Origin of the sequence: Microbacterium sp. CFBP 8794, assembly GCF_014841235.1 — a bacterium.
Classification (GTDB): Bacteria; Actinomycetota; Actinomycetes; order Actinomycetales; family Microbacteriaceae; genus Microbacterium.
In genome coordinates this window covers 112,883-225,133 of record NZ_JACYTT010000005.1, presented here as the reverse complement: position 1 = coordinate 225,133, position 112,251 = coordinate 112,883, and the positions used below count along the sequence as shown (strand labels likewise).

Here is a 112,251-nt window from a genome sequence, read left to right as displayed (position 1 = left end):
CTCCGGCGATCCAGCGAGGAAGAGGTTGATGCCCTCCTCGGCCAGCAGGATCGTTCCCCGCAGTCCCGCCGCCCCGGCCCGATCGCGGAGCGTCTCGCGCACGACAGCGGGATCGTCGATGCGCGTGAAGAGGTACGCCGAGACGTTGAGGACGGATGCCATGTCTCCAGCGTACGAAAGCGTCAACCCGGCGAGCGCCCCTCGACGCATCGCTTAGCGTGGCAGGACGACCCCGTCTGGAGCCCGCCGTGCCCGAAAGATCCGCTGTGACGCCCGATACTGTGCCGCTCAACACCGTGTCGGTCGTCATCCCCGTTCTCGACGACGGACCGCACCTGCGGCGGTGTCTGCGAGCCCTGGCGGCCCAGACCACCGTCGCCGACGAGATCGTCGTCGTCGACAACGCCTCGACCGACGACAGCGCAGACATCGCCCGCGCCGCGGGTGCCCGCGTCGTGTTCTGCGGCGAGCGGGGCATTCCCGCCGCCGCTGCCGCCGGATACGACGCCGCCCACGGCGACCTGATCCTGCGCCTCGACGCCGACAGCATTCCCGAGCCCACGTGGGTGGCGAGCATGGTCGATGCTCTGAGCGACCCGGCGGTGGATGCCGTGACCGGCGGCGCCGTCTTCCACGACGGTCCCGTCGCCGGGCGAGTGGCCATGTCGCGCGCCTTCCTGGGCACGTACGCCGCCTTCGCGTTCCCCGCACTGGGCCACACGCCGCTCTGGGGGTCGAACATGGCGTTCCGGCGACGCGCCTGGAACGCGGTCCGCGGTGAGGTGCACGTGGACCCCGAGCTTCACGACGACCTCGATCTCGCGTACCACCTCGGCCGGAGTCACCGGATCCGCTTCGTCCCCGGCCGGCACATGCGGGTGTCGTCGCGCACGGTCGAGCCGCGCCGCTTCGTCCGCTGCTTCCGCCGCGGGGCGGGGACGGTGTTCGCACACTGGCCGGGCGACCTCCCGCCCGCACGGTGGGCGCGGCTCGTGCGCCGACGCGCGACCCGTGCCGATCGCGCCCGCGAGGTCAGCGCGTCGGGTGAGTCGCGCGGCTCGCGCAGCGGGGCTGCTCGCTGATGGCCGGCATCCTGTTCCCGAACGTCGACGCGCCCGACCTGCACGTCATGAGCTTCAACGTGCGACGCCGCTTCGAACGCCTCACGTGGCCGCCCGCCGACCGATGGCCCCTGCGCAAGCAACGCCTGCGCACCTTCCTCGGCGCGAACCGCCCGCACCTGCTCGGCTCGCAGGAGGCGATGCCCGACCAGGCTCGCTGGGTGCAGGACTCCCTGGGCACGCGCTACGGACGGGTGGGCCTCGGTCGCGGCAAGGATCGCGGCGGCGAGGGCACACCGCTGTTCTACGATCGCGACCGCATCGAGCTGGAGGACTGGGAGCAGGTCATGCTCTCCGACACCCCGACCGTGCCGGGTTCGACGGGGTGGGGCAACACCATCCCCCGCGTCGCGGTGATCGCGCAGCTGCGCGACCGCGCGACCGACGCGCGCTTCACCTTCGTCAACACCCACTTCGACGCGTTCTCACGACGAGCCCGCAAGCGCTCGGCCACGTGGCTGCACGACCTGGTCGCCGACCGCACGCGACCGCTGCTGTTCACCGCCGATGTCAACGCGCCCATCCGCTCCGACGAACTCGCCGACATGTTCGCGGCGGGTCTGCTCGTCGACACGTGGTCGTACGCCCCCACCCGGCGGACCGCCGAGTGGGGCACCTTCAACAACTACGCGCGCCCGAAGCTCGGCGCTCGGCGCATCGACGCCGTGCTCGCGACCCCCGACGTCGGGGTGCGCGCCGTGGGCATCGACCCCCGGCCGACGGGCACCCAATGGCCGAGCGACCATCTGGCCGTGCAGGCCGTCGTGCGCATTCCCACCGGGGCGGCGTGATGGCGAACGGACGAGCTGTCGACACGAGGGAGGGGCACCCGTGATCCGGGCCATGTACGCCAACCTGAAGCGCCCGCCGCGAAGCGTCACGGATTGGGTGACCGATGCCGTTCGTGCGCTCGCCATCGTGCTCGTGATCGTCTCGCTGTTCACCCTGCCGTTCACGGACTTCGCGGTGCTGTCGATGTCGCTGCCCGCGGTGATGCTCTCGCGCATGATCGGCCTGCGTTCGGGCCTCGACCTCGTCACCTGCGTCACCGTGTTCGTCGCCGCCGGCAGCAACGTGCTCGAGCTGTATCGGGCGTGGACGGGATGGGATCTCGTCGTTCACCTCGCCTGTACCGGTCTGCTCGCCGCCGTCGCCCTGGTGCTGCTCGACGACGCCGGAGTCGTCGGGCCGACCGGGCGTCGCCGCACGCCGATCGTCGTGGCCACCCTCGCGGGCCTCGCGCTCAGCGCCGTGTGGGAGATGATCGAGTGGTTCGGCTACCGCTTCATCACCGACGCGATCTTCGTCACCTACGACGACACCATCGGCGACATGATCGCGGGCGGGGCGGGAGCACTCATCGCCGGCGTGCTGGCATCCCGCTTCCGGCTGACGCGTGAGGAGCGCGCGCCGCTCTGAGCCGTGGACCGGCGACGCCCCGCGGGGCGCCGCCGGTCGCCGACCTCAGATCTTCCCCGCCACGTCCGTTCCGACGAGGTCACCGTCGGGGTTCGGCTCGCTCAACTGCTCGCCGGGCGCGGTCGAACCCTCGAGCGGGGGCAGCGCGGCCTCGACGCGGGAGCCGACCTCGGCATCCACGTTCTTCCAGTACTGCACGGCGCGCTCGCGCACCTCGGCGCGGGTCACTCCCCCGACGTGCCCTGTGATCGTCTCGACGAGACGGTCGCGCTGCTCAGCCGACATGACCTCGCGCACCAACGTGCCCGCCTGACCCCAATCGTCGTCTTCGGGGTGCAGGGTGGCCGCCGAGCGGACGAGGTCGCCGTCGCTCTGCCAGCCGCCGCCGCCCGCGCGGCGCGGGTCGGCCGCGGGGCCCCCGACCGAGTTGGGCGCGTACACGGGCACCTCGGGCGCGTTGTACTCGTAGCGCATCGCGCCTTCCTTCGAGTACGAGTGCACCTCGGTGTGCGGCCGGTTGACCGGCAGCTGCTGGTAGTTGGTTCCCACGCGGTAGCGGTGCGCGTCGGCGTAGCTGAAGATGCGGGCCTGCAGCATCTTGTCGGGGCTGCCGTCGATGCCGGGCACGAAGTTCGACGGCTCGAAGGCCGCCTGCTCGATCTCGGCGAAGTAGTTGCCCGGGTTGCGGTTCAGCTCCATCGTGCCGACCTCGATCTCGGGGTAGTCGCTGTGCGGCCACACCTTGGTCAGGTCGAAGGGGTTGAACCGGTACGTCTTGGCGTCGTCGTACGGCATGATCTGCACCTTGAGCGTCCACGTCGGGAACTCGGCCCGCTCGATCGCGGCGTAGAGATCGCGAATGTGGAAGTCGGCGTCTTGACCGGCGATCTGGTCGGCCTCGTCTTGCGTGAGTGTCTTGTGGCCCAGGTCGGTGTGGAAGTGGTACTTGACCCAGAACCGCTCCCCCTCGGCGTTGATCCACTGGTACGTGTGCGAGCCGTAGCCGTTCATGTGACGCCAGGATGCCGGGATGCCGCGGTCGCCCATCAGCCAGGTCACCTGGTGCGCGCTCTCGGGAGACAGCGTCCAGAAGTCCCACTGCATCGTGTTGTCGCGCAGGTGGCTGCCCGGCAGGCGCTTCTGCGAGCGGATGAAGTCGGGGAACTTGATGCCGTCCTTCACGAAGAAGACCGGGGTGTTGTTGCCGACGAGGTCGTAGTTGCCCTCGGTCGTGTAGAACTTCAGCGAGAAGCCGCGCGGATCGCGCCAGGTGTCGGGGCTGCCCTGCTCGCCGGCGACCGACGAGAAACGGGCGAGCATCTCGGTCTCGACGCCGGGCTGGAACAGAGCGGCGCGCGTGTAGGCCGACACGTCGCCGGTGGTGCGGAACGTGCCGAACGCTCCGCCGCCCTTGGCGTGCACCACGCGCTCCGGCACCCGCTCGCGGTTGAACTGCGCGAGCTTCTCGATGAGGTAGTGGTCGGTGAGGGCGAGGGAGCCGTCGGCTCCGACGCTCTGCGAGTGTTCGTCGCTGGCGACCGGGGCGCCGTTGTTGGCGGTGGTCGGGCTCTGCGGGGTGGTCGGCTCGGTCATGGCTCTCCTGACGTCATGGGCCGCGAAACGAAAGGCCCACCTCGACGCTACGCAGGGGCTCCGACATCACTCGGGCATTGCGGTTGCGCGCCCGACCACGTAGTGGGTGCAGCCGGTGTCAATCCCCCGAGAGCGCCCTCGCGCCGCCGAGAGCATGAGCGCACACCAACGGAAGGACGCAACCATGTCGAAGGATCTGTCGAAGGGCGACCGGGTCAGCTGGAACACTCCGCAGGGGCGCACGCAGGGTGAGGTCGTCGAGAAGAAGACGAAGGATTTCGAGCACGACGGCCAGAAGTTCACGGCATCAGATGACGAACCGGCCTACCTCGTGAAGTCCGAGAAGTCGGGCGCGAAGGCCGCGCACAAGGGTTCGGCACTGAACAAGCTCAAGGGCTGACCGGGCACGCGGTGCCGAACTCCTGAGTTCTCGGCGGTCTGGTGCGTATATCGCCCCGACGCGGCGCGGACGCGCGAGAACTCAGGAGTTCGGCACGCGGCGCGGACGGCTTCGCCGACCGCCGACGAGAGCGCGGCGCCCGAGGGACCGCCCTACCCCTTCGCGTCGCGCCGCTTGCGCATCTGGGCCAGTGCGAGGCTCAACCGGTGGTTGCCCGCCAGCACGTCCTCGTGGCGCTCGAGGAACGCCCAGTACGCCTCGGTGAACACGGAGTCCTTGGCATCCGCCGCCGACGGCCACCACGAGCCCATCCTCTGCAGGTACGCCCCGCCCGACACGTACGGCTTGGTCGCGACGAAACCGCCGTCGGCGAACTGGCTCATCCCCATGACGTTGGGCACCATGACCCAGTCGTACGCGTCGACGAACAGGGCCAGGAACCAGTCGTTCACCTGTCGCGGGGCGTAGCCCTGCAGCAGGAACCAGTTGCCGAGCACCATCAGCCGCTCGATGTGGTGCGCGTAGCCCCACCGGTGCACGCGTTCGAGCACCGTGCGCACGGGGATCGGCAGGGTGCTGGGCATCCGTTGCGCGGTGTACCAGTACTTCTCGATGCGCTGCTCGAGGTGCAGCGCGTTGACGTGCTCCAGCTTCGGGTGCGCCCGGTACATGCCGCGCATGTACTCGCGCCATCCGATCACCTGGCGGATGAACCCCTCGACGGATGCCAGTGGGGCATCGGTCCGCGTCGCCGCGGCGACCACCTCCTCGACGGTCAGCAGGCCGATGTTCAGCATCGGCGAGATGATCGCGTGGAAGAGGAAGGGCTCGTCGGCCTTCATGGCGTCCTCGTACCGGCCGAAGTCGTTCAGGCGCTCGGCGACGAACACGTCGAGCCACTGCCTCGACTGCTCCGGCGTGACCGGCAGCCAGAACTCCCCCGCCGCGCCGGGCTGGTCGGGGAAGAGCTCGTCGACCTCGGCGATGACCTCCCGGGTGATGTCATCATGCTCGGGCTGCGGCAGCGCCGGGATCTCGACCCCCTTCTTGGGCAGCGGCTTGCGGTTGTCGGCGTCGAAGTTCCAGCGACGCCCCGCGGGCTTCCCCCCGTCCATCAGGATGCCGGTGCGCCGGCGCTGCCAGTGGTAGAAGTCCTCCATGAGCGGCGTCGGGTGTTCGGCGAACCACCGGTCGACCTCGTCTTCGGGGGTGAGGAACAGCCCGTCCGAGAGGATGTCGGTGTCGACTCCCCGCTTCTCGCACAGACGCGCGATGCGATCGTCGACCGGGCGGTTCGGGTCGCTCATCCACCGCAGCGTCCCGACGCCGTGATCGTCGAGCAACCGCGTCAGGCCGGCCGCGAACCCGAGATCGTCGCGCAGGGTGATCCGACGCACGGTGCGCCCCTCGGACTCGAGCCGTGCGGCGGTGTGTCGCATCGCCGAAACGAGCAGCACGATCTTGTGCCGGTGGTAAGGGAGCTTCCGGAACCTCGGCGCGGATTCGATGAAGAAGAACTCGTCGACGTCGACGTCGGCGTAGGCGGGGTGCTCCTCGAATTGCTGCGTCGCCAGGATGAGCGCCGCGGTGACCTTCGCCGACGCACTCACGCGCTCCTCCGAGCTGCGGCGGCCTTCGCTCGGCATCCGCGCGAGCAGTAGAGCACCTGATCCCACTGATCGCGTCCGCTCCACCGCTTGCGGTCGGTGAAGGGCCGGCCGCAGAACGCGCAGGGCTTGGAACGCACCTCGGGTCGTGACATGCCGTCATCGTCGCAAGACCCGACCGTGCGCCCCGGGGGCTTGCGCCCCGCACACGGGTACGGTCCGCGCAATCCCCGCGCGCGATGAGCACGGGCCGTGGTCGGGTGGCGGCATGAACTCGACACCCGGCCACGGCCACGACGACACCGCCGATCAGCCCGACGAACTCGAGACGGCGGACGCCCCCGAGATCCCCGACACCACCGACGGCGACGACGCGCCCGTCGACAACCCCTCCGGCGGCTGAGCCGACACCCCCCGCGCGGCGAGCCGCCGCGGGGGGGGCGTGCTCTCAGTCGGTCAGGTCGAACGTCTCGTTCTCGCCGCCCCGAGGACGTTCGCCGGTGACCTTCGACGTCACCAGGGCCACCGCCGTGGCGATGCGACCGCCCGCACTCCCCCAGTACTCGCCGGTCAACGCCGACACCTTCAGCAGCGTCACCCCGGGCGACTCGGGCCCCTCCGGGAACCACGCCTCGACGCTGGTCGACCACAGCTCCTTGAGCTTGGCCAGGTCGTCCACCACCTCGCCCTCACCGGCGAGCGAGAGCCAGAGACCGTCGGAGCTGAACGACAGGCCCACCTTCGGGTCGCGCCGCACGTGCTCGACGGCCGACGCGTGCGTCCCCACGATGAACCACAGGTCACCGTCGGACTCGGTCTCCTGCACCGTGAGTGGGTGGGCGTGCAGGTCGCCGCCCTCGGCCCGCGTGGTGACCATCGCGAACCGGAACTTCTTGAGCAGATCGTTGAGCTTCTCGAGCTCGGACGGGGTGGAGGACATGACGGTTCCTTTCGTCGGAACTCTCAGCAGACCCCGACGGCGCGCGGCACGCTACGGATTGACCTCGCCGCCGGCATCTGCTCCCGAGGCGGGCGGTGCGAGCCCGTCGAGTTCGGCGACGGCGTCGGTCGCGCGACCGATGCGCACGTCGACCTCCTCGTCCCACCAGCGCGGGCCGCGCTCTCCGAGGCCCGTCTTCGCCAGGCCCACCCGACGGCGCGCCGAGGCGACCGCGGCGTCGTCGCCCGCGCGCTTTCCGGTGCGCACGGCGGAGCGCGCCCGGCCCAGATGCGAACGCAGACGTGCGGCGAGGTCGTCGGGCAGGGCGGGGTCGGTACGCCGCCAGCGACGGCCGTCAATGACGAGCCACCGCTCGTCGTCGGAGGGGGAAGGGTCGCCGGATGCCATGACTCCAGTGCACACGTTCGACGCCGTCAGCATCCTCTCGGGCACAGAACCGGTATCCGTGATAACGTAGAGGCATTAATTCTGGGACTTGCTTCATGGACGACCGCCTCATCGCAGAGATGCCGGGCGCACAGCGCCGAGCCGTGAGTGACAGCATTCCCTCCCCCTACCATCGCGTGCCTCGCTCGACGGCTTCGGTCCTCGCCTCGCACTCGCGGAAAGTTTCTGTGTCCTTGCTTCACCTTTCGCCACTATCGTGGCGCCAGGCCGATCTCGACGTCTTCGTCGCGATGGCCGGATCCGACTACGCCGGTTTCGTCGGCGCGGGCACCTCGGGCTTCGAAGCCCAGGGTCCGCTCGGCGAGAATCTCGGTGTCCACACGTCCGTCGACGCGGCTCAGGCCGCCGTCAACGGGCATCGCGTACGAGCCACCAGTACGGTGACTCGGCGTAACCCGTCCGCTCCGCACGCGCCGGAGCGGCGCCCACGGCCGCGACTGCGGCCCAACATGAATAAAGGAAGAACACGATGGCCACTGGCACCGTGAAATGGTTCAACTCCGAAAAGGGCTACGGCTTCATCGCTCCCGATGACGGCTCCGCCGACCTGTTCGCGCACTTCAGCGCGATCCAGGGCAACGGCTTCAAGGAGCTGCAGGAAGCGCAGAAGGTCGAATTCGACGCCGAGCAGGGCCCCAAGGGCATGCAGGCTGCGAACATCCAGCCCCTCTAAGCTCCGCTTACCTCGGAAGCCGGGACCCGTCGCCTCGCGACGGACCCGGCTTTCGTCGTTCCCGGGGGGCGTCGGCGACCTTCGCGTCCGCGCCGGCGTCGTCTGCGTCTCTTCGCATTTCCCGTGAGCCTCCTGCACATGTGGATGTATTCCGAACGCCCCATACGGTCCCCCGTAGTGTGATCCTCAGACCGGGGTATCCACCTCGGCTCCCGACCACGGTCAACCCGATTAGAGGAGCAGTCCATCGCCTCCACCATCGTCGAGTCCCGCCTCGGCCCCGTTCGTCAGACGTACTCCGGCACCACCGAATTCCCCCCGATCGCGAAGGCCTACACAGAGTTGTCGTCGGTCGTGCGCGAGAGCGGCCTCCTGGCCCGCACCCCCCGGTTCTACCTCGTGGTGGGCATCGCGATCACCCTCGGGTTCGCCGCCACCATCACCGGTTCCATTCTTCTCGGTAACAGCTGGTTCCAGCTTCTGATCGCCGCGGCGCTCGGCATCCTGTTCACCCAGGTCGCGTTCCTCGCCCACGAGGCGAACCACCGCCAGATCCTGGCATCCGGTCCCGCGAACGACCGGTTGGCACTGTGGATCGGCAACGGCATCGTCGGCATGAGCCAGTCGTGGTGGGCGTCCAAGCACACGCGGCACCACGCCAACCCCAACCGCGTCGGCAAAGACCCCGACATCGAGATCGACACGATCTCGTTCCTCGACGAAGACGCCGCCAAGGCCCGCGGCATCCAGCGCTGGATCACCCAGCGACAGGGATGGTTGTTCTTCCCCCTGCTCACGCTCGAGGGCCTGAACCTGCACGCCCTGGCCTTCCGCCACCTGTTCTCTCGTCAAGAGGTCAAGGGCCGCTGGCGCGAGTTGGCTCTGCTGGCCGTGCGCCACGCGCTGGTGCTGACGCCCATCTTCGTGTTCCTGCCCCTCGGTATGGCGTTCGCCTTCCTCGGTGTGCAGCTCGCGGTCTTCGGCGTGTACATGGGAGCGTCCTTCGCCCCCAACCACAAGGGCATGGCCGTCATCGAACCCGGAGCGAAGCTGGACTTCTTCAGCAAGCAGGTGCGCACCTCACGCAACATCTCCGGCGGCTGGTGGGCCACCTGGCTCATGGGCGGTCTGAACTACCAGATCGAGCACCACCTGTTCCCGAACATGGCCCGCCCGCAGCTCAGCCGCGCCCGCGCCATCGTCCGCGAGCACTGCCAGACCCTCGGTGTGCCGTACGTCGAGACGACCCTGCTGCAGTCCTACGGAATCGTCATCCGCTACCTCAACGAGGTCGGACTCGCGGCCCGCGACCCGTTCGACTGCCCGCTGACCGGCTCGTCGCGTCACCTCGCGGTCAAGTAGCAGCACGCAGCACCACGACGGCGCCGCCCCCTCCGGGGGACGGCGCCGTCGCTGTATCACCCGCGGGCTCTCACCCGCGGGCTGTCACCCGCGGGCGTCGGTGCGCGGCTCGGGGCAGTCCTCCCCGTCGCGGGTCGCGCGTTCGAAAATGCCACCGCTCGTTCGCGTACGTCTGGCAGAGCCCCCACGCGCGACCGTGCTCGATGAGCCACAGCTGCGCGTCGAGCGAGCCGATGTCCACCGCCCGGCCCGTCACATGACTCGACCGCTCGGGCGTGGCCACGAGCTCACGCGCCGTCTCTTCACTGCCGGAGGTGGCGATCGCGTCGGCCAACAGCCACCGTTGATAATCGGCGCTGCGCCACCCGCTCGTGATGTCGAAGGTGACGCCATCGTCGAGGGCGGCGACCTGCGCCGCGCGCAGGGCCTCACGCAGACCGTCGTCGAGGCGCACCATCGCGGGATGTTCGTCTTCGTCGACGCTCAGCGGGAGTGCCGCGTCGACGACGCCGTCGTCGATCGTGGGGGCGGATCCCGTCGCCGCGAGCACGCCCGAGGTGAACGAGATGGCCGTCGTCGAGGCGGCCAGGGCGATCGCCGCCGTGAGGACGACGACGAGGCCGCCGCCGATGGTGAGCAGCGCCAGACGGCGTCGGTGTCGAGAAGAAGAGGGAGAAGAGGTCGGGGGTGCCATGGACCCAGTCGAGCGCCCGCCGCGTTGCAGGATCGTATGCGACGCCGCATACGACGCCGATACCGCGTTCAGTCGCGCGACACCTCGTGCAGTTCGACGTCGTGCACCCCGGCGTCGGCGAGGGTCAGCGTCATCACCGTGCACGCCGGCTGACGCCGCCGGTCGGTGGGCGACCCGGGGTTGAGCAGTCGCAGGCCTCGCGGAGTCACGGTATTCCAGGGGATGTGGCTGTGCCCGAACACCAGCAGATCGGTGTCGGGGAACGCCGCGTCCATTCGCCGCTCGCGCCCCGCCGCCGCGCCCGTCTCGTGCACCACGGCGACGCGCACGCCCTCGATGTGGGCGCGGGCGACCTCGGGCAGACGCGCCCTCAGATCGTCGCCGTCGTTGTTGCCCCACACGCCGAGGACCGGTCCGAGGGCGCTCAGCTCGTCGAGGACCGCCGCCTCGACCCAGTCGCCCGCGTGCACGATGAGGTCGGCTCCGGATGCCGCCCGCCGCACGGCATCCGGAAGCACGCGCGCCCGCTTCGGCACGTGGGTGTCGGCCAGCAGGAGGAGTCGCGTCGCCATGCCCCCACGCTACATACGCCCGCGATACACCGGTCGGCCTACGATCGCGGTATGCGTGTGCTGATCGTCGAGGACGAGCCCTACCTCGCCGAAGCGATCCGCGATGGTCTGCGGCTGGAGGCGATCGCGGCCGACATCGCCGGCGACGGCGACACCGCCCTGGAACTGCTCGGGTACACCGCCTACGACGTCGTCGTGCTGGATCGCGACATCCCCGGCCCCAACGGCGACGAGATCGCGCGCGAGCTCTCGGCTCGGCCGGCGGCCCCGCGCGTGCTCATGCTCACCGCCGCCGACCGACTCGACGACAAGGCCCGCGGGTTCGAGAGCGGCGCCGACGACTACCTCACCAAGCCCTTCGTGCTCAAGGAGCTCGTGCTGCGCCTGCGCGCCCTCGCCCGGCGCCCCGCGGCCGGGACTCCCCCGGTGCTCGAGCGCGACGGCATCCGCCTGGACCCCTTCCGGCGCGAGGTCTACCGCGACGGACGCTACGTGTCTCTCACCCGCAAGCAGTTCGCGGTGCTCGAGGTGCTGCTGGCCGCGGCCGGCGGGGTCGTGAGCGCCGAGACGCTGCTCGAACGCGCGTGGGACGAGAACGCCGATCCCTTCACCAACGCCGTCCGCATCACGATCTCGACGCTGCGCAAACGTCTCGGCGAGCCGTGGCTGATCCAGACGGTCGCCGGGGTGGGATACCGCGTCGGGTCCGCCGATGAGTGAGCGCCCGGCGGGACTCTCGGTCCGGCTCAAGCTCACTCTCAGCTACGCGGCCTTCGTCGTGGTCGTGGGCGTGGCGGTGTTCGTGCTGGGCTTCCTCGTGCTGCGGTTCCTGCCCGAGGGCAACCTCTCGTCCGAGAGCGGGGCCTTCACCCCCGGCCGGCGCGATCTGGTCGAGGCGTTCGTGCGATACGCCTGGTACACGGTGATCGGGCTCGCGGCCCTCGGCCTCGGCGGCGGATGGTTCGTGGCCGGTCTCATGCTGCGCCCGCTGACGCGCATCACGGACGCTGCCCGTGCCGTGCGCGACGGTGACCTGCAACACCGCGCGGCGCTGCCCGGGCGCCGCGACGAACTCACCGATCTCGCCGACACCTTCGATGCGATGCTCACCCGCGTGGGCGAGACCCTCGACGAGGAGAAGCGCTTCGCGGCCAACGCGTCGCACGAGCTGCGCACCCCGCACGCCACGATGCGCACGCTGCTCGAAGTGGCGCGCGCCGATCCCGCGGGCGTCGATCTGCCGACACTTCTGCACCGCCTCGAGGTCACCAACGAACGCGCCATCGACCTCACCGAGGCGCTCCTCGATCTCGCGCGGGTCGACCTCGCGGTCGCCGGACGAGCCGGTGAACGGCCGCGGCACACGACCGATGTCGGAGCCCTGGTCACCGCGGCGGTCGACGACGAACGCGACGGGGCCGCCGCCGCCGGCGTCGATCTCGCCGTCCCTGCCGCGACGGGTGTCGTGGCGCGCGTCGATGCGACCCTGGTCCGCCAGGCGGTGGGGAATCTGGTCCGCAACGCCGTCGTGCACAACGTCGCCGGCGGTTGGGTGCGGGTCGCGGTGGGCGGCGACGAGACCGACGTCATCGTCGACGTCGCGAACTCGGGGGCCCCGCTCGCACGCGAACTCGTCGCCACGCTCGCCGAGCCCTTCGTGCGGGGAGCGGGCCGCACCCGTGGCCGGTCCGACGGAACGGGTCTCGGGCTCGCCATCGTCGCTTCGGTCGCCCGGGCGCACCGGGGCCGGCTCGAGCTGTGGCCGAGGGCGGACGGCGGGCTTCACGCCCGTCTGCGGCTGCCACGCTGAGCCGACCCGCGATCCCCGCGGAACATCACCCGCGCGAAGACCACGACGACCGTGCCGACCAGGGCGCCGGCGGCGTTCGCCACCACGTCGCCCGGATCCGACACGCGACCGGGCAGCACCGTCTGCGCGACCTCCACCGTGAGCGACACCGCGGCCGCCACGAGGACGGATGCCGGAGACCATCGCAGCGGCAGCAGGAGCGCGAGCGCGGCGCCGAGCGGCACGAAGAACGCGATGTTGAGCGCGGTGTCGGCGTTGCCGCCGAGCAGCAGGTCGTTCCACCGCGGCGGGAGGTGGTCGAGCGCATCGAGGACGAGCGTGCGCGCGGGCCAGGCGACGGCCCGCGGAGCGAGCGTCAGCCCCGCCACGACGGTGAGCACGGCGGTGGCGAGCAGGATGCGCGCGGTGGTCGGAGAGGGCGCGGAGCGATCGGACACGGAAACCTCCAGCAGAACGGGAACCTCAGTCCATCGCCCGCGGTGTTGCCGCAACGTCTGCGCCCGGCGATACATCCGCGATATCCCGCGCGCGGGTGCGTGCGCGCGGTCGCCGTGCGGGGCGAGGACAATGGTGGGGTGCCGACTCCTCGCCGCTCCCCCGTCCTGCCATTCGTCCTCGACGCCGTGCTCGTGGTCGTCTTCGCCGGCATCGGTCGCTCCACGCACGACGGCGACGTGTTCGGACCGTTCGGCTCGCAGCTCGCGATCACCGCGTGGCCGTTCCTCGCAGCTCTCGCCCTCGGCTGGCTCGTCACGCGCGCCTGGCGTGGCCCGCTCGCGGTCGTGCGGACGGGACTGCCCGTGTGGGCCATCACGGTCGCGCTCGGCATGGTGCTGCGCGCGGTGAGCGGTCAGGGCGTCGCCGTGGCGTTCGTCATCGTCGCCGCGATCACCCTGGCGCTCCTGCTCATCGGATGGCGCGGCATCGCCCGACTGGTCGCGCGGTCGCGCCGACGCTGAGCGGCGCCCCGAGGCTCCTCGCCGCGTGGGGAGGAGTCCCCGCCGGCTCCGCGTCCGGACTACTCCAGCAGCGAGACGTCGACCTGGATCTCCGCCGCGAGGTGCTCGAGGTCGGCCACCAGGTCGTCGACGACGACGTCGGGCCCCAGAGTGGCGGTGATCACGGCCTCGAACAGGCGACCGCCGGCCATCGCGGCATCCGTCGTCTGCGTCGACATGCGTTCGATGCTGGCGCCCCGCGCACTCAGCGCGGTCGAGATCTCGCGCACGATCCCCGGCCGGTCGTTGCCGACCACGTCGAGAGTGACGGTGCGGGGAACGGATGCCGCCGGCGCGGGCGTGCGGGCATGCACGGTGACGGTAAGGGTTCCGGCCAGGCCCTCGAGGGCGGCGCGCAGGCCATCGGCGCGGTCGGGCGCCACCGACACCTCGACGATCCCGGCGAACGCCCCGGCCAGTTCGGCCAGTTCGCTGTTCTCCCAGTTGCCGCCGTGGGCGTCGACGATGTCGGCGACCGCCGAGACGAGTCCGGCGCGATCGTCGCCGACGACGGTGAGCACGAGGGTGGTCATCGCCCCAGCGTAGCGAGCGGGCCCTGCTAGCGTGGAGCCCGACCGCAGAGGGGGTGGCCACGTGTTCGCATCGCTGATCAGCATGCTCACGGTGCTGTTCGCCTCCGCCGAGCTCGCCCTCACCCCCGGCGACGGCGCACCGCTCCTGGCGATCGTGCTCGCCGCGGCGGTCGTGGTCACCGCCGTCGTGGTGCTGGTGGTGCTTCCCGCGCTGCTGGCGTCCGTCTCACCGCCGTCGTCGCGGCCGATCGATCCGTCGGCGCCCGTCGCGCAGAGCGACCCCGACGCGGCCGGGCATCCTCGTCCCCGCGCGCCGGGGCACACGGTCCGCACCGCGTAGTCCCGCGCCCCGAGCCGTCTCTCGCGACGGTGTCCTCGGCATCCCGGGACCCGCGATGCCGGTCGCCCGCGCACACGCGCGCCGCACGCCCGTCCCGGATGCGTGCCGTCGCGCCCGCGCCCCGCGACCGATCGACCCGTGATCGCCGCACCGAACGGACACCCGTGGACCTCTTCGCCCTTCCTCCCCTCGCCCTGCTCCTCGACCTCACCACGCGAGCGATGCTCGCCCTCACCGCCGCCCTCGATCCCGTCGCCGGCACCGCCGCGGCCGCTCTCGCGGTCGTCGTCGTGACACTCGCCGTGCGCCTCCTGCTCATTCCCGTCGGCGTCTCGCAGGCCCGGGCCGAGCAGACCCGCGCGCGTCTCGCTCCGCGCCTGCGGACGCTGCGCGAACGCTGGGGGAAGAATCCCGAGCGCCTGCAGCGCGAGACCCTGCAGCTGTACCGCGACGAGGGAACCTCTCCCGCGGCGGGATGTCTGCCGATGCTCGCGCAGGCGCCGATCGTGGGACTGCTCTACGCCGTGTTCCTGCATCCGAACGTCGGAGGTCAGTCCAACGCCCTGCTCTCGCACGATCTGCTGGGCGTGCCGCTCGGACGCAGCCTCATCGGCGCGCTCGGCTCGGGAACGGTGGATGCCGCGGCCCTCGCCCTGATCGGAGCGCTCGTCGTGGTGATCGCGGGCGTGGCCGAGCTCACGCGGCGGCTCCTGCGGCCTCCCGTCGACCCCTCGGCCCCCGCGTGGACGACGGGCATGGTGGGCGCGCTGCAGTTCACCACCGCCGTCGTCGCCCTGTTCGTGCCGCTCGCGGCCGGGCTCTATCTCACCGTGACGACGGTGTGGACCCTGGTGCAGCGTGTGCTGCTGCGACGCCGGTACCCGCTGCCGTCGTGACGGCATCCCATCGTGGGGCGGCGGAGGCGTTCAGCGCGGCCATCGCCAGCACCAGCAGGGCCGCGACCGCGGGGAACAGCATCGCGGTCTGCACCGAGACGCTCTCGGCGACGGCGCCCGTCACCGCCGACGACAGCGCCTGCGCGAGGGTGAGGGCCGAGGCGAGGATCGTCATGGTCGACGCCGTGCGCCCGCGTGGTGCGCGGTTTCCGGCGAGGCTGAAGAGCGTCACGAGCGAGGGGCCGACGCCGATCCCCATCAGGCACAGCACGGTGGTCACGGTCGCGACCGAGCCGCCGACCGTGTACGCCCCGGCCGAAGCCGTGAGGACGATCGAGAACGCGACCAGGCGCCACCGGAGTGAGAACCGCACGGGGAGCGCGGCGACGGCCAGCGCGAGCACGGCCGACCCCACCCCCATCACGCCGTACAGCAGTGCCCCCGCCTCGGGTGCCCCCTGCGCCTCCATGAACGCGGTGAGCGAGGTGAGCGTCGAACCGAAGAACAGCCCGACGCCGAAGACCGCGGCCACCAGCACGAGCATGCGCGGATGCACCAGCTCGCGGAAGGGGGCCATCGCCGCACGCGCCGAGCGTTCGGGCACGGCCCGCCCGGTCGGGTGCAGCGCGAAGGCGGTGACGAAGACGAAACTCAGCACCGCGGCACCGGCGATGGGCGCCCACGGGGCGATGAGGGCGGCGAGCACACCGACGACGAACGGTCCGATGACGAAGGCCGTCTCATCGGCGGCGGACTCGTAGGCCATGGCCCGCGAGAAGGTGCGTTCGCGACGCGCGGGGTCCACTCGGTCGCCGATCAGGGCCATCACACGNAGCGCGTCGGCGCCCGCGTTCGCCACGACCAGGGGGAAGATCGCGAGCAGGATGCCGTTGGCCACACCGACCGGCACGAGCACGCGCCGCTGCCCGAAGCGGTCGGCGAGGTCGCCGAGCACGGGACCCGCGACCACCACGCCCAGGCCCACGGCCGCCGAGGTGAGACCGCCGAGAGCGACGGAGCCGCGCATCGCGACGACCAGGGCGAGCACGCCCACCGTCATCATCGCGAACGGCAGTCGTGCGACGAACGCGACGGGGAAGTACCAGAACCCGGTGTGGTGGATCAGCGGGCGATGGGCGGCGACGGGCGTGGTCATGGAGCGTTCTCCGGTGGGGGCGATGGAACGTGCCGCCTTGCCGGTGAGGTAGGTAGTTGCACAATGTGCGGCGGGAAGACCCGCGACCCGATTCTACCGTGGGGTGTGCACGACCGCCCCGGTCAGCCGACGAGGGCGGCGATGCCGGCGATGAGCGAAGCGAGCGCGAGCGCCAACGCCAGAGCGATCAGCACGGTGTGCACGATGAGGAACGGCGTGGCCTTGCCCGCGGCGTTCTTGGCACGGGGGTCTTTCGCCACGCGCACGTAGAAGCGCGGCCAGACGACCGCGTTGAAGACGGCATTGGCGAACAGCAGCGTGATGAGCACGGGTTCCATGCGTCGAGCCTACGGGCGTCGCCCGCTCGCGCAGTCAATGCAGCGGCGAGCGAAGGGGCGGGCCTCGAGCCGGGCCTCGGCGATCGGGCGGCCGCAGTTCTCGCAGATGCCGAACGTCGCGGCGGCCACGCGTTCCCGCGCCGCGAGGATCTCGTCGCGCTCGGCCTCGGCGCCGCGCCGCAGCGCGTCGACCTGGGCCCACTCACCCGACAGGGTCGAGCCCTCGGGGTCGTGCTCGTCGTCGGCCGTGGCGTCGGCGCGGTCGTGACGCAGGCTCGCTTCGTCTTCGCGCAGGCGCGACAGCCTGTGGTCGACCTCGCGCTGGCGCTCGTCGAGCATGCGGGCGGCTCGTTCGGCATCCATCCCCCGACGCTAGCCCCCACCTCCGACACCCGGGGTGCGCGAAGATCGGGTCATGAGAGAGCTCCGCCGTCACTGGACCCCGACCGCCGTCGTCTTCCTCGCGTTGGCCGTCGCCGGCCTCGTGGGCACGTGGACCTTCAACGTCTTCGCGATCGTGCAGATGCGCGACTTCGTCGGCGACCTCGTCTCGAGCGGGCCGGCCGTGTCGTCGATCACCGTCGACCTGCTGGTCGTCGCCGTGGCGGGGAGCATCTTCGTCATCGTCGAGGCGCGTCGTATCGGAATGCGCTTCGGCTGGCTGTACGTCGTGCTGTCGGGGGTGACGGCGTTAGCGTTCACCTTTCCGCTCTTCCTGGCGATGCGCCAGCGTCACCTGACGGCGCACCCCGACCGCAGAACGGCGTGAGGAGCCGAGAATCGTCGCTTCGTGGGGGCGCGAAGCGACGAATTCCGGCTCCTCACACGGTGGTCACCGCGCTCAGCGCGCGGCGAGACCGGCGCGCAGGCCCTCGACCAGCGGAGTCGTGGGGCGACCGATGATGCGCGCGAGCGTGCCGTCGGTGCGCGACAGCGCGCCCCGGGCGATCGCGTCGTCGATACCGGCGACGAACGCCGCCGTACCGGCATCCAGTCCCGCCGCCTGCAGCCCCGCGGTGAGCTGCTCCACCGACACCGGCGTGTAGGTCACGGGACGACCCACGACCTCGGATGCCGCCCGCGCCAGCTCGTCGTAGTCCCAGGCGACGTCGCCGCCGAGCTCGAGCGTCTGACCGCGGAACTCGTCGCCGATGAGCGCCACGGCATCGGCCTCGGCGTAGTCGCGCCGGCTGGCGCTGGCCACGAGGGCCTCGCCGACGGCGGCGACGATCTCGCCCGTCTCGGTCGCCCGGGCGACGGCGTCGAGGTAGTTCTCGGTGTACCAGTTGTGGCGGAGGATCGTGGCCTCCACCCCCGAGGCGGCGATCGCGGCCTCGGTCGCCTTGTGGTCGGCGCCGAGGGCGTAGTCGACCTCGTCGACGCGCGGGGCGCTGGTGTAGACGAGGCGCTCTACGCCGGCCGCGCGCGCGGCGTCGATGACGTTGCGGTGCCCCGCGACGCGATTCGCATCGGTTCCCGAGATGAGCAGCACGCGGGTCACCGACTCGAACGCCGGGGCGAGCGTCTCGGGGCGGGAGTAGTCGAGCTCGACGACGCCCACGCCGCGAGCGGCCAGGTCGTCGGCTTTGGCGAGGGTGCGCACGCCTGCGACGATGTCGGATGCCGAGACCCCGCGTTCGAGCAGGGCGTCGATGACGAGACGGCCGAGGTGTCCGGAGGCGGCGGTGACGAGGAGGGTCATGGGGTGTCCTTTCGATCGGTACGACGAAGCCAACGTCGATCCGTTCAGCGCATTCCGGAATGCAGGTACCCACTTTCTGGTTAGGTACTCACATGAACGTCAGTCTTGCGGATCTCCGCGCCGAACAACCGGGTGTCTTCCAAGACGGGTGCCCCACCCGCACGGTGCTCGACCACGTCATGGGCAAGTGGGGCGTGCTCGTGCTGATGGCCCTGTCCGACGGCACCCAGCGGTGGGGCGTGCTGCGGCGCAACGTTTCGGGGATCAGCGAGAAGATGCTCGCCAGCACGCTGAAGACCCTCGAGGCCGACGGTCTCGTCGACCGCACCGCCTACCCCGAGGTGCCCCCGCGCGTCGAGTACCGCCTCACCGACCGGGGGCGCGATCTGATGGAACGGGTGATCCCGCTCATGCAGTGGGTCGCCACGCACGCCGACGACATCGTCTCGCGCCGCAGCTGAGGCGTGCGCGCCGCCTAGGCTCGATTCATGCGCGACAGCCTGACGTTCCGCTCCGCCCGGCGCATCCCGCTCCTGCAGGTCGCGAAATCGGCCGTCGCGGTCGTGGCCGCCTGGCTGCTGGCCGGGTGGCTCGTGCAGGGCCCGCCGCCGATCTTCGCCGCCATCGCGGCGCTGCTCGTGGTGCAGCCGAGCATCAACCAGTCGTTCACGCGCGCGGTCGAGCGCAGCGTCGGCGTGATCGTCGGCGTCGTGATCGCCGCACTGCTCGGGCTGGTGTTCGGCTCCCAGCCGTGGGTGGCGCTGCTGTCGGCGGGAGTCGCACTCGTCGTCGCGTGGGCCGCGCGCATCTCGCCCGGAGCCACGAACCAGATCGCGATCAGCGCCCTGCTGGTGCTCGCCCTCGGGACGGCGACCCCCAACTACGCCCTCGACCGCGTGCTCGAGACCCTCATCGGCGCGGCGATCGGCATCGTCGTCAACGCCGCGCTCGTGCCGCCCGTGCTCGTCCCCGCCGCGCGCGCGAAGGTCGACGTGCTGGGGCGGGAGCTCGCCGAAGCACTCGAACGCCTGGCCGACGCGCTCGAGGCGCCGCAGACCCCCGGCTCGCTCGAGGAACTGCTGCTCGAGGCCCGTCTGCTGCGCCCCGTGCGCGACGGCGCCGCCGATGCGATCCGCGACGCGGCGGACTCCCTGGCCCTGAATCCCCGCAGCGGCCGTCACCGCAGCGATCTGGCCGCCATGGGCGACCTGCTCGAGCGGTTCACCCCCGTCGTCACGCAGACGATCGGCATGACCCGAGCGGTGTACGACGGGTACGAGAAGACGATCGTCGACGAGCCCGCCGTGCGCGCGATCGCCGAGCAGCTGCACCGCGCGGCGCACGACGTCCGCCTCGCATTCGCGCTCGACGCGGGTCCCGAGCGGGTGGTCGTCGAAGAGCCCGCGCTCACTCGCCCCCTGCAGATCCGTACGCCCTCGACGGCGCACTGGGTGCTCGTCGGGTCGCTGCTCATGGATCTGCACCGCATCCACGAGACCCTGCGCGACGACGACGCGTGACCCCGCTCGCGCGGACTGCTCGCACCGCGGATGCCGCAGCCGCGGCCCCGACGCGCATGCACGCTGGTTGACTGGAGCCATGGGTACCGCGATGTTCCCCCTGGGCGCCGTCCTCTTCCCGCACACGCCCCTGGCGCTGCGCATCTTCGAGGAGCGCTACCTCGTCATGCTCGGTCGGCTGCTCGATGAGACCGATCCCTCGTTCGGCGTGGTCCTCATCGAGCGCGGCAGCGAGACCGGTGGGGGCGACCAGCGCTTCGCCGTCGGCACGATGGCGCAGCTGAGTCACGTCGTGCCGCAGGCCGGCCAGATGCAGATCGTCGCCCGCGGCACGGAGCGCTTCGAGATCACGGGGTGGCTCGACGACGCACCGTACCCCCGGGCCGATGTGCGGGCCCTCCCCGACCTCGAGTGGAACGACGCGCTCGCCCCTCTGCTCGAGGAGGCCGAGCGCATCGTGCGGCGGGTGCTGGGGCGTGCTCAGCAGTTCGGCGGCACCCGGTGGGATGCCGAAGTCGAACTGTCGGAGGAGCCCCTGCCCCGGGCCTGGCAGATCGCCGCGATCGCGCCGCTCGGCGAGCTGGACCAGATGGAGCTGCTGCGCTCGGCGACCCTCGGAGGTCTGCTGCGCGCCACGATCGACCTCACCCTCGCCGCGGAGCCCCTGCTGGCCGATCCCGTGCCCGATGGCGTGATCGTCGTCGACGACGAGGACGACGACAGCCTTTGACCCCCGGCGCGACGGGCTCCGTCCTCCGCGGCACCGCGACCCCCCCCACGACGACGGCGAGGCCGGCCCCGGGTTCGGGACCGACCTCGCCGTACAGATGAGTCGTCAGTTCAGTGCGCGCACCGAGGAGGGGATGACGCCGTCGCCGTAAAGGTCGATCGCGAGATCCTGCAGGGCGGTCAGGGCGACGCGCTGGGTCTGCGGACCGTACGAGATGCGGGCGACGCCGAGCGCCTCGTACTCGGCCGCGGTGAGCGCGCCCGGCACGCCGATGACGCTGAGCGTGCGCTCCCCCAGCCCTTCGACCAGGCGCCGGGTGGTCTCGGCATCCAGTAGTCCGGGCACGAACACCGAGGTCGCCCCGGCAGCGAGGAAAGCGCGGCCACGCTCGATGGCATCCGCCACCTTGTCGTCGAGCGGACGGTCGGCGCCCTTGAGGAACACGTCGGTGCGGGCGTTCAGCACGAACGGCACGCCCTCGGCCTCACCCGCCGCGATGACGGCCTCGACCGCGGCGACCGCGTCGGCCAGCGGCTTCACCTTGTCTTCGACGTTGGCGCCGACCACACCCACGCCGATGGCGCGGCGGGTCGTCTCACCGGGGTTGCCGAAGCCGGAGTCGAGGTCGGCCGTGACCGGCACGTCGACGGCGGCGACGATGCGACCGACCATGTCGAGCATGAGCTCGACGGGGATGTTCTCGCCGTCTTCGTAGCCGAAGGTCGCGGCGATCGAGTGACCGGCCGTCGCGAGGGCCTTCGTCTCGGGCAGGGCGGCGATCGCCCGCGCCGAGACGACGTCCCAGATGTTCACGACCCGCAGGATCTCGGGGGCGGTGTGCAACCGCGCGAACGACTGCGCCTTGTCGCTGAGAGCGCTCATGCGTGCACGCTCCCGTCGTTGTCCGAGCCGTCGACGAGGGCTTCGGCGATGAGGGTCTCTCCCCCGCCGAACCGGATGAACCGTCCGATCGTGGCGGGCTGCACGAGCGCCGCCGCGGCGACGGCGGCGACATCGGCACGGCCGACCTCGGCCTTGCCCTGCGGCGCGGTCGTGATGCGCCCCGAGGCGGGGTCGTCGGTCAGGGTGCCGGGGCCCAGGATCGTCCAGTCGAGGTCGCTCGCGCGCAGGTGGTCGTCGGCGGCGAGCTTGGCGTCGGCGTACGCGTAGAACGCGTCGTCGGGGTCGATGCCGTGGTCGGGGGTCGATCCGATCCACGACACCATGACGAACCGGCGCACGCCCGCGCGAGATGCGGCGTCGACGGCGCGCTGCGCAGCGTCGCGGTCGACGGCGTAGGTGCGCTCCGCGCTGCCTCCGCCCGCTCCCGCGGACCAAATCACGGCGTCGGCGCCCGAGAAGGCCTCGGCCATCTCATCGGTGTCGGCGTTCTCGACGTCGAGCACGAGCGGCGTCGCGCCGGCCTGCTCGATGTCTGCCGCCTGGTCGGGGTTGCGGATGACCGAGGTGGCCTCGTCTCCGCGCTCGGCCAGCAGCCGAGCGAGGTGCAGGGCCACCTTTCCGTGGCCCCCGATGATCACGATGCGTTCCATGTCGTTGTCCTCCCGCGTTGTCGATCGTCGTTCGTGATCGACCGTACGCCGCACCACCGACAGCCGCGGGCGGGGTTGACGCCCTTACTCGACGTCTCCGTCCACGTAGACCCAACGGCCCCCGCGGCGGACGAAGCGGCTGCGTTCGTGCAGCTCCCCCGCCCGCCCGCCGTGGCTGTACCGGGAACGGAACTCCACGATCGCGGCATCCCCGTCTTCGCGGGCCTCGACAACCTCGAGAGCCGTCCACTCGGTGCCGCCGTCGGCGACGACCTCGTCGGGGCGGGTCCGCGGATGCCACGACCGCACCAGGTGCGTCGTGTCACCCACGGCGAAGGCGGTGTAGCGCGAACGCATGAGCCGCTCCGCGCTCGGCGCCGCTCCCCCGTCGAGGATCGGCGCGCAGCACGTGCCGAAGGTCCCACCGCCGCACGGACAGGGTGCCGCCGCAAGAGGACGACGGGAAGCCGAGCCGAAGGACATCCCGACAGCCTAGGACGAGGGCCGTGCCCCCGTGCCAGGATGACTCCCGTGACCGACCGCATCATGCTCCTCGACACCGCGTCGCTGTACTTCCGTGCCTTCTACGGCGTTCCCGACAAGGTCACGGCGGCCGACGGCACCTCGGTGAACGCCGTGCGCGGCCTGCTCGACATGATCGCGAAGCTCGTCTCCACCTACGAGCCCACGCGTCTCGTCGCCTGCTGGGACGATGATTGGCGCCCGGCGTGGCGCGTCGACCTGATCCCGAGCTACAAGGCCCACCGCGTCGTCGAGGCCGTTCCCGTCGGCGCCGACGTCGAAGAGGTCCCCGATCCGCTCGAGGCCCAGATCCCGCTCATCCGTGAGGCTCTCGCCGTGCTCGGCATCCCCGTCGTCGGCGCGGCCGAACACGAGGCCGACGACGTGATCGGCGCCCTCGCGACCCACGCCGACGTCCCCGTCGACATCGTCACGGGCGACCGCGATCTGTTCCAGCTGATCGACGATGAGCGCGGTGTGCGCATCGTCTACACGGCCCGCGGCATGAGCAACCTCGAGATCGTCGACGACGCGGCCGTGCTCGGCAGGTACGGCGTGCACGCCGCGCAGTACGCCGACTTCGCGGTGCTGCGCGGCGATCCCTCCGACGGCCTGCCCGGTGTCTCGGGCATCGGCGAGAAGTCGGCGGCGTCGCTGCTCACCGCCCACGGCTCGCTCGACGGCATCCGGGCGGCGGTCGCCGACGGTTCCGCGGGCACCCCGAGCCAGCGGGCGAAGATCGCCGCCGCCGCCGACTACCTCGACGTCGCGCCCGCCGTGGTCCGCGTCGCCCGCGACCTCACCTTCGCGCCCTTCGACGATCACCTGGGCGCCGCGGACGAGACCGCCGCTCACGCACTGGCCGAGAGGTGGAACCTGGGATCCTCGATGACCCGCGCGCTGACCGCGCTCGACCGCTGAGTCTCAGCGCGAGCGCTCCAGCCACTCCCGCAGGCGATCGAGGGGCCACGTCGTGACGATGCGGTCGACGGGCACCTTCGCCGCCTCCGCGCGCGCGGCTCCGTAGTCCAGCAGCGACAGCTGCCCGGGCGCGTGCGCGTCGGAGTCGATCGAGAAGAGGCACCCCGCCTCGATCGCCAGGGCCAGCAGCTCGTCGGGCGGGTCCTGACGCTCCGGACGGGAATTGATCTCGACCGCCACCCCCGAGGCCGCGCATGCCGCGAAGACCGCCTCGGCATCGAAGTCCGACGGCGGACGCGTCCCCCGCGCCCCCTCGACGAGCCGCCCGGTGACGTGCCCCAGCACGTCGACCCGCGGGTCCCCCGCCGCGGCGACCAACCGTCGTGTCATCGGAGCGCGTTCCATGCGCAGCTTCGAATGAGAGGATGCCACCACCACGTCGAGCTCGTGCAGCAACGCGTCCTCCTGGTCGAGGTCGCCCTGGTCGAGGATGTCGACTTCGATCCCGGTGAGCAGCGTGAAACCGTCACCGCGGTGCCCCCGGACGATCTCCATCTGCGCCCGCAGACGCTCGGGGGAAAGGCCATTGGCCACGGTGAGGCGCGGCGAATGGTCGGTGAGAGCCAGGTACTCGTGACCCAGCCCCCGCGCGGCCTCGACCATCGCCTCGATCGGGGTGAGCCCGTCCGACCATTCGCTGTGGCTGTGCAGGTCGCCGCGCAGCTTCGCCCGCACGTCCGAACCACCCACGGGCGCGTTCTCGGCCCGCAGGGCCGCCAGTCGCTCCGGGACGCCGCCCGCCAGCGCCTGCTGGATCACCCCGAAGGTCGACTCGCCGATCCCCGCGCGGCGCCGCAGACCCGGGTCGCGCAACTCGTCGTCGCTCAGCCCCTCGATCGCGGCCGCGGCGGTGCGGAACGCCTTCGACTTGTATCGCGACGACCGTTCCCGCTCGAGCAGATAGGCGATCTCGGTGAGCGCGTCGAGCGGGTGCACGATGGCCTACTCCGCCAGAGCCTTCGTGGTGTCCACCCAGTCGGTGAGCTTGGCTGCGGCACGGCCGTCGTCGACGGCGGCGGCGGCGTCGGCCATCGCCTCGGCGAGGCGTTCGATGATCGGACGCTGCACCTCGGCGGCATCCTGGAACAGTCGGTACGACACCAGACCCGCGGCGGCGTTGAGCAGCACGATGTCGCGCACCGGGCCGGTCTCGCCTCCCAGCACGCGCCGCACCACCTCGGCGTTGTGATCGGGGGAACCACCGAGCAGGTCGTCGATCTCGGCGAGGGGGATGCCGAGATCCCGGGGATCGAGATCGTGCTCGTGCACGTCGCCGCGACTGATCTCCCAGACGCGACTGTGGCCGGTCGTGGTCAGTTCGTCGAGGCCGTCGTCGCCGCGGAACACGAGCGCCGTCGCGCCGCGGGTGCGGAACACGCCGGTGATGAGGGGAACGCGATCGAGGTGCGCGACACCGACGGCGTTCGCCTCGGCGCGCGCCGGGTTGCACAGCGGCCCGAGGAAGTTGAATACGGTGGGAACGCCCAGCTCCGCGCGCGTCGAAGCCGCGTGGCGGAACCCCGGGTGGAACGCCGAGGCGAAGGCGAAGGTGATGCCGGTGCGCTCGAGCGTCTCGGCGACCTGCTCCGGAGTCAGCGTCAGCGCGACGCCCAGCGAAGAGAGCACGTCGGAGGATCCGGATGCCGAGCTCGCCGCCCGGTTGCCGTGCTTGACCACGGGGACTCCCGACGCCGCCGCCACCACCGCCGCCATGGTCGACACGTTCACGGTGCCGTACCTGTCGCCGCCGGTGCCCACGATGTCGAGCACCTCGGCGCGCACGGGGAGCGGCACGGCCGCCTCGAGGATCGCGTCGCGGAAGCCGACGATCTCTTCGACCGTCTCGCCCTTGGCCCGCAGTGCCATCAGGAATCCGCCCAGCTGCGAGGGCGTCGCCTCGCCCGCCATGACCTTGCGCATGGCCCACGTCGACTCGGACACGCTGAGGTCGTTGCCGGCCAGCAGCGCCGAGAGCAGATCGGGCCAGGTGAAACGTTCCGCCATGCCATGATCCTTCCACACGCGTGTCGCCGATCCGCGCGGTCCGCGCGTCTGATGGAACCCACGCCGTACCGGGGATTCCTTGCAGATTCTGAGGCTTCCCTAAGTCTCGACGATGGAATATCTCAAGTTGAGGATGGGAATATCGGGCTCCGTCATCGCGCATAATGGAACGGTGACGACCTCAGCGACGTATTCCCAGGCCGTGCGTGCCGTGAAGCGGCCCGACCCGGTCGCGGTGGGCACCATCGTGTGGCTGGGCAGCGAGGTCATGTTCTTCGCCGGCCTGTTCGCGATCTACTTCACCCTGCGCAGCACCTCCGCGCCCCTGTGGGCCGAAGAGACGCAGCTGCTCAACGTCCCCTTCGCGACCGTCAACACGATCATCCTCGTGTTGTCCTCGGTCACGTGCCAGATGGGCGTCTTCGCCGCGGAGCGGTACCAGCCGTACCGCACCGGCAAGGCCACCGGCATCCTGAAGTGGGGAATGGTGGAGTGGTTCTACCTCACCTTCATCCTCGGCGCGGTCTTCGTGTCGGGTCAGGTGTGGGAGTACGCGACGCTGGTCGCCGAGGGCATGCCCATCAGCGCCAACCCCTACGCCTCGGCCTTCTACATCACCACCGGCTTCCACGCCCTGCACGTGACGGGTGGCCTCATCGCCTTCCTGCTCGTGATCGGTCGCGCCTACGCCGTGAAGAACTTCGGCCGCAAAGAGATGACCACCTCGATCGTCGTGTCGTACTACTGGCACTTCGTCGACGTCGTCTGGATCGCCCTGTTCTTCGTCATCTACTTCCTCAAGTAAGAGAGCTGCACTTCACATGGCACGCGAGAAGAAGACTCGTCGGGCGTCCGGACGCCGTAGTCCCCTGGCCGCCGCTGCACTGATCGGCATCGGACTCCTCCTCACCGGAGGCGTCTACGCCGGCGCATCGGCCGCGATGGCGGCGACCAACGCCACCCCCACGAGCGAAGCGAACTCGGCGACGGCCGTCGAAGAGGGCCAGAAGCTCTTCCAGGCCAACTGCGCCACCTGCCACGGCCTCGACCTGCAGGGCAGCCAGCAGGGCCCGTCGCTGTTCGGCGTCGGTGAGCTGTCGGTGCACTTCCAGGTGTCGACCGGCCGCATGCCCCTGCAGGCGCAGGGTCCCCAGGCTCCCGTGAAGCCGGTGCAGTTCACCGACGAGCAGATCAACGCGATCGCCGCGTACGTGCAGTCGTCGGCCCCCGGCCCGACGTACCCCACCGACGAGCTGGTCGACGGTGAGGGCGACCTGTCGCACGGTGCCGAGCTGTTCCGCATCAACTGCGCGATGTGCCACAACGTCGCCGGCGCCGGTGGCGCGCTCACCGAAGGCAAGTGGGCCCCCGACCTGCACACCGTCAGCCCGGTCAACATGTACGCCGCGATGGTCACCGGCCCGCAGAACATGCCGGTCTTCAACGACCTGAACCTCACCCCCGAAGACAAGCGCGACGTCATCTCGTACCTGATGTACCTCCAGAAGTCCGAATCCCCCGGCGGTTACGCCCTCGGGTCGTTGGGTCCGGTCTCGGAGGGTCTGTTCATCTGGATCTTCGGTATCGGGGCGTTGATCGCCCTCACCGTGTGGATCACGGCGAAGTCCAACTGACCGTCGTTCTCGACATTACGTAAACGCACGAGGAGCACCATGGCACACGAGGACGACGCACTCGAGCACGAGAGGGCTTCCTGGAAGCCCGGCTCGGGGCTCGCCGTCGCGGTTCCCGACGCCGTTCAGAACCCCGGCCTCCCGGGGCACCGTCAGCGCATGACCGATCAGGACCCGCAGGCGATGAAGCGTGCGGTTCGCACGGTCTACACCCTGTTCTACTTCTCGGTCGCGGCGAGCATCTGGGCGAGCATCGCCTACATGATCTTCCCGATCGAGTCGGGCGCGTTGATCGACATCCGCTACAACAACCTCTTCATCGGTCTGGGCATCGCCTTCGCGCTGCTCTCGATCGGTATCGGCGCCATCCACTGGTCCAAGTCGGTCATGTCCGACAAGGAGTACATCGAGGACCGCCACGCCACCCGTGGGCGCGACGAGGTGCGCGAAGCAGCCATCAACGTGTTCGTCGAGGGCGACAAGGAGTCCGGCTTCGGCCGTCGCGAGATCATCCGCAACTCGCTGTTCGCCGCTCTCGCCGCCTCCGTCATCCCCGGCATCACGCTGTTCCGCGGTCTTGCTCCGCAGGATCAGGACCCCGTGAAGCTCCTCAGCCACACCATGTGGAAAGAGGGCTCCCGCCTGTCGCACGACCCATCCGGTCGTCCGATCCGTGCGGCCGACGTCACCATCGGCTCCGCCTTCCACGTCATCCCGGAAGAGCTCGCCAGCCTCGGCCACGACGAGGGCTACCTCGAAGAGAAGGCCAAGGCGATCGTGCTGCTGATGCGTCTGCAGCCCGAGCAGCTGAACCCCGACACCAACAACATGGACTGGTCGTACGACGGCATCGTCGCGTACTCCAAGGTCTGCACGCACGTCGGCTGCCCCGTGGCGCTGTACGAGCAGCAGACCCACCACCTCCTGTGCCCCTGCCACCAGTCGCAGTTCGACGTCGCCAATGGCGCGGCCGTCATCTTCGGCCCGGCCGCCCGTCCCCTGCCGCAGCTCCCCATCTCCGTCGACGCCGAGGGCTACCTCGTCGCGCAGAGTGACTTCCACGAGCCCGTCGGCCCCAGCTTCTGGGAGCGCTCATGAGCACCGGTACCCATCCCACCGAGAACGTCACCTCCGCGCCCGCGGTGCACGCAGGTGCCCCGGCGACCGCCGGCCGCGACGGCAAGCCCCTGGGCGGACGCTTCGTCGGTGCCGCCGCGAACTATCTCGACGAGCGCACGAGCATCTCAGGCATCGTCAAAGAGATGGGTCGCAAGATCTTCCCCGACCACTGGTCGTTCATGCTGGGTGAGATCGCGCTGTGGAGCTTCGTCGTCGTGCTGCTGTCCGGCACGTTCCTGACGTTCTTCTTCCAGGCATCGATGGTCGAGACGCACTACAACGGCGCCTACGAGCCCATGCGCGGCATCGCGATGTCGGCGGCCATGGAATCGGCGCTGCACATCTCGTTCGACCTCCGCGGTGGACTGCTCGTCCGTCAGATCCACCACTGGGCCGCCCTGGTGTTCGTGGCCGGTATCGGCGTGCACATGCTGCGCGTGTTCTTCACCGGTGCGTTCCGCAAGCCCCGCGAACTCAACTGGGTCGTCGGCTTCATCCTCTTCATCCTGGCGATGGCCGAGGGCTTCACCGGCTACTCGCTCCCCGACGACCTGCTCTCGGGCAACGGCCTCCGCATCATCGACGGCATGATCAAGGGTCTGCCGATCATCGGCACGTGGACCTCGTTCCTGCTGTTCGGCGGGGAGTTCCCCGGCACCGCGATCGTGGGCCGTTTGTACACGCTGCACATCCTGCTGCTGCCGGCCATCCTGGTCGCGCTGCTGGCCGTGCACCTCATGTTGATGATCATCAACAAGCACACGCAGTTCGCCGGCCCCGCCCGTACGAACAGCAACGTCGTCGGCTACCCGATCCTCCCCGTCTACGCGTCCAAGATGGGTGGCTTCTTCTTCATCACGTTCGGTGTGATCGTCTTGATCGCCGCGCTCGTGACGATCAACCCGATCTGGAACTACGGACCGTACGACCCGTCGCCGGTGTCGGCCGGAACCCAGCCCGACTGGTACATCGGCTTCGCCGACGGCATGCTGCGCCTCATCCCGCCGCACCTCGAGTTCGTGCTGTTCGATCACACGTTCTCTTGGAACATCATCATCCCCGTCGGCGTGCTGGGCCTGTTCATCGTCCTCGTGCTGATCTACCCCTTCATCGAGGCGTGGGTCACCGGCGACAAGCGTGAGCACCACATCGCTCAGCGTCCGCGCAACGCGGCGACCCGCACCGCCATCGGCGCGGCGGGCGTGACGTTCTACGCGGTCATGTGGGCGGCGGCGTCGTCGGACATCATCGCCACGCACTTCCACCTCACGATGGAAGGTGTCATCCACGTCCTGCAGGCCCTGCTGATCGTGGGCCCGATCGTCGCCTACTTCGTCACCAAGCGCATCTGCATCGCGCTGCAGAAGAAGGACCGCGAGATCGCACTGCACGGCTACGAGTCCGGACGCATCGTGCGCCTCCCCGGTGGCGAGTACATCGAGGTGCACCAGCCCGTCGACGAGTTCGAGCGCTGGAAGCTGGTCGACAACGAGGAGTACGCTCCCCTCGTCGTTCGTCCGAACGCGAACGGGCAGATCCCCTGGCACGAGAACCTTCGTGCGTCGGTGTCGCGCTGGTTCTTCGAGGACCGTCTCGCGCCGCTGACGCAGGCCGAGCTCGACGCCGCGGTCGCTCACCAGCACCACGAGCTCGACCACATCGCGCACGAGGAAGCCGACGAGATCGCCGGCGCCAACGCCCGTGCCGACGAAGACGGCCGCCCGCCCATGGCGATCGGTGAGCACACCGAGGTCGAGTTCCCCGCTCCGAAGGGCCTCGAGGAGCGCAACCGCCCTCAGGGTGACAAGAGCGAGTAAACCCTCGATACGAAACCCCGGTGCTTCGGCACCGGGGTTTCATCGTTTCTGCCAGCATGCTCCGATGCACGGCGGACGCATCCCGGCGCACGTGCACACCGGCGTGCGCGTGCCCCACCCGGCGTCGCGACGCACGTTCTTCGGCATCCGCGGGCCCGCACACCCGCGACGGTGTGCGAGACCGACGTGGCAGGATGCCGCGGAGGGCTGGCACATACGCCCCTCCCCTGCGTCGGCTCCCGACCGTAGCGTGTGGGCATGACCCTCGCACACGAGTACTTCTCGACACGCCTCGCCTTCGAGACGGACCCCTCCGATGTCTACGCGGCGCAGAAGGCGGGAGAGCGCTTCGTTCTCGTCGACGTGCGAGGAGATGACGCGTGGCTTCAGGGCCGCGTCTCGGGCGCCGTTCACATGCCGTACCGGGACATCGCCGAGCGGGCCGCCACCGAGATCCCGGCCGACATGCCCGTCGTGGTCTACTGCTGGAGCCCCGGGTGCAACGCCGGGCAGAAGGGCGCACTCGAGTTCTCGCGACTGGGCTACGAGGTCCGCGAGATGATCGGCGGGTACGAGTACTGGGTGCGCGAGGGGCAGCCGTTCGAGAACGACGAGGGTCCGTGCGAGCGGGTGTTCGATCCGACCGTCATGGTGATGCGCCGCTGACACGCACCGGCGGCTCCTAGGAGACCGGGGCCCCGTTTCCTCGCAACGCGCCAGGGCGGGCCGCCGCGTCCATCAGGGAAGGCGGCGCACGGCCTCTGAGAGCATCGCCGCACCGTCTCGTCGGCGCTGTCACCGCCGCACTGCTCGCCACCGAACTGACAGAAAGTCAGTGACGCAAAAGCCGCGCGGACGCGATGAGCAGCACTCACCGAGCTGCCTCAGCACGTCGACTGGGCAACTCCACCTGCCAGGACGATGATGATCGACACAATGAAGATCCACGCCAGCGAGGAGACGACCGTGCGCCGCAATGACCGCGTCGCGAGAAGCGCAATCACGTTCGCACCCACGAGCGCGAGCGACGGTGCCACGGTGACGAGTGCGCCCGACATCATTTCCGACCACCGTGACGAACCGCCGCTGAGACCGAAGGACAGCGAAGCGGTGATCACCATGCCGTAGAGACCGAGCACGATGATGGAGCAGACAAGGGCGAACCCGCCGATCCACGCCGCCCCGCTGACGCGGGCGGCCATCATCGGCATCACACCCGCGAACACAGCGAGGAGGATTACTCCGATCGCGGAGCCTCCGAGCGTCACCGGGTCGAGCAAACTGCACTGTGCCACCCCGCGCCACACGAGTATGCCCGCCCACCAGAGACCCGCAGCCGCACCCACCGACCACAGGGCTCCTGCAGCTGCGACCACGAATCTCAAGACCGACCGCGTGCGCGCGTTCCCCGCGAGGGAGCTCATGGCTTCCGTTCCGGGCTCACAGCGACTGGCATCGCCGACCGCCTTGCATCCCGTGAGTATCATCACGAGACAACAGCGCAGCGTCGTGAGAGCGTCCACCACGCGAGATTGTCAGCCCCACCGCTAACCCGCCAACCACCAGCCCGATGGCCAACAGGCCAATTATGGCCGGCAGCAAGATAGTCGGTGCCGCCGCCTGGTCTTCCAGGTCGAGAGACGACCCAATCTCATCGAGCCATGTACCGTACTGCGTGCCGTAGACGACGAGCAGCACAATCATAGTCAATCCGATTGCCGCAGTGAGTAGCCCCCAGATGATCCCTCGCACCTGGACAGCTTTGCAGGACGAGGGGCGATGCGGAACCGATCACACCACCGTCATCGCATGATCAGCTCGATAGGCCCGCCAGAGCCTGTACGCCTCAGGCCGTCTCGACGTCCTCGGCGAACCAGCGCGCAGCAGAACCGGAGAAGACCGGCTCGCTTGCCACCGGCTCGTCGTCGTCGACGACGTCGCACACGACGACCGTCACGTTGTCACGCGTTCCGGCTTCGAGAGCGAGCGCGACGGCGGAGGCGGCCGCGGCGCGGGGATCCGAAGCCTCGGCGATGATCCGGGCGACGTCTGCTTCGGGGACGTAGTCGGTCAGTCCATCGCTGCACAGCACCCATCGGTCACCGACGACCGGGGGGCGCTCGGCGACGGACACGACATCGCCCTCGGCGCCCCCGAGCGAGGCCGTGATGATGTTGCGACGCGGGTGGGCCGCGGCGGCCTCCGGCGGGATGATGCCGTGATCGACGAGAGCCTGCACGTACGAGTCGTCACGCGTCTCGCGAGTGAACTCGCCGTCGCGGAGCAGGTAGGCGCGGGAGTCGCCGGTGTGAGCCAGCAGCAGGTCGCCGCCCGTGCTGAGGAACAGACCGGTGAAGGTCGTCGCCATCCCTTGGAGCGCGGGGTCACGCTCGACATGGGCGCGGATGTCCCAATTCGCCTCGCGAATGCGCACCAGGAGTCCATCGGCGTCGAGGCCACCGCCCCGAGTCGCGACAAGTCGGTGCAGGAGCGCCGCGGAGGCGAGGTCTCCCGACGGGCCTCCCCCGACGCCGTCTGCCACCGCCGCACCCCAGGACGCCGCGAAGGCGGCGTCCTGATTGGTGGGACGGTGGGAGCCGGCGTCGGAGACGGCGGCCGCGATCAGCCGAACGGGCACAGGATCAGCGTGCGAAGTACCCGCGGTAGTACTCGTACACCCATCCGACGATGGCGATGACGAAGACCAGGAATCCGACGGGGACGAGCCAGCTACCGACAGCGAGACCGATCACGGCGATCGCGGCGGAACCGGCCAGGACGATGGGCCACCACGACCACGGGCTGAACTCGCCCATCTCGGGGTCACCGTCGTCGATGTCGGCCGTCAGGGTGTCCTCGGGCAGCTCGCCGTTCTGTGCCTTGAGCACGCGGCCGATGTAGAAGGCGATCATGGTCGACATGAGGCCGAGGAAGGCCAGGGCGACCGTTCCGACCCACTCGACGCCACCGTGCTGGAGCAGGCTCCACACGGTGTAGACGCCGGCGATCACGAACGCGAAGACGGCCAGGAGCCACCAGAGTCCGACATTGGTACGCATCGTTACTTGACCTCTCCGGCAGCGGCGTCGACGACAGGCGCGTCGGGGGCATCCTTGGCCGGACCCACACCGACCGGAATGCCGGCCTCGGGGTGGTTCAGGTCGAAGGCGGGGCGCTCGCTACGGATACGCGGGATGGAGGTGAAGTTGTGACGCGGCGGCGGGCACGAGGTGGCCCACTCGAGCGACGCTCCGTAGCCCCACGGGTCGTCGACCGTCACGCGCGGCGCCTTGCGCGCGGTGATCCAGACGTTCAGCAGGAACGGGATCATCGACGCACCGAGGATCATCGATCCCACCGTCGACAGCTGGTTCTCCCACGTCCATCCGTCTGCGGCCGCGTAGTCGGCGTAACGACGCACCATGCCGTCGACGCCCAGCCAGTGCTGGATGAGGAAGGTCATGTGGAAGCCGACGAACAGCATCCAGAAGTGCACCATGCCGAGACGCTCGTTGAGCATCTTGCCGGTCCACTTCGGCCACCAGAAGTAGAAGCCCGCGAACATCGCGAACACGACGGTTCCGAAGACGACGTAGTGGAAGTGCGCGACGACGAAGTACGAGTCCGACAGGTGGAAGTCGAGCGGGGGCGACGCGAGGATGACACCGGTCAGACCGCCGAAGACGAACGAGACCAGGAAGCCCAGGGCGAAGACCATCGGGGTCTCGAAGGTCACCGAGCCGCGCCAAAGGGTACCGATCCAGTTGAAGATCTTCACGCCGGTCGGCACCGCGATGAGCATCGTCATCAGGGCGAAGAAGGGCAGCAGCACGCCGCCCGTGACGTACATGTGGTGGGCCCACACGGCCACCGACAGCGCGGCGATCGCGATCGTGGCGTAGACGAGGGTCTTGTACCCGAAGATCGGCTTGCGGCTGAAGACCGGGAAGATCTCGGAGACGATGCCGAAGAACGGCAGCGCGATGATGTACACCTCGGGGTGACCGAAGAACCAGAACAGGTGCTGCCAGAGCAGGACGCCGCCGTTCTCGGGGCTGTAGATGTGCGAGCCGAGCACGCGGTCCGACGCGGCGGCGAAGATCGCCGCGGCGAGGACGGGGAACGCCAGCAGGATCAGGATGCTCGTGATCAGCGTGTTCCACGAGAAGATCGGCATGCGCCACATGGTCATGCCGGGCGCGCGCATCGTGAGGATCGTCGTGATGAAGTTCACCGCGCCGAGGATCGTGCCGAAACCGCTGATGCCGAGTCCCAGCATCCAGAGGTTTCCACCGACGCCCGGCGAGAAGCTCGCATTGGCGAGCGGCTGATAGGCGAACCATCCGAAGCCGGCCGCACCCTGCGGGGTGAGGAAGCCGGAGACGGCGATCGTGGATCCGAACAGGAACAGCCAGAAGGCGAAAGCGTTCAGACGCGGGAACGCCACGTCGGGCGCACCGATCTGCAGCGGCAGCAGCGCGTTGGCGAAGCCCGCGAACAGCGGCGTCGCGAACATGAGCAGCATGATCGTGCCGTGCATGGTGAAGAGCTGGTTGTACTGCTCTTTCGTCGGGATGATCTGCATGCCGGGCTCGAAGAGCTCTGCGCGGATGATCAGCGCCATGACGCCACCGAGCATGAAGAACATGACGGAGGCGATCAGGTACATGTACCCGATGGTCTTGTGGTCGGTGGAGGTGATCCACTTGACGACCAGGTTGCCCTTCTGCTCAACACGCGTGGTGCTCAGCAGAGCGGCTTGACGCGGCGGGAGAGTCGTGGGGCGCGAGGCCCCCTTCTCCTGGAGCGGAAGCGTCGTGGCCATGATCACTCGTTCCCTTCGGTGCCGGCCGTGCTCAGGTTCTGCAGGCGCGACAGGTCGCTGATGTCGCCCACGTCGCCGGCCGAGCGCAGCGAGTCGAGGTAGTCCTCGTACTCGGCGTCGCTGACGACCTTGACGTTGAAGAGCATGGCGGAGTGGTATTCACCGCACAGCTCGGCGCACTTGCCCTCGTACGTGCCCTCACGGGTGGGCGTGAACGACCACTCGTTGTCACGGCCGAGGTACATGTCTTTCTTGTAGAGGAAGTCGATGATCCAGAACGAGTGGATGACGTCGCGCGAGCGGAGGTCGATCTTGACCGTCTTGTTCACCGGCAGGTACAGGGTGGGCACGTCCTGCAGGTCGTAGCCGTCGGACGTGGCCTTGGCCTGGACACCCATCGAGTAGACGGCGTCGGAGTTGTCTTCCTGCGTGCCGTTGTACTGGAAGTCCCACGCCCACTGCTTGCCGTACGCCGTGATCGACACGTCGGGGTCGTCGTACTGCGTCTCGAGCGTGTTCTGGTCGCGCGCCGTGAAGGCGAAGAAGCCGACGACCAGGATCAGAGGAACGATCGTGTAGAAGATCTCGACCGGCATGTTGTAGCGCAGCTGGACCGGCAGACCGGACTGCCCCTTGCGACGGCGGTACGCGATGACCGACCACAGCATGAGGCCCCAGGTGACGACACCCACGGCGAGGAGCACGATCCACGAGTTGACCCACAGACCGGCGACCATGTCGGTGTGGTTGGTGGCGGGCGTACCGTCATCGACGAAGCCGGGCAGGAAGCCGTGGAGCTGTGTCGTGGTGCAGCCGGACAGGAGCGCAACCGAGGCGATCCCGACGGGGAGCGCAGCCCAGCGAAGGCGACGTTTGGAGGGCACAGTGCACCTTTCCGGGTCGTGGATGAAGCTTTGACAGTCTACGGCAACCTCTCACTGTTCTCAGGCCATTCGTCCAGTGCCGAGACATCGAGAACCCCCGGGTTCCGCGGTGTGATCCGGGGTCCGGGGGTTCTCGATGGGGCGCCGTGAAACGGCGGCTGAGATCAGTGGAAGCTGTCGCCGCAGGCGCAGGAACCGCCGGCGTTGGGGTTGTCGATCGTGAAGCCCTGCTCCGAGATCGTGTCCTTGAAGTCGATGTTCGCACCGTCGAGGTACGGAACGCTCATGTCGTCGACGATGACCTCGACGCCGTCGAAATCGGCGACCTTGTCACCGTCGAGGTAACGCTCGTCGAAGTAGAGCTGGTAGATGAGTCCGGAGCATCCGCCGGGCTGAACGGCCACGCGCAGACGAAGGTCGTCGCGACCCTCCTGCGAGAGCAGGCTCTTCACCTTGTCGGAGGCGGCGGCGGTGAGGCCGACACCGTGCTCGCGGGTCTCGGCGGAGGACGACAGTGTGGTGTCGGTCATGGCGATGCCCTTCGGTTGATCGGTCGCGGGGACGTGACGAGTCTACGCCCGCCACGGCCCCGCGGTCCGCTCAGACGGTGCGCTCGTTCAAACGCGTCAGCAGGAGGGCCTCCGACACCAGGGCGTTGCGGAACGTGTCGAGGTGCAGCGACTCGTTCGGGCTGTGCGCGCGGGCGTGCGGATCCTCGACACCGGTCACGAGGATCTGGGCGCTCGGGAACTCGCGGACGAGGTCGGCGATGAAGGGGATCGATCCGCCGACGCCGACGTCGACCGAGTCCACGCCGTACCCGTCGGCGAACGAGGCGCGAGCGTCTTCGACGGCCCATCCGCTCGTGTCGACGAGGAACGCGTCGCCGCAGTCGACGTCGGTGAACTCCAGCTGCGCGCCGAACGGCGCATGGGCGCGCAAGTGCGCCTCGATCGCCCGGTAGGCCTCGTGGGCGTCCTGCCCCGGGGCGACGCGGGCGCTGATCACCACGCGGGTCTGCGGGGCGAGGGTGTTCGACGCCGAGTCGACGGGCGTGGCGTCCCAGCCGGTGATCGTGACCGACGGCTTGTTCCAGATCCGGCTGAGGATGGCGTCGCGGCCGATCGGCCGCACCCCGTCGAGCAGTCCCGACTCGGCGCGCAGGGTCTCTTCGCTGTAGTCGGGCGTGGGGGCGTCGCGCTCGAGGAGACCGTCGACGGCGACGGCGCCGTCGTCGTCCCACAGCGTCGCGAGCAGCTTCACCGTGGCGAGCATGGCATCCGGGACGGCGCCGCCCATCATGCCGGAGTGCGATGCGTGCTCGAGGGTGCGCACGGTGAGCGTGAAGCGCGCGTTCCCGCGGAGCGACACCGTGAGACCGGGGGTGCGGTCGTCCCAGTTGCCCGAGTCGGCGACGACGATCACGTCGGAGCGCAGCACCTCGGCGTTGTCGGAGAGGAACTGCCCGAACGAGCGCGAGCCGTACTCCTCTTCGCCCTCGATGAACACCGCGATGCCCAGGTCGAGGTCGTCTCTGAGGACTTCGCTCACGGCGCGGATGGCACCGACGTGGGCCATGACCCCCGCCTTGTCGTCGGCGGCGCCGCGGCCGTAGAGGCGGCCGTCGCGCACGGTGGGTTCGAAGGGCGGTGAGTCCCACAGGGCTTCGTCGCCGGGAGGCTGGACGTCGTGGTGCGCATACAGAAGAACGGTGGGCCGACCGTTGCGAGCGGCTCGCGACGCCAGCACGGCGGGCTGTCCCATCTCGTCGGTGCCGGGGATCGCGGCGCGCGCTACCTCGACGGAATCGAAGACGCCGGTGCCCCTCAACAGGGCGGCGACGGCGTCGGCGCTCTCGACGAGGGCGGACTGATCGAACGACGGCCACGCGATCGACGGGATGCGTACGAGGGAGCCGAGATCGGACAGGGCGGCGGGGATGCCGGCGTCGGCTGCGCGATGCACAGCCTCGTGCCGGGACAGGTCGGGGGTCATGCGGGTAATCTTAGATCTCCCGATCCGCGAACTGCCGAGGTAACCCGTGGCCAAGTCCCCCGCCCCCGCCCCCAACGACACCCCCGTCGAGCCGACGGTCCTCGGATCGGGTAAGGGTCGCGCGACCCCGTCGCGCGCCGAGCAAGAGGCCGCCCGCAAGCGCCCGCTCGTCCCCGACACCAAAGAGGCCAAGGCCCGCGCCCGAGCCGAGCTCGCCGCCCAGCGCGAGAAGGCCCGCGTCGGCATGGCCGCCGGCGAGGAGCGCTACCTCCCGGTGCGCGACCGCGGTCCGCAGCGCCGCTTCGGACGCGACTTCGTCGACGCGGGCTGGCACCTCGGTGAGGGCGTCATGCCGTTCATGGTCCTCGTGATCGTGGCGACGCTGATCCCCGTCGCGTTCTTCCAGTACTGGTCGTTCGTGGCGCTGTGGATCTTCATCCTGTTCGTCGTCGGCGACATGATCATCACCTCGATCCGCGTCAAGCGCGCCGCGAAAGAGAAGTTCGGCGAGAGCAAGCTCGAGAAGGGTCTCGGCTGGTACGCGGCGATGCGCACCGTGCAGATGCGGTTCATGCGTCTGCCCAAGCCGCAGGTCAAGCGCGGGCAGTACCCCGTCTGACACGACCGATCTCCTCGAAGCGGCGCGCCTCCGGGCGCGCCGCTTCGTCGTTTCCGGGGCCGCCACCGGCGCGCTCCGGGTCAGCGAATCGCAGCCCGCGCCCTCCGGGTCGGCAAATCGGGCCGGCGCGCTCCGGGTCAGCGTCGCGCGGCGAGACCGCGGCTGATCTGCCGGGCCCACAGTGGACCGCGATACAGGAAGCCCGTGTAGCCCTGCACCAGCGTCGCGCCGGCGGCGAGGCGGTCGCGCACGTCGTCGGCGGTCTCTACTCCCCCGGCCGAGATGACCACGAACTCGGCCGGAACGGCGGTCCGCACGAGTCGGAGCACCTCGGCGGCACGCGCTCTGAGGGGCGCCCCCGACAGGCCACCCGCTCCCGCTGCCTCGACCTTCGCGGCATCGGTGGAGAGCCCCGAACGCGAGATGGTGGTGTTGGTGGCGATGATGCCGGCGAGTCCCGCATCGACCGCGAGGCGCGCGATGTCCTGCACCTCGGCGTCGTCGAGATCCGGAGCGATCTTCACCAGCAGCGGGGTGTCCCCCGCGGCATCCCGAACCTCCGTCAGCAGGGGGCGGAGCGTCTCGACCGCTTGCAGTCCGCGCAGGCCGGGGGTGTTCGGCGACGACACGTTCACCACGAGGTAGTCGGCCAGCGGCGCCAACAGGCGGGCGCTGCGCACGTAGTCGGTGGTGGCGTCGTCGACGGCGACCACGCGGCTCTTGCCGATGTTGACGCCGATCACCGGACGACGCCGCGCACGACGCAGCCGCCGCAGCTTCGCCGCCGCCGCCGCCGCGCCGTCGTTGTTGAACCCCATGCGGTTGATGACCGCACGGTCGGCGACGAGGCGGAACAGACGCGGACGGGGGTTGCCGGGCTGCGGCAGCGCCGTGACCGTTCCGACCTCGACGTGTCCGAACCCGAGCGCGCCGAGTCCCCGCACCATGGTGACGTTCTTGTCGAAGCCCGCCGCGACTCCGAACGGCGAATCGAAGTGCAGTCCGAGCGCATCCACTCCGTGGCCCGCGGGGGGCGCCGTGAAACGACGGACGACGGATGCCACCGGCTCGACGCCCGCGACACGGATCACGAGCGCACCCAGGTGGTGGGCGAACTCGGGGTCGAGGCGGGTCAGGACCGTGCGGAAGAGAAGGGGATACATCCCCGCCAGGTTACTGGACGTCGTCGCCGTCGTCGGGCGCCGCTGTCGGTCGTGCCGCGTGGTCGGCGCGCAGCTGCGCGATGGCCGCGTCGAAGTCGTCGAGCGAGTCGAACGCCTGGTAGACGCTGGCGAAGCGCAGGTACGCGACCTCGTCGAGCTCGCGGAGCGGTCCGAGGATCGAGAGGCCGATCTCGTTGGCCTCGATCTGCGACGACCCCGTCTGGCGGATGGCCTCTTCGACCTTCTGGGCGAGCACGGCGAGGTCGGCGTCGGTGACGGGTCGACCCTGACAGGCCTTTCGGGCACCCGACATGACCTTCTCGCGGCTGAAGGGTTCGACCACGCCCGAGCGTTTGATGACGTTCAGGCCCGCCGTCTCGACCGTCGAGAAGCGCCCACCGCAGTTGGGGCACTGACGACGCCGACGGATGCTGAGGCCGTCGTCGCTCGTGCGCGAATCGATGACGCGGGAGTCGGGGTGGCGGCAGAACGGGCAGTGCATGACGGCGCCAGACTACGCGTCGAAACGCGCGGTCACGGCCTCGCCGTGCGCGGGCAGCGCCTCGGCATCGGCGAGGACGACGATGGCGTCGCGCACCTGGGCGAGCGCCGCGCGGTCGTACTCGATGACCTGCTGAGGTCGCAGGAACGTCGACGCCGACAGCCCGGCTCCGTACCGGGCCTGTCCCCCGGTCGGCAGCACGTGGTTGCTGCCCGCCAGGTAGTCACCGAGGCTCACCGGCGTGTAGGGACCGACGAAGACGGCACCCGCGTTGACGAAGTCCTCGGGGCGGGGGTCGGACAACTGCAGCTCGAGGTGCTCGGGCGCGTAGGCATTGCTGAACGCGGTGGCCTGGGCGATGTCGTCGACGAGCACCACGGCCGACTGCGGACCGTCGAACGCGGCGATGACCCGGTCCGTGTGGCGGGTGGCGGCGACCCGGTCCGGCAGCGCCGCCCGCACGGCGTCGGCGAGCTCGACGGAGTCGGTGACGAGGACGGCCGAGGCCTGCTCGTCGTGCTCGGCCTGGCTGACGAGGTCGGCGGCGACCAGATCGGGGCGCGCCGACGCATCGGCCACGACGAGGATCTCGGTCGCACCGGCCTCGGAGTCGGTTCCCACCCGGCCGGCGACCGCGCGCTTGGCCGAGGCCACGAAGTTGTTGCCCGGTCCGGTGACGACATCGACCGGGTCGAGACCGATCTCGGCCACGCCGTACGCGAAGGCGCCGATGGCACCGGCCCCGCCCATCGCGTACACCTCGGTGACGCCGAGCAGACGCGCGGCGGCCAGGATCACGGGGTGCACACGCCCCCCGAAGGCCGATTGCGCGGGAGAGGCCAGTGCCACCTCGCGTACGCCCGCGACCTGCGCGGGAACGACGTTCATCACCACGCTCGACGGGTAGACGGCCTTCCCGCCCGGAACGTAGAGACCGACGCGGCGCACGGGTTGCCACCGCTGCGTGACACGCGCGCCCGCGCCCAGCTTGGTGACCACGGGGGCCGGAATCTGAGCGGCGGATGCCGCGCGCACACGCGAGATCGCCTCATCGAGGGCGGCCCGGATCGCCGGGTCGAGATCGCGCAGGGCCTCGTCGAGGTGCGCGGCGGGCACGCGGATGACGTGGTCGCTGACGCGGTCGAAACGGGCGGCCTGTTCGCGGAGCGCCTCTTCGCCGCGTCGTGCGACATCGTCGACCAGACGGGCGGCGGTGGCGAGGGCCTCATCGCGGGCGGCCTCGGCGCGCGGAACCACAGCGAGGAGCTCGGCCGGCGAGAGCACGCGGCCGCGGAGATCGATCGTGCGAAGCATGAGTCCAGGCTACCGGCCGCCTGCGAGCCGCTCCGCGCGCGGCGGGCGGCTCGCAGGCGGTCCTCAGCCGCGCGGGTCAGCCGCGGGTGACGCCCGAGACGTCGTGGAGGTAGCCGATGCGACCGTCGTCGTGACGGATGACGAACGTCTCGCCGCGGTCCTCGACCACCAGGGCCCAGGCGGTCGGCCCGACCCGGAAGATGGGCGTGCCGTAGTCGTCGACGACCTCGCGCTCGACTGGGGCCAGCGCCCAGAAGGCCTGGGCGTGGTGTTGTGCGTGCCGGTGGTCGTCCTGAGCATCGTGGCTCGGCGCGTCGGACGCGTGATCGTGCCGGGGATCTTCGTCGCGGACTCCACGGCCATCGTGGTCGTCGCCGCGGAGGGGAGCGAAGACGTCGGTGTCGTTGTGGTCGTCGGCGTGCGTGGGGAGCACGCTGGTGGCCGGGGCGCCCTCGTGCGTCAGGTCGGTCGAACCGGTGTAGCTGCCGGGCGCCGGCGCCTCGTCGTGCGCCGACGCGGAGTCGGGGCGCGACCCGTCGTGGTCGTCGGTCACGGGCGCACCGGCGGCGACGTGCACGGGCCGTGGGGTGCGCGGGCGCGGCACGACCGGGCGGATCGGGCGCGCGTTGCGGTGCGCGGCGACCTCGTCACGACCGCGGAAGTCGCGCGAGAACGGCGGGATCCACGGACCCGCCACGGTGAGCACCACACCCGCGAGAAGGAGCACGGCCTCGACCCAGACCACCCAGGAGCGCGTCCAGATGCCCGTGTCACCGAACACCGCGACGGTGTCCCACACCCACGCGACCCAGACGAGAGCGGAGATCGAGAACGCCACCGAGGCGAACTGGTCGATCCCGAGCGAACCGACGCGACGAATGCCCTGGGGCGACAGGCGGCGCAGCGCGATCAGACCGACGGCCGCCGTCGGCAGAGCCATCGCCGGGATCCACCACAGCCCCGAAGACCACACGTTGACCCCACCGACGAGCACTCCCGACGGCGAATCGAGGATGTTGGTGCGGAAGAACGAGACGAAGAAGGCGAGGATCCACGTGCCCAGCAGTGCGACTTCGCGGACCGAGAACGGTCCGACACCGAACTGCGGTGCGTCGCCCGGGTGCGCGGTGCCGCCGACGGCGGACGCGTGGCGCGGCGCGCCCTCGTCGACGCGGTCGCCGGTGGAGGCACGCCCGGCGTCGCCGTGCGGGTCGTCGCCGTCGGATGAGGGGTTCGCCGCCCCATCCCGCGCGTGGTCCGCGGCGTCGGGGGAAGCGTGGTTGCGGGAGGCGTTCTCGGAAGAGGCGTCGGCGGCGGAGGCGCTGTCGGAGGAAGCCGTGTCGGCGGAGGCGGACGCGTCGTACGCCGGGGCGTCCGGCGCGAAGATCTCGTCGACGTCGCGGGCGGTGCCGGGAGTACCCGGCGCCGTCGCGCGGTCGTGGGGGGTGTGATCGGTCACGGTGGTCCTTTCCGAAGGGCGGCGGAACGCCCGGTCATCGTAACCAGCGGGGGTTCGGCACCGCCGGGGATTGCGGCGCGCGCGTTTGGGCGCGCGAAGTGGTCGTCAGCCGAGGCAGTTGGGGCCGAGCAGACCCTTGAGCTCCCCGAACAGGTCGGCGGTCACCCGCACCGGCATCGGCACCTCGAAGACCTTGGCTGTGCTGCCCTTGTGGAGTTTGAGAACGACCTCTGTACTGCCTGAATGGCGACGCAGCATCTGCGCCAGTTCTCCGACGAGCGCTTCGCTCGCCCGCTGCTCGGGCACCATCAGTGTGAGCCCGCCGGTCTCGTCGAGACCTTCGAGATCGGGCGCGAAGGCGCTCTGGGCGTGCAGGTTGAGACCGTCATCGCGTCGCGATACGCGCCCTCGGATGACCATGATGCCGTCGGCCACGAGCGCCGGCGAGAACTCGGCGTACGTCTTGCCCATGAACATCACGGTCACCTCACCGTTGAAGTCCTCGATGGTGACCATGCCGTAGGGGTTGCCGCTCTGCTTCGCGACGCGGTGCTGCACGCTCGTGAGCAGACCCGCGACGGTGACCTGGTCGCCGTCCTGGACGTCTTCGGAGGCCAGCAGGTCGTGGATCGAGGTCGACGCGTGCTTGGCCAACGGCACCTCGAGCCCGGCGAGCGGGTGATCGGACACGTACAGGCCGAGCATCTCGCGCTCGAAGGCGAGCTTGTCCTTCTTCGTCCATTCCGGCCGCTCGGGAACCTTCTGCACCTGCTGCGGTTCGTCCCAGAGCGAGTCGAAGTCGAACCCGACCTCGCCGTTGGCTTCTCGCCGCTTGTCGAGCACGGCGCCCTCGCAGGCGTCCTCGTGCACCTCGATGAGCGACCGTCGCGTCGACCCGAGCGTGTCGAAGGCGCCGGCCTTGATGAGCGACTCGACGGTGCGCTTGTTCGCCACGTGCACGGGCACCTTCGACAGGAAGTCGTGGAACGAGGTGTACGGGGCGTCTTGGCGCGCCGAGACGATGCCGTCGACGACGTTGGTGCCGACGTTGCGGATCGCGCCCAGGCCGAAGCGGATGTCTTCGCCGACGGCCGCGAAGAACCGGATCGACTCGTTGACGTCGGGCGGCAGAACCTTGATGCCCATGCGACGGCACTCGTTGAGGTACACCGCCATCTTGTCTTTCGAGTCGCCGACGCTCGTCAGCAGCGCGGCCATGTACTCGGCCGGGTAGTGCGCCTTGAGGTAGGCCGTCCAGTACGAGACGAGACCGTAGGCGGCGGTGTGCGCCTTGTTGAAGGCGTAGTCGGCGAACGACTCGAGCACCTTCCACAGGGTCTGCTGCGCGGCGTCGCCGAACCCGCGCTCGGTCATGCCACCGAAGAACGTCTCTTTCTGCTTGTCGAGCTCGCTCTTCTTCTTCTTGCCCATCGCGCGACGCAGCAGGTCGGCCTGGCCCAGGGTGTACCCGGCCACGCGCTGCGCGACGGCCATCACCTGCTCCTGATAGACGATCAGCCCGTACGTCGTGTCGAGGATGTCGGCGAGGGGCTCCTCGAGTTCGGGGTGGATCGGCTCGATCTCTTGCTGCCGGTTCTTTCGCAGGGCGTAGTTGATGTGCGAGTTCACGCCCATGGGACCCGGGCGGTACAGCGCGAGCACCGCCGAGATGTCCTCGAAGTTGTCGGGGCGCATGAGCCGCAGAAGCGAGCGCATGGGACCACCGTCGAGCTGGAACACGCCGAGCGTGTCGCCGCGGGCGAGCAGCTCGTACGAGGCCACGTCGTCGAGTTCGAGGTCTTCGAGCACGAGGGGGTGCCCGCGGTTGGCCTCGATGTTGTCGAGGGCGTCGTTGATGATGGTGAGGTTGCGCAGCCCCAGGAAGTCCATCTTGATCAGGCCGAGCGACTCGCACGCGGGGTAGTCGAACTGCGTGACGATCTGGCCGTCCTGCTCGCGGCGCATGATCGGGATGATGTCGATCAGCGGCTCGCTCGACATGATGACGCCGGCCGCGTGCACGCCCCACTGGCGCTTCAGGTTCTCGAGGCCCAGGGCGGTGTCGAAGACCGTCTTCGCCTCGGCGTCGGTCTCGATCAGCGTGCGGAACTCGCTCGCCTCTTTGTATCGCGGGTGCTCGGGGTTGAACATGCCGTCGAGCGGCATGTCTTTGCCCATCACGGCGGGGGGCATGGCCTTGGTGAGCCGGTCGCCCATGCTGAAGGGGAAACCGAGCACGCGCCCGGCGTCTTTCAGCGCCTGCTTGGCCTTGATCGTGCCGTACGTGACGATCTGCGCGACGCGCTCGTCGCCGTACTTCTCGGTGACGTACTGGATCACCTCGCCACGACGACGGTCGTCGAAGTCGACGTCGAAGTCGGGCATCGAGACGCGGTCGGGGTTGAGGAAGCGCTCGAAGATGAGGCCGTGCTGCAGCGGGTCGAGGTCGGTGATCTTCATCGCATAGGCGACCATGGAGCCCGCGCCGGATCCACGGCCGGGGCCGACGCGGATGCCGTGGTCCTTGGCCCAGTTGATGAAGTCGGCGACGACGAGGAAGTAGCCCGGGAACCCCATCTGCAGGATGACGCCGGTCTCGTACTCGGCCTGCTTGCGCACGGCGTCGGGGATACCGCCCGGGTAGCGGTCGTGGAGGCCGTTCTCGACCTCTTTGATCATCCAGCTGTCTTCGGTCTCGCCCGCGGGGACCGGGAAGCGCGGCATGTAGTTGGCCGAGGTGTTGAACTCGACCTCGCACCGCTCGGCGATGAGCAGCGTGTTGTCGCAGGCTTCGGGGTTGTCGCGGAACACCTGCCGCATCTCGGCGGGCGACTTGACGTAGTACCCGTCGCCGTCGAAGCGGAAGCGCTTGGGATCGTCGAGCGTCGATCCCGACTGCACGCACAGCAGCGCCGCGTGACTCGTGGCGTCGTGCTGGTGGGTGTAGTGGAGGTCGTTGGTGCCGACCAGGGGGATGTCGAGGTCTTTGGAGATCTTGAGCAGATCGCTCATGACGCGACGCTCGATCGAGAGTCCGTGGTCCATGATCTCGGCGAAGTAGTTCTCTTTGCCGAAGATGTCCTGGAACTCGGCCGCCGCGGCGCGCGCGGCCTCGTACTGTCCGAGTCGAAGACGCGTCTGCACCTCGCCCGAGGGGCACCCGGTGGTGGCGATGAGCCCCTTGCCGTAGGTCTGCAGCAGCTCGCGGTCCATGCGGGGCTTGAAGTAGTAGCCCTCCATGCTCGCCTTGGACGACAACCGGAACAGGTTGTGCATGCCCTCGGTGGTCTCGGACAGCAGCGTCATGTGCGTGTACGCACCGGAGCCCGAGACGTCGTCGCCCTGCTGCTCGGGGGTGCCCCAGCGCACGCGGGTCTTGTCGGAACGATGGGTGCCCGGCGTGACGTACGCCTCGATGCCGATGATCGGCTTGATGCCGGCGTCTTTCGCGGTCTTGTAGAACTCGTAGGCCGCGAAGGTGTTGCCGTGGTCGGTGACGGCGATGGCCGACATGCCCTGCTTCGCCGCTTCTTGGACCATCGGTCCGATGCGGGCCGCACCGTCGAGCATCGAATATTCACTGTGAACATGAAGGTGAACGAAGGAGTCTGCTGCCACGTACCGAGTGTACGTTCGGCCTCCGACATCGGTTCCGGAAGTTCGCGGCGGACGCCCAGTTCGCGTGTCGTCCCCGGGCGCGTCGCCGGGGTCCGGCATCCTGTTCGCGCCCGACGTCGAGATCAGATCGAGTCGGAGAGGATCTCGAGCGCGCTCGCGAGATCGGCGGGGTACGGCGAGTCGAACGACACCCACTCCCCCGTACCGGGGTGGCTGAAGGCCAGCCGATGCGCGTGCAGCCACTGCCGCGTCAGCCCCAGGCGCGCCGACAGGGTCGGGTCGGCGCCGTAGAGCGGGTCTCCCGCGCACGGATGCCGGTGCGCGGCCATGTGCACACGGATCTGGTGCGTGCGTCCGGTCTCGAGATGGATCTCGAGCAGCGATGCGCGAGGGAACGCCTCGAGGGTCTCGTAGTGCGTGACCGAGTCTTTTCCGTCGGGGGTCACGGCGAACTTCCACGAGTGGTGCGGATGCCGCCCGATGGGTGCGTCGATCGTTCCCGCGAGGGGGTCGGGGTGCCCCTGCACCACCGCGTGGTAGATCTTCTCGACCTCGCGCTCTTTGAAGGCGCTCTTGAGGAGTGTGTACGCGCGCTCGGTCTTGGCGACGACCATCAGCCCGCTCGTGCCGGCGTCGAGACGATGAACGACGCCCCGGCGCTCGGCCGGGCCGCTGGTGGCGATGCGGAAGCCCGCCGCGGCCAGGGCGCCGAGCACCGTGGGCCCGTCCCACCCGACGGAGGGGTGCGCGGCGACGCCCGCCGGCTTGTCGACCACGACGATGTCGTCGTCGTCGTGGACGATCCCCAGATCGGGCACGGCGACCGGGATGATCTCGGGGTCGCGCTTGGGCTCCCATTCGACGCTCAACCAGGTGCCCGCGCGCAGGCGGTCGGACCGGCCGGCGGGGCGACCGTCGACGCTCACTCCCCCGGCGTCGGCGACCTCGGCGGCGAAGGTGCGGGAGAACCCCAGCATCTTGGCGAGCGCCTGGTCGACGCGCGTTCCGTCGAGCCCGTCGGGGACGGGCAGGCTCCGCGACTCCATGTCAGCGCGCACCCGTGTCGGTCGACGCATCGACGACGCCGTCGTCTGCAGCCGCCTCGGCGGCGCGCGACGCGCGGGTTTCACGGGTGCCGTCGAGTCGCAGACCCGAGAGGACGAGGATCGCCACCGAGATCATCATCGAGACGATGAAGATGTCGGCGACGTTGTAGATGGCCGGCATCATCCACGGGGTGGAGATGAAGTCCACGACGTGGCCGACCGGGAAGCCGGGCTCGCGGAGCAGGCGGTCGGTGAGGTTGCCGAGGACACCGCCGAGGAGCAGGCCGAGCACGACGGCCCACAGGCGCGAGCGCACCCGTCGGACCGCGAGGTACGCGATGACCACCGCGACCACGGCCAGAGCGATGGTGAACACCCAGGTCACGCTCTCGCCGAGCGAGAAGGCGGCTCCGGGGTTTCGGACGAGGTAGAACTGCAGGGCTTCACCGATCACCGGGACGACGCGCTCCGGGGGGAGGTTGTCGATGGCGACGGTCTTCGCCAACTGGTCGGCGGCCAGCACCACCACCGCGAGAATCGCGATGACGATGCCGGCCGCCGCCGGACGCAGAGGAGATCGACTGCGCAAAGAGTGGTCCTACAGACCGATCGCCGACACCGGCGTCGAGCCCGAGGACGATGCCGTGGTGTCGAGGTCGCGGAGCTGACCCTCGATGTAGGAACGCAGCTGCGAGCGGTAGTCGCGCTCGAAGTTGCGGAGCTCGGTGATGCGTCCCTCGAGCGTGGTGCGCTCCTTCTCGAGACGGGCGCGCTCTTCGCGGCCCTTCTGCTCGGCCTCGGCGACGATGGACGCCGCCTGTGCCTGCGCCTCGCCGATGAGCTGGTCGCGCTGGGCCTTGCCCTCGGCGACGTGCTCGTCGTGCAGACGCTGAGCGAGCTCGATGATGCCGGCGCTCTGGGCCACGGGGGCCGCGTCGTCGGCGGTGGACGCTGCGGGCGCGGCGGCGACGGGAGCCGGAGCCGGCACCTCGGAGACGACGGGCTCCTCGACCTGGGCGGTCTCGGCCACCGGAGCGGCAGCGGCGGGCGCGGCCTCACCGGACTCGAGAGCGGCGAGCTTCGTCTTCAGCTCTTCGTTCTCAGCGATCGTCTTGCGCCACTCGACGACGATCTCGTCGAGGAAGTCGTCGACCTCGTCGGGGTCGAAGCCCTCCTTGAAGCGGACGTGCTGGAACTGCTTGGTGACGACGTCATCGGGGGTCAGTGCCATGGTGTTTCCTCTTTCGAGAGCTCTGAGTCGGAACTGTTAAGGGTGTCGCACCGGGGCGTACCGCTTCGGAACAGCATAGCCGTCGCCCTTCGTCGGTGTCGAAGGGCGACGGCTATGGATGTCAGGCGGCCGCGAGCGACCGGGTGACGCTGAGAAGCATGAAGCAGACGAACAGGGTGATCGCGAAACCGAAATCGAACGCGATACCCCCGATGCGCAGGGGCGGAATGATGCGGCGGATCAGCTTGATCGGCGGATCCGTCACGGTGTAGACGATCTCTGCGGCCACCAGGGTGGCGCCACGCGGACGCCATTCCCGGTTGAACATCGGGATGTACTCGAGCACGAGGCGCGCGAGAAGCAGGACGATGTAGATGAACAGGATCGCGCTGAGGATCGAGCCGACCAGGCTCAGTACGGCCACGAGGGGTTACTGGGGCGCGAAGGGCGCACCCTCGGGGTCGGCCTGCGCGATCGCTCCATCGCCGGAGACGGCGATGTTCTCGGGCGAGAGCAGGAAGACCTTGCTCGTCACCCGCTCGATACGGCCGTACAGCCCGAGCGACAGGCCGCTCGCGAAGTCGATCAGGCGACGCGCGTCGGCGTCGCTCATCTGCGACAGGTTGATGATGACCGGGATTCCCTCGCGGAAATTCTCGGCGATCGTCTGCGCATCCCGGTACTGCTTGGGGTGCACGGTGAGGATCTCGCTGACGGGGCCCACCGAGGGCTGACGCACCACGGCGGGACGGTGCAGCGGGGTCACCGGAGCAGCCTTCTCGACCGGGGCCGTCTGCTGAGGCTGCTTCCGCGCAATGGGCTGCGGCGCAGTCTCCTCATAGGTCTCTTCCTCGTCGGCGAGGCCCAGGTACACCATCGTCTTCTTGAGGGGGTTCGACATCGCATCCTCCGTTCGCTCGTCTGATCCGAGGCTAGTCGCGCGGGGGCCTCGGGCCCGTGATTGCGGAACCGATCCTCAGGTGTGTCGCGCCCATTGCCACGGCTTCCGGGAAGTCACCGGTCATTCCGGCCGAGATCCAGTGCGCGTCCTCGACCACCCGACGCACGGCGTCGGACGAGCGGCGCAGACGCTCGAAGGCGCGAGCGGCCTCTTCGTCGAGCGGCGCGACGGCCATGACACCCCGCAGGCGCACCGTCTCGAGCCCCGCGACATGGGCGGCGAGCTTCTCGACCCCGTCGGGCTCCACCCCTCCGCGACCGACGTCGTCGGTGAGGTTGACCTGCAACAGGACGTCCAGGATGCCGTCGCCCTCGGCCGCGTCGAGGGCGTCGGCGATCCGCGTCCTGTCGACGGAGTGCACGGCGTGCGACGCCGCCCGCACCGCGCGGGCCTTGTTCGTCTGCGCCTGCCCGATGAAGTGCCAGACGAGCCCGTCGAGCCCGCCGGTCTCGACGCGCTTGGCGGTGAGCTCCTGCTGGCGGTTCTCCCCCACGTCGCGTACCCCGAGGGCGTACAGGTCTGCGACGAGCGACACGGGGTGGAACTTCGTCACGACGATCCGCGTGATGTCGTGCGGGTCGCGATGCGCCGCGCGGGCGGCATCCGCGATGCGCGCGTCGACGGCGGCGAGGCGATCGGACAGGGCGGCATCCATGGTGCTCCTTCGACGACGCAGCGGGCCCGGTGATCACCGGACCCGCTGCATCGAACGCTCGTGCTTACTTGAGGAAGTCCGGCACGTCGAGGTCGTCGTCGGCGTAACCGCTGTCGTACGACGTCTCGGGAACGCGGGCGGCGACCGGGGCCGGCTCCGGGCGACGCTCGGGGGCGCGCTCGGCGGGGCGATCGGTCGAGGCCTTCTGCTCCTCGGCGGCGTCGAGGTCGCGCGCGACGTCGTCGCTCGGGATCACGGGCACCACGGGGGCGGCGACCGAACGCTGCGCTCCGACGGCGTCGATGCGCAGCGAGGGCTCTCCCCCGTCGAATCCGGCGGCGATGACCGTGACACGCACCTCGTCGCCGAGGGTGTCGTCGATGACCGTTCCGAAGATGATGTTGGCCTCGGGGTGCGCGGCCTCCTTCACCAGCTGGGCGGCGTCGTTGATCTCGAAGATGCCGAGGTTCGATCCGCCCTGGATCGACAGCAGCACACCGTGCGCACCCTCGATCGAGGCTTCGAGCAGGGGCGATTCGACGGCGAGCTCGGCGGCCTTGATGGCACGATCCGCTCCTCGCGCCGAGCCGATGCCCATGAGGGCCGATCCCGCGCCCTGCATGACCGACTTGACGTCGGCGAAGTCGAGGTTGATGAGACCGGGGGTCGTGATGAGGTCGGTGATGCCCTGCACACCGGCGAGCAGAACCTGGTCGGCGGTCGCGAAGGCCTCGATCATCGAGATGCCGCGGTCGCTGATCTCGAGCAGACGGTCGTTGGGGACGACGATGAGGGTGTCGACCTCTTCCTTCAGGCGTCCGACGCCGGCCTCGGCCTGGCTCTGTCGGCGACGCCCCTCGAAGGAGAACGGCTTGGTGACCACACCGATGGTGAGGGCGCCGATCGACTTGGCGATCTTGGCGACCACCGGCGCACCGCCGGTGCCCGTGCCGCCGCCCTCGCCGGCGGTGACGAAGACCATGTCGGCGCCGCGCAGCGCCTCTTCGATCTCTTCCGCGTGATCCTCGGCGGCACGACGGCCGACCTCGGGGTCGGCGCCGGCACCGAGGCCGCGCGTGAGCTCGCGTCCGACGTCGAGCTTGACGTCGGCGTCGCTCATCAGCAGCGCCTGTGCGTCGGTGTTGATCGCGATGAACTCCACGCCGCGCAGGCCGAGCTCGATCATGCGGTTGACGGCGTTGACGCCGCCACCGCCGACGCCGACGACCTTGATCACAGCGAGGTAGTTCTGGTTGTGGCTCATGCCGGCCTCCGTTTGTCCCCGAACCCGAAACTTTAAACCTCATGTTGAGGGTTAAAGAATTGCCCGGTATGCAATTCCTTAGCTCGAAGGTATGCGGCCAGCCCGACGCCACCGGGGCGACACGCGGGGCGCCCGACGATCATCGGGAAAATCCCTTCGGCGCGCGCGGACGCGGCAGCGGTCGCGCGCAGACGGCCGCGGAGGCCGAGGCGGAATCAGCGGACGACGCCCGCCTCGGGCGAGGTCACGTCGTACTCTTTCGTGCGGTCGGGCGGGCTCTTCGCCATCAGTCGGTCGAGCACGACGGCTTTCTCGGCCGAGCGGTCGGAACTGCCCCACGCCACACGCGATCCGGTCGCGCCGAGCGTCAGCGTGACGTCGTCGGGGGTCGAGGCCGACACCCCGGTCACCTGCGCGCGCACGGCATCGGGCAACGCCCGCATGACGCGCCCCGCCGCGCGGAACGCGTCGGAATCGGTGTCGCCGGCGATCTCGAGCAACGGCTGGCCCGCGGGCGCGTCGGGCGTGGTCGACAGGGCGACGCCCGCGGCATCCACCACCGTGAAGCCGGCGGTGCTCTGCAGCACGCCGATGGGAGTGCGTTCCACCACCCGCACGACGAGGTCGTGCGGGGGCCGCGCCTCGAGCGTGTACGACTCCACGAGCGGGAAGCGCACCAGCGCCGCCTTCACGGCGCTGTCGTCGACCAGCGCCAGGGGCGTACCGACCTGCCCGTCGAGGGCGTCGGTGACCGCGGCGACATCGAGCTGCGACGCGCCCACGACCTCGATGCGCTCGACCGCGAACAGGGGGCTGTACGCCGCGCCCGCCGTGCCGAGCACCATGACGAGGAACGCCGCCGCCACCCCGATCCACACGCGCCGGCGCCGACGCTGACGCACCGTGAAGCGCCGCACCTCGGCGGAGAGCGCACGACGACGCGCGCGCGAGGCACGCCAGACGTCGCGCAGGCTCGCGCCCTCGGCATCCGGAGTCGCCGCGAAAGACGCGGAGCCGGTCGGCTCGGAACCGTTCGCATCCGAGACGCTCGGCCGCACGAGCGGCACCACGGGCGCGGTCTCGTCGGCGGGATCGGGATGCCGCGTCGGCGGTGCGGAGACGGGCTCGTCGACCCGCCGGCGGGAGGGCTGTTCCGACGCCGGGGGCGGGGGCAGGGGCGACGGCCGGCGCACGCTCAGACCGCCGCGGCCTCGGTGCGGGAGAGCGCCTCGAGCACCTGCGGGATGATCTGGTAGACGTTGCCGCACCCGAGGGTGATGACGTAGTCGCCGGGGCGGGCGATGTCGGCCGTGTAGTCGGCAGCCGCCTGCCAGTCGGGCACATAGTGCACGTGCGCCGGATCGGCGAAGGCGCCGCTGACGAGCTCCCCCGTCACTCCCGGCACCGGGTCTTCCCGGGCGCCGTAGACGTCGAGCATGACGGTGTGGTCGGCGTGCGTCTCGAGCACCTCGGCGAACTCGCGGTACATCTCCTGCGTGCGCGAGTACGTGTGCGGCTGCTGGATCGCGATGATGCGCCCCTCGCCCACGACCGTGCGCGCGGCGGAGAGGGCCGCGGCGACCTCGGTGGGGTGGTGCGCGTAGTCGTCGTAGACGCTGACGCCCTGCGACACCCCGTGCAACTCGAAGCGACGCACCGTGCCGCCGAAGCCCTCGACGGCACGGGCGGCGGCGGCGAGCGGGTGGCCGAGCACGCGCAGCACCGCGACGGCCCCCGCGGCGTTGACCGCGTTGTGCGCACCGGGGACGCGCAGCTGCACCTCGACGCTCTCGCCGTCGGCGGTGAGTGTGAAGGCGACGGGGCCGTCGGTGCGGATGCCGGTCAGCCGGACGTCGGCGGAGGGATCCTCGCCGAAGGTGACGACGTGGGCGTGCGTGATGCGCTCGCGCACCGCGCGGGCGCCGGCGTCGTCGGACGAGATGACGACGGCCTCGCGCGCGGCATCGGCGAAGCGGGCGAAGGCGGCGTCGAACGCATCGCGCGAGCCGTAATGGTCGAGGTGGTCGGGGTCGACGTTGGTGATGAGCGCCACCGAGGTGTCGTACAGCTCGAACGTGCCGTCGGACTCGTCGGCCTCGATCACGAACAGCTCGTCGCCCCCCGTGCCGCTGGAGGCGCCGAGGTCGGCGATCACGCCGCCGTTGACGAACGTCGGGTCCTCGTCGAGGGCACGCAGCGCCGTGACGATCATGCCGGTCGACGTGGTCTTGCCGTGCGCGCCGGCGACCGACACGAGACGGCGACCGCCGATGAGCCAGTGCAGCGCCTGCGAGCGGTGGATGACGTGCAGCCCCCGCTGCTTCGCCGTGACGAACTCGGGGTTCTCGGGCCAGATCGCCCCCGTGTGCACGACCGTGTCGGCGTCGCCGAGGTGCGCCGCGTCGTGGCCGACGTGCACCGTGGCTCCGCGCGCGGCGAGGTCGCGCAGCGCCGCGCTGTCGGAGCGATCGGACCCGGAGACCCGGATGCCGCGGTCGAGGAACATGCGCGCGAGTCCGGACATGCCCGAGCCGCCGACACCGATGAAGTGCGCGGAGGAGATGGACTCGGGGAGGGGGAGACTCAGGTCGGGTCTGATCATGGCGAATGCGAGTTTACGTCGCCCACCCGGGGCCCAGGCCTCGGCGCGCCCGGGAGCGTGCGTCAGCGGGCGAGCGCCTCGTCGACGAGGGCGATGACGTTCTCGGTCCCGACCCGGATGCCGGTGCGCGCGGCCGCGGAGCGCATGGTGTTGCGGCGCTCGTCGTCGCGCAGCAGCGGCACCACCTCGCTCCGCACGCGCTCGGGGGTGAGGTCCGCGTCGTCGATGAGCAGGGCAGCGCCCGCGCGGACCGCCGCCGCGGCGTTCAGCCGCTGCTCGCCGTTGCCGACGGCGTAGGGAACGTACACGGCGGGGATGCCGAGAGCGCTGATCTCGCTCACGGTGGCCGCACCCGAGCGCGAGACGATGAAGTCGGCGAGGGCGAACGCGAGGTCCATGCGGTCGACGTACCGCACGACGGCGTACCCGTCGACGCCGGGGTCGGGCAGGTCGGAGTTCTGCCCGGTGACGTGCAGCAGCTGCCAACCGGCGTCGAGCACGTCTCGCCATGCCTCGCCGAACGCCGCGTTCAGTCGCAACGCCCCGAGCGAGCCGCCGAAGACGAGGAGCGTGGGGCGGGCGGCATCCAACCCGAAATGGGTGGCGGCCTCGTCGCGGAGGGCCGCGGGGTCGAGCTCGACGATCTCGCGCCGCAGCGGCATGCCCACCACGCGCGCGCCGCGCAGCGGTGTGCCCTCGAAGGCCACACCCACCCCTGCCGCCCCCCGCGCTCCGAGCACGTTCGCCAGGCCCGGCTTGGCGTTGGCCTCGTGGACCACGAAGGGCACCCGCTCGCGGCGCGCCGCGACGTACGCGGGGGCTGCGGCATAGCCGCCGAAGCCCACCACGACATCGACACCACGCTCGCGGATCAGGCGGCGCACCACCGCGACCGCCCGCAGGAACTGAGCCGGGAACACGGCCGCTGCCCGGTTGGGTCGACGCGGGAACGGCACCTTCGCCACCGTGAGCAGCTCGTAGCCCCGCAGCGGCACGAGGCGGGCCTCGAGACCCTCGCGGGTGCCCAGCACCAGCACGTCGGCCGACGCATCGCGCGCGCGCAGACCGTCGGCGACGGCGAGGAGGGGGTTCACGTGCCCGGCGGTACCGCCGCCGGCGAGGAGGTAAGTCGTCACCGTACGACCCTAGCCAGAACCGCGGAGCGTTCCGCGCGAGGCGGACGCCGGGTGCGCTGTTCGCCTGCTCAGCGACGCGGGAGCGCGTTCCGGGCGGCGCGGGGCGGACGCCGGGTGGGCTGTTCGCCTACTCAGAGACGCGGGAGCGCGTTCCGGACGGCGCGGTGCGGCCCGGCGCCGACTCCCCGCGTCTCAGCGCGTGCGGGTCTTCGTCGCCGGGGCGGTCGCCGCACGGCGCCGCGGGGCGCGCGCGGGAAGCTCGGCGACGGCGCGGCGGTCGGGCAGCGTGCGCGCGCACGACAGCAGCACGCCGCAGGCGATGAGCACCGACAGCAGCGAGGTTCCACCCTGCGACATGAACGGCAACGGCACACCCAGCACGGGGAACACGCGCAGCACGACCGCGACGTTGATCAGGGCCTGGCCGATGATCCAGATGGTGATCGCGCCGCACACGATGCGCACGAACGGGTCGTCGGTGCGGCGGATGATGTGGAACGCCCCCACGGCGAAGAGCGCGAACAGCGCGAGCACGACGATGCAGCCGATCAGACCGAGCTCCTCGCCGACGATGGCGAAGATGTAGTCGTTCGCCGCGGCCGGGAGCCAGTCGTACTTCTCGGCCGAGTTGCCCAGGCCCACCCCGAACACTCCCCCGGCGGCCAGACCCCAGATGCCGTGCAGCGGCTGGTAGCAGTCGCCGAGGTAGTTCGCGATGCAGTCCTGGTCGAGGAAGCTCATGATGCGCCGCATGCGGTCGGCGCTGGTGATGGCGAGCATCGCCACCGCCCCGATCGCACCGATCGCCGGCAGCAGGAAGATGCGCAGTCGCACCCCCGAGAAGAACAGCGCCCCGAGCAGCACGAGCACGAGGATCATCGCGGTGCCGAGGTCTTTGCCCCCCATGACGGTGGCGATGACGAGCGCCCCCACCGGAACGATGGGGATGAAGACGTGGCGCCAGTTGCCGAGCAGCGTCTGCTTGCGGAAGAGCACGTAGCCCAGCCACAGCGCGAGCGCGAGTTTGAGGAACTCCGCGGGCTGGGCCTGGATACCCGCGAGGTTGATCCAGTTGCGGTTTCCGTTGGCCGAGATGCCCAGCGGGGTGAACACCAGCAGCTGGAACATCGTGGCCAGGATCAAGGCCGGCCACGCCATGCGCTTCCAGAACTTCAGCGGAGCGCGGCTGAGCACGAACATGAGCGGGATGCCGATGACGGCGAACACGCCCTGCTTGAGCACGTGCTCGAACGGGCTCTGCGCGCCGTCGAGGGCCGAGGTGGCCGACAGCACCATCACCAGGCCGAAGCCGGTGAGCAGGAGCGCCGCCGACGTGATGAGCAGGAACTCGCTCGGCACCGGCCGGAAGGCCCGACCGAGCGACACCCGCGCCGCGAGACCCGCGCGGGCGGGCTCGTCGGGGGTCTGCCGGGAACGAGGCGCCGTCGTGGTCACGCGTGTCCCCTCAGTCCTGCGGTCGAGATGGTCCGTCGTCGTGCCGCGAGATCCACGTCCGCACCGCGTCGGCGAAGCGTTCGCCGCGGTCGGAGTAGGACGAGAACTGATCGAACGACGCCGCTGCCGGGGCGAGGAGAACCGTGTCTCCGTCCCGGGCGACGGCCGCCGCCAGTTCCACGACCTGCGCCATGACGTCTTCAGTCTCGGCGTGGTCGACCTCGAACAGCGGCACCGCGGGGGCGTGTCGCGCGAACGCCGCGACGATATCGTCGCGCACCGTGCCGATCACGATCGCGGCGCGCACCGCACCACCGCGGGCGCGGACGAGTTCGCCGAGGTCGACGCCCTTCAGCAGACCCCCGACGATCCAGACCGAGCCCGGGTACGCGGCGAGCGACGAGGCCGCCGCGTGCGGGTTGGTCGCCTTCGAGTCGTCGACCCAGGTGACGCCCGCGTGGGCGCCGACGACCTGGATGCGGTGCGGATCGAGACGGAACCGCTCGAGCGCGTCGTGGATCTGCGCGGGCGTCGCGCCGAGCGAGCGCGCGAGGGCGCTCGCGGCGAGGATGTTGGAGACGACGTGGGGGGCGGCGAGGCCGCGGGCGGCCAGGTCGGCGACGGTCGTCAGTTCGAGGGCCGAGGTGGCGCGCTCCTCGAGGAAGGCGCGGTCGACCAGGATGCCGTTGACCACACCGACGTCGCTCGGCCCCGGAACGCCCAGGTCGAAGCCGACGGCGCGGGCGCCCTCGACGACCTCGGCGTCTTCGACCATCTCGCGGGTGGCGTCGTCGGCCTTGTTGTAGACGCAGGCCACACGCGTGCGGGCGTAGACACCGGCCTTGGCGTCGCGGTAGGCGTCGGCCCCGCCGTGCCACTCGAGGTGGTCGTCGGCGAGGTTGAGGCACACCGCCGCGTGCGGCGACAGCGCGTCGTCGCCGGTCTGCAGGTTGAGGTACCAGAGCTGGTGGCTCGACAGCTCGACGACGAGCACGTCGAACCCGTTGGGATCGCGCACGGCGTCGAGCACCGGGGTGCCGATGTTGCCCACGGGAGCGGCACGCAGGCCCGCCGCCACGAGCATCTCGGCCGTGAGCCGGGTCGTGGTGGTCTTGCCGTTGGTGCCGGTGATGAGCACCCAGTCGGCGGGGCGGCCGTCGGGACGCACCACCTTGTCGCGCACGCGCCACGCGAGCTCGACGTCGCCCCAGAGCGCGATGCCCTGCTCCTGAGTCCACCGGATGACGGGGTGGTGGGGCGCGAATCCGGGCGAGGCCACGACCACGTCGGGCGCGAACGCGGTGAGCTCGTGCGGGACGGTGTCGAGCGGGCCCTCGTGCAGCCGCACGCCGAGCACGGGCAGCAACCGCGAGTACTCGGCATCCGCCCGCTCGGTCACCACGAGCACGTCGGCGCCCAGCTCGCTGAGCGTGTCGGCGGCCGAGAACCCGGTGACCGACAGGCCGAGCACGACGACGCGCAGACCCTTCCAGTCGGCGTGCCAGCTGGTGAGGGAGGCGAGAGAGGTCATACGCGTGCGAGCCATTCGACGTAGAAGAAACCGATGCCGGAGACGGCGAGGAGCCCCGCGATGATCCACATGCGCACCACGATGGTGACCTCAGGCCACCCCCTCATCTCGAGGTGGTGGTGCAGCGGACTCATGAGGAACAGGCGCTTGCCGCGCGTGATCTTGAAGTACGCGCGCTGCAGGATGACCGACCCCGACGCGATGACGTAGACGCCGGCGATGAGCACGAGCAGCAGTTCGGTGCGGGTGAAGATCGCCATCGCGGCGATGACGCCGCCGATGGCCATCGACCCGCAGTCGCCCATGAAGACCTTGGCCTTGGGGGCGTTCCACCAGAGGAATCCGACCAGGGCGCCCACGAACGACGCCGAGACGATGGCGAGGTCGAACGGGTCGCGGACGGCATAGCATCCGGCCTGCACCGACGCGTCGAGCACGTCAGCGCACATCTGCTTGTTCTGCCAGAAGGCCATCAGGCTGTAGGCGCCGACGACGAAGATGCCCGATCCCGCGGCCAACCCGTCCAGGCCGTCGGCCACGTTGACGGAGTTCGACGCCGCCGTGCCGATGAGCGAGATCCACGCGAGGTACAGCAGCCACCCGAGGATCGGGCCGAGGGCGAACAGCGACAGCACCTGGATGTCGCGGAAGACCGAGATGTACTCGGACGCGGGGGCCTGGCCGAAGGCGTTCCGGGCGTTCAGCGCCACGATCGCGAAGGGGACGACGACGATGACCTGGCCGGCGATCTTGCGCCAGCCCGAGAGGCCGAGACTGCGCTGCTGGCGGATCTTCATGTAGTCGTCGATGAAGCCGACCACGCCGAAGCCGAGCATGAGCCACAGCACGAGCAGGCCCGAGATCGTGGGCGGGTTGTTGCCCGCGTACGAGCCGATGAAGTAGCCGATCATCGTGCCGAGGATGAAGATCGTGCCGCCCATGGTGGGCGTGCCGCGCTTGGCCCCGTGCGAGGGGTTGTGCACGTTCTCGGGCGTGCGGATGACCTGACCCCAGCCCCACTTCCGGAACCACCGGAGGAACACCGGGGTGAGGAAGAGGGTGAAGGCCAGCGAGATCGCCGCCGACGTCAGAAGTGATCTCACGCGAACAAGTCTCCCAGACGGTCGCCGAGATGCCGGAGCCCCGCCGAGTTCGACGACTTCACCAGCACGCGGTCACCGTCGCGCAGTTCGGTCGAGAGGTAGTCGTAGGCGGCGTCGGCGTCGGCGAAGAAGACCGCCTCGCCGTCCCAGGACCCCTGGGCGATGGCCTCGAGGAACATGCGCCGCGCCTCGGGCCCCACGATGACGATGCGCTGGATGCGCAGGCGCACCGCGAGCAGGCCCACGCGATCGTGCTCCTCGTCGGCGTACTCGCCGAGCTCGCTCATCGCGCCGAGGACCGCGACCGTGCGCTCGTCGGGCCCGGTGATCTGCGCGAGGGTGCGAAGAGCTGCGGCCATGGAGTCGGGGCTGGCGTTGTACGCGTCGTTGATGATGCGCACCCGGTCGGAGCCGAGCGGCTGCATGCGCCACCGCTCGGCGATCTCGACGGTCTCGAGTCGCGCGATCGCGTCGGCCGCCGACACGCCCAGGGCGATGGCCGCCGTGAGGGCCGCGAGGGCGTTCATGACGTGGTGCTCGCCGAGCACGTGCAGTGTGAGGGTGTGGGGCTCGCCGTCGACCAGCAGATCGGCGCGGGTGCCGGATGCCGAGACCTCGACGTCGACGGCCCGCACCTGCGCGCGCTCGCCCCGGCCGAACCACCGCACCTCGAGGTCGCGCTCGCGCGCGATCGGCTCCATCGCGGCGACCCGGGGGTCGTCGGCGTTGAGCACGGCGAGGCCGCCGGGACGCGTCGCCCGCACGAGCTCGCTCTTGGCGTGGAAGGTCGACTCGATGCCGCCGAAGCCCCCGGCGTGCGCCATGCCGACCATCAGCACGACGCCGATGTCGGGGGTGACGAGGCCGGCGAGGTGGGCGATGGCCCCGGGGCCGCTCGCGCCGAACTCACTCACGAGGTAGCGGGTGTCGTCGGTGACGCGGAGCATCGTGAGAGGAGCGCCGACCTCGTTGTTGAACGAGGCGCGGGGCGAGACGGTGTCGCCCTCGTCGGAGAGGATGCGGGCCAGCAGGTTCTTGGTCGTCGTCTTGCCGTTGGAGCCGGTGATGCCGACGATCCGCAGGTCTCCCCCGGCGCGCACGCGACCCACGACGTCGCGGGCGAGGTCGCTGAGCGCGGCCACGGCGTCGGCGACGACGATCTGGCTCACCGCGTCGTCGAGCTCGCGTTCCACGATCGCCAGCGCCGCCCCGCGCTCGACCGCGGCGGCGACGAACAGGTGGCCGTCGGTGGCCTCGCCGGGCTTGGCGACGAAGATGCCGCCGGGCTCGATCAGGCGCGAGTCGGTGTCGACGTCGCCCGAGACGGTGGTGTCGGGGGTGTCGGTGCCGCGGACGACGAGGCGCCCGCCGAGCACGTCGGCGAGGTGGGAGAGGCTGGTGGAGATCATTGCTGTGCGGACGCCCTTTCCGTGTCGCATTCGTTACCGAGACGAGACCGGCGTCGGCGGTGTCTCAGCCGAACTTGGGCAGTTCGGGGGTCGTGGTTCCGGACGGGATCACGCGGTAGGTCTTGAGAACCTGCGTGAGGGCCTTCTGGAACGCGGGGGCGGTGGCCGCCGACGATTTTACCGTCCGCGGTTCGTCGAGGTTGACCGCGACGACGTACTGCGGGTCGTCGGCGGGGGCGAAGCCGATCATGGTCGTGAAATACGCGTCGGGCTTGTACGCCCCGGTGTTCTCGTCGACCTTCTCGCCGGTTCCGGTCTTGATCGCGATGCGGTAGCCGGGGATGGCGATCTTCGAGGCCAGCTCCCCCTGGGTAGCGACGTTCTCGAGCATGAGCGACACCGCCCGCGCGGTGTCGGTGGAGACCACCTGCGTGCCCTCGGTCGACGGGACGTCGGTGACGGTGCCGTCGGCGGCGGTGCACCCCTCGACCAACGACAGCGGCATCTTGAGCCCGCCGTTGGCGATGGTCTGGTAGGCGCCCACGAGCTGCGGCACGGTGACCGACAGGCCCTGACCGAAGGTCGTGTTGTAGAAGGTCTGCGTGTCCCAGTCCTGGGCCGGGTGCAGGATGCCGCCGGATTCGCCCGGGAAGTCGATCGCGCTGAGCGAGCCCATGCCGAACTTCTGCAGGTAGTCGTAGCGCGTCTCTTTGGGGATCATCTCGCCGAACTTCGAGATGCCGACGTTCGAGGAGTCGATGAGCACGCCCGCGGGCGTGTAGACGTTGGGGCCGTGCGAGAACGCGTCGGAGACGCGGGCGTCGCCGCCGAGCACCTCGCGCGACGACGCGGTGACGGTCGTCTCGGGCGTGTACGAGCCGCTGTCCAGACCGATCGCGGTGGTGAGCGCCTTGAACGTGGAGCCCGGCTCGAAGGGGCTCGAGAACGCCCGGCTCCCCCGGTCTTCCGACGGGGTCGCGGTGGGGTTGTTCGGGTCGACGGTGGGGTACTCCGCCAGCGCGCGGATCTTGCCCGTCTTGGCCTCGACGACGGTGATCGTGCCGCGCAGCGATCCCGTGTTCTGCACCTGCTCGGCGATGAGCTGGCCCATGTACCACTGCAGGTCGCGATCGACGGTGAGCTTGAGCGTGCCGCCGTCGACCGCGGGCTCGGCCACGGTCTCGGTGCCCGGCAGCACCACGCCGTCACGGCTCTGCTGGAAGACGACCTTGCCGTTGGTGGAGGCGAGGCAGTCGTTGTCGGCCGCCTCCAGCCCGGCGAGGGGCTGACCGTCGCTGCCGACGAAGCCGATGAGGTTTCCGCCGACGGCGCCGTCGGGGTACACGCGGCCGGCCTGGGGCGGGAAGCTCAGGAACGGCAGACCGAGGGCGACCAGCGCGCGGTACTGCTCGGTCGAGACGTTCTTGGTGATCATCGCGTAGCGCGAGTCGGGGTTCTCGGCGACGGCGTCGGTGACGCTCGCCTCGACGTCGGCGGCATCCTGCCCCGTGACGGCCGCGATCTTCGCGGCGATCTCGGGCCATCCCGTCGTGGTCTCGTTCTCGTCGTCGTCGCGGGTGGTCACGCCCTTGATCGCGAGCATGGGGTCGACCTGCACGTCGTAGCGGTTCACGCTCGACGCCAGGATCACGCCGTTCTCGTCGACGATCGAGCCGCGCGAGGCGTACTCGACGCGGGAGTTCTGGAGCCCCATGGCGAGCGAGTCGTCGACGTGCTCCTTCGCGTTGACGACCTGGATGTCGACGAGGCGCACCACGAAGGCGAGCAGGACGGTGAGGACGATCGCGAGAGCGACGACGGTGCGACGCCGAGGGGACCGGTGGGTAGTCGTCGTCATGGGTCTCATCGTGTCGCGGGAGTCGGCAGACCGTCGCTGATCGACGGGGGTGTCGCCGATTCGGCGGGGGGCGTGGCGTCGGTGGGGGCCGCCGGGTCCGTCGGCGCCGCCGCCGCCGGGTCCGTCGGCGCCGCCGCCGCGGGGTCCGTCGGCGCCGCGGCCGCGGGGGCGACGGGCGCCTGCGGGTTGGTCACGAGCGGCTTGTCGGCGATCAGGGCGTTGCGCACCGAACCTCGGCCCATGGCATCCACCGACGAGACGGCGTCCGCGGGCTTGTCGCTACCGATGACGGCGCCGTCGCTCAGGCGCAGGTAGGTCGGCGACTCGTCGATGACCATGCCGAGGGCGGCGGCATTGGCCGCGAGGTACTGGGGCGAGCTGAGCCCGGCGTTGTCGTCGGCGAGGATCTGCTTCTGGTACGTCAGGTCGCGCTGCTGCTGGGTGAGCGACGCGATCTCGAACGAGCTCTGAGTGGTCAGGATGCCGAGACCCATCTGCACGAGCACGATGGCCAGCGCGCCGGTGACGGCGATCACGCCGAACAGGCGGCGCGGAGCGCGGCGACGCGCGGGGGCGACGGCGTGGAGTCGGCGCGGTTCGCGCACCGGCGCCGGGAAATCCGGGAGGAAGTCCGCATCGACGGTCTGGGTGGCACTCATGCGTCCTCCTGGATTCGCTCGGCCGCGCGCAGACGCACGGGGGTGGCTCGGGGGTTGACGGCCCGCTCGTCGTCTCCGGCGAGCTCGGCTCCGCGGACGAGGAGGCGGAACTTCGGCGCGTGCTCGGGCAGCTCGACGGGAAGCCCCCGGGGGGCGGTCGAGGTCGAGGCGTCGGCGAACACCCGCTTGACGAGGCGATCCTCGAGCGACTGGTACGACAGCACGACGATGCGCCCGCCGACCGAGAGGGTGCCGAGGGCCGCGGGAATCGTGCGTTCGAGGACCGAGAGCTCGGCGTTGACCTCGATGCGCAGCGCCTGGAAGACGCGCTTGGCGGGGTGGCGCTCACGCAGCACGGCGGCGGGGGTCGCGGCCTGCAGCACGTCGACCAGCTGACCCGAGCGCTCCAGGGGCGCGAGGGCGCGAGCGGCGATGATCGCCCGGGCGTAGCGGCCGGCGAGCTTCTCTTCGCCGTACCGCTCGAAGATGCGACGCAGATCGCCCTCGCCGTAGGTGGCCACCACGTGCGCGGCGGTGATGCCGCTGGTCTGGTCCATGCGCATGTCGAGCGGGGCGTCCTGCGCGTAGGCGAAGCCGCGGGAGGCCTCGTCGAGCTGCAGCGACGAGACTCCGAGGTCGAAGAGGATGCCGTCGACCTTCTTCACCCCCGCGGATGCCACGGCCTCGGCGATGCCGTCGTAGACGGTGTGCACGAGGGTGACGCGGTCGCCGAAGCGGGCCAGCCGCTCCCCCGCGATGCGCAGGGCGTCGGTGTCGCGATCGAGGCCGATCAGGCGGGTCGTCGGGAAGCGCTCGAGGAAGGCCTCGGAGTGCCCGCCCATGCCCAGCGTGCCGTCGACGAAGACGGAGCCGGGGCGCTGGAGCGCGGGCGCCAGCAGCTCGGCGCAGCGTTCGAGAAGAACGGGGGTGTGGATGTCGCGGATGTCCATGATGTCGGGCTCCGAAACCTCGGGCTCTGATGCCCATCCGCAGGACCTGGCGCCGGGGAAGTGCGTCAGGGCGTGCGGCTGGACATCACAGCCGGAGGGTCAGAACAGTCCCGGGATCACCTCCTGCTCCATCTCGGCGTACGTGTCTTCGTTGCTCTCGGCGTAGGCGTTCCAGGCCTCGGCATCCCAGATCTCGGCGTGGGCGCCGACACCCGTGACGACCAGCTCGCGACCGAGCCCGGCGTAGGCGCGCAGCGCCGGGGGAACGGTGATGCGGTTCTGGCTGTCGGGCTTCTCGGCGCTGGCCCCCGAGAGGAACATGCGCAGGAAGTCGCGGGCCTGCTTGTTGCTGAGCGGGGCCTCGCGGATCCGCTCGTGCACGCGCTCGAATTCCTCGGTGCTGAACACGTAGAGGCAGCGGTCCTGCCCCCGGGTGATCACCACTCCGGCTCCGAGATCGTCACGGAACTTCGCGGGCAGGATGACGCGCCCTTTGTCGTCGAGCTTGGGGCTGTGCGTTCCGAGCAGCATTCGAGCGTCCACCCCCTTCGTCCGGCCAGCGAAGTTTCCCCCACTTTACTCCACTGCCCTCCACTTAGCTATCGAATCCTGCGATCTTCCGCGAAGGAATGCCGCCGTGTACTGTTGCTGGCCCTCCCTCGACGGCGCGACGAGATCCGCGTCTTTCCGCGGCTCGAGAACGGTCGAACACCGTGTGAAGACGGCCGGTGGAGCAAAAGGGAGGGGGCACGGCGAAAAAGGGGCACTCCCCCACTCGCCCCATTCCGTCGCAACCCGCTCCCCGGGCGCACGAAAAAGCACCGGCTCGGAAGAGCCGGTGCTGATTCAGGATGCGGGAGGGTCAGTGCCCTTCGCGGCGGCGGTCCCACCGATCGTTCATGCGGTCCATGAACGACGTGCTCGCCGCGCGAGGGGCGCGTGCACCCGGTGCGGAGGCGACGGGCGCCGTGGGAGCGGAGCCGCGCATCGGCGTGACGGCGAAGACGACGCCGCCCACCATGAGCAGGAATCCGACGACCCCGATGGCGATGCCGAGGAACCCGGTGTTGAAGCCGATCGACACACCGACCACCAGCGCTCCGAGCCCCGCGAGAACGAGGATCGAGCCGAGGACGATGTTGCGATAGCTCAGGGCGCGACTGGGGGCGGTGACGACATCGGTGTCGTTGCTCATGAGATGGCGCTCCATCTCATCCAGCAGACGCTGCTCCTGTTCGGAGAGTGGCATGCATCCCCCTCTGTTGTTCGGTGCGGACGATTCTACGCGCGGCGTGGATCACTAGGCTAGGCCCGTGCCAGCCTCCCCGGAACCGATCGAAGCTGTTTCCCAGCGACTCGACAAGTTCCTCTCTGATCAGCTATCGTACGCGGCCATGCTCGGCCCCGAGGCCGAAGCGCTCACCCGCTCCGGTGCCGCCGCCCTCCGCGGCGGAAAGCGCCTGCGCGCGCGCTTCTGCCTCACCGGCTGGCGCGCGGTCGACGAGCTCGACCACCCCGAGGCGCACGGCCTCGACGACGCCGCCCTCGCGGTGGCGTCGTCGCTCGAGGTGTTCCACGCCGCGGCCCTCGTGCACGACGACCTCGTCGACAACTCCGACACGCGACGGGGTCAGCCGGCCGCGCACCGCGCCCTGCAGAACGCGCACGGCGAAGCCGGGTGGACCGGCGACCCCGAGACCTTCGGACGCTCGGGCGCCATCCTGTTGGGCGACCTCCTCGTCGCCTGGAGCGACGACCTGCTCGAAGAAGGACTCGACGGAGCCGCGACCGCCGGCGCCACCCGGCGGGCTTACGCGCGGATGCGCCGCGACGTCACGATCGGGCAATTCCTCGACGTCGCCGAAGAGTCGGCCCACGTCGTCTACCCCGACGACACCCACGCCGAGCGGGCACTGCGTATCGCGTCGTACAAGTCGGCGCGCTACAGCATCCAGCAGCCGCTGCTCATCGGCGCGGAACTCGCCGGGGCCGACGACGCGCAGCTCGAGGCCCTCGGGCATTTCGGGCACGACGTGGGAATGGCCTTCCAGCTGCGCGACGACGTGCTGGGCGTGTTCGGCGACAGCGCCGTCACCGGCAAGCCCGTCGGCGACGACCTGCGCGAGGGCAAGCGCACCGTGCTCGTCGCCTACGCCCGGGAATCGCTGCCCGAGGCCGAACGCCGCGAGATCGACGCGTTGCTCGGCGACGCCACCCTCGACGCCGACCGGATCGCGGGCCTGCAGCGCACGATCGTCGACACGGGCGCGTTGGCTCGCACCGAGGAGCTCATCGCGGACTACGCCCGTCGGGCCGACGCCGCCCTGACCGACACGCGCCTGGGCGCCTCGGCCGTCGGCGAACTGCGTGCGTTGGCGCGGGCGGCCACCGAACGCTCCGCCTGACGCGGCGACATCCGGCGCCCGAGCGGGCGGTGGGCTCAGGCGAGCGACGCCGCGACGCGGCGCACTTCGCTCTTGCGACCGGTGCGCAGCGCCTCGATGGGGGCGACGCCGATGCTGTCCTCGGGCGTCAGCAGCCAGTCGATCGTCTCGTCCTCGTCGTACCCGGCGTCGTGCAGCACGATGATCGTGCCGCGCAGCGACGCGAGGGGACGACCGTCGACCAGGAAGACCTCGGGAACACGCAGCGCACCGTGCCGACGCGAGCCGACCAGGTAGTTCTCGTCGAGCAGACGACGCACCCGGCCGAGGGGCTCGTCCAGGATCTCCACCAGATCGGGGAGGGTCAGCCAGGCGGTCTCATAGGGGGAAGTGTCGGTCACGATGCCACTATCTCACCCTCCGCGCCGGCCGTGGTGCCGGCGCCGCCAGGCCCGGGCGGGTCACACGCGTCACACGAGCCCCACGCGTTGACATCTCTCACAGCCCGTGCGAGCGTCGAAGGAAGTCGGAAGAACGGACATCCCCCACCATGCAACGACTCCCCTCTCTCGCCGCGCCGGCCCCGGCCGCATCGACGCCGCCCACCGCGAAGATCTCCCCGGCAAAGCGGGTCGCCGCGATCTGGCCGGCCGCGGTGGCCGGTTCCATCGCCTTGGCCCTCACGGGCGAGCACGCCGCGCACGCGACGCCACCCGCCCCGCCCCTCGCGGCGCTGCCGCCGGCCCCCCGCGCGCTCGACGTCCCCGCCACGGCCGCGCTCGCGGCATCGGCCACCTACACCGTGCAGGCGGGCGACACCGTCTGGGGCATCGCCCGTGCCCACGGCCTCGACACCGCGGCGGTGCTCGCGGCCAACGGGCTCGACGCCTCCGCCGTCATCCGCCCCGGGCAGGTCCTCGCCCTCGTCGCCGCGGCCGCGCCGCCGGCGGCTCCCGCTGACGCCCCGACGCCCACCTACGAGGTGCGCCCGGGAGACACCGTCTCGGCGATCGCCGCCGCCCACGGCGTCTCGATCGACGTCGTCCTCGCCGCCAACGACTTCACGCGTTCGTCGATCATCTACCCCGGCGAGGTGCTGCGGATCCCCTCCGGCTCCGCTCCGGCGGCTCCCGCCCCGGCGGCGCTCCCCCCGGCGACCGCTCCCGGACTCGACGCCGAGCAGTCCGAGAACGCGCGCCTCATCATCCGGATCGGGCGGGAGCTCGGCGTGTCGGATCACGGCATCCGGATCGCCCTCGGCACCGCGATGCAGGAGTCGTGGCTGCGCAACCTCGACGGGGGCGACCGCGACTCGCGCGGTCTCTTCCAGCAGCGGCCCAGCACGGGGTGGGGCTCGCCCGAGCAGATCCTCGACCGCGACCGATCGACCCGGGCCTTCTACGGCGGATCCGCCGACCCCAACGGCTCCGACACACGCGGACTGCTCGACATCGGGGGCTGGGAGCAGCTGTCGTACGCCGACGCGGCTCAGGCCGTGCAGATCTCGGCCTACCCCGATCGCTACGCGCAATGGGAGCAGCCCGCGACCACCTGGCTCGCCGTTCTCGACTGAGGTGGCGGTGAGCCGTTGCCCGGGCTCCCAGGGGGCGCTCCGTAGACTCGACCCGTGAGCACGAGTCAGCAGGCCGACCCGCTGATCGGCCGTCTCGTCGACGGCCGGTACCGGGTCCGCGCGCGCATTGCGCGCGGCGGCATGGCGACCGTGTACGTCGCGACCGATCTGCGCCTCGAGCGCCGCGTCGCGCTGAAGGTCATGCACGGGCACCTCAGCGACGACACGGTGTTCCAGAGCCGGTTCATCCAGGAGGCCCGCTCGGCGGCGCGCCTGAGCGACCCGCACGTGGTGAACGTCTTCGACCAGGGCCAGGACGGCGAGATGGCCTACCTGGTCATGGAGTACCTGCCCGGCATCACGCTGCGCGAGCTTCTGCGCGAGCACAAGCGCCTCACCGTCGATCAGACCCTGACGATCATGGATGCCATCCTCTCGGGGCTGGCCGCCGCGCACCGCGCCGGCATCGTGCACCGCGACGTGAAGCCCGAGAACGTGCTGCTGGCCGAGGACGGCCGCATCAAGATCGGCGACTTCGGTCTCGCCCGAGCCACCACGGCGAACACCGCCAGCGGCGCCCAGCTGATGGGGACGATCGCCTACCTGGCTCCCGAGCTGGTCACGCGCGGCACCGCCGACGCCCGCAGCGACATCTACTCGCTCGGCATCATGCTGTACGAGATGCTCACCGGCGAGCAGCCCTACAAGGGCGAGCAGCCGATGCAGATCGCCTACCAGCACGCCACCGACTCCGTGCCCCGCCCGAGCGCGAAGAACCCCTCCGTCCCCGAGCAGCTCGACGAGCTCGTCCTGTGGTCGACCGAGCGCGAGCCCGACGACCGGCCGCTCGACGCCGCGGTGATGCTCGAGCGCCTGCGCGCCGTCGAGAAGGAACTGGGCCTCGCCCCGCAGGTGGCCCGCGCCGTCTCGGTCGGCACGACGAGCCCGGCGACCGCGGCGGAGTCTCGAGAGCTCACCAAGGTGCTGCCGCAGACCGCGTCCCTGCCGTCGGCGCCCGCCGACGAGCCCGACAACGCCGCCCGGCTCCGCACGAAGACCCGCCGCCGCACCGCCCGCGGCATCTGGATGCTCATGCTCGTGCTGCTGCTGGCCACGGGCGCCGCCGGCACGGGCTGGTACTTCGGTTCCGGCCCGGGATCGCTCGTCGCCGTGCCCGACGTCTCGCAGCGCAGCTACGCCGACGCCGAGGCCCTGCTCATCCAGGAGCACCTGCGCGGACAGGCGCAAGAGGTCACCGATCGTGAGATCCCGGCGGGAACGACCGTCGGAACAGATCCGGCCGCGGGAGAACGACTCGACAAAGACACGGTCGTCACCGTCTTCGTATCGATCGGGCCCGCGACCCATCAGATTCCCGAGCTGGCCGGAAAGAGCGCCGACGAGGTCACCGGCATCCTGCAGGCGGCCGTCGTGGGCGTCGGCGACCCGACGCGGGAGTTCGCGGATGCCGGCGACGGCACCGTGCTGTCGGCGTCGGTCATCCCCCGCTCCGGCGCGAACGCGATCGACTGCACCTCGGGCTGCACGGTCTACGAAGGCGACGCGGCCTCACTGGTCGTCTCGCTCGGGCCGATCCCCGACGTCACCGGCCGCTCGCAGTCGCAGGCCGAGCGGGCGCTCAACGCCGTGGGACTCGAGACGTCGACGACCGAGGAGTACAGCAACTCCGTGGCATCCGGGAACATCATCGGCATCGGCGACCGCGACGGCGGCGGCAACTGGCGCCCCGGCGACACCGTTCCCCTGACTGTCTCGATCGGGCCGCGCCCGGTGGAGATTCCCGGCAACATCGTGGGCATGACGATCCGCGACGCGGTGAACGCGCTCGAGAACCTCGGATTCCAGGTCAACGCGGGCATCGACGACGGCACACTGCCGCTCGGGTTCAAGTACTGGGACATCTACAAGGTGCGCGCGACGAACCCGAAGGCCGGCGGCACCGCGCCCCAGGGCTCGACCATCACCCTGACCCCGACGCTGTAGCGCGCGGGTCCGTGCGCTGATCAGCGGGCGCGGGCTGCGACACCACACGCACACGCACGACGCCCCCGACCACAGCGGATCGGGGGCGTCGAGGCGACGGAGACGCGGCTCAGCGCTTCTCGAGCTCCTCGGCGACGAGGAACGCCAGCTCGAGGCTCTGCCGGTGGTTCAGACGCGGGTCGCACAGGCTCTCGTAGCGGGTCGCGAGGGTGGCCTCGTCGATCATCTCGGAGCCGCCCAGGCACTCGGTGACGTCGTCGCCGGTCAACTCGACGTGGATGCCACCCGGGTGCGTGCCGACGGAGCGGTGCGCCTCGAAGAACCCGCGCACCTCGTCGACGACGTCGTCGAAGCGACGCGTCTTGTAGCCGGTGGGCGTGGTGATGCCGTTGCCGTGCATCGGGTCGGTCACCCAGAGCGGCGTGGCGCCCGAATCGCGGACGGCCTCGAGCAGCGGCGGCAGGGCGTCGCGGATCTTGCCGGCGCCCATGCGCGTGATGAACGTCAGGCGGCCGGGCTCGCGCTCGGGGTCGAGCTTGTCGATGAGGGCGAGCGCCGTCTCGGCCGTCGTGGTGGGGCCGAGCTTGACGCCGATGGGGTTGCGGATCTTCGAGAAGTAGTCGACGTGCGCGCCGTCGAGCTCGCGCGTGCGCTCACCGATCCACTGGAAGTGCGACGAGGTGTTGTACGGCATGCCCGTGCGCGAGTCGATGCGCGTCATGGGGCGCTCGTAGTCCATGAGCAGACCCTCGTGGCCGGTGTAGAACTCGACGCGCGTGAGCTCGTCGAAGTTGGCGCCGGCGGCCTCCATGAACTTGATCGCGCGGTCGATCTCGGTCGCCATGCTCTCGTAGGCCTGGTTGGCCGGGGTGCTGGCGAAGCCCTTGTTCCAGCTGTGCACCTCGCGCAGGTCGGCGAAGCCGCCCTGCGTGAACGCGCGGATCAGGTTCAGCGTCGAGGCGGCCGTGTGGTAGCCCTTGAGCAGCCGCGCCGGGTCGGCCTTGCGGGACTCCTCGGTGAAGTCGTACCCGTTGACGATGTCGCCGCGGTAGGCGGGCAGCGTCACGTCACCGCGCGTCTCGACGTCGCTCGAACGGGGCTTGGCGAACTGGCCCGCCATGCGGCCCATCTTCACCACCGGCATCGACGCCCCGTAGGTGAGCACGACGGCCATCTGCAGGACCGTCTTGATGCGGTTGCGGATCTGCTCGGCGGTCGCGCCGGCGAACGTCTCGGCGCAGTCACCGCCCTGCAGGAGGAACGCTTGACCGGCGGCGGCGCGCGCGAGGCGATCGCGCAGATTGTCGACCTCGCCGGCGAAGACCAGCGGCGGGAGGGTCGCCAGCTCTGCGGATGCCGCGTCGACCGCGGCCTCGTCATACCACTGGGGCTGCTGCTTGATGGGCAGGGTTCGCCAGTGGTCGAGGTCGTGGAGCTGCTGATTCACCCCTGAAGTCTAGTGGCGCGCCGCGGGCGCCTTCGCCGCCTGCGCGGTGGCCAGGCGGTCCTTCACGGTCGACGCGTACACGTCTTCGTACCGCTGTTCGCCGAGGCGCTGCAGCGCCACCATGATCTCGTCGGTGACCGACCGCAGCACGTAGCGATCGCCCTCCATGCCCTCGAAACGCGAGAAGTCGAGCGGCTCGCCGATGACGATGCCGACGCGTCCCACCCGCGGCAGGCGCTGACCGATGGGCATGACGGCGCCGGTGTCGACCATGACGACCGGGACGACGGGGACGCGCGCCTCGAGCGCCATGCGCGCGATGCCCGTGCGACCCCGGTACAGGGTGCCGTCGGGGCTGCGGGTGCCCTCGGGGTAGATGCCGAGCAGCTCGCCCCGGCCGAGCACGCCGAGACCGGTGTTGAGCGATGCCTCCGACGCCTTGCCGCCGGAGCGGTCGATGGGCAACTGGCCCGTGGCGGTGAAGAACAGGCGGGTGGCCCAGCCCTTCAGACCGCGCCCGGTGAAGTAGTCGCTCTTGGCGAGGAAGGCCATGCGCCGGTCGATCATCAGGGGCAGGAAGATCGAGTCCGAGAACGACAGGTGGTTGCTGGCGAGGATCGCCGCGCCCTCGACGGGGATGTTTCGCCGGCCCACCATCCACGGGCGGAAGATCGCCTTGATGATCGGTCCGATCACCACGTACTTCATGAGCCAGTAGAACATCGTCAGCGTTCCTTCCCGGCGAGGTCGGCGACCCCGATGAGACCGGCGTCGTTGCCCAAGCGTGCGATCGCGAACTCCGCGACCGGACGTTCACCGTATCCCGGCAGCGACGTCTCGTACGCGAGTTTCACCGGTTCCAGCAGGTCGGCACCGAGCTGCGCGACTCCCCCGCCGATGACGAACACCTCGGGGTCGAGCACCGCCTGGAAGCCTCCGCAGGCCTCGCCGAGGGCCGTGGCCACCCGGCGCAGCGCCTCGACGGCACCCGGGTCGCCCGCGAGCACCAGTCGCGAGACGGCGGGACCGGGGATGGCCCCCTTCTCGTCGCGAACCGCCGCGAGAGCCGCGCCGATCCCGCCCTCGTCGGCGATGGCGTTCGCCTCGCGTTGCAGCGCGCGGCCCGAGGCGTACTGCTCGAGGCATCCGTTCTGCCCGCAGCCGCAGGGGTGTCCCCCGCGCACGAAGCGCAGGTGTCCGAGCTCGGCTCCGATGCCGTGTCCGCCGCGGAAGAGCTCGCCGTCGGTGACGACGGCGCCGCCCACTCCCGTGCCCATCGTCAGCATGACCATGTCGCGCACGCCCTGGCCCGCGCCGAAGCGGTACTCGCCCCAGCCCGCGGCGTTGGCGTCGTTCTCGATGGTGACGGGGGCGTCGAGGCGCTGCTCGAGGCGCGCGCGCAGCGGCTCGTCGCGCCAGTCGATGTTGGGCGCGTAGATCACGGTGCTGCGGTCGCGGCTGATGAAGCCCGCCGCCGCGACGCCGATGGCGTGCACCTCGTGGGCGCGACGCAGGTGGTCGGCCATGTCGACCACGGCATCCACGAGGGCCGACGGGTCGATGGGGGTGTCGACGCGGAGCTTCTCGATGATCGTCCCGTCGGCGTCGACGACGCCGCCCGCGATCTTCGTGCCCCCGATGTCGATGCCGACGTTCTGCACCGCGTTCCCTTCCGGGCCCACCGCTCGGCCGGCCCGGAGCAGTCTAGCCACCCGGGACACCCGTGCGAGGAACGCACTTCACCCGGGGCAGGGAAAGACGTGCGGATAGACTCGACGAACCGCTCGACGTTCTTCCGGTGCCAAAGGAGTTACCGTGATCCAGTTCGACCTCTCCCCCCTCGTCGCCGCCGACCCGGACGCCAACACGTCCGACCTGCTGGCCGACCGTGTGCGGGCGACCCCCGACCGCGCGTTGTTCGCGGTGCCCGATGCCGACGGATGGCGCGACGTCACCGCCGCCGAGTTCGAACGGCAGGTGATCGCGCTCGCGAAGGGATTCGTCGCCGCGGGCATCCAGCCCGGCGAGAAGGTGGCGTTCATCGCGCGCACGACCTACGACTGGACGCTCGTCGATTTCGCGCTGTTCTACGCCGGCGCCGTGATGGTGCCGGTGTACGAGACGAGCTCCCCCGCGCAGATCTCGTGGATCCTCTCGGATTCGGGCGCCATCGCCGTCGTCCTGGAGTCGGCGGAGCACGCCGAACGCCTCGACGAGGTGCGCAGCGACGTGCCGCTCATCCGCGACGTGTGGCAGATGCACACGGGCGCGCTCGACACGCTCGTGGCCGGGGGCGGGCACATCACCGACGAAGAGATCGAGCGCCGCCGCCACCTGGCCAAGGCGTCGGATGTCGCGACCCTCATCTACACCTCGGGGTCGACGGGACGCCCGAAGGGCTGCGTGCTGGTGCACAGCAACTTCGTCGAGCTCGCCCGCAACTCCGCCAAGGCGCTGCACGAGGTCGTCGAGACACCCGGCGCCTCGACGCTGCTGTTCATCACGACGGCGCACGTCTTCGCCCGCTTCATCTCGCTGCTGAACGTGCACGCCGGTGTCAAGACCGGCCACCAGCCCGACACGAAGCAGCTGCTTCCCGCGCTCGGCTCGTTCCGGCCCTCGTTCCTGCTGGCCGTGCCGCGCGTGTTCGAGAAGGTCTACAACTCGGCCGAGCAGAAGGCCGAGGCCGGCGGCAAGGGCAAGATCTTCCGCGCGGCCGCCGCCGCGGCCATCGAGCACTCCGAGCGTCTGCAGGACGGCCGGTCCATCCCGCTGGGCCTCAGAATCAAGTTCGCGCTCTTCGACAAGCTCGTGTACTCGAAACTGCGGGATGCCATGGGCGGGCGGATCGTGTACGCGGTGTCGGGGTCGGCTCCGCTCGGCCCCCGGCTCGGTCACTTCTTCCGCAGCCTCGGCGTGGTCATCCTCGAGGGCTACGGCCTCACCGAGACCACGGCGCCGGCGACGGTCAACCTCGCCACGAAGTCGAAGATCGGCTCGGTCGGTCCGGTGCTGCCCGGCGTGGGCGTGCGTCTGGCCGACGACGGCGAGATCCAGGTGCGGGGCATCAACGTCTTCCGCGAGTACTGGCAGAACCCCGAGGCCACCGCCGAGGCGTTCGACGGCGAGTGGTTCAAGACGGGTGACATCGGCGCCTTCGACAGTGACGGCTTCCTTTCGATCACCGGTCGCAAGAAAGAGATCATCGTCACCGCCGGCGGCAAGAACGTCGCCCCCGCGGCTCTCGAAGACCCCATCCGCGCGAACCCGATCGTCGGCCAGGTCGTCGTCGTCGGAGACCACAAGCCGTTCATCTCGGCCCTCGTGACCCTGGACTCCGAGATGCTCCCCACGTGGCTCGCCAACAACGGCCTGCCCTCCGACATGACGCTCACCGCTGCCGCGGCGAACGAGAAGGTGCGCGCCGAGGTGCAGGGCGCCATCCACCGGGCCAACGCGCGAGTGTCCCGCGCGGAGTCGATCCGCAAGTTCACCATCCTGCCCACGGAGTGGACCGAGGCCAGCGGGCACCTCACGCCGAAGATGAGCATCAAGCGCAACGTCATCGTGGCCGACTTCGCCGACGACATCGAGGACATCTACGCGGTGCCGGTCAACACCACCAACGTCTCGCTCCCCTGACGGGCGCGACGCGAACGGCCCGGTCCCCCGCGTGGGGGCCGGGCCGTTCTCTGTCGATGGCGCATAACCTCCGCGATGGGCCCAACCTCAGTCCCTCGGGAGCGGATCGGACTCACCCCGCGCACAGCGCTGACGATGCGCCCGACCGGATGCGACAGCGTCGGGTCAGAACCAGTCGCTCTCGCGCACCTGGCGCATGGCCTCGCGGCGCGTGTCGGCGGGAAGACGCGACAGGTACAGCATGCCGTCGAGGTGGTCGGTCTCGTGCTGCAGCGCCTGGGCGAGCAAGCCCTCACCCTCGAGCACCACCGGGTCGCCGTCGAGGTCGATGCCCTCGACCCGTGCCCAGGGGAAGCGCTGCGCGTCGTGCCAGAGGCCCGGAACCGAGAGGCAGCCCTCTCCCACCGTCTGCGGTTCGCCGCGGGTCTCGACCAGCACGGGGTTCAGCACGTAGCCGATGTCACCGTCGATGTTGTAGCTGAAGGCGCGCAGGTTCACCCCGATCTGGGGGGCCGCGACTCCGGCCCGGCCGGGGAGCGCGACCGTGTCGAGCAGATCCCGCACGAGCGAGCGGATGCCGTCGTCGATCGTCTCGATGGGCGCGCTGACGGCGCGGAGCACGGGGTCGCCGAACAGCCGGATCGCACGGACGGTCATGCCGTGGCCACCGGAGCGCGAAGCCCTTCGACCACGGCGGCCGCGAGCTCGCGGGCCGCCTGGCGGGTGGCCGGCTGCAGCTCGCGGAACGTGATCGCGCTGCCCGCGGCGATGCGCGCGTCGTACGGCATGCGGATGACGGTGCGCACGCGCGAGCGGAAGTGCGCCTCGAGCTCGCTCTCGCGCACGAGCGGTGCACCGGGCCGCGAGTTGTTGAGCACGACGACGGCATCGCGCACCTGCGTCGTGTACCCGTTCGTCTCGAGCCACGTCAGCGTCTCCGACGCCAGGCGGGCCTCGTCGACCGAGAGGCCGGCGACGATGACGAGCGTGTCCGCGAGCTCGAGGGTGGCCCCCATCACCGAGTGGACGATGCCCGTGCCGGTGTCGGTCAGCACGATCGAGTAGTAGTGCGCGGCGACGTCGGCGACCTGGCGGTAGTCGTCGTCGCTGAAGGCCTCCGACACCCGCGGGTCGGTATCGGATGCCAGGACGTCCAGGCGCGTGGCATCCCGGGCCACGATCGACGAGACGTCGTTGTATCCCGACATCTCGTCGTGCGCGCGGACGAGGTCGCGCACGGTGCGGCCGTTGGCGCTCCCGACACGATCGGCGAGGGTTCCGCGGTCGGGGTTCGCGTCGACCGCGATGATGCGGTCCTCGCGGGCGTCGGCCAAGGCCATACCCAGCAGCGACGTCACGGTCGTCTTGCCGACGCCGCCCTTGCGCGAGAGCACCGGCACGAATCGCGCACCGCCGACGAGCGGGGCCGAGATGCGGCGGTCGAGCTCTTTGCGCTGGCGCGCACGACGGCCGTCGCCGAGGTTGATGCGGTGACCCGACACCGAATACACCAGCTGACGCCACAGGCCCTCAGGCTCGGGGCGGGCGATCTGCCGCGGATCGAGCAGCCGGTCGGCGGTGAGCAGGTCGGCGCTCTCACGCGTGTCGCCCACCTGGCCGAGACGCTTGCTCGTGAGCGACACCTCGGGCTCGGGCGTCTTGACGCGTTCGAGCGCGTGGGCGCGCCCGACGCGCGCGGCCTCGTCGGCCTGCTGGGCGCTGCGGCGGGTGAGCGGCACCGTTCCGATCACGCCGGTCGCCGCGCGCTCGGCGCGGGTGGTCGGCACCGTCCCGGTGGCCGGGGCGGTGGCCTTCCGCGGTGCGACCTCGGCCTGTGCGACCTCGTCCGCGTGGGACGCGGGCTCGGGGGTCACTGTGGTCGACGCGGTGGTCGACGCGGTGGTCGGAGCCTTCGGCTCGATCGGGGTGGCGCCGGTGGCGGACGGGGCACCGGTGGATGCCGCGGCCGCCGCGACGTCATCGGTGGGGGTCTCCATCACGATCGACGTCGAAGACGTTTCGAACTCGCGGACGACCGGGCGCGCGTCGAGCTGCTCGGCGTCGGGCACATCGGCCTGTTCCGCGGACGTGCTGGCGGAAGCCTCTGCGGCGGTGTCGCCTGCCTCGACGGGAAGGTCGGTGTCGACGGCCGCGGCGATGTCCGCGTGCGCGTCGGTGCCGGTGTCGGTATCGGTGTGCGCGTCGTCTTCGCCGGGCGCCTCGGCCTCGGCACGGGGTCCGCCCGCCGCGGGGGCGGGAACCCACGGAGCACGCGTGAGCGACGTCGAGGCGTCGACGTCGGAAACGACGGCGGCCTCACGCGCGCTCTCGTCGTCGGCGCGCAGCCCGACGGCCTCGGCCGCGGTGTCGGAACCTGCGGACTCGGTGACGTCGTCATCGATCTCGGTGCGCGCGACGTCGGTCGACTCGGCCTCCCGCTGCGCATCGCCCTCGGGATCGGCGGGCGCGGCCAGCGCCGGATCGGCGGTCAGCTCGGTCTGCTCGACGTCTCCGTCCGCGGCATCCGCGGCGAACAGTTCGGCGTCGTCGACGATCTCGACGTCGTGGAGGTCGTCGAGGGCGGCGGAGCTCTCGTTCACGCCGCTCTCCTCGTCGTCGGCCGACGACGTCACGCCGTCGAACGCGTGAGCTTCCGCGTCGTGCGTGTCCGGGGCGTGAGCGTCGCCGTCGTGGTCCGCAGCGTCGTCCTGCGGGTCGACGGCGGGCGCATCGCCGCCGTGCGCATCGCCGCGGTCGGTCTCGACGACGTCGCTCTCGACGACGTCGTCCTCCGAGTCCTGGCCGCCCGTGCTCTCGGGCTCCGAGGTCTCGTCGATCTCCGCCTCAGCAGCAGGAGACTCGTGCGCGTGCGACGGCGCGGAATCCTCCCGCGCGTCGGTGTCTCCGGCATCCTCCTCGTCGAGCGCCGTCGCGTGCGCGACGGCCACGTCGACCCACGTGTCCCCCGCCGAGGGGGAACCGGCGTGGTCGTCGTCGTGCACGATCTCGGCGTCATGGATGTCGTGATCGCCGTCTTCGGCGTCGCCGACAGAGGCCTCGTCATGGTGCGGTTCGAGGATGATGTCGCCGGTCGGCAGCTGCTCGACGTGCGGCTCGTGGACGATCTCGGTGGAACGCTCGAGGGGGGAATCGCGGAACTCGGGCGCCTCGAGGGGGCGCAGGTCGGCGTCGTCGATCACGACCTCGTCCTCGATGACGTCGTCGTCGAGGTCGTCGTCGTCGGACACGGTCGGCAGGTCGACGTTGACCTGGGCGATGTGTCCTCCGAGGATCGTGATGCTGGCGGTGTCGAGGTTCCCGCTCTCGTCGAGGACGCCGTGTTCTGCGTTCTCGTCGGGGTTCGCGTCGGTGCGGTCGGGGGTCACTGCAGTCTCCAAACGGGAAGAGGGCGCGAAAGCGCCCCCTCCCAGGTTACTGCGCGTGGCGGATTACCAGCAAAAGGTCTCCCGCTTCCACCTGCTGTGTGGTAGCGATGGCGACACGTTCGACGACACCGTCGACGGACGCCGCGATCGCGGCCTCCATCTTCATCGCCTCGATCGATGCGACGGCCTGACCCGCGGTGACGTGGTCGCCGACCGCGGCCTTGATGGTGACCACGCCCGAGAAAGGAGCTGCGACCTGCCCCGGCGTGGACGTGTCGGCCTTCTCGGCCTGACGCGCCTCGACGTTGACCGAGCGATCACGCACGAACACGGGGCGCAGCTGCCCGTTGAGCGTGGTCATGACGGTGCGCATGCCCTTGTCGTCGGCGTCGCCCACGGCCTCGAGGCCCACGAACAGCTGCACGCCGCGCTCGATCTCGACGGTGTGCTCCCCGCCCGCGCGGAGTCCGTACAGGTAGTCGGCCGTGTCGAGCACGCTGAGATCGCCGTACGACGCGCGCATCTCCTCGAAGATGCGCGTGGGCCCGGGGAACAGCAGATGGTTGAGGCGCGCGCGGCGCTCGGCCGGGGCTCCCGCGAGCGCCGCCGTGTCGTCGTCGGAGAGGGGCGTGACGCCGATCTTCACGTCGCGACCGGCGAGCACCTTCGATCGGAACGGCTCCGGCCACCCACCGGGCAGGTCGCCGAGCTCGCCCGCCATGAACGACACGACCGAATCGGGGACGTCGTACTTGTCGGGGTTCTGCTCGAAGTCGGCGGGGTCCGCCTTGACCGCGGCGAGGTGCAGGGCGAGATCGCCCACCACCTTCGACGACGGGGTGACCTTGGGAACGCGCCCCAGGATGCGATCGGCGGCGGCGTACATGTCCTCGATGAGCTCGAAGTCGTCGGACAGGCCCAGCGCGATGGCCTGCTGACGCAGGTTCGACAGCTGGCCACCCGGGATCTCGTGACGGTACACGCGGCCGGTGGGGCCCGAGAGGCCCGACTCGAACGGACGGTACAGGTGGCGCACGGCCTCCCAGTACGGCTCCAGGTCGCTCACGGCCTCGAGATCCAGCCCGGTGTCGCGCTCGGTGTGCGCGAGGGCGGCGACCAGGGCCGACAACGACGGCTGGCTCGTGGTGCCCGCCATGGGAGCGGCGGCCGCGTCCACGGCATCCGCCCCCGCCGCCGAGGCGGCCAGCAGGGTGGCGAGCTGTCCCCCGGCGGTGTCGTGGGTGTGCACGTGCACGGGCAGGTCGAACCTCTCACGCAGCGCCGTGACCAGGCGCGATGCCGCGGCCGGGCGCAGCAGACCCGCCATGTCCTTGATGGCGAGGATGTGCGCACCCGCGTCGACGATCTGTTCGGCGAGCGCCAGGTAGTAGTCGAGCGTGTACAGGGTCTCGGCCGGGTCGAGAAGGTCGCCGGTGTAGCAGATGGCCACCTCGGCCACCGCGGTTCCGGTCGCGAGCACCGCGTCGATCGCCGGGCGCATCTGCGAGACGTCGTTGAGGGCGTCGAAGATGCGGAAGATGTCGACACCGGATGCCGCTGCCTCGGCGACGAATGCGTGGGTGACCTCGGTGGGGTACGGGGTGTACCCGACGGTGTTCCGCCCGCGCAGGAGCATCTGGATCGCGACGTTCGGGAGCGCGGCGCGGAGGGCGTCGAGGCGCTCCCACGGGTCTTCGCCGAGGAAGCGCAGGGCGACGTCGTACGTCGCGCCGCCCCAGGCCTCGACCGACAGCAGGCCGGGCGTCATGCGCGCGACGTACGGCGCGACGCGAGCGAGGTCGCGGGTGCGCACGCGGGTGGCGAGCAGAGACTGGTGGGCGTCGCGGAACGTCGTCTCGGTGACAGCGAGAGCCGTCTGCTCCCGCAGCGCTCGGGCGAAGCCGACGGGTCCGAGTTCCTGCAGGCGCTGGCGCGAGCCCGCGGGCGCGGGCTCGACCAGGTCGAGGGCGGGGAGCTTGGCGCCCGGGTCGATCGACAGCGGGTTCTCGCCGTTCGGACGGTTCACCGTGGTGTCGACGAGCCACGACAGCACCTTGGTGCCGCGGTCCTTCGACTCGCGGCCCGCCAGCAGTTCGGGGCGCTCGTCGATGAACGAGGTGCTGAGGTCGCCCGCCACGAAGGCGGGATCGTCGAGCACCGCCCGCAGGAACGAGATGTTCGTCGACACTCCGCGGATGCGGAACTCCGCCAGGGCACGGCGGGCGCGGGCGACGGCCGCCGGGAAGTCGCGGCCGCGGCAGCTGAGCTTCGACAGCATCGAGTCGAAGTGCGGGCTCACCTGCGAGCCCGCGGCGGTCGTGCCGCCGTCGAGGCGGATGCCGGCACCGCCCGGTGAACGGTACGTGGTGATCTTGCCGGTGTCGGGGCGGAAGCCCTGCGTGGGGTCCTCGGTGGTGATGCGGCACTGAAGAGCGGCACCGCGCAGGTGCACCTCGTCCTGCGTGAGGTGCAGGTCGGCGAGGGTCTCGCCGGCGGCGATGCGCATCTGCGACTGCACGAGGTCGACGTCGGTGACCTCCTCGGTCACGGTGTGTTCGACCTGGATGCGGGGGTTCATCTCGATGAAGACGACCTCGCCGGTGCGCGGCCCCGCGGTCTCGAGCAGGAACTCGACGGTTCCGGCGTTCTGGTAGCCGATCGACCGGGCGAATGCGACCCCGTAGCGGTGCAGGTCCTGTCGCACCGTCTCGTCGAGGTTGGGCGCGGGGGCGATCTCGATGACCTTCTGGTGCCGGCGCTGCACCGAGCAGTCGCGCTCGAACAGGTGGATGGTCTCGCCCGTGGCATCCGCGAGGATCTGCACCTCGATATGGCGGGGACGCTGCACGGCCTGTTCGAGGAACATGCGCGCGTCGCCGAAGGCGCTCTGCGCTTCGCGCATCGCCTCGGCCAGAGCCGGGGCGAGTTCGCCGAGTGCCTCGACGCGACGCATGCCGCGCCCGCCGCCGCCGGCCACGGCCTTGGCGAAGAGCGGGAAGCCGATGTCGTCGGCCTGCGCGACCAGGGCGTCGATGTCGTCGGAGGCCGCGGTGGAGCGCAGCACCGGAACGCCGGCGGCGACCGCGTGCTCTTTGGCGGTGACCTTGTTGCCCGCCATCGACAGCACCTCGGCGGGCGGGCCGATGAAGGTGATGCCGTGGGCGGCGGCCTTCTCGGCGAGCTCGGGGTTCTCGGAGAGGAACCCGTAGCCCGGGTAGATGGCATCCGCCCCGCATTCGCGTGCGACGCGGATGATCTCGTCGACGTCGAGGTAGGCGCGCACCGGGTGGCCGCGCTCGCCGATCTGGTAGGCCTCGTCGGCCTTGAGGCGGTGCAGCGACGCACGGTCCTCGTAGGGGTAGACCGCGACCGTGCGCGCGCCGACCTCGTAGGCGGCTCGGAACGCGCGGATGGCGATCTCTCCCCGATTGGCGACCAGAATCTTCGAGAACATGCGCACCTCACGTCAAGCTGGCGGAGCTGAATGTGCTCACAGCCTAGGGGACGGTAACGTGGACTCTCGTGCACGTACTCTCCGTCAGCTCTTTGAAAGGCGGGGTCGGCAAGACGACCGTGACGCTCGGGCTGGCATCCGCTGCCTTCGCACGTGGCGTTCGCACTCTCGTCGTCGACCTCGACCCCCAGTCCGATGTGTCGACCGGTATGGACATCCAGGTCGCCGGCCGTCTCAACATCGCCGATGTCCTCGCGAACCCGAAAGAGAAGGTCGTCCGTCAGGCGATTACCTCGAGCGGCTGGGCGAAGGTCCACCCCGGCACGATCGATGTGCTCATCGGCAGCCCCTCGGCCATCAACTTCGACGGTCCGCACCCGAGCGTCCGCGATGTGTGGAAGCTCGAAGAGGCGCTCGCGACGATCGAGGCCGACTACGACCTCGTGCTCATCGACTGCGCCCCGTCGCTGAACGCCCTCACGCGCACCGCGTGGGCGGCGAGCGACCGCGTCGTCGTGGTGACCGAGCCGGGCCTGTTCTCGGTGGCCGCCGCCGACCGAGCTCTCCGCGCGATCGAGGAGATCCGCCGCGGTCTCTCGCCGCGGCTGCAGCCCCTCGGCGTCGTGGTGAACCGCGTGCGCCCGCAGTCGATCGAGCACCAGTTCCGCATCAAGGAGCTCCGCGACATGTTCGGCCCCCTCGTGCTCAACCCGCAGCTGCCCGAGCGCACCTCGCTGCAGCAGGCGCAGGGTGCGGCCAAGCCGCTGCACGTCTGGCCCGGCGACAGCGCGCAGGAACTCGCCGCCGACTTCGATGCCCTGCTCGACCGGATCGTGCGCACCGGCCGCATCCCCGTCGAGAACGAGGCCCCGCAGGCCTGACCGACGCCGCTTCTTCGACGAGACGCCGTCCCGCTGCCCCGCAGCCGGGCGGCGTCTCTCGTCTCGCTCCCCGTGGTCACCCCCGCGTGAGTCGCCGAGCATTGTCGCCTCGGGTCGGGGCGAAGCGACAAAACGTGGCCCCTCGCGCGCGGGACAAAGCGAAACCCGGATGCCGTGGCACCCGGGGGGCGGAGAGGTGCGGGGTGCGGTCAGGCGGTGCGGGCGGCACGACGGGCCGCCAGCTCGTCGACGGAGTCGGACGTGGCCGACTCGAAGTCGACCAGCGTCGACTCGACCTCGCGCAGCACCTTGCCGACCGCGATGCCGAAGACGCCTTGACCCCGGCTGACCAGGTCGATGACCTCGTCGTTCGAGGTGCACAGGTAGACCGAGGCCCCGTCGCTCATCAGCGTGGTGCCGGCGAGGTCGCGGATCCCCGCGGCGCGGAGCTGATCGACGGCGGTGCGGATCTGCTGCAGCGAGATGCCGGTGTCGAGCAGGCGCTTGACGAGCTTGAGCACGAGGATGTCGCGGAAGCCGTACAGCCGCTGCGAACCCGAGCCGCTCGCCCCGCGGACGGTCGGAACGACGAGTTCGGTGCGGGCCCAGTAGTCGAGCTGACGGTACGTGATGCCGGCGGCACGGGCGGCGACGGCGCCGCGATAACCGGTGTCGTCGTCCATCTCGGGCAGACCGTCGGTGAAGAGGAGATCGGAAGCGAACCGGGGTTCACCGAGTGCGTCGCCAGCGTTCATGCTCGCGTTCCTCCTCATCGGTTCGTTCCTTCCACGCTAGATCAGCGAGGGTCCCCCGGCAATGACATCCGCGTCGGGGGCTGCGGCGTGTCGCAATCAGGACAGGATCCGCTCGAGCGCTTCGCGCACGAACATCCCCCGCACCTCGTCGAGACGGGTGGCGAGCTCGGGCGCGAGCTCGCTCGCACGGGCTCGGGATGCCGCGTCGGGACGCCGCAGCAGGGCCGACATCGCCGACTCGACGAGTGCAACCTCGCGCTCCGCGCTCTGTCGCAGCGCCCGCACGTGGCGGGGCTCGATCCCGTGACGGTCGAGGGCGACCAGGGCGCGCAGAAGCGCGACGGTCTGCTCCGGGTAGGTCTCGGCCGCCGTGATCACGCCGGTGCTCACGGCGTCGTTCAGCAGCTGGGGGCCGGCACCCGCGGTGCTCAGCAGCTCGTCGCGCCGGTAGCGGCGCGGGGCGGCGGTCATCGACGGGATCGACGTCGGCGGGGCGGGGTTACGGCCCGCGTCGAGCTCGGCCAGGTAGTCGCGGATGACGACGAGCGGCAGGTAGTGGTCGCGCTGGAGCGTGAGCGCCATGCGCAGACGCTCGAGGTCGGCCGGTGAGAACTTTCGGTAGCCCGACTCGGTGCGCGTGGGCGAGACGATGCCCTGCACCTCGAGGAAGCGCAGCTTGCTGGAGGTGAGGGCCGGGAAATCGGGGGTCAGACGCGCGAGCACCTGACCGATGCTGAGCAGCCCCGCAGCCGTCTGACGACCACGGGAGGGGGCTGCCGCCATCAGTGCTCTGCCGCGGGCAGGTCGACCGGCGAACCGAAGAAGTTCAGCCGGAACTTGCCGATGCGCACCTCGGCGCCGTTGACGAGGGCGGAGCGGTCGACGCGTTCGCCGTTGACGTAGCTCCCGTTGAGCGAGCGCTGGTCGACGATCTCGAACGCCGTGCCCGTGCGGATGATCTCGGCGTGGCGACGCGAGACGGTCACGTCGTCGAAGAAGAGGTCGGCCTCGGGGTGGCGTCCGACCGTGGTGACGTCGGTGTCGAGCAGATACCGGGCGCCGGTGGTCGGGCCGGAGCGCACGATCAGAAGGGCGGCTCCTCCGGGAAGCGCGTCGATGGCTTCGAGCTCGGCCTCGGTGAGGTCGGCGCCGAAGGGGACGAAGGACAGGTCGGCGTCGTGGCCGAAGGTCTCGGTCGTGTCGTGCGAACGCTCGGACGCGACGGCGTCAGCCGCGCGCCGAATGTCGTCGCGATCGAATCGGCGGGTCTCGTCCACGGCTTCTCCTTCTCGTTCACCATAACCCGACCGATTCGCCTGGGGAGGGGGAACCGGCCTCGCGCGGGCCGTGATGATGCGTGATGTGTCTTCGTTCGTCGACGCCGGGCAACGCGTTTCGGGTCGCGGAAGGCCAGGCGCGGACACTCGAACCTACCGACCCGGAGACGGCCCTGTCGAGTCCGCGCCCGCGCGGCGTCATCGTTGTCCTGCCGCGCCCCGGGTGCGGCGGGCCCACGGAACGGACACCGCCCCGCTCCGGGTCACCCGCGCGCACTCCTTCTCTCACCCGACGCGGGCGCGTCATGGACGCTCCCAGGCCCGTGTCGGGAGGTCTCGTTAGGGTCGGACAGTGACTTCCCCCGTGGCGCCGCGTCGGCGCACCCTCCCCGCCCTCCTCGCGACCGCCCTGCTGGCCGCCGCCGCTCTGCTCGTGCCGGCGCTCCCCGCCGCAGCGCACGACGAGCTGGTCTCGACCGACCCGTCGGCCGATGCCGTGCTCGAGGCGTTGCCCGCCGAGATCACCTTCACCTACAGCGCCGATGTGCTGACCGACCCCGGAGCCACCGTCGTGCAGGTCACCGACGCGTCGGGTGCGTCGCTGACCTCCGGCGCGCCGGTCGTCGACGGCAGCACCGTCGTGCAGCCGCTGGCCGGACCCGCATCGGGCGCCGTCTCGGTGCTCTGGCGCGTGGTGTCGAGCGACGGTCACCCCATCGACGGGTCGTTCTCGTTCACCGTGCCCGCGGCCGCCCCCACCCCGACCGCGACGGCCACGCCCACCTCCTCGCCCGCGCCCTCGGCGAGCCAGACCACGGCCGAGAGCGCCGCTCCCACGTCGACTCCGGATGCCACCGCCGTCCCGGCGGACACCGCGTCGGAGGCCTCTCCCCTGCCGTGGATCCTGCTGGTGGTCGCGCTCGTGCTGGTCGCCGCGGTGATCATCGTCGTCGTCGTGTCGCGCGGCCGTCGTCGTGCGTCCGGTGGCGGGTCGACCGGCACCCCCGCGCGATAGGATTTGCGCATGCCTCATTACGATCTGGTCATTCTCGGTGCGGGTCCCGGCGGGTATGTGGCCGCCGTCCGCGGCGCACAGCTCGGACTATCGGTCGCGATCGTCGAAGAGAAGTACTGGGGCGGTGTGTGCCTCAACGTCGGGTGCATCCCCTCCAAGGCCCTTCTGCGCAACGCCGACCTCGCTCACACCTTCCACGCGAAGGCCGACATGTTCGGCATCTCGGGTGACGTGCACTTCGACTTCGGCAAGGCGTTCGACCGTTCGCGGTCGGTGGCCGCCGGCCACGTCAAGGGCATCCACTACCTGATGAAGAAGAACAAGGTCACCGAGTACGAGGGTCGCGGGTACTTCGCCGACGACCACACGCTCGACGTGACCAAGACCGACGGCTCGAAGGAGCAGGTCACCTTCGACAACGTCATCATCGCCACGGGCTCCACCGTGCGTCTGCTCCCGGGCGTCACGCTGAGCGAGAACGTCGTGACCTACGAAGAGCAGATCCTCACCCGCGAGCTCCCCGAGTCGATCGTCATCGTCGGCGCCGGTGCCATCGGTATGGAGTTCGCCTACGTCATGACGAACTACGGCGTGAAGGTCACCATCATCGAGTTCCTCGATCGCGCCCTGCCCAACGAAGACGCCGAGGTCTCGAAAGAGATCCAGAAGCAGTACAAGGGCTACGGCGTCGACATCCTCACCTCGACCAAGGTCGACTCGGTCACCGACCACGGCGACAAGGTCACCGTCGCCTACACGGCGAAGGACGGCTCGCAGGGGTCGATCGACGCCGGCCGCGTGCTCATGTCGATCGGCTTCGCGCCGAAGGTCGACGGCTTCGGCCTCGAGAACACGGGCGTGAAGCTCACCGAGCGCGGCGCCATCGAGATCGACGACCACATGCGCACCAACGTGCCGCACATCTACTCCATCGGCGACGTCACCGCGAAGCTGCAGCTCGCGCACGTGGCCGAGGCCCAGGGCGTCGTCGCGGCCGAGACCATCGGCAATGCCGAGACGCAGACCCTCGGCGACTACCGCAACATGCCGCGCGCGACGTTCTGCAACCCGCAGGTCGCCTCGTTCGGCCTGACCGAGCAGCAGGCACGCGACGCGGGCCACGACATCAAGGTGTCGAAGTTCCCGTTCTCGGCCAACGGCAAGGCGAACGGCCTCGGCGAGCCCGTCGGTTTCGTCAAGCTCGTCGCCGACGCCGAGACCCTCGAGCTCATCGGCGGCCACCTCATCGGCCCCGACGTCTCGGAGCTGCTGCCCGAGCTCACGCTGGCGCAGAAGTGGGACCTCACCGCTCTCGAAGCAGCCCGCAACGTGCACACCCACCCGACGCTGTCGGAGGGCCTGCAAGAGGCCTTCCACGGCCTCGCGGGGCACATGATCAACCTCTGACCCGTCAGAGAACGAAGGCCCGCCCGGTGTTCCGGGCGGGCCTTCGTCGTCGGTGTGACGTGTGTGGAGTCGAGGCGCGTCAGCGGCCGAGCGCCCGAGCGAGCTTCGATCCGGATGCCGCGGGGCGACCGCCCGCGGCGAACACCGCCGCGTCGACGGCGGCGAAGAAGGCCCCGCGCCCCTGCTCGTCGGCGGGACCGGCGGGGCCCAGCTCGACCTCCCACTCGCGCCACGCCGATTCCACGCCGCGGCGCTCATCGCGCGCGCGCACGTGATCGTCGACGAACTCGGCGACCTGCTCACCGTCGGCGTCGAGCAGGGCGTACGCGGTGCGGTCGTTCCGCAGCCGCGCGAGCGGGATGAACGGTGGCGCCGCGTGAGCGGCGACGGCATCCTGAACCGCCGGAGGCACCACCGGGTCTGCACCGGGGGCGGTGGACGTGTCGTCGTCCAACGGCCAGTGCGTCTCGGTGCGACCCGCGCCGTCGAGCGGGCCCTTCACATGCCACCCGGCGTCGGGGCCGCCGGTGCGTCGACGCACGGCGATGCCGGCGCGGGCCAGGTCGGCCGCGGGCGTGTCGACGTAGCGTGCGTCGAGGTCACGCGGTTCGGCCGCGCCGACCGACACCACACCCGGCAGCGCCGACCAGTCGGGCAGGGGTGTGGTGTCGTCGACGTCGTACTTCGACTCGATCTCGACGCTGGAGGCGCCGTGCGAGTCTGCGCTCAATCGTCGCGTCCGTCGGCGTTCGGGTTGATGTCCTCGGTCTCCTCCGAGAAGACGAAGACCGCCTGCGTGGGGCCGTCGGCGTCTCCGGTGTTCTCGAGACCGCCGTCGCGACGGTAGACGAGCTGTCCCTCGCTGTAGGGCATGATCAGCGTGTCGTCGGTCTCGTTCTCGAGGGGGAGCACCTGCCCGTCGAGCGGGCCTCCGGTCAGTCGTGCAATAGCCATGCCGCCAGCGTAGACCGCGGGGCCGACCGCGCCCCGCGCCTTGACAGGGCGGGCTTAGAATCGCTCGGGTGACATGGACGGACCTGCCCGGTGATCGCCCGTTCGTCCTTCTCGCCACGCGCGCGCAGGACGGCCCGGCAGACGAGGAGTACGCACTCTTCCTCCGGTTCACGGGTCTGCCTCCCGAGCGCCTGCGGCGTGTGCGCCTGGAACGCGAGTCGATGCCCGATCTCGACCTCGACGAGATCTCCGGCATCCTGGTCGGGGGAAGTCCGTTCAACGCCTCGGACCCGATCGAGCGCAAGTCCGCGGTGCAGCAGCGGGTCGAGGCCGAGATCGCCGCACTCGTCGAGGCGGTCGTCGCGCGCGACACCCCGTTCCTCGGCGCCTGTTACGGCGTGGGCACCCTGGGGACGCACCTGGGGGCACCCATCGACGGCACGTACGCCGAGCCGATCAGCGTCGTCGACGTGACCCTCACCGCCGAGGGACGCGACGACCCGCTCGCCGCGGGGCTTCCCGAAACCTTCCCCGCCTTCGTCGGCCACAAAGAAGCGATCAGCGAGCTGCCCTCGAGCGCCGTGCTGCTGGCCTCGTCTTCCACGTGCCCGGTGCAGATGTTCCGGCTCGGGCAGAACGTCTACGCGACGCAGTTCCACCCGGAGCTCGACCTCGACGGGATCGTCACGCGGATCCACGCCTATGCGGCCTTCGGCTACTTCGCCGCCGACGAGCTCGACCTCACGCTCGCCGCGGTGCGACGCGCGCCCGTCGAGGCACCCTCGCTCCTGCTGCGGACGTTCGTCGAGCGCTACGCGCGCTGACGCCGCACGCGCCTTTCGGGGCCGTGCGCGTCGCGAGCGCTCCCCCGCGGCGTCGCTGCGGAGCCCTCGTGCGAATCGCGAGGGGCTCGGCGTGCCCGGGGACGCGACTGTCGCTCCGGAGCGAGACCGCGACGCCGCGACCGCTCAGGCGCGCTGCGGCGGCGTGACCCGCACGACGTCGAGCGCCGCGGTGACGGCCGGGTGCGCGCGGCGCAGGAACGGGTCGAGGCCGAGGTCGACGAGGTGCACGCGTCCGGCGAGCTCGGGTCCGCGCCCACGGACGAGTCCCGCCTTGAGCGCACCGAACGTGACCGTGAGGTCGGCGGGGAGGACGGCGGCATCCGCGGTGCCCTCGTCGGGGTCGAGCCCGCTCGGCACATCGACGGCGATCACCCGCGGTCGACCCGAGGGGAGCGCGAGGATGCACTCGACGATCGCCCGGGAACCCCCGCGCAACCGCCGGTCGGTCAGGCGCCCGATCCCCAGGATGCCGTCGAGCACCAGCGCGTAGTCGCCGACCCGCGCGCAGACCTCCGACGCCGGCAGCACGCGCGCGCCCGCGGCGACGGCCGCGTCGAAGGCGGCGCGGTGCACGCGGTCGCGCACCAGCACGACGTCGACGCGCTCGGGCCCCCGGGCGAGCTCGGCCGCGGCGTAGAGCGCATCGCCGCCGTTGTCGCCGGCGCCGACGAGCACGAGCACGGGGCCGGGTGCCCGCGCCGACTCGGCCGCGGCGATCTCGGCGAGGGCCGACGCCGCCCAGCGCATGAGCGGGTGCCCCTCGGCCAGCCGCGGGGCTTCGGCGGCCCGCACCGCGTCGGCCGTGTAGGCGGCGACGCGTTCACCGGTGGCCAGCACGGCCGATCGCGGGTCAGACATCGGTCTGAGCGCCGGCCTTCGCCCCGGCGTTCGACTCGGCCTCGCTCTCGCGTGCAGCGGCGGTGGGATCGGCGGTGGCGAGCGTCTCGCGTTCCTTCGTTTCGGCCTCGCGCGCGGCCGTCAACTCGCCGGTCGCCGCCTGGACGGCCTTCTCGGCGCGGCGGACGCGGAACTGGATCATCGTCGACGCGCCGAACTTGGCGCGGACGCGGTCGTGATCTTCTTCCGTCGCCACGGTGATGTAGGCCCCGGCGATCAGGATCACCTGGCTCGACAGGTTGAGCCAGAGCAGAAGGGCGATCAGCGAGGCGAACGTCGCCAGCAGCGGGTTGTTGCTCGCGCCGCCGATGAACAGTCCCGACAGCTGCTGGAGCACCACCAGGCCGAAGCCGCCGAGGAGGGCCCCGCGCAGGAGAGTGCTGCGGCGGGTGCGCACCCCGGACAACGCCGCGAACGCCACCGCGATGGCGGCCGAGTCGAGCGCCAGAACAATGATGGTCGACACGAGCCACGTGAAGAACGCGGTCACCCACGAGTCGGCGGACACGCCGATGAGCTCGCGCACGAAGGTCAGTCCGGCCGTGGCGACGAACGTCACGAGCGCGGCGGCGACGAGCGCGACGCCGATGCCGAGGGCCACGCCGAGGTTGCGCAGCAGCACCCACACGATCAGCGTGTCGTCGGTGGTCACCCCGGCGATCTGACGCAGCGCGGAGCGCAGCGAGCCGATGGCGCCGATCGCGGCACCCAGAAGACCGAGGGTTCCGAGGATGCCGCCCAGCGTGAAGCCCGCCGGGGCATCGATGCTGCTCACGTCGAGCAGCCCCTTGGGGCCGACGAGACCGGGGACCACGCTGTTCACCGAGCTCGTGAGGGCGCTCAACCCGGCGGGGTTCCCCGCGAGCCAGAGCGCGGCGAACGAGAAGCCCAGCAGCACCGCGGCGAACAGGCTGAACAGGGTGCGGTAGGTCACGCTGTCGGCCAGCATGGGGCCACGCGCCCCCGAGTAGACGAGGAAGGCGCGCACGACACGGAGCGACAGGGCCCACGCGGTGACACGACGAATGAGGGCGGGCATGGGGTCAGCGTATCCACGCCGAGACGACCGGCCAGCGGGGTTGACCGATCGGACCGCGCGCGACAGCCGAACGGGCCGCGCGCCTCTCGACGCTCTCGAACCCGACGCGTGACGTTCCGGGGGCGCCGGCCGCTGAACTCACCCCGGGCCGGAGAGCACCCGCCACCACGTTCCGGCAAGGAGGAAGGGGCCGAAGGCGAGCGCGGCGCCGCGTTCCCCCGCCGCGACCGTTCCCGCCGCCGCGACCCCGCCGGCGACGAAACCGGCCGCCAGACCCGACGCCACGGCCTCGACGCCGCACCATCCGAGGACCGCGCCGCAGACCGCGGCGAGCTTGACGTCGCCCCCGCCGAACGCCGCCGGGCGGGCGAGATGCACCGCGAGGCAGCCGACGAACGCCAGCGCCGCTCCCCCGACGACGCCACCCACGCGTTCGGGTTCACCGATGGTCAGCGCCGAGCCGACCAGCAGCACCAGGATCGTCGCCCCGCCCGGCAGCACGAGCGCATCGGGGAGGCGGTGCGTTCGCACGTCGATGACCACCAGCACGAGGCCGAGCACCGCGAACACCGCCAGAGCGGGGGCGAGAGCCCACGGCATCCGCAACCTCAGGCGTCGAGAACGACGAGGTCGACCAGCACCACCGCATCGGGGGCGATGCCCTCGGCGTCGCGCACCGCGCGCTTCAGCGGCAGCACGTACACGCCACCGGTCTGCGGGAAGATCGACGTGCGCCAGGTCGACCCGCCGATGGTCGCCTCGACGCGCACGCCGCCGAACCCGCGACGATACGTCTGCACCTCGCGGATCTCGGTGCTGAGCTCGACCGGGACCGCCACGAAGTACCAGTCGCTGTCGCTGCGGGCCTCCCATCGGAAGACCTCGCCCTCGAACCGTACGAACATCGGTCCTCCTCTCGTCGCGGTCACCCTACTCGGAGGCTCCGACGTCGGTGCGCGCCCGTCGCCTGGGGAGGAACCGTGCCGACACGAAGGCGTCGACGCCGAGGGCGACCGCCACCGCCGACGCGTACACGACGAGGTCACGGGCGTCGAAGCCGGTGCCGAGCACGAGCGCGAGCGGGGGGTACCCCTCGGCCAGCACCAGCGGGATCCCCGTCAGCTGCAGCAGCTCGACGCCCACGCACCACAGCGCGGCGCCGAGCGCGAGCAGCGCGCGCGACGCGCGCGGGAAGAGCATCACGAGACCGGTGTACGCGGCGACGGCGTACAGCGCGTCGCCCGCGACGTCGGTGGCCTCCGAGCCGGGCAGCCCGCGGGCGACGACGAGACCGGCCCCCACGACGACGATCAGCGCCCCCAGTGCGGCCACGCGACGACGACCGGCGGTCACGCGAGCACTCCCGCCGCCCGCGCGGGTTCCGCGTAGGCGCGGGCGAGAGTCGCGACGGTGTCGTGGGCGTTCAGACCGCTGGGGTTGGGGAGCACCCACGTGGGAACACCGGCGATCGCCTCGTCCTGCCGCCCCGCGGCGGCTCTCGGACGCGCGAAGCCCTGGCGGTAGGCGGTGAGCCCCACCACCGCGACCGCGCGGGGCCGCAGCGCGTCGACGCGCTCGACGAGCGCCGCCGCACCGGCGCGCAGCTCGTCGCGCGAGAGTTCATCGGCCCGCGCCGTCGCCCGCGCGACGAGGTTGGTGACCCCGATCCCCGCGTCGAAGATCATGCGGCGATCCGCGTCGCCGAGGGGCGCCGCATGGGCGGGCAGCCGCGGGAGGATCCCCGCCTGCACGAGCGCGGGCCAGAAGCGGTTGCCGGGGCGGGCGAAGGGAGTGCCGGTCGCCGCCGTCCACAGCCCCGGGTTGATGCCGACGAAGAGCAATCGCACACCGGTCTCGACGAGGTCGGGCCGCGTGGCATCCCGGTACGACTCGAGCTCGGCGCGCGTGTATCCCATGAGACCACTATGACCACTACCCGGACGCACCCCGCGCGTCTGCCAGGATCGGAGGAATGGATGCCGTGCCCGCGCTCACCGAGATACCCACGCCGCAGTTCGTCATCGTCGCCGACAACGTGCGCCTGGCGACGTACACGTGGGGCGACCCCGACGCCGATCCGGTGCTGTGCGTGCACGGGTTCGGATCGAGCACGCGCGACAACTGGGTGAACACCGGGTGGGTGCGCGACCTGCTGCGGGCGGGCTTCCGCGTCGTGGCCGTCGACCAGCGCGGCCACGGGGCGAGCGACAAGCCGCACGAGGCCTCGGCGTACACGATGCCGACGCTCGTGGGCGACCTCGTCGCCGTGCTCGACACCTACCTGCTCGACCAGGTGCGCTACCTCGGGTACTCCCTCGGCGGACGCGTGGGATGGCAGCTCGCCGTCGACGCCCCCGAGCACGTCGAGCGCGCCGTGCTCGGCGGCATCCCCGACGGGCGCCCCCTCGCGCGGCTGCAGGTGGACCAGGCGCGGGCGTTCCTCGACCACGGCACCCCGGTCGAAGACGCCACCACCCAGCGCTACGTCTCGCTCGCCGAGCGCGTACCCGGCAACGACCTGCGGGCCCTGGTCGCGATCGCCGAGGGGATGCGCCTGGGCGAGACCGACCCCGACCCGGCGTCGCCGCCGCAGCAACCCGTGCTCATCGCGACGGGCACCGAGGATCCGATCCACGACCAGTCGCAGCACCTGGCGGGGCTCCTCCCCCGCGGCGAGTTCGCCGACATCCCCGGGCGTCACCACGTGAACGCCCCCGGCGCGCGGACGTTCCGCGAGGCGGGCCTGGAGTTCCTCTCGCGCGACGTCTGACGCCCCCGCAGTCACCGTCGGGCCGCGGCCGAGCCGCAGTCAAGCCGAAATCGAGCCGCAGTCGGCTCAGGATGCCGCGACGGTGAGTTTCGGAGACGTCGGCGCGCGCGTGGCCGCCGCTTGCAGCCCCACGCGCACGGTCTGGCCGGCGCCGAGAACCGCGCCGTACCCGTCGCCGGTACACGTGACTCTCGACCCCGTCACGCTGCACGTCATGCCCCAGGCGCTGGTGATGGCGGTGGTTCCGGGGGCGTCGAAGGCCACGGTCCAGGCTTTCACCGACCCGGTGGCGGTCAGCGCCAGCTCGGCGACGTAGCCCTCGCCCCACGCGCTCTGCGGAATCCACTCCGCGCGGAGCGCCGCCGACGAGGAGGGCTTCGGCGACGACGACGGGCTCGACGTGGGCTTCGGACTCGACGTGGGTTTCGGGCTCGACGTGGGCTTGGGGCTCGACGACGGCAGCGGAACCGTCGTCGGCTTGACGCTCACCGAAGGCTTCGGCGACGAGGACGGCTTCGGGCTCGTCGTGGGCTTGGGCGTCGCCGCCGGCGTGAGGATGGGCGCGAGGGCCGCGAGCTTCGCCTTCTGCAGGGTCTTCCAGTCGTCGGCGACGAGGCCGCCGGTGTCACCGCTGTTGGGGTTGAACGACCAGTAGGCGTAGCTCGTCTTCGTCTTGGCGAGATAGGCGACGAGCGTCTTCAGCCAGGCCCGGTCGCTGTCGGTCTCGAGCTTGGTGCCGAACTCGCCGAGCAGCACGGGGGCGATGTTCTGGCGCACCAGGTAGCCCCAGTTGGCATCCCAGATCCCCTCGAGGTTCGCCGGATAATTCGGCGCCGAGAACCACTCCTGGGCGTGCACGGTCGCGGGGTACTCGTGCGGGGAGTAGACGACGCGGTTCTTCACCGAGAGGGTGACGGGCGCCGACCGCACGTCTTTCAAGCCGCCGCCCCACCACGTGTTGCTCCCGTCGTTCTGGCGCTCGACGCCCTCGACCACGATCAGCAGCTTCGGGTTGACCGACAGCACGGCGTTGCCCGCGCGGGTGGCCGCCGCGCGCCAGTCGCGCGCGGGGTCGCCGCAGTTCCAGCAGGCGGGGCCGTGGGGCTCGTTGTGCAGGTCGACGCCGATGACCGCCGGCTCGTTCTTGTATCGGGCGGCGAGCATCTTCCAGTCGTCGATCCAGCGCTTCTCGCTGTATTGCGCGGTGTACCACAGCTCGCTCTGCGCGCCCGAGTCGGGCCGGTGCCGGTCGAGGATCACCGAGATGCCGCGGGCCTTCGCGCGGGCGATGACGGTGTCCATCAGCCTCAGCGGTGAGAGGGCGACGAGGTCGGCGTTGACCGAACCGTTGATCGAGTTGGAGGTCTTGGCCGCGAGGCACTCGTTCGAGAACGGGAGGCGGATGGCGTTGAACCCCATGCCGGCGATGGCGTCGAGTCCCGCATCGAGCGAGATCGACCACAGGCCGTGCGGGGCGCAGTTCGAGGTCTCCATGCCGAACCAGGCGACCGCCTTGATGGTGAAGGGAGTCCCCGACGCCGTGACGATCGTCGAGCCGCGGGTCGACAGCCAGCCCGGCAGCGAGGCCGCCGCAGACGCCGCCGGGGCGGCCACGGCACCGGATGCCAGAAGCGTCGCCGCCGCGGCGATCGCGGCCCCGCGCACGACCGCTCGACGCGTCGACCGCCATCTTTCCCGCCACCCGGACATGCGCACCCCCGCGGTCATCGTAACGGGGGCGCGACGCGCCCGGGATACGCGGGCTCGTCCCGAAGACGCCCACCGCGAGGTTCCGCACTGCACGTTCGACGGTTTCCGCGTTGTTACGCCCCGGTAAATGCCGAAAACATCATTGATAAAGGTCGCTCAGCGCTGATACCGTCGCCGATCATGGCTCCCCTCACTGATCGCACCGCCGTCCTCGACCGAGTGTCGAAGGCGATCGTCGAGCAGCTGCAGGAGGACGGGCGGCGCTCCTACTCCGAGATCGGCAAAGCCGTCGGTCTCAGTGAGACCGCCACCCGCCAGCGCGTGCAGAAGCTCCAGGATGCCGGCATCCTGCAGATCGTGGCGGTCACCGACCCGCTGCAGCTCGGCTTCGCACGCCAGGCCATGATCGGCGTGCGCGTCTCGGGCGACACCCGGGTCGCCGCCGCCGCGATGACCGAGCTGCCCGGCGTGACCTACGTGGTCTCCACGGCCGGGTCGTTCGACCTGCTCGTCGAGGTCGTCTGCGAGAGCGACGACGACCTGATCGACCTGCTCAACGACCGCATCCGGTCGCTGCCCGACATCGTCTCGACCGAGACGTTCGTCTATCTGAAGCTCCACCGACAGCTCTACAACTGGGGAACGCGATGACCCTTCTCGACACCGATCTGCACACCGACCTCCAGGCCAAGGCCCGCGACCACCTGTGGATGCACTTCTCCCGCCAGTCGACGATGACCGACGGCCCGGGTGTTCCCATCATCGTCAAGGGCGAAGGCCACCACATCTTCGACGCCACCGGCAAGAAGTACATCGACGGCCTCGCCGGTCTCTTCGTCGTCAACGCCGGTCACGGCCGTCGGCGCATCGCCCAGGCCGCGGCGAAGCAGGCCGAGGAACTGGCGTTCTTCCCCCTGTGGTCCTACGCGCACCCCGCCGCGATCCAGCTCGCCGAACGCCTCGCGCACCTCGCCCCCGGCGACCTGAACCACGTCTTCTTCTCCACCGGCGGCGGTGAGGCGGTCGAAACCGCCTTCAAGCTCGCCAAGCAGTACTGGAAGACGCAGGGCAAGCCCACCAAGCACAAGGTCATCTCGCGCGCGATCGCCTACCACGGCACGACACAGGGCGCCCTGGCGATCACCGGCCTGCCGGTCATGAAGCACATGTTCGAACCCGTCACCCCCGGCGGCTTCCGGGTGCCGAACACGAACTACTACCGCGCCGAGGAGTCGGGCTTCGGGGGCGGGACGCCCGAGGAGTTCGGCCTGTGGGCCGCCGACCGCATCGAGCAGATGATCCAGTTCGAGGGTCCCGAGACGGTGGCCGCGGTGTTCCTCGAGCCGGTCCAGAATGCGGGCGGCTGCTTCCCCGCCCCGGCCGGGTACTTCCAGCGCGTGCGGGAGATCTGCGACAAGTACGACGTGCTCCTCGTCTCCGACGAGGTGATCTGCGCCTTCGGCCGACTCGGCCACTACTTCGGCGCGACCGCCTACGACTACCAACCCGACATGATCACGTTCGCCAAGGCGGTCACGAGCGGATACTCCCCCCTCGGCGGCACGATCATCAGCGACCGCATCTACGAGCCGTTCGCCCACGGCGACGCGACCTTCCCGCACGGCTACACCTTCGGCGGACACCCCGTCTCGGCGGCGGTCGCACTCGAGAACCTCGACGTGTTCGAAGAGGAGGGTCTGCTCGAGAACGTGCGCACGAACTCCCCCATCTTCCGCTCGACCCTCGAGCGGCTGAACGACCTGCCGATCGTCGGCGACGTGCGCGGCGACGGGTACTTCTTCGGCATCGAGCTCGTCAAGGACAAGGCGACCAAAGAGACCTTCGACGACGACGAGTCCGAGCGCCTGCTGCGCGGCTTCCTGTCGAAGGCCCTCTTCGACGCCGGCCTGTACTGCCGTGCCGACGACCGGGGCGACCCCGTGATCCAACTCGCGCCGCCCCTCACCATCGGTCCCGCCGAGTTCGACGAGATCGAGCAGATCCTGCGTTCCGTCCTCACCGAGGCCGGGACCCGCCTCTGACCCCCGGGATGCCGGCCCCACCGATGCCGGCATCCCTCTCCCGCTCCCACCCCTGAGCGGTGCTCCTGATGCTGTACCCGACACCATCCCGCTTCGCGCCGAGCGCGCGCGGCCGCACCCTCTTGGAGGAGCCATGAACGACAACACCCGCGCCGCCACGGCCGCGCACACGAACTCGGGCGCGAAACTGGCCCGCACCCTGGGACTCTGGTCGATCGTCGGCCTGGGCCTGGGGTACATGACCCCCACCGTCGTCTTCGACACCTTCGGCCTCGTCGCCGAGAAGACCAACAACGTCGTGCCCGCCGCCTACGCGGTCGCCCTCGTCGTGCTCGTGTTCACCGCCATCAGCTACGGCAAGATGGTCCGCGTCATCCCGAGCGCGGGCTCCGCGTACACGTACGCCCGCGAGGCCATCCACCCGGGCGTCGGCTTCGTCGTCGGCTGGACCGCGCTGATCGACTACATGCTGCTGCCGATGGTGAACGCCCTCATCCTGCGCAGCTACATGGAGGCGCTCTTCCCCGACATCCCCGGCTGGATCTGGGTCGTCGTCTTCACCGCGGGCGTGACCCTCGTGATCTACCTGACCATGCGGGGCACCTCGAACGTCAACATGATCCTGCTGGTGTTCTCGATCCTCGTCATGACCGTCTTCGTCGTGGTGGTCGTCGTGCAGCTCGTGGGCGGTGCGGGCGCGGGAACCGCCGTGTCGCTCGCTCCCTTCGCCCACAGCGAGGTGCAGTTCGGCGCCGTGCTGGCCGGAGCCACCGTCGTGTGCTTCTCGTTCATCGGCTTCGACGCGGTGTCGATGTACTCCGAAGAGGCGAAGACCCCCAAGATCATGCCGCGGGCGATCCTGCTCACCCTCGTCGTCGGAGGCCTGATCTTCCTCGTCGCCTCGTACGTGACGCAGCTGCGCTTCCCCGACTCGACCGCGTTCCCTCCCGAGGCCATCGAGGACAGCACGCTTCCCGAGATCGGTGTGCAGGTCGGCGGCCCGGTGCTGCAGGCCGTGCTGACGGCGGCGGGATTCGCCGCAACCCTCGCGTCGTGGCTCGCCTCGCACGCCTCGGTCTCGCGCATGCTCATGGTGATGGGACGCAACAACGTGCTGCCGCGCCGCATCTTCGGTTTCATCAACCCGAAGACGCACACCCCCACGTTCTCGATCGTGATCGTCGGTGTCGTGAGCCTGCTCGCGATCCAGTTCACCCTCGAGCAGATCGCCGCGTACATCAACTACGGCGCACTCGTGGCGTTCTCGTTCGTCAACATCTCGGTCATCGCCTGGTTCGCGATCCGCCGGGGACTGCGCAAGACCCCCGGCGACATCGTGCGCTACATCGTGATGCCCACCATCGGCCTGCTGCTGACCGCCCTGCTGTGGGTCAATCTCGACGGGCACGCCCTGATCGGCGGTCTCATCTGGACGACGCTCGGGGTGGTCTACCTCGTGATCCTGACCCGCGGCTTCCGGCGGCCCATCGCCTCGTTCGACGAGAACCAGCCGGTGACCGGCGTGAACAAGACCGTCTCGGGTCCGCGCTCCGAGATCTGAGTCCCGCCATCACGGCCGCGGCCTCCCTTCGTTCCGGGATGCCGCGGCCGTGACGGTGCCGCCGCCGACCGGGGAGCGTGCCGCACTCCTGAGTTATCGCGGCCACACGCGGGCCATGAGCGGGAAAGCGGCTCGAACGGCCGGTTCATCCGGAGTCCGGCACGCGCCGCCGACGGTGTCAGCGCTCGAACGGGGTGACCGCTCCGAGCACGACGGTCTCGCCGTCGTGGCCGTTCGCCCACCAGTGCGGGGCCGAGCAGCCGTAGGTCACGGTGTCGCCGGCGTGAAGCTCGACGCGCCGATCGGCCTGGCAGACGACGAGGACGCCCGCCTCGACCGTCACCGTCTCGGTGCCGATGTGGCGGAACGGGCTGGCCTCGTTCGTGAACCCCGCCGGCAGGGTCGAGCGGATGAGCTGCAGCATCGATTCGCCCCGCGGCGTGAGCAGCTCGCGGACGGCGCGCTGGTGGGCCGGGGCGTCGGCGGCGGTGGGCATGACGTGACGCTTGGCGCGGGTCACCACGGCCAGCGGCACGGCGGGTTCGTCCAAGAGCTGTCCGACCGGGATGCCGAGCGCCCCGGCCAGACGCTGCAGGGACTGCAGCGAGGGGTTGCCGAGGCCGCGCTCGAGCTGGCTGACCAGCCCGAAGCTCACCCCGGCCTTCTCGGACAGGGCGTGCACGCTGAGGCCGAGGCGCTTGCGGGCATCGCGCACCGCGGCCCCGAGGGTCTCGACGGCGCGCTGCTCGTCGGCATCCGTGGCTCGAGTCATGACCGTGTCAGCGTATCGCCGTCATGCCCGTACGCGCGGACCGTCGGGCGGCACCGCAGCCAGCAGGGCGCGCGTGTAGTCCCCGCGGGGATGGGCGAACAACTCGGCCGCGGGCGCTGCCTCGACCACCCTGCCCCCGCGCAGCACGACGACGTCATGGCTCATCTGCTGCACGATCGCGAGGTCGTGGGCGATGAACAGGTACGTCAGCCCCTGCTCGAGCTGCAGGCGCCGGAGCAACTGCAGGACCCGCGCCTGCACCGAGACGTCGAGCGAGGCCGTGGCCTCGTCGAGGATCATCAGTTCGGGCTCGAGGGCCAGGGCGCGGGCGATCGAGACCCGCTGACGCTGGCCGCCCGACAGCTCGTGCGGGTAGCGGCGCGCGAACGCCGGGTCGAGGTCGACGAGGGTGAGCAGCTCCGCGACGCGGGCCGAGCGCGCGGTGGCCGTCGCCCCGCCGAGCCGGTGCACGCGGAGCGGTTCGGCGATCGCATCCGCGACGGTGCGGCGGGGGTCGATCGAGGCGAAGGGGTCCTGGAACACCATCGCCACCCGTCGACGCTCGCGCCGCCGCGCGCGCAGCACGTCGCGCACCTCCGGTCCCTGCGCATCGGCGAGGGTCGCGGTGCCCGCGTGCGGGGCTATCAGCCCCGTGAGGGCGTTCGCGATGGTCGACTTGCCCGACCCCGACTCCCCCACCAGGGCCAGGGTCGTTCCGCGGCGCACCGTGAACGAGACGTCGTCGACGGCGTGCACCGTGCGGCGCCCCGCGGGCGTCTGCACGGCGAAGCGCACGTCCAGCCCCGCCACGCGCAGCAGCGGGGCCGCCGCGGGCGCGGGGGCGGGACCGGCTCCGGCCACGACCCGGGGACGCGCCGCGAGCAGCTCCCTCGTGTAGGCGTGGTGCGGGTCGGCGTACACCTCGGCGAGCGCGCGCTGCTCGACGGCCTCGCCGCCGCGGAGCACGAGCACGTCGTCGGCGACCTGCCCGATGACGCCGAGGTCATGGCTGATCCACACCACCGCGGTCCCGCGGTCGCGCTGCAGCTCGCGCACGAGGTCGAGGATCTGCGCCTGGGTCGTCACGTCGAGGGCGGTGGTCGGCTCATCGGCCACGAGCAGGGCCGGGTCGCACGCCAGGGCGATCGCGATCATCACGCGCTGCTTCTGCCCGCCCGAGAACTGGTGCGGGTAGGCCTCGACGCGCTCCTGGGGGTCCGGGATGCCGACGGCCTCGAGCAGCTCGACGGCTCGGGTGTGCGCTGCCCGGCGGGAGAGTCCCCGGTGCACCTCGAGAGACTCCGCGATCTGTCGCCCCACGGTGAGGAACGGGTTGAGAGAGGTGGAGGGGTCCTGGAAGACGAAGCCCACCGAACCGCCGTGCACCGAGCGGAGCGCGGCCTCCGACGCTCCGACGAGCTCGAGGCCCGCGGCATCCGGGCTCGTCCGCAGCACGCTGGAGCCGCTCACCCGTCGCCCCGGGGCGTCGATGAGCCCGGTGGCGGCGAGCACCGTGAGCGACTTGCCGGAACCCGACTCCCCCACGATGCCGAGGGTCTGGCCCCGCTCCACCGAGAAGTCCAGGCCCCGCACGATCGCGGTCTCGCCGATCGCGACGCGCAGATCGCGCACTTCGAGAACGTTCATCGTGTGCTCTTTCCGTCACGGTGCGTCGGAGTCGATCGGCGCGAGAGGGCGGCGGCGACGCGTTCTCGCCGGCGCTGGCCCTGGCGCGCTTCGATGATGGTGCGCTGGCGGGGGTCGAGTCCGTCGCGCAGACCATCGCCCAGCAGGTTGAACGCGAGGGCGGTGACGAAGATCGCCGCTCCCGGGAACACGCTCATCCACCACGCCTGGGCGAGGAAGCCCTGCGCGGTGAACAGCATCCCGCCCCACGACGGCGCGGGCGGCTGGATCCCGAGGCCGAGGAACGACAGCGCCGCCTCGGAGAGGATCGCGAACGCGAGGGAGAGCGAGGTCTGCACCACCACGGGACCGCCGATGTTCGGCAGCACGTGCCGCACGAGGATCATCGGGGCGGGCGTGCCCATGCTGCGCGAGACCTGCACGAACGGCGAGGTCCGCAGCGACAGCGTGCTGGCCCGGGCGACGCGGGCGAAGATCGGCGTGTAGACGACGCCGATGGCGATGGTCGTGGTGAGCATGCCCGGCTCGAAGATCGCGATGATGGCGAGCGCCAGCAGCAGGACGGGGAAGGCGAACATCACGTCGACCACGCGCATGAGGGTCGCATCGACCGCGCCGCCCGCGTAGCCGGCGACCACGCCCAGCAGCAGGCCCAGCACCAGGGCGAGGGCGACGGCGATCACGGCGATCGTGAGTGAGGTGGATGCCGCCCGCAGCACGCGCGAGAACACGTCGCGGCCGAGCTCGTCGGTGCCGAACCAGTGGGCCGGGCTCGGCGCGGTGAGCGCTCGGGAGACGTCGATCTCGTTCACGCCGTAGGGGGCGATCCAGGGGGCGAGGAGCGCGGCGACCACGATGATCGCGAGCACGGCGGCGGCGGCCACGGTGAGGGGGTTCGCGGCGAGCAGGCGCCACGATGCCACGCGGGCGGGAGTCGCGGGCGCGGCCGCGGCGGGGACGAGGGCGGGGTCGGTGGCGCTCATGCGGCTCGGATCCTCGGGTCGACGACGGCGTAGAGCACGTCGACGATCAGGTTGACGACGATGAACATGACGGCCACCAGCAGCACGGCCCCCTGGATGAGGGGGTAGTCGCGCGCAGCGACCGCGTCGTAGACCAGGCGGCCGAGGCCCGGCCAGGCGAAGACCACCTCGACGACGATCACCCCGCCGAGGATGGTGGCGAGCTGGATGCCGGCGATCGTCAGCACCGGCACCAGTGCTCCGCGCACGATGTGCCGCGACACGACGACGCGCCGCGGCAGCCCCTTCGACACCGCGGTGCGCACGTATCCGGCCGACGCCACGTCGATGACCGCCGCGCGGATGTAGCGCGTCATGATGGCGCCCGCGACGAGACCCACGGTGAGTCCGGGCAGCGCGACCTGTCGCAGCCACCCCGCCGGGTCGTCGGTCAGGGCGACGTAGCCGCTGGCGGGGAGCCAGCCGAGGGTCACGGAGAAGAGGGAGATCAGCAGCATCCCGAGCCAGAAGTCGGGGATCGAGACGCCGAACTGGCTGCTCACCCGCACGATGACGTCGCTCACGCGTCCCTCGCGAAGTGCGGAGTACACCCCGGCGGGGAGCGAGATGAGCAGGGCGACGACGAGCCCGACGACGGCGAGGGACACCGTGGCGGGCAGGCGCTGGAGGAGGGTCGTGGTGATCGGCTGACCGTTTCGGAAGCTGACGCCGAAGTCGCCGGTGACGGCGTGCAGGACGTACGAGACGAACTGCTCGGGCAGGGGGCGGTCGAGACCGGACGCCGTACGCAGCGCCTCGTACGCCTCGGGGGTGTACCGGGTGCCGAGGGCCAGCCGCACCGGGTCACCGGGGACGAGGTGCACCAGGGCGAACACGACGATCAGCACACCGAGCAGCACCACGGCCGACGACAGCACGCGCGTGCCGATGAATCGGAGCACCTGTGCGGGGGCGATCCTCATGGGTCCCTCCTCTGTTCGAGCCGTGGGGGCGCCGACCCGGCGCCCCCACGGCGGGGATCACTTGTCGAGGCTGGTGCCGGCGAAGCGGATCGCGCGGTCGGCCCGGGTCTCGTACCCCGTCACGGCCGGCGACCACACCTGGGTCACCGAGGGGTTGTAGAGGTAGATGTAGCTGGCCTTGTCGGCGATGATCGTCGCAGCGTCCGCGTACAGCTTCTTGCGGGCGTCGGCGTCGGTCTCGACCCGACCGGCGTCGAGCAGGCGGTCGACGTCGGGGTCCGAGAACTTCTGCGCGTTGCTCGCACCGTCGGTGTGGTGCTGCGAGTAGTAGAAGTCGTCGGGGTCGATGTTGCCGAGCCACCCCATCATCAACATGTCGAAGTTGCCGGAGTTCTGCTCGTCGAGCCAGGTGGAGAAGTCGGGCTGACGGATCTGCACCTGGATGCCGAGGGGTTCGAGGTTGGCGGCGATGATCTGGGCCGCGGTCACGGTCTCGGGGTAGTCGCTCGTGGCGAGCAGGTCGAGCGTCCCGCCGGTGTACCCGGCCTCGGCGAGCAGCTGCTTCGCCCTGTCGACGTCGGTGGAGTACTGGTCGTACTCGGTGTACCAGACGCTCCGCGTCGGGATGGCGAGCTGGTTCTTCTCGGCGGTGCCGTAGCTGACCGCCTGCACGATGGCATCCCGATCGATGGCGTACGCGATCGCCTGGCGGACCCGCACGTCGCTCCACGGCTGCTTGGCCTCGTTGAGCGCGAGGTACCAGTAGTCGCTGGAGGGGGTGAGGCCGAGGGTCACCGCACTGTCGCTCCCGAGCTGCTCGACCTGCTGGGCGGGCACCACGTCGGTCCAGTCGATGTCGCCGGCCTTGAGCGAGGCGAGGGCGGTCGCCGGTTCCGAGATGAAGCGGTACTCCACGCCGCCCAGCGACGGTGCGCCACCCCAGTAGTCGGGGTTGGCGGTGAGGGTGATGTGATCGCCGGCGGTGTAGTCGCTGAGCGAGAAGGGGCCGGTGCCGACGGGCGCGGTGGTGATGTCGCCCGATTCGACGTTGGCCTTCTCGACGATCGCCATGCCCTTGAAGCCGCCGAGGTTCGACAGCAGGTTCGGGGTGGGCTGGGTGACGGTGATGACGACGGTGGCGTCGTCGGGGGCGGCGACGTCGGCGACGGTGGCGAACTTCCACGCGTTGGAGAGCTCTTCGTCGATGATGCGGCGGTAGGAGTAGACGACGTCTTCGCTGGTGAAGGCGGAACCGTCGTGGAACGTGACGCCGTCTCGCAGGTGGAAGGTCCACGTGAGCTGGTCGTCGCTGGTCTCCCAGCTCTCGGCGAGCGCGGGCTGCATCTCGAGTGCCGCGTCGGGCGCGACGAGGGTGTCGTAGACGTTCTCGAGCACCTCGAACGCGAAGTACGACGTCGTCTTCTGCGGGTCGAGCTGGTCGGGCTCACCGCCGATCGCGGCGACGAGGGTCTGGCCGGAGGCGGTGCCGGAGTCGCCGAGGTCCACGCCCTGACCGGCCGAGCAGCCGGCGAGGGCGAGGGTCGCGGCGAGCGCGCCGGCGATGCCGAGTGTGATGCGCGTGTTCATGTGGATGCCAATCGGGTGAGCGAATCATCATTTAGATGATGTTTCGATCAGTATGTGCAAGCATGGGGACGGACACAAGCCCCGGCCGGCACCGAAACACGATCTTCACAAACCGCCGTCATCCCCCCGGGCGCCCCTCGCCGACCCCTCGGGAGCATCCATGACCTTCACCGTCCTCGGCCGCGACCCTCTGCGCGGGCGGATCGGCGCCGCCACCGCGAGCAGATCGCTCGCCGTCGGCGCCTCGGTGCTCACGGTCGCCGCGGCGGTGGGCGTCGTGGCGAGTCAGGCGTGGACCAACCGCTCGCTGCGCGCGCTGCTGCTCGACGAGATGCGGGCGGGATCCGACGCGGCCGCGGCGGTCGCTCGCGTCCCCGACTGGGACGACGGGTCGCGCCTGCGGCAGGTCGCCGTGCTCGGCTGGGCCGGCGACGGTGCGGCGCGCTCCGGCGCCGACATCACCGCCTGGGCGGGCCACCGGGTGGGGCCGGATGCCGTCTTCGTCGGCAACCTGCTCGTCGGCGGCGAGGTGCTCGAGGCGATGGCCGAGACCTGGACGGCGACGGCCGGAATCGATCTGGCGGACCGGCTGCTGGAGACGCTCGCCGCGGGCGACGGGGCCGGGGGCGATGCGCGGGGCCGCCAGAGCGCCGCACTGCTGGTGGCCTCCCGCACAGACACCCTGCTCGATCTGCGCGTCGACGACCACACCGACCCTGTTCCGGAGCTGGCGCGCCTCCGCCGCCTCGCGGGGCAGGATGCCGAGGCACCCGCCCGCGCCCGGTGATGAGGGGGCGCTACGGCGCGGTGTACTCGGTGGTGACCGTCTCGGTCGTCGACGCCGTTCCCGCCGGCATCCGCACCGTGCCCGTGACGCTCACGCTGTAGGTGCGACCGGATGCCACCTCGGTGAAGACGGTCGATCCGCGAAGACGCGCGACGACCACGGGATAGGCGCGACCGGTCGAGGTGTCGGTCACCGTCACCGAGAAGGCGGTGGGCGTGCCGATGTCGTTGGTGGTCCAGGCCAAGGCGACACCCGCGGGGTCGGCGGTGGCCGTCAGCGCGGTGATGCGGGGAACAGCGGGGAGGGCGGCCAGCAGGTTCGGCGTCCCGGCCGGGAGATCGGCCACGTGGCCGGTCGCCGCCGCGGTCGTCAGGGCTGCCTGCACCTCGGCCGGCCCCCACGCGGGGTGCAGCTCGCGCACCCGGGCGGCGAGGCCGGCGACGTGCGGGGAGGCCATCGACGTGCCGTCGAACACCGCGGTCGAGGAGTCGAGGTAGGTCGAGGTGATCTCAGAACCCGGGGCGAGGATGTCGACGCACGAACCGAAGTTGCTGTACCACGCGAGGGAACGGCCCGAGTCGATCGCTCCCACGGTGAGCAGGTCGGGAGCGCCGGCGGGCGAGACGTTGCACGCGTCCTGCGTCTCGTTGCCGGCGGCGACGACGATCACGAAACCGAGCTCGATCCCGTCGTCGATGATGTCGTCGACGAAGGCGTTGCGCGGCAGACCGAGGCTCATGTTGATGACCGCGTTCGCACCGTCGTGGTTGTCGTAGATCCAGAACATCGCGTACAGCAGGGCGAGGCCCGAGCCCTCCCGACCACAGCCGAGCACCCGCACGGGCACGATCCGCACGTCTTTGGCGACGCCGTACGTGGTGCTGCCGACCGTGCCCGCCACGTGGGTTCCGTGACCGTTGCAGTCCTCGGTGCCCCGACCGTCGTCGACCTCGCTGTGACCGTTGGCGGCGTCGACGCGCCCCCCGAAATCGGGATGCGAGGACTGCACGCCGCTGTCGACGATGAACGCCGTGACGCCGGCTCCCGTGGAGTCGTACAGGTAGTGGTCGTCGGTGAGGGCGGCGGTGTTGTCGACGGCATCCAGACCCCACGAGGGGGTGGGGGTCTGATCCGCGGATGCCGTGACGATCTCGTTGGGCAGGAAGCGGGCCTCGGGGATCACCGCGAGGATCGTCGGCACCTCGGCGGCGGGCACGGCGACGTAGACCGTGTCGCCGCGCGTGACGGGGCTCACCTCCGAGACGTCCGGCAGGGCGCGCAGCTGGTCGTAGCGCGCGGTCGGCACGGCGACGAGGTCGTACGACAGCTCGATCCGCAGCCGCTCCTCTTCGGTGGCGTCCGCGGGGATGCCGATCGCCTCCGACCACGACGGGGTCGCCGCCGTGACCGCGGGCGCCGGCGGCGGGGAGGCCGCGGCCTCCGGCGTCGCGGGGGCGGAGGGCCACACACCGACCACGCCGGCGGTGGTCAGCAGGGCCCCGACGATGCCGACCGCCCACCAGCGACGAGCACCGGACGGGCGACGCTCGGGCGGGCGAGGAGTGGGGGTCACGGGTTCTCCTTCGTGCGGACGGCTCAGCATGAGGGCGCCACGGATGCGAGGGGGATGACGATCTGGGACGACCCCGACGCCGCGGGCACGGGGTATCCGGCCGCGGCCACGCCGGTGGCGACGACGCCGTCGCCGTCGCGGTGGATGCTCTCGCCGAGCAGGAACAGGTCGACACCGATCGGGGTCGCACCGTTCGGGACGGCCGTGGCTTCGCGCACGGTGTTGCCCGACACCATGAACAGCGTGGCCGCCCCCGACGACGTGGTCACGGGCAGCAGACGCTCGCCGACGTAGGAGGGGTTCGGGGTGAGGGTTCCCCACGACGCGATCCCGGTGGCCACGGCACCGGCACCGTAGGGGCAGTCGCCGTCCCAGCTGACGCGATACAGCACGCCGTCGGCGATGAAGAGGTCGCCGGCGACCGGCGTCGCACCCCGCGGTGCTCCCGACGGGCCGTCGAACTCGAAGGCGGCGCGCGTCTCGTCGAGCGGGACGCGCAGCAACCGCGGCGTCCCGTCCAGGGCGCGGTAGGGCAGCTCGAACTGTCCGGTGCCGCCCCCTCCCTGCTCATGCTCGAGCAGCTGGCCGTAGGCGGCGACATCGGTGGCGATCGCGACGCCGGCGCGGTAGACGGTCGTGCCCGCCAGGAACAGATCGGCCGCCACGGGCGTCGCCCCGGAGGGGATGCCGACGGCGGGGACGACCGTCCCGGCCTGCGTGTCGTAGACCGCGGCGGAGCCGTCTTCGAGACGCAGGGGCAGCAGGAAGGCCCCGTTCTTCGCGGGCGCCTCGGCGAGGGCGCCCGCGGCTGCCACCCCGGTGTGCACGACCCCGACACCGGCGCGGTAGAGCGCAGCGTCGTGGAGGAAGAGGTCGTGAGCGAGGGGCACCGCCCCCGCGGGGACGAGCGAGACCGCCGACAGCGTCCCCGGCGTCATCAGCAGCCGTCCGCTGAACGCGGTGAGGGTGGCCGAGGCGCTCGTCGCGCCACTCGCCGAGGCGGCCAGGGTGCCGGTCGCGCCGCTGCCCGGAACGTGGATGGTGCCGCACGGGGCCGTACCGTCGGCGTCGGTGACGACGGTGGCGGTGACGGCGGCCGCATCGAAGGTGTAGCCGTCGGAGAGCTGGAGCACCACGCTCACGCCCGCCTGGGGGACGCCGCCCGTGGCCGCGCGGACGACGGCGTCGGTGATGTCTTCGCAGGGCACTCCCGCGTACGAGCCGGACGAGAACGACAACGTCGCCCCCGACACCGCGAGGGCCGGGCTCGTGACCACGAGCGCGATGGCGGGAACCGCCCACGTGCCCGCCGCCACCACGGCGCGCCGACTCGGGGCGGCACCGGACAGATCGATCCGAGCCCGGAGGCCGTCGAGGTTGTGACGCACCGGTCATCCTTCCCGTCGTCGGCCGCGGGGGCGACCGGCGCCGTGGCACACGGCGTTCTCGCGACGATGCCCGGGGTGACGGGCGGCTCCCGCGGACGGTCGCGGGGGCCGGAGCGGGTGAGCGGCGCGTCGGGAACGGCATCCGGCTGCCGTTCCCGACGCGCAGCGGGCGCCCGGAGACGGCAGGGCTCACCCGTAACATCACCCGTCGCGGCGCACGACCTCGCCGATCCGGCGGCGCGGGCGGGGCGCCGGTAGACTCGAGCCAGTGAGCAGCACCCGAACCGAAGCCGCGTACCTGCGCTCGGTGACGGCGTTTAAGAACCCCACACTCGACCTGCTGCACGGGCGCTTCGCCCCCTTCGTCGTGGCCGTGCTCTCGGTGGTCTTCACCCCCGACCGCGCGGCGGTCACCGTCGCCGACGCGCACGTCGAGGTGGCCGAGGCCATCGACGAGCTGCGCGCGGCGGGCTACGACACCGACGACGACCGCCGCATCCCCGCGGGGTCGGCGCGCGAGATCTGTCGCGGCTGGGTGCGCGTGGGCTGGCTCGGCCTGCAGATCGAGGACGACGTCGAGGTGTACCGCCTCTCGGCGCACGCCGTGGGCGCCCTCGAGATCGCCGGTCGCGCCGGCGGCGGCCGCGCCCGTGTCTCCCGCTCGCGCGTGCGCACGCTTCTCGACGCGGTCGAGCGCCTCGCCCGCGACGCCGAGAGCGACCCCGCCCGACGCCGCGAGGCACTTCTCGAGGAGCGGGCAGCCCTCGATGCCGAGATCGCCGCGCTGGAGGAGGGCGTCGTCGAGCCCCTCGACGACGACCACCTGCTCGAAGAGGCCGAGAACGTCATCCACCTCGCGCGCGAGTTGCCCGCGGACTTCTCGCGCGTGGCGGAGTCGATCGCCGCGATGCAGCGCGACGTCGTCGCCGAGCTCCGCCGCGACGTGCGTCCCACCGGCGAGGTGCTGCGCGAGTATCTCGAGCGCGGGCGCCAGGTGATGCAGGCCACCCCCGAGGGTCGAGCCTTCCAGGGCGCGCTGCGTCTGATCGGCGACCCCGAGAACATCGACGACCTCACCGACCAGCTGCACGCCGTGCTCACCCAGCCCTTCTCGCGGCTGATGACCCCCGACCAGCGGGCCGAGCTCGACGCCATCGCCCGGCGCGTCGAAGCCGGCGTACAAGAGGTGCTCACCGCCCAGCGGCGGGCCTCGCACGTCATCACCGCGCAGGTGCGCACACACGATCCCATCCGCGATCGTCAGGTCGACGACCTGCTGCGCGGCGTGATGGCGGGGCTCCACCGCTGGAGCCAGACCAAGACCCCCGGTCGCGTCGAGCCCGTGCGCACGCTCCCGCTCGCCGACATCGGGCACCTGCGCCAGTCGCTCAGCGACGTGCGTCCGGCCGGGGCGCCGGCGCCGTTGGCATCCGCAGACGTCGAGGCCGAGTTCGTCGACGCCGACACCCGCGCCTGGGGCGGCCCGCACTACGCCGAGCTCGAGGCGTACGTCGCCACGCTCGGCGACGGCTTCGACCTGGCGACCGCCTTCTCGGGCGGCTCCGCCGACACCCGCCGCCCGGTCGATCTGGTCGGCCTGCTCGAGATCGTGCATCGCGGAGGGCTCACCGAGACCGACGACGTCTCGATCGTCGAGGCCGTACGCCCCGACGGCACCACCCGGCGCTTCGCCTTCGGGGCGGTCAGAGCGAACAGCTTGCGAGAAAAGGATGCCGATGACTGACGAGGACGTGTTCGCACCCTCCCGCGCGCGCGACGGCGCCGACGCCCCCGCGTCCTCGACGACGCCGTCGTCGCCGGATGCCGAGGTCTCCCCCGGCGGCACGGAGTCCTCCGCCTTCATCGCCCCGGTCGCGATGGAGAACGACCCCGACGCGCTGTTCCCCGGCGATCGCGGCATCCTGGACTCCGAGGTGCGGCGCGTGCTCGTGCGCATCCTGCAGCGCCGGTTCCTGAGCGCCGAGAACTCCCCCGCCGAGTGGAAGCTGCTGCTCGAGCACCAGCAGATGATCGAGTCGCGTCTGAACGATCTGTTCGTGCGGCTCGTCGTCGACCACGCGCGGGGCGTCGCGTACAAGGAGCAGGTGCGCAGCGACGAGATCGACGTGCCCATCCTGCTGAAGGACGAGGCGTACTCGCGCGCCGAGACGCTCGTGCTCGTGTATCTGCGGACGGTGTTCCAGCGCGAGACGACCGCCGGCACCGCGTCGGCGCGCGTCGACGTCGAAGAGGTCGAGCAGACCGTGCTGACGTATTTCGCCGAGACCGACGGCACGCGCGCCAGTCAGCAGCGGGCCGTGCGCACCGCGATCGCGCGACTGGACCGCGAGGGCATCATCGAGGAGGAGTCCGAGGGGCGGTACCGCATCGGGCCGCTCATCGAGGTCGTGCTCAGCGCCGAGACGCTCCGCGAGCTGCAGCTCTGGTTGGAGGAGCAGACGCGGGATGCCGGGAGCTCACCCGAGGGCGGGGTCGTGACATCCGCTTCCGACGAGCACACACAGGATGCCGGGAGCCCACGCGAGGGCGGCGTCATGGCATCCGCCCTCGACGAGCACACACAGGATGCCGAGGCTGCCGGTGACCGCGAGGTCGCGGCATCCGGAACGTTCGAGGGAGACCCCCGATGACCATGCTCGAGACCCTGTTCGGCCTCATTCCGGCCGCCTCGCGCGGACAGCAGTGGGTGGCCGAAGACCTGCAGCTCGTCAACTGGGGCGGCTACGACGGAACGCATCGCGTGCGCT

General features: G+C 70.6%; 115 protein-coding genes and 2 pseudogenes (2 of these 117 only partly in view). 39 read left to right on the top strand and 78 right to left on the bottom strand.

Annotated features, from left to right (window positions below):
- Positions 1–162, bottom strand: the 5' end (the start) of a protein-coding gene (locus IFU19_RS15085; RefSeq protein ID WP_192212099.1) for a sulfurtransferase. It extends 609 nt beyond the left edge of the window; only the first 162 of its 771 coding nucleotides appear in the window; it begins with the start codon at positions 160–162; the stop codon falls past the left edge of the window.
- A gap of 104 nt (positions 163–266) precedes the next feature.
- Here IFU19_RS15085 and IFU19_RS15080 point away from each other — a divergent pair, with 104 nt between their 5' ends.
- The 3 genes from IFU19_RS15080 (at position 267) to IFU19_RS15070 (ending at position 2,540) form a co-directional block, all read left to right on the top strand.
- Positions 267–1,082, top strand: a complete 816-nt coding sequence (locus IFU19_RS15080) for a glycosyltransferase family 2 protein (RefSeq protein WP_342343438.1) — start codon at positions 267–269, stop codon at positions 1,080–1,082.
- On the top strand, positions 1,082–1,912 hold the full coding sequence (locus IFU19_RS15075) for an endonuclease/exonuclease/phosphatase family protein (protein WP_191916308.1): 831 nt from the start codon (positions 1,082–1,084) through the stop codon (positions 1,910–1,912). Before IFU19_RS15080 ends, IFU19_RS15075 begins: the two co-directional genes overlap by 1 nt.
- 97 nt (positions 1,913–2,009) lie before the next feature.
- Positions 2,010–2,540 carry a hypothetical protein gene (locus tag IFU19_RS15070; RefSeq protein ID WP_342343437.1) on the top strand — a complete coding sequence of 177 codons (531 nt, stop codon included), beginning with the start codon at positions 2,010–2,012 and terminating at the stop codon, positions 2,538–2,540.
- A 45-nt stretch (positions 2,541–2,585) separates the two neighbouring features.
- Here the strand turns inward: IFU19_RS15070 and IFU19_RS15065 are convergent, their stop codons facing one another.
- A complete protein-coding gene (locus IFU19_RS15065; RefSeq protein WP_192212096.1) occupies positions 2,586–4,133 on the bottom strand; it encodes a catalase in 1,548 nt (515 codons plus the stop codon).
- Positions 4,134–4,317: 184 nt separating this feature from the next.
- Between IFU19_RS15065 and IFU19_RS15060 the strand changes: the two genes are divergently transcribed.
- Positions 4,318–4,533, top strand: coding sequence for a DUF2945 domain-containing protein (locus IFU19_RS15060; protein ID WP_191916306.1), 216 nt, complete (start codon positions 4,318–4,320; stop codon positions 4,531–4,533).
- Positions 4,534–4,685: 152 nt separating this feature from the next.
- Here IFU19_RS15060 and IFU19_RS15055 read toward each other — a convergent pair whose 3' ends face one another.
- Both IFU19_RS15055 and IFU19_RS15050 read right to left on the bottom strand, forming a co-directional pair.
- On the bottom strand, positions 4,686–6,143 hold the full coding sequence (locus tag IFU19_RS15055) for a cryptochrome/photolyase family protein (RefSeq protein WP_192212095.1): 1,458 nt from the start codon (positions 6,141–6,143) through the stop codon (positions 4,686–4,688).
- Positions 6,140–6,295, bottom strand: a complete 156-nt coding sequence (locus IFU19_RS15050; protein WP_082509373.1) for a DUF2256 domain-containing protein — start codon at positions 6,293–6,295, stop codon at positions 6,140–6,142. Before IFU19_RS15050 ends, IFU19_RS15055 begins: the two co-directional genes overlap by 4 nt.
- A gap of 113 nt (positions 6,296–6,408) precedes the next feature.
- Here IFU19_RS15050 and IFU19_RS16930 point away from each other — a divergent pair, with 113 nt between their 5' ends.
- Positions 6,409–6,543 (top strand): hypothetical protein, encoded by a 135-nt coding sequence (locus IFU19_RS16930; RefSeq protein WP_268773221.1) that lies wholly within the window; start codon positions 6,409–6,411, stop codon positions 6,541–6,543.
- A 45-nt stretch (positions 6,544–6,588) separates the two neighbouring features.
- Here the strand turns inward: IFU19_RS16930 and IFU19_RS15045 are convergent, their stop codons facing one another.
- On the bottom strand, positions 6,589–7,080 hold the full coding sequence (locus IFU19_RS15045; protein WP_055835696.1) for a pyridoxamine 5'-phosphate oxidase family protein: 492 nt from the start codon (positions 7,078–7,080) through the stop codon (positions 6,589–6,591).
- A 51-nt stretch (positions 7,081–7,131) separates the two neighbouring features.
- A complete protein-coding gene (locus tag IFU19_RS15040; RefSeq protein WP_192212094.1) occupies positions 7,132–7,488 on the bottom strand; it encodes a biopolymer transporter Tol in 357 nt (118 codons plus the stop codon).
- Between the two features lie 529 nt (positions 7,489–8,017).
- Between IFU19_RS15040 and IFU19_RS15035 the strand changes: the two genes are divergently transcribed.
- Both IFU19_RS15035 and IFU19_RS15030 read left to right on the top strand, forming a co-directional pair.
- Complete coding sequence (locus IFU19_RS15035) at positions 8,018–8,221, top strand: cold-shock protein (RefSeq protein ID WP_055835690.1); 204 nt, start codon at positions 8,018–8,020, stop codon at positions 8,219–8,221.
- A gap of 246 nt (positions 8,222–8,467) precedes the next feature.
- Positions 8,468–9,583 carry a fatty acid desaturase family protein gene (locus IFU19_RS15030; protein WP_342343439.1) on the top strand — a complete coding sequence of 372 codons (1,116 nt, stop codon included), beginning with the start codon at positions 8,468–8,470 and terminating at the stop codon, positions 9,581–9,583.
- A 70-nt stretch (positions 9,584–9,653) separates the two neighbouring features.
- Here the strand turns inward: IFU19_RS15030 and IFU19_RS15025 are convergent, their stop codons facing one another.
- Together IFU19_RS15025 and IFU19_RS15020 are read right to left on the bottom strand one after the other, a co-directional pair.
- Positions 9,654–10,277, bottom strand: a complete 624-nt coding sequence (locus IFU19_RS15025) for a M15 family metallopeptidase (RefSeq protein WP_192212093.1) — start codon at positions 10,275–10,277, stop codon at positions 9,654–9,656.
- 68 nt (positions 10,278–10,345) lie between these two features.
- Positions 10,346–10,849, bottom strand: coding sequence for a metallophosphoesterase family protein (locus IFU19_RS15020; RefSeq protein ID WP_192212092.1), 504 nt, complete (start codon positions 10,847–10,849; stop codon positions 10,346–10,348).
- Positions 10,850–10,900: 51 nt separating this feature from the next.
- On the opposite strand from IFU19_RS15020, the gene IFU19_RS15015 reads away from it, so the two are divergent.
- Both IFU19_RS15015 and IFU19_RS15010 read left to right on the top strand, forming a co-directional pair.
- A complete protein-coding gene (locus IFU19_RS15015) occupies positions 10,901–11,569 on the top strand; it encodes a response regulator transcription factor (RefSeq protein ID WP_055835675.1) in 669 nt (222 codons plus the stop codon).
- Complete coding sequence (locus IFU19_RS15010) at positions 11,562–12,659, top strand: sensor histidine kinase (protein WP_192212091.1); 1,098 nt, start codon at positions 11,562–11,564, stop codon at positions 12,657–12,659. The genes IFU19_RS15015 and IFU19_RS15010 overlap by 8 nt, the downstream gene beginning before the upstream one ends.
- Here the strand turns inward: IFU19_RS15010 and IFU19_RS15005 are convergent.
- Positions 12,632–13,096: a VanZ family protein gene (locus IFU19_RS15005; protein ID WP_055835668.1), complete on the bottom strand. Its 465-nt coding sequence runs from the start codon at positions 13,094–13,096 to the stop codon at positions 12,632–12,634. The two genes, IFU19_RS15010 and IFU19_RS15005, sit on opposite strands and share 28 nt — an antisense overlap.
- 138 nt (positions 13,097–13,234) lie before the next feature.
- Between IFU19_RS15005 and IFU19_RS15000 the strand changes: the two genes are divergently transcribed.
- Entirely contained in the window at positions 13,235–13,618 is a 384-nt protein-coding gene (locus tag IFU19_RS15000; protein WP_192212090.1) for a DUF3054 family protein, read from the top strand.
- A gap of 59 nt (positions 13,619–13,677) precedes the next feature.
- On the opposite strand, the gene IFU19_RS14995 is transcribed toward IFU19_RS15000, so the two are convergent.
- Positions 13,678–14,190: a glycine cleavage system protein R gene (locus tag IFU19_RS14995; protein ID WP_055835664.1), complete on the bottom strand. Its 513-nt coding sequence runs from the start codon at positions 14,188–14,190 to the stop codon at positions 13,678–13,680.
- 61 nt (positions 14,191–14,251) lie between these two features.
- Between IFU19_RS14995 and IFU19_RS14990 the strand changes: the two genes are divergently transcribed.
- Both IFU19_RS14990 and IFU19_RS14985 read left to right on the top strand, forming a co-directional pair.
- Positions 14,252–14,530, top strand: coding sequence for a DUF6412 domain-containing protein (locus IFU19_RS14990; protein WP_191916298.1), 279 nt, complete (start codon positions 14,252–14,254; stop codon positions 14,528–14,530).
- 164 nt (positions 14,531–14,694) lie between these two features.
- On the top strand, positions 14,695–15,426 hold the full coding sequence (locus tag IFU19_RS14985; protein ID WP_192212089.1) for a membrane protein insertase YidC: 732 nt from the start codon (positions 14,695–14,697) through the stop codon (positions 15,424–15,426).
- Here IFU19_RS14985 and IFU19_RS14980 read toward each other — a convergent pair.
- The 4 genes and pseudogenes from IFU19_RS14980 to IFU19_RS14970 all read right to left on the bottom strand — a co-directional run.
- Positions 15,356–16,258, bottom strand: a pseudogene (locus IFU19_RS14980) (MFS transporter); the annotation flags it as partial. The gene IFU19_RS14985 and the pseudogene IFU19_RS14980 sit on opposite strands and share 71 nt — an antisense overlap.
- Before the next feature lies 1 nt (position 16,259).
- Positions 16,260–16,582, bottom strand: a pseudogene (locus IFU19_RS16740) (MFS transporter); the annotation flags it as partial.
- 122 nt (positions 16,583–16,704) lie between these two features.
- Positions 16,705–16,920 (bottom strand): SCO4848 family membrane protein, encoded by a 216-nt coding sequence (locus tag IFU19_RS14975; RefSeq protein WP_192212087.1) that lies wholly within the window; start codon positions 16,918–16,920, stop codon positions 16,705–16,707.
- A 9-nt stretch (positions 16,921–16,929) separates the two neighbouring features.
- Positions 16,930–17,283, bottom strand: coding sequence for a TraR/DksA family transcriptional regulator (locus IFU19_RS14970; RefSeq protein ID WP_082516519.1), 354 nt, complete (start codon positions 17,281–17,283; stop codon positions 16,930–16,932).
- Between the two features lie 52 nt (positions 17,284–17,335).
- Between IFU19_RS14970 and IFU19_RS14965 the strand changes: the two genes are divergently transcribed.
- The gene (locus tag IFU19_RS14965) at positions 17,336–17,689 is read left to right on the top strand and encodes a DUF2834 domain-containing protein (RefSeq protein WP_192212086.1); all 354 of its coding nucleotides are present in this window, start codon (positions 17,336–17,338) and stop codon (positions 17,687–17,689) included.
- Positions 17,690–17,761: 72 nt separating this feature from the next.
- Here IFU19_RS14965 and IFU19_RS14960 read toward each other — a convergent pair whose 3' ends face one another.
- Positions 17,762–18,622 (bottom strand): SDR family oxidoreductase, encoded by an 861-nt coding sequence (locus tag IFU19_RS14960; protein ID WP_192212085.1) that lies wholly within the window; start codon positions 18,620–18,622, stop codon positions 17,762–17,764.
- 92 nt (positions 18,623–18,714) lie between these two features.
- Here IFU19_RS14960 and IFU19_RS14955 point away from each other — a divergent pair, with 92 nt between their 5' ends.
- The 3 genes from IFU19_RS14955 to IFU19_RS14945 all read left to right on the top strand — a co-directional run bounded on the left by IFU19_RS14955 (position 18,715) and on the right by IFU19_RS14945 (position 20,872).
- Positions 18,715–19,083, top strand: coding sequence for a winged helix-turn-helix transcriptional regulator (locus IFU19_RS14955; RefSeq protein ID WP_055835642.1), 369 nt, complete (start codon positions 18,715–18,717; stop codon positions 19,081–19,083).
- A 27-nt stretch (positions 19,084–19,110) separates the two neighbouring features.
- On the top strand, positions 19,111–20,142 hold the full coding sequence (locus IFU19_RS14950; protein WP_192212084.1) for an FUSC family protein: 1,032 nt from the start codon (positions 19,111–19,113) through the stop codon (positions 20,140–20,142).
- 79 nt (positions 20,143–20,221) lie between these two features.
- Positions 20,222–20,872, top strand: coding sequence for an LON peptidase substrate-binding domain-containing protein (locus IFU19_RS14945; protein WP_055835636.1), 651 nt, complete (start codon positions 20,222–20,224; stop codon positions 20,870–20,872).
- Between the two features lie 105 nt (positions 20,873–20,977).
- On the opposite strand, the gene IFU19_RS14940 is transcribed toward IFU19_RS14945, so the two are convergent.
- The 3 genes from IFU19_RS14940 to IFU19_RS14930 form a co-directional block, all read right to left on the bottom strand.
- A complete protein-coding gene (locus IFU19_RS14940) occupies positions 20,978–21,754 on the bottom strand; it encodes an isocitrate lyase/PEP mutase family protein (protein ID WP_055835633.1) in 777 nt (258 codons plus the stop codon).
- The gene (locus IFU19_RS14935; protein WP_055835629.1) at positions 21,751–22,425 is read right to left on the bottom strand and encodes an SDR family oxidoreductase; all 675 of its coding nucleotides are present in this window, start codon (positions 22,423–22,425) and stop codon (positions 21,751–21,753) included. Before IFU19_RS14935 ends, IFU19_RS14940 begins: the two co-directional genes overlap by 4 nt.
- 84 nt (positions 22,426–22,509) lie before the next feature.
- A complete protein-coding gene (locus tag IFU19_RS14930; protein ID WP_192212083.1) occupies positions 22,510–22,908 on the bottom strand; it encodes a YchJ family protein in 399 nt (132 codons plus the stop codon).
- A 48-nt stretch (positions 22,909–22,956) separates the two neighbouring features.
- Here IFU19_RS14930 and IFU19_RS14925 point away from each other — a divergent pair, with 48 nt between their 5' ends.
- Positions 22,957–23,868 (top strand): 5'-3' exonuclease, encoded by a 912-nt coding sequence (locus IFU19_RS14925; RefSeq protein WP_192212082.1) that lies wholly within the window; start codon positions 22,957–22,959, stop codon positions 23,866–23,868.
- Positions 23,869–23,871: 3 nt separating this feature from the next.
- Here IFU19_RS14925 and IFU19_RS14920 read toward each other — a convergent pair whose 3' ends face one another.
- Positions 23,872–24,864, bottom strand: a complete 993-nt coding sequence (locus tag IFU19_RS14920) for a PHP domain-containing protein (RefSeq protein ID WP_192212081.1) — start codon at positions 24,862–24,864, stop codon at positions 23,872–23,874.
- A gap of 6 nt (positions 24,865–24,870) precedes the next feature.
- Entirely contained in the window at positions 24,871–25,932 is a 1,062-nt protein-coding gene (trpD, locus tag IFU19_RS14915; RefSeq protein WP_055835617.1) for an anthranilate phosphoribosyltransferase, read from the bottom strand.
- Positions 25,933–26,065: 133 nt separating this feature from the next.
- On the opposite strand from trpD, the gene ctaE reads away from it, so the two are divergent.
- The 5 genes from ctaE (at position 26,066) to IFU19_RS14890 (ending at position 31,168) form a co-directional block, all read left to right on the top strand.
- On the top strand, positions 26,066–26,737 hold the full coding sequence (gene ctaE / locus IFU19_RS14910) for an aa3-type cytochrome oxidase subunit III (RefSeq protein WP_055835614.1): 672 nt from the start codon (positions 26,066–26,068) through the stop codon (positions 26,735–26,737).
- Positions 26,738–26,753: 16 nt separating this feature from the next.
- Positions 26,754–27,566: a cytochrome bc1 complex diheme cytochrome c subunit gene (gene qcrC / locus IFU19_RS14905; RefSeq protein ID WP_055835609.1), complete on the top strand. Its 813-nt coding sequence runs from the start codon at positions 26,754–26,756 to the stop codon at positions 27,564–27,566.
- A 39-nt stretch (positions 27,567–27,605) separates the two neighbouring features.
- Positions 27,606–28,664 carry a cytochrome bc1 complex Rieske iron-sulfur subunit gene (qcrA, locus tag IFU19_RS14900; RefSeq protein WP_055835606.1) on the top strand — a complete coding sequence of 353 codons (1,059 nt, stop codon included), beginning with the start codon at positions 27,606–27,608 and terminating at the stop codon, positions 28,662–28,664.
- On the top strand, positions 28,661–30,502 hold the full coding sequence (qcrB, locus tag IFU19_RS14895; RefSeq protein WP_192212080.1) for a cytochrome bc1 complex cytochrome b subunit: 1,842 nt from the start codon (positions 28,661–28,663) through the stop codon (positions 30,500–30,502). The genes qcrA and qcrB overlap by 4 nt, the downstream gene beginning before the upstream one ends.
- A gap of 258 nt (positions 30,503–30,760) precedes the next feature.
- Positions 30,761–31,168, top strand: a complete 408-nt coding sequence (locus tag IFU19_RS14890; RefSeq protein ID WP_192212079.1) for a rhodanese-like domain-containing protein — start codon at positions 30,761–30,763, stop codon at positions 31,166–31,168.
- A 218-nt stretch (positions 31,169–31,386) separates the two neighbouring features.
- On the opposite strand, the gene IFU19_RS14885 is transcribed toward IFU19_RS14890, so the two are convergent.
- From IFU19_RS14885 to IFU19_RS14850, 8 genes are all read right to left on the bottom strand, one after another.
- Entirely contained in the window at positions 31,387–31,770 is a 384-nt protein-coding gene (locus IFU19_RS14885) for a hypothetical protein (protein ID WP_192212078.1), read from the bottom strand.
- 172 nt (positions 31,771–31,942) lie between these two features.
- Positions 31,943–32,200: a hypothetical protein gene (locus IFU19_RS14880; RefSeq protein ID WP_192212077.1), complete on the bottom strand. Its 258-nt coding sequence runs from the start codon at positions 32,198–32,200 to the stop codon at positions 31,943–31,945.
- Positions 32,201–32,348: 148 nt separating this feature from the next.
- Positions 32,349–33,140: a protein phosphatase 2C domain-containing protein gene (locus IFU19_RS14875; RefSeq protein ID WP_192212076.1), complete on the bottom strand. Its 792-nt coding sequence runs from the start codon at positions 33,138–33,140 to the stop codon at positions 32,349–32,351.
- 4 nt (positions 33,141–33,144) lie between these two features.
- Positions 33,145–33,561 carry a cytochrome c oxidase subunit 4 gene (locus IFU19_RS14870; protein WP_055835591.1) on the bottom strand — a complete coding sequence of 139 codons (417 nt, stop codon included), beginning with the start codon at positions 33,559–33,561 and terminating at the stop codon, positions 33,145–33,147.
- A gap of 2 nt (positions 33,562–33,563) precedes the next feature.
- Positions 33,564–35,327 carry an aa3-type cytochrome oxidase subunit I gene (ctaD, locus tag IFU19_RS14865; protein WP_055835588.1) on the bottom strand — a complete coding sequence of 588 codons (1,764 nt, stop codon included), beginning with the start codon at positions 35,325–35,327 and terminating at the stop codon, positions 33,564–33,566.
- Between the two features lie 2 nt (positions 35,328–35,329).
- On the bottom strand, positions 35,330–36,211 hold the full coding sequence (ctaC, locus tag IFU19_RS14860; RefSeq protein ID WP_082509361.1) for an aa3-type cytochrome oxidase subunit II: 882 nt from the start codon (positions 36,209–36,211) through the stop codon (positions 35,330–35,332).
- Between the two features lie 164 nt (positions 36,212–36,375).
- Positions 36,376–36,741: a HesB/IscA family protein gene (locus IFU19_RS14855; protein WP_055835582.1), complete on the bottom strand. Its 366-nt coding sequence runs from the start codon at positions 36,739–36,741 to the stop codon at positions 36,376–36,378.
- A gap of 70 nt (positions 36,742–36,811) precedes the next feature.
- Positions 36,812–38,206 (bottom strand): dipeptidase, encoded by a 1,395-nt coding sequence (locus IFU19_RS14850; protein WP_192212075.1) that lies wholly within the window; start codon positions 38,204–38,206, stop codon positions 36,812–36,814.
- 46 nt (positions 38,207–38,252) lie between these two features.
- Between IFU19_RS14850 and IFU19_RS14845 the strand changes: the two genes are divergently transcribed.
- Entirely contained in the window at positions 38,253–38,825 is a 573-nt protein-coding gene (locus IFU19_RS14845; RefSeq protein WP_055835576.1) for a DUF3043 domain-containing protein, read from the top strand.
- A gap of 137 nt (positions 38,826–38,962) precedes the next feature.
- On the opposite strand, the gene IFU19_RS14840 is transcribed toward IFU19_RS14845, so the two are convergent.
- From IFU19_RS14840 to IFU19_RS14725, 24 genes are all read right to left on the bottom strand, one after another.
- On the bottom strand, positions 38,963–39,988 hold the full coding sequence (locus tag IFU19_RS14840) for a quinone-dependent dihydroorotate dehydrogenase (RefSeq protein ID WP_055835573.1): 1,026 nt from the start codon (positions 39,986–39,988) through the stop codon (positions 38,963–38,965).
- Between the two features lie 10 nt (positions 39,989–39,998).
- On the bottom strand, positions 39,999–40,490 hold the full coding sequence (gene nrdR, locus IFU19_RS14835; RefSeq protein ID WP_192212074.1) for a transcriptional regulator NrdR: 492 nt from the start codon (positions 40,488–40,490) through the stop codon (positions 39,999–40,001).
- A gap of 12 nt (positions 40,491–40,502) precedes the next feature.
- A complete protein-coding gene (gene hisD / locus IFU19_RS14830) occupies positions 40,503–41,804 on the bottom strand; it encodes a histidinol dehydrogenase (protein ID WP_192212073.1) in 1,302 nt (433 codons plus the stop codon).
- 76 nt (positions 41,805–41,880) lie between these two features.
- Positions 41,881–43,263 (bottom strand): hypothetical protein, encoded by a 1,383-nt coding sequence (locus IFU19_RS16735; protein ID WP_249405505.1) that lies wholly within the window; start codon positions 43,261–43,263, stop codon positions 41,881–41,883.
- Between the two features lie 105 nt (positions 43,264–43,368).
- Positions 43,369–46,833 (bottom strand): DNA polymerase III subunit alpha, encoded by a 3,465-nt coding sequence (gene dnaE / locus IFU19_RS14820; RefSeq protein ID WP_055835562.1) that lies wholly within the window; start codon positions 46,831–46,833, stop codon positions 43,369–43,371.
- A 170-nt stretch (positions 46,834–47,003) separates the two neighbouring features.
- The gene (locus IFU19_RS14815; RefSeq protein ID WP_192212072.1) at positions 47,004–47,927 is read right to left on the bottom strand and encodes an RluA family pseudouridine synthase; all 924 of its coding nucleotides are present in this window, start codon (positions 47,925–47,927) and stop codon (positions 47,004–47,006) included.
- Position 47,928: 1 nt separating this feature from the next.
- On the bottom strand, positions 47,929–48,516 hold the full coding sequence (gene lspA / locus IFU19_RS14810; protein WP_055835556.1) for a signal peptidase II: 588 nt from the start codon (positions 48,514–48,516) through the stop codon (positions 47,929–47,931).
- Positions 48,517–48,525: 9 nt separating this feature from the next.
- Positions 48,526–49,158, bottom strand: coding sequence for a DivIVA domain-containing protein (locus IFU19_RS14805; protein ID WP_055937393.1), 633 nt, complete (start codon positions 49,156–49,158; stop codon positions 48,526–48,528).
- Between the two features lie 121 nt (positions 49,159–49,279).
- Positions 49,280–49,582 (bottom strand): YggT family protein, encoded by a 303-nt coding sequence (locus IFU19_RS14800; protein WP_055835550.1) that lies wholly within the window; start codon positions 49,580–49,582, stop codon positions 49,280–49,282.
- 6 nt (positions 49,583–49,588) lie between these two features.
- Positions 49,589–50,059, bottom strand: a complete 471-nt coding sequence (locus tag IFU19_RS14795; protein WP_055835547.1) for a cell division protein SepF — start codon at positions 50,057–50,059, stop codon at positions 49,589–49,591.
- 31 nt (positions 50,060–50,090) lie between these two features.
- Entirely contained in the window at positions 50,091–50,774 is a 684-nt protein-coding gene (locus tag IFU19_RS14790; RefSeq protein ID WP_192212071.1) for a YggS family pyridoxal phosphate-dependent enzyme, read from the bottom strand.
- Positions 50,775–50,838: 64 nt separating this feature from the next.
- The gene (gene ftsZ / locus IFU19_RS14785) at positions 50,839–52,038 is read right to left on the bottom strand and encodes a cell division protein FtsZ (RefSeq protein ID WP_055835541.1); all 1,200 of its coding nucleotides are present in this window, start codon (positions 52,036–52,038) and stop codon (positions 50,839–50,841) included.
- A gap of 215 nt (positions 52,039–52,253) precedes the next feature.
- Complete coding sequence (locus tag IFU19_RS14780) at positions 52,254–53,231, bottom strand: FtsQ-type POTRA domain-containing protein (protein WP_192212070.1); 978 nt, start codon at positions 53,229–53,231, stop codon at positions 52,254–52,256.
- A 2-nt stretch (positions 53,232–53,233) separates the two neighbouring features.
- Positions 53,234–54,640 carry a UDP-N-acetylmuramate--L-alanine ligase gene (gene murC / locus IFU19_RS14775; protein WP_055835535.1) on the bottom strand — a complete coding sequence of 469 codons (1,407 nt, stop codon included), beginning with the start codon at positions 54,638–54,640 and terminating at the stop codon, positions 53,234–53,236.
- Positions 54,641–54,702: 62 nt separating this feature from the next.
- On the bottom strand, positions 54,703–55,776 hold the full coding sequence (locus tag IFU19_RS14770) for a UDP-N-acetylglucosamine--N-acetylmuramyl-(pentapeptide) pyrophosphoryl-undecaprenol N-acetylglucosamine transferase (RefSeq protein ID WP_055937381.1): 1,074 nt from the start codon (positions 55,774–55,776) through the stop codon (positions 54,703–54,705).
- A gap of 192 nt (positions 55,777–55,968) precedes the next feature.
- Positions 55,969–57,231: a putative lipid II flippase FtsW gene (ftsW, locus tag IFU19_RS14765; protein ID WP_055835531.1), complete on the bottom strand. Its 1,263-nt coding sequence runs from the start codon at positions 57,229–57,231 to the stop codon at positions 55,969–55,971.
- 10 nt (positions 57,232–57,241) lie between these two features.
- The gene (murD, locus tag IFU19_RS14760; RefSeq protein WP_192212069.1) at positions 57,242–58,762 is read right to left on the bottom strand and encodes a UDP-N-acetylmuramoyl-L-alanine--D-glutamate ligase; all 1,521 of its coding nucleotides are present in this window, start codon (positions 58,760–58,762) and stop codon (positions 57,242–57,244) included.
- Positions 58,759–59,865, bottom strand: coding sequence for a phospho-N-acetylmuramoyl-pentapeptide-transferase (mraY, locus tag IFU19_RS14755; RefSeq protein WP_055835525.1), 1,107 nt, complete (start codon positions 59,863–59,865; stop codon positions 58,759–58,761). Before mraY ends, murD begins: the two co-directional genes overlap by 4 nt.
- Positions 59,862–61,274 carry a UDP-N-acetylmuramoyl-tripeptide--D-alanyl-D-alanine ligase gene (locus IFU19_RS14750; RefSeq protein WP_055835523.1) on the bottom strand — a complete coding sequence of 471 codons (1,413 nt, stop codon included), beginning with the start codon at positions 61,272–61,274 and terminating at the stop codon, positions 59,862–59,864. Before IFU19_RS14750 ends, mraY begins: the two co-directional genes overlap by 4 nt.
- A gap of 64 nt (positions 61,275–61,338) precedes the next feature.
- The gene (locus IFU19_RS14745; protein ID WP_070408129.1) at positions 61,339–63,132 is read right to left on the bottom strand and encodes a peptidoglycan D,D-transpeptidase FtsI family protein; all 1,794 of its coding nucleotides are present in this window, start codon (positions 63,130–63,132) and stop codon (positions 61,339–61,341) included.
- A gap of 5 nt (positions 63,133–63,137) precedes the next feature.
- Entirely contained in the window at positions 63,138–63,791 is a 654-nt protein-coding gene (locus tag IFU19_RS14740; protein WP_192212068.1) for a hypothetical protein, read from the bottom strand.
- Positions 63,788–64,741, bottom strand: a complete 954-nt coding sequence (gene rsmH / locus IFU19_RS14735; protein ID WP_192212067.1) for a 16S rRNA (cytosine(1402)-N(4))-methyltransferase RsmH — start codon at positions 64,739–64,741, stop codon at positions 63,788–63,790. The genes IFU19_RS14740 and rsmH overlap by 4 nt, the downstream gene beginning before the upstream one ends.
- 99 nt (positions 64,742–64,840) lie before the next feature.
- Complete coding sequence (mraZ, locus tag IFU19_RS14730) at positions 64,841–65,272, bottom strand: division/cell wall cluster transcriptional repressor MraZ (RefSeq protein ID WP_055835511.1); 432 nt, start codon at positions 65,270–65,272, stop codon at positions 64,841–64,843.
- 331 nt (positions 65,273–65,603) lie between these two features.
- Entirely contained in the window at positions 65,604–65,990 is a 387-nt protein-coding gene (locus IFU19_RS14725; RefSeq protein ID WP_055937361.1) for a DUF3040 domain-containing protein, read from the bottom strand.
- Positions 65,991–66,054: 64 nt separating this feature from the next.
- Between IFU19_RS14725 and IFU19_RS14720 the strand changes: the two genes are divergently transcribed.
- Entirely contained in the window at positions 66,055–67,146 is a 1,092-nt protein-coding gene (locus IFU19_RS14720) for a polyprenyl synthetase family protein (RefSeq protein ID WP_055835505.1), read from the top strand.
- Positions 67,147–67,181: 35 nt separating this feature from the next.
- On the opposite strand, the gene IFU19_RS14715 is transcribed toward IFU19_RS14720, so the two are convergent.
- Entirely contained in the window at positions 67,182–67,526 is a 345-nt protein-coding gene (locus tag IFU19_RS14715; RefSeq protein ID WP_192212066.1) for an Rv2175c family DNA-binding protein, read from the bottom strand.
- 149 nt (positions 67,527–67,675) lie between these two features.
- Here IFU19_RS14715 and IFU19_RS14710 point away from each other — a divergent pair, with 149 nt between their 5' ends.
- The gene (locus IFU19_RS14710; protein ID WP_192212065.1) at positions 67,676–68,698 is read left to right on the top strand and encodes a lytic transglycosylase; all 1,023 of its coding nucleotides are present in this window, start codon (positions 67,676–67,678) and stop codon (positions 68,696–68,698) included.
- 54 nt (positions 68,699–68,752) lie between these two features.
- A complete protein-coding gene (gene pknB / locus IFU19_RS14705) occupies positions 68,753–70,702 on the top strand; it encodes a Stk1 family PASTA domain-containing Ser/Thr kinase (RefSeq protein ID WP_055835496.1) in 1,950 nt (649 codons plus the stop codon).
- A gap of 109 nt (positions 70,703–70,811) precedes the next feature.
- Here pknB and IFU19_RS14700 read toward each other — a convergent pair whose 3' ends face one another.
- From IFU19_RS14700 to IFU19_RS14690, 3 genes are read right to left on the bottom strand one after another with little or no spacing between them, the layout of a single operon-like run.
- A complete protein-coding gene (locus IFU19_RS14700) occupies positions 70,812–72,149 on the bottom strand; it encodes a class II 3-deoxy-7-phosphoheptulonate synthase (RefSeq protein WP_055835493.1) in 1,338 nt (445 codons plus the stop codon).
- Positions 72,150–72,158: 9 nt separating this feature from the next.
- Positions 72,159–72,872, bottom strand: a complete 714-nt coding sequence (locus tag IFU19_RS14695) for a lysophospholipid acyltransferase family protein (protein ID WP_070408134.1) — start codon at positions 72,870–72,872, stop codon at positions 72,159–72,161.
- Positions 72,873–72,874: 2 nt separating this feature from the next.
- Positions 72,875–73,810: an ROK family glucokinase gene (locus IFU19_RS14690; RefSeq protein WP_055835486.1), complete on the bottom strand. Its 936-nt coding sequence runs from the start codon at positions 73,808–73,810 to the stop codon at positions 72,875–72,877.
- Positions 73,811–73,964: 154 nt separating this feature from the next.
- Here IFU19_RS14690 and IFU19_RS14685 point away from each other — a divergent pair, with 154 nt between their 5' ends.
- Positions 73,965–75,791, top strand: coding sequence for an AMP-binding protein (locus IFU19_RS14685; RefSeq protein ID WP_192212064.1), 1,827 nt, complete (start codon positions 73,965–73,967; stop codon positions 75,789–75,791).
- 165 nt (positions 75,792–75,956) lie between these two features.
- On the opposite strand, the gene def is transcribed toward IFU19_RS14685, so the two are convergent.
- The 3 genes from def to IFU19_RS14670 are packed head-to-tail and all read right to left on the bottom strand — an operon-like array spanning position 75,957 to position 82,631.
- Positions 75,957–76,448: a peptide deformylase gene (gene def, locus IFU19_RS14680; protein ID WP_192212063.1), complete on the bottom strand. Its 492-nt coding sequence runs from the start codon at positions 76,446–76,448 to the stop codon at positions 75,957–75,959.
- Complete coding sequence (locus tag IFU19_RS17095) at positions 76,445–79,177, bottom strand: nucleotide-binding protein (protein ID WP_342343436.1); 2,733 nt, start codon at positions 79,175–79,177, stop codon at positions 76,445–76,447. The genes def and IFU19_RS17095 overlap by 4 nt, the downstream gene beginning before the upstream one ends.
- Before the next feature lie 46 nt (positions 79,178–79,223).
- A complete protein-coding gene (locus IFU19_RS14670) occupies positions 79,224–82,631 on the bottom strand; it encodes a pyruvate carboxylase (protein ID WP_192212062.1) in 3,408 nt (1,135 codons plus the stop codon).
- A 68-nt stretch (positions 82,632–82,699) separates the two neighbouring features.
- Here IFU19_RS14670 and IFU19_RS14665 point away from each other — a divergent pair, with 68 nt between their 5' ends.
- Entirely contained in the window at positions 82,700–83,512 is an 813-nt protein-coding gene (locus IFU19_RS14665; RefSeq protein WP_055835478.1) for a ParA family protein, read from the top strand.
- Positions 83,513–83,721: 209 nt separating this feature from the next.
- Here the strand turns inward: IFU19_RS14665 and IFU19_RS14660 are convergent, their stop codons facing one another.
- From IFU19_RS14660 to IFU19_RS14650, 3 genes are all read right to left on the bottom strand, one after another.
- The gene (locus IFU19_RS14660) at positions 83,722–84,267 is read right to left on the bottom strand and encodes a MerR family transcriptional regulator (RefSeq protein WP_055835475.1); all 546 of its coding nucleotides are present in this window, start codon (positions 84,265–84,267) and stop codon (positions 83,722–83,724) included.
- Between the two features lie 96 nt (positions 84,268–84,363).
- On the bottom strand, positions 84,364–85,050 hold the full coding sequence (gene ftsR, locus IFU19_RS14655) for a transcriptional regulator FtsR (protein ID WP_055835472.1): 687 nt from the start codon (positions 85,048–85,050) through the stop codon (positions 84,364–84,366).
- Entirely contained in the window at positions 85,050–85,544 is a 495-nt protein-coding gene (locus IFU19_RS14650; protein ID WP_055835469.1) for an FHA domain-containing protein, read from the bottom strand. The genes ftsR and IFU19_RS14650 overlap by 1 nt, the downstream gene beginning before the upstream one ends.
- A gap of 352 nt (positions 85,545–85,896) precedes the next feature.
- Here IFU19_RS14650 and IFU19_RS14645 point away from each other — a divergent pair, with 352 nt between their 5' ends.
- Both IFU19_RS14645 and lpdA read left to right on the top strand, forming a co-directional pair.
- Positions 85,897–86,559 (top strand): copper resistance protein CopC, encoded by a 663-nt coding sequence (locus IFU19_RS14645; protein ID WP_192212061.1) that lies wholly within the window; start codon positions 85,897–85,899, stop codon positions 86,557–86,559.
- Positions 86,560–86,568: 9 nt separating this feature from the next.
- The gene (lpdA, locus tag IFU19_RS14640) at positions 86,569–87,966 is read left to right on the top strand and encodes a dihydrolipoyl dehydrogenase (RefSeq protein ID WP_055835463.1); all 1,398 of its coding nucleotides are present in this window, start codon (positions 86,569–86,571) and stop codon (positions 87,964–87,966) included.
- A gap of 79 nt (positions 87,967–88,045) precedes the next feature.
- Here the strand turns inward: lpdA and IFU19_RS14635 are convergent, their stop codons facing one another.
- Both IFU19_RS14635 and IFU19_RS14630 read right to left on the bottom strand, forming a co-directional pair.
- Positions 88,046–88,696 carry a CYTH domain-containing protein gene (locus IFU19_RS14635; RefSeq protein ID WP_192040460.1) on the bottom strand — a complete coding sequence of 217 codons (651 nt, stop codon included), beginning with the start codon at positions 88,694–88,696 and terminating at the stop codon, positions 88,046–88,048.
- A complete protein-coding gene (locus IFU19_RS14630) occupies positions 88,693–88,920 on the bottom strand; it encodes a hypothetical protein (protein WP_055835457.1) in 228 nt (75 codons plus the stop codon). The genes IFU19_RS14635 and IFU19_RS14630 overlap by 4 nt, the downstream gene beginning before the upstream one ends.
- A gap of 68 nt (positions 88,921–88,988) precedes the next feature.
- Here IFU19_RS14630 and IFU19_RS14625 point away from each other — a divergent pair, with 68 nt between their 5' ends.
- Positions 88,989–89,744: a glutamine amidotransferase gene (locus IFU19_RS14625; RefSeq protein ID WP_191916264.1), complete on the top strand. Its 756-nt coding sequence runs from the start codon at positions 88,989–88,991 to the stop codon at positions 89,742–89,744.
- A gap of 144 nt (positions 89,745–89,888) precedes the next feature.
- Here IFU19_RS14625 and IFU19_RS14620 read toward each other — a convergent pair whose 3' ends face one another.
- From IFU19_RS14620 to IFU19_RS14595, 6 genes are all read right to left on the bottom strand, one after another.
- Positions 89,889–90,623 carry an NAD(P)H-hydrate epimerase gene (locus tag IFU19_RS14620; RefSeq protein ID WP_191916263.1) on the bottom strand — a complete coding sequence of 245 codons (735 nt, stop codon included), beginning with the start codon at positions 90,621–90,623 and terminating at the stop codon, positions 89,889–89,891.
- Positions 90,616–91,701 (bottom strand): YhjD/YihY/BrkB family envelope integrity protein, encoded by a 1,086-nt coding sequence (locus IFU19_RS14615; RefSeq protein ID WP_191916262.1) that lies wholly within the window; start codon positions 91,699–91,701, stop codon positions 90,616–90,618. The genes IFU19_RS14620 and IFU19_RS14615 overlap by 8 nt, the downstream gene beginning before the upstream one ends.
- A 138-nt stretch (positions 91,702–91,839) precedes the next feature.
- Positions 91,840–92,301 (bottom strand): prepilin peptidase, encoded by a 462-nt coding sequence (locus tag IFU19_RS14610; protein ID WP_191916261.1) that lies wholly within the window; start codon positions 92,299–92,301, stop codon positions 91,840–91,842.
- A gap of 8 nt (positions 92,302–92,309) precedes the next feature.
- On the bottom strand, positions 92,310–92,606 hold the full coding sequence (locus tag IFU19_RS14605) for a DUF1905 domain-containing protein (RefSeq protein WP_055835442.1): 297 nt from the start codon (positions 92,604–92,606) through the stop codon (positions 92,310–92,312).
- Between the two features lie 25 nt (positions 92,607–92,631).
- Positions 92,632–93,054 (bottom strand): DUF2809 domain-containing protein, encoded by a 423-nt coding sequence (locus IFU19_RS14600; RefSeq protein WP_191916260.1) that lies wholly within the window; start codon positions 93,052–93,054, stop codon positions 92,632–92,634.
- Positions 93,051–93,617 carry a mismatch-specific DNA-glycosylase gene (locus IFU19_RS14595; RefSeq protein WP_191916259.1) on the bottom strand — a complete coding sequence of 189 codons (567 nt, stop codon included), beginning with the start codon at positions 93,615–93,617 and terminating at the stop codon, positions 93,051–93,053. The genes IFU19_RS14600 and IFU19_RS14595 overlap by 4 nt, the downstream gene beginning before the upstream one ends.
- 56 nt (positions 93,618–93,673) lie before the next feature.
- Between IFU19_RS14595 and IFU19_RS14590 the strand changes: the two genes are divergently transcribed.
- Positions 93,674–94,471: an alpha/beta fold hydrolase gene (locus IFU19_RS14590; protein ID WP_191916258.1), complete on the top strand. Its 798-nt coding sequence runs from the start codon at positions 93,674–93,676 to the stop codon at positions 94,469–94,471.
- 66 nt (positions 94,472–94,537) lie between these two features.
- On the opposite strand, the gene IFU19_RS14585 is transcribed toward IFU19_RS14590, so the two are convergent.
- Positions 94,538–96,136: a cellulase family glycosylhydrolase gene (locus IFU19_RS14585; protein ID WP_342343435.1), complete on the bottom strand. Its 1,599-nt coding sequence runs from the start codon at positions 96,134–96,136 to the stop codon at positions 94,538–94,540.
- Between the two features lie 225 nt (positions 96,137–96,361).
- Between IFU19_RS14585 and IFU19_RS14580 the strand changes: the two genes are divergently transcribed.
- The 3 genes from IFU19_RS14580 (at position 96,362) to IFU19_RS14570 (ending at position 99,784) form a co-directional block, all read left to right on the top strand.
- Entirely contained in the window at positions 96,362–96,832 is a 471-nt protein-coding gene (locus IFU19_RS14580) for an Lrp/AsnC family transcriptional regulator (RefSeq protein WP_055835427.1), read from the top strand.
- Entirely contained in the window at positions 96,829–98,223 is a 1,395-nt protein-coding gene (locus IFU19_RS14575; protein WP_192212060.1) for an aspartate aminotransferase family protein, read from the top strand. The genes IFU19_RS14580 and IFU19_RS14575 overlap by 4 nt, the downstream gene beginning before the upstream one ends.
- 133 nt (positions 98,224–98,356) lie before the next feature.
- Complete coding sequence (locus tag IFU19_RS14570) at positions 98,357–99,784, top strand: APC family permease (RefSeq protein WP_192212059.1); 1,428 nt, start codon at positions 98,357–98,359, stop codon at positions 99,782–99,784.
- 178 nt (positions 99,785–99,962) lie between these two features.
- On the opposite strand, the gene IFU19_RS14565 is transcribed toward IFU19_RS14570, so the two are convergent.
- From IFU19_RS14565 to IFU19_RS14545, 5 genes are read right to left on the bottom strand one after another with little or no spacing between them, the layout of a single operon-like run.
- A complete protein-coding gene (locus IFU19_RS14565; RefSeq protein WP_055835421.1) occupies positions 99,963–100,556 on the bottom strand; it encodes a helix-turn-helix domain-containing protein in 594 nt (197 codons plus the stop codon).
- A 21-nt stretch (positions 100,557–100,577) separates the two neighbouring features.
- Positions 100,578–102,203 (bottom strand): dipeptide ABC transporter ATP-binding protein, encoded by a 1,626-nt coding sequence (locus IFU19_RS14560; RefSeq protein WP_192212058.1) that lies wholly within the window; start codon positions 102,201–102,203, stop codon positions 100,578–100,580.
- Positions 102,200–103,186 (bottom strand): ABC transporter permease, encoded by a 987-nt coding sequence (locus tag IFU19_RS14555; protein ID WP_192212057.1) that lies wholly within the window; start codon positions 103,184–103,186, stop codon positions 102,200–102,202. Before IFU19_RS14555 ends, IFU19_RS14560 begins: the two co-directional genes overlap by 4 nt.
- Positions 103,183–104,148 carry an ABC transporter permease gene (locus tag IFU19_RS14550; RefSeq protein WP_191916256.1) on the bottom strand — a complete coding sequence of 322 codons (966 nt, stop codon included), beginning with the start codon at positions 104,146–104,148 and terminating at the stop codon, positions 103,183–103,185. Before IFU19_RS14550 ends, IFU19_RS14555 begins: the two co-directional genes overlap by 4 nt.
- A gap of 57 nt (positions 104,149–104,205) precedes the next feature.
- Positions 104,206–105,735 carry an ABC transporter substrate-binding protein gene (locus IFU19_RS14545; protein ID WP_192212056.1) on the bottom strand — a complete coding sequence of 510 codons (1,530 nt, stop codon included), beginning with the start codon at positions 105,733–105,735 and terminating at the stop codon, positions 104,206–104,208.
- Between the two features lie 160 nt (positions 105,736–105,895).
- Here IFU19_RS14545 and IFU19_RS14540 point away from each other — a divergent pair, with 160 nt between their 5' ends.
- Positions 105,896–106,522, top strand: coding sequence for a DUF1028 domain-containing protein (locus IFU19_RS14540; RefSeq protein ID WP_192212055.1), 627 nt, complete (start codon positions 105,896–105,898; stop codon positions 106,520–106,522).
- Positions 106,523–106,532: 10 nt separating this feature from the next.
- Here the strand turns inward: IFU19_RS14540 and IFU19_RS14535 are convergent, their stop codons facing one another.
- A complete protein-coding gene (locus IFU19_RS14535) occupies positions 106,533–108,095 on the bottom strand; it encodes a S8 family serine peptidase (protein ID WP_192212054.1) in 1,563 nt (520 codons plus the stop codon).
- Positions 108,096–108,118: 23 nt separating this feature from the next.
- Entirely contained in the window at positions 108,119–109,483 is a 1,365-nt protein-coding gene (locus IFU19_RS14530; RefSeq protein ID WP_192212053.1) for a hypothetical protein, read from the bottom strand.
- Between the two features lie 268 nt (positions 109,484–109,751).
- Between IFU19_RS14530 and IFU19_RS14525 the strand changes: the two genes are divergently transcribed.
- The 3 genes in view from IFU19_RS14525 to IFU19_RS14515 are tightly spaced (each overlapping or abutting the next) and all read left to right on the top strand, a layout consistent with a single transcriptional unit that may run on beyond the window.
- The gene (locus IFU19_RS14525) at positions 109,752–111,227 is read left to right on the top strand and encodes a DUF3375 family protein (protein WP_192212052.1); all 1,476 of its coding nucleotides are present in this window, start codon (positions 109,752–109,754) and stop codon (positions 111,225–111,227) included.
- Positions 111,220–112,134 carry a DUF4194 domain-containing protein gene (locus IFU19_RS17090; RefSeq protein WP_342343434.1) on the top strand — a complete coding sequence of 305 codons (915 nt, stop codon included), beginning with the start codon at positions 111,220–111,222 and terminating at the stop codon, positions 112,132–112,134. Before IFU19_RS14525 ends, IFU19_RS17090 begins: the two co-directional genes overlap by 8 nt.
- Positions 112,131–112,251 carry the start of an ATP-binding protein gene (locus IFU19_RS14515; RefSeq protein ID WP_192212051.1) on the top strand. Its footprint extends 3,233 nt past the window's final position, so only the first 121 of its 3,354 coding nucleotides appear in the window; its start codon is at positions 112,131–112,133; its stop codon lies beyond the right edge, outside the window. The genes IFU19_RS17090 and IFU19_RS14515 overlap by 4 nt, the downstream gene beginning before the upstream one ends.

Coding starts and splice junctions, on each gene's coding strand:
- IFU19_RS15075 (WP_191916308.1), top strand. CDS start 1,082: ATGGCCGGCATCCTGTTCCCGAACGTCGACGCGCCCGACCTGCACGTC.
- IFU19_RS15065 (WP_192212096.1), bottom strand. CDS start 4,133: ATGACCGAGCCGACCACCCCGCAGAGCCCGACCACCGCCAACAACGGC.
- IFU19_RS15060 (WP_191916306.1), top strand. CDS start 4,318: ATGTCGAAGGATCTGTCGAAGGGCGACCGGGTCAGCTGGAACACTCCG.
- IFU19_RS15050 (WP_082509373.1), bottom strand. CDS start 6,295: ATGTCACGACCCGAGGTGCGTTCCAAGCCCTGCGCGTTCTGCGGCCGG.
- IFU19_RS16930 (WP_268773221.1), top strand. CDS start 6,409: ATGAACTCGACACCCGGCCACGGCCACGACGACACCGCCGATCAGCCC.
- IFU19_RS15045 (WP_055835696.1), bottom strand. CDS start 7,080: ATGTCCTCCACCCCGTCCGAGCTCGAGAAGCTCAACGATCTGCTCAAG.
- IFU19_RS15040 (WP_192212094.1), bottom strand. CDS start 7,488: ATGGCATCCGGCGACCCTTCCCCCTCCGACGACGAGCGGTGGCTCGTC.
- IFU19_RS15035 (WP_055835690.1), top strand. CDS start 8,018: ATGGCCACTGGCACCGTGAAATGGTTCAACTCCGAAAAGGGCTACGGC.
- IFU19_RS15025 (WP_192212093.1), bottom strand. CDS start 10,277: ATGGCACCCCCGACCTCTTCTCCCTCTTCTTCTCGACACCGACGCCGT.
- IFU19_RS15020 (WP_192212092.1), bottom strand. CDS start 10,849: ATGGCGACGCGACTCCTCCTGCTGGCCGACACCCACGTGCCGAAGCGG.
- IFU19_RS15015 (WP_055835675.1), top strand. CDS start 10,901: ATGCGTGTGCTGATCGTCGAGGACGAGCCCTACCTCGCCGAAGCGATC.
- IFU19_RS15010 (WP_192212091.1), top strand. CDS start 11,562: ATGAGTGAGCGCCCGGCGGGACTCTCGGTCCGGCTCAAGCTCACTCTC.
- IFU19_RS14995 (WP_055835664.1), bottom strand. CDS start 14,190: ATGACCACCCTCGTGCTCACCGTCGTCGGCGACGATCGCGCCGGACTC.
- IFU19_RS14975 (WP_192212087.1), bottom strand. CDS start 16,920: ATGGAACCCGTGCTCATCACGCTGCTGTTCGCCAATGCCGTCTTCAAC.
- IFU19_RS14970 (WP_082516519.1), bottom strand. CDS start 17,283: ATGGATGCCGAACGAGCCGCCCGCATGCTCGACGAGCGCCAGCGCGAG.
- IFU19_RS14965 (WP_192212086.1), top strand. CDS start 17,336: ATGAGAGAGCTCCGCCGTCACTGGACCCCGACCGCCGTCGTCTTCCTC.
- IFU19_RS14960 (WP_192212085.1), bottom strand. CDS start 18,622: ATGACCCTCCTCGTCACCGCCGCCTCCGGACACCTCGGCCGTCTCGTC.
- IFU19_RS14955 (WP_055835642.1), top strand. CDS start 18,715: ATGAACGTCAGTCTTGCGGATCTCCGCGCCGAACAACCGGGTGTCTTC.
- IFU19_RS14950 (WP_192212084.1), top strand. CDS start 19,111: ATGCGCGACAGCCTGACGTTCCGCTCCGCCCGGCGCATCCCGCTCCTG.
- IFU19_RS14945 (WP_055835636.1), top strand. CDS start 20,222: ATGGGTACCGCGATGTTCCCCCTGGGCGCCGTCCTCTTCCCGCACACG.
- IFU19_RS14940 (WP_055835633.1), bottom strand. CDS start 21,754: ATGAGCGCTCTCAGCGACAAGGCGCAGTCGTTCGCGCGGTTGCACACC.
- IFU19_RS14935 (WP_055835629.1), bottom strand. CDS start 22,425: ATGGAACGCATCGTGATCATCGGGGGCCACGGAAAGGTGGCCCTGCAC.
- IFU19_RS14930 (WP_192212083.1), bottom strand. CDS start 22,908: ATGTCCTTCGGCTCGGCTTCCCGTCGTCCTCTTGCGGCGGCACCCTGT.
- trpD (WP_055835617.1), bottom strand. CDS start 25,932: ATGGCGGAACGTTTCACCTGGCCCGATCTGCTCTCGGCGCTGCTGGCC.
- ctaE (WP_055835614.1), top strand. CDS start 26,066: ATGGGAATATCGGGCTCCGTCATCGCGCATAATGGAACGGTGACGACC.
- qcrC (WP_055835609.1), top strand. CDS start 26,754: ATGGCACGCGAGAAGAAGACTCGTCGGGCGTCCGGACGCCGTAGTCCC.
- qcrA (WP_055835606.1), top strand. CDS start 27,606: ATGGCACACGAGGACGACGCACTCGAGCACGAGAGGGCTTCCTGGAAG.
- qcrB (WP_192212080.1), top strand. CDS start 28,661: ATGAGCACCGGTACCCATCCCACCGAGAACGTCACCTCCGCGCCCGCG.
- IFU19_RS14890 (WP_192212079.1), top strand. CDS start 30,761: ATGACCCTCGCACACGAGTACTTCTCGACACGCCTCGCCTTCGAGACG.
- IFU19_RS14870 (WP_055835591.1), bottom strand. CDS start 33,561: ATGCGTACCAATGTCGGACTCTGGTGGCTCCTGGCCGTCTTCGCGTTC.
- ctaD (WP_055835588.1), bottom strand. CDS start 35,327: ATGGCCACGACGCTTCCGCTCCAGGAGAAGGGGGCCTCGCGCCCCACG.
- IFU19_RS14855 (WP_055835582.1), bottom strand. CDS start 36,741: ATGACCGACACCACACTGTCGTCCTCCGCCGAGACCCGCGAGCACGGT.
- IFU19_RS14850 (WP_192212075.1), bottom strand. CDS start 38,206: ATGACCCCCGACCTGTCCCGGCACGAGGCTGTGCATCGCGCAGCCGAC.
- IFU19_RS14840 (WP_055835573.1), bottom strand. CDS start 39,988: ATGTATCCCCTTCTCTTCCGCACGGTCCTGACCCGCCTCGACCCCGAG.
- nrdR (WP_192212074.1), bottom strand. CDS start 40,490: ATGCACTGCCCGTTCTGCCGCCACCCCGACTCCCGCGTCATCGATTCG.
- hisD (WP_192212073.1), bottom strand. CDS start 41,804: ATGCTTCGCACGATCGATCTCCGCGGCCGCGTGCTCTCGCCGGCCGAG.
- dnaE (WP_055835562.1), bottom strand. CDS start 46,833: ATGCTCGACGGTGCGGCCCGCATCGGACCGATGGTCCAAGAAGCGGCG.
- IFU19_RS14815 (WP_192212072.1), bottom strand. CDS start 47,927: ATGGAGTCGCGGAGCCTGCCCGTCCCCGACGGGCTCGACGGAACGCGC.
- IFU19_RS14805 (WP_055937393.1), bottom strand. CDS start 49,158: ATGGCACTGACCCCCGATGACGTCGTCACCAAGCAGTTCCAGCACGTC.
- IFU19_RS14795 (WP_055835547.1), bottom strand. CDS start 50,059: ATGTCGAACCCCCTCAAGAAGACGATGGTGTACCTGGGCCTCGCCGAC.
- IFU19_RS14790 (WP_192212071.1), bottom strand. CDS start 50,774: ATGGATGCCGCCCTGTCCGATCGCCTCGCCGCCGTCGACGCGCGCATC.
- ftsZ (WP_055835541.1), bottom strand. CDS start 52,038: ATGAGCCACAACCAGAACTACCTCGCTGTGATCAAGGTCGTCGGCGTC.
- murC (WP_055835535.1), bottom strand. CDS start 54,640: ATGATCAGACCCGACCTGAGTCTCCCCCTCCCCGAGTCCATCTCCTCC.
- murD (WP_192212069.1), bottom strand. CDS start 58,762: ATGACCTCTCTCGCCTCCCTCACCAGCTGGCACGCCGACTGGAAGGGT.
- IFU19_RS14750 (WP_055835523.1), bottom strand. CDS start 61,274: ATGATCTCCACCAGCCTCTCCCACCTCGCCGACGTGCTCGGCGGGCGC.
- IFU19_RS14745 (WP_070408129.1), bottom strand. CDS start 63,132: ATGACGACGACTACCCACCGGTCCCCTCGGCGTCGCACCGTCGTCGCT.
- IFU19_RS14740 (WP_192212068.1), bottom strand. CDS start 63,791: ATGAGTGCCACCCAGACCGTCGATGCGGACTTCCTCCCGGATTTCCCG.
- rsmH (WP_192212067.1), bottom strand. CDS start 64,741: ATGGACATCCGCGACATCCACACCCCCGTTCTTCTCGAACGCTGCGCC.
- mraZ (WP_055835511.1), bottom strand. CDS start 65,272: ATGCTGCTCGGAACGCACAGCCCCAAGCTCGACGACAAAGGGCGCGTC.
- IFU19_RS14725 (WP_055937361.1), bottom strand. CDS start 65,990: ATGCCACTCTCCGAACAGGAGCAGCGTCTGCTGGATGAGATGGAGCGC.
- IFU19_RS14710 (WP_192212065.1), top strand. CDS start 67,676: ATGCAACGACTCCCCTCTCTCGCCGCGCCGGCCCCGGCCGCATCGACG.
- IFU19_RS14695 (WP_070408134.1), bottom strand. CDS start 72,872: ATGTTCTACTGGCTCATGAAGTACGTGGTGATCGGACCGATCATCAAG.
- def (WP_192212063.1), bottom strand. CDS start 76,448: ATGACCGTCCGTGCGATCCGGCTGTTCGGCGACCCCGTGCTCCGCGCC.
- IFU19_RS14670 (WP_192212062.1), bottom strand. CDS start 82,631: ATGTTCTCGAAGATTCTGGTCGCCAATCGGGGAGAGATCGCCATCCGC.
- IFU19_RS14660 (WP_055835475.1), bottom strand. CDS start 84,267: ATGAACGCTGGCGACGCACTCGGTGAACCCCGGTTCGCTTCCGATCTC.
- ftsR (WP_055835472.1), bottom strand. CDS start 85,050: ATGGCGGCAGCCCCCTCCCGTGGTCGTCAGACGGCTGCGGGGCTGCTC.
- lpdA (WP_055835463.1), top strand. CDS start 86,569: ATGCCTCATTACGATCTGGTCATTCTCGGTGCGGGTCCCGGCGGGTAT.
- IFU19_RS14630 (WP_055835457.1), bottom strand. CDS start 88,920: ATGGCTATTGCACGACTGACCGGAGGCCCGCTCGACGGGCAGGTGCTC.
- IFU19_RS14620 (WP_191916263.1), bottom strand. CDS start 90,623: ATGTCTGACCCGCGATCGGCCGTGCTGGCCACCGGTGAACGCGTCGCC.
- IFU19_RS14615 (WP_191916262.1), bottom strand. CDS start 91,701: ATGCCCGCCCTCATTCGTCGTGTCACCGCGTGGGCCCTGTCGCTCCGT.
- IFU19_RS14610 (WP_191916261.1), bottom strand. CDS start 92,301: ATGCCGTGGGCTCTCGCCCCCGCTCTGGCGGTGTTCGCGGTGCTCGGC.
- IFU19_RS14605 (WP_055835442.1), bottom strand. CDS start 92,606: ATGTTCGTACGGTTCGAGGGCGAGGTCTTCCGATGGGAGGCCCGCAGC.
- IFU19_RS14595 (WP_191916259.1), bottom strand. CDS start 93,617: ATGGGATACACGCGCGCCGAGCTCGAGTCGTACCGGGATGCCACGCGG.
- IFU19_RS14590 (WP_191916258.1), top strand. CDS start 93,674: ATGGATGCCGTGCCCGCGCTCACCGAGATACCCACGCCGCAGTTCGTC.
- IFU19_RS14580 (WP_055835427.1), top strand. CDS start 96,362: ATGGCTCCCCTCACTGATCGCACCGCCGTCCTCGACCGAGTGTCGAAG.
- IFU19_RS14575 (WP_192212060.1), top strand. CDS start 96,829: ATGACCCTTCTCGACACCGATCTGCACACCGACCTCCAGGCCAAGGCC.
- IFU19_RS14570 (WP_192212059.1), top strand. CDS start 98,357: ATGAACGACAACACCCGCGCCGCCACGGCCGCGCACACGAACTCGGGC.
- IFU19_RS14565 (WP_055835421.1), bottom strand. CDS start 100,556: ATGACTCGAGCCACGGATGCCGACGAGCAGCGCGCCGTCGAGACCCTC.
- IFU19_RS14560 (WP_192212058.1), bottom strand. CDS start 102,203: ATGAACGTTCTCGAAGTGCGCGATCTGCGCGTCGCGATCGGCGAGACC.
- IFU19_RS14555 (WP_192212057.1), bottom strand. CDS start 103,186: ATGAGCGCCACCGACCCCGCCCTCGTCCCCGCCGCGGCCGCGCCCGCG.
- IFU19_RS14550 (WP_191916256.1), bottom strand. CDS start 104,148: ATGAGGATCGCCCCCGCACAGGTGCTCCGATTCATCGGCACGCGCGTG.
- IFU19_RS14545 (WP_192212056.1), bottom strand. CDS start 105,735: ATGAACACGCGCATCACACTCGGCATCGCCGGCGCGCTCGCCGCGACC.
- IFU19_RS14540 (WP_192212055.1), top strand. CDS start 105,896: ATGACCTTCACCGTCCTCGGCCGCGACCCTCTGCGCGGGCGGATCGGC.
- IFU19_RS17090 (WP_342343434.1), top strand. CDS start 111,220: ATGACTGACGAGGACGTGTTCGCACCCTCCCGCGCGCGCGACGGCGCC.